The organism is Actinomadura monticuli (genome assembly GCF_041463655.1).
In the GTDB taxonomy this organism is placed as follows: Bacteria; Actinomycetota; Actinomycetes; order Streptosporangiales; family Streptosporangiaceae; genus Spirillospora; species Spirillospora monticuli.
In genome coordinates, this window is the sequence record NZ_JAXCEI010000014.1 from 87,546 (window position 1) to 199,735 (window position 112,190).

At 73.0% G+C, this 112,190-nt stretch carries 107 protein-coding genes; 68 read left to right on the forward strand and 39 right to left on the reverse strand.

The genetic code is table 11. The features are described 5' to 3' along the window. Positions 1 to 247 precede the first annotated feature (247 nt). Positions 248 to 2,782, reverse strand: coding sequence for an aminopeptidase N (gene pepN / locus SM611_RS28030; protein ID WP_371953206.1), 2,535 nt, complete (start codon positions 2,780 to 2,782; stop codon positions 248 to 250). A 180-nt stretch (positions 2,783 to 2,962) separates the two neighbouring features. On the opposite strand from pepN, the gene SM611_RS28035 reads away from it, so the two are divergent. The 8 genes from SM611_RS28035 to SM611_RS28070 all read left to right on the forward strand — a co-directional run bounded on the left by SM611_RS28035 (position 2,963) and on the right by SM611_RS28070 (position 8,964). Continuing rightward, complete coding sequence (locus tag SM611_RS28035) at positions 2,963 to 3,577, forward strand: mycothiol-dependent nitroreductase Rv2466c family protein (RefSeq protein WP_371953207.1); 615 nt, start codon at positions 2,963 to 2,965, stop codon at positions 3,575 to 3,577. A 121-nt stretch (positions 3,578 to 3,698) separates the two neighbouring features. Beyond that, complete coding sequence (locus SM611_RS28040; RefSeq protein ID WP_371953208.1) at positions 3,699 to 4,415, forward strand: energy-coupling factor ABC transporter permease; 717 nt, start codon at positions 3,699 to 3,701, stop codon at positions 4,413 to 4,415. Positions 4,416 to 4,426: 11 nt separating this feature from the next. After that, positions 4,427 to 4,798 (forward strand): PDGLE domain-containing protein, encoded by a 372-nt coding sequence (locus SM611_RS28045; protein ID WP_371953209.1) that lies wholly within the window; start codon positions 4,427 to 4,429, stop codon positions 4,796 to 4,798. Beyond that, positions 4,798 to 5,562 carry a cobalt ECF transporter T component CbiQ gene (cbiQ, locus tag SM611_RS28050; RefSeq protein WP_371953210.1) on the forward strand — a complete coding sequence of 255 codons (765 nt, stop codon included), beginning with the start codon at positions 4,798 to 4,800 and terminating at the stop codon, positions 5,560 to 5,562. The genes SM611_RS28045 and cbiQ overlap by 1 nt, the downstream gene beginning before the upstream one ends. Beyond that, positions 5,559 to 6,353 carry an energy-coupling factor ABC transporter ATP-binding protein gene (locus SM611_RS28055; protein WP_371953211.1) on the forward strand — a complete coding sequence of 265 codons (795 nt, stop codon included), beginning with the start codon at positions 5,559 to 5,561 and terminating at the stop codon, positions 6,351 to 6,353. Before cbiQ ends, SM611_RS28055 begins: the two co-directional genes overlap by 4 nt. A gap of 147 nt (positions 6,354 to 6,500) precedes the next feature. Next, the gene (locus SM611_RS28060; RefSeq protein ID WP_371953212.1) at positions 6,501 to 7,460 is read left to right on the forward strand and encodes an ATP-binding protein; all 960 of its coding nucleotides are present in this window, start codon (positions 6,501 to 6,503) and stop codon (positions 7,458 to 7,460) included. 45 nt (positions 7,461 to 7,505) lie between these two features. Further along, the gene (locus tag SM611_RS28065; protein ID WP_371953213.1) at positions 7,506 to 8,432 is read left to right on the forward strand and encodes a hypothetical protein; all 927 of its coding nucleotides are present in this window, start codon (positions 7,506 to 7,508) and stop codon (positions 8,430 to 8,432) included. A 55-nt stretch (positions 8,433 to 8,487) separates the two neighbouring features. After that, positions 8,488 to 8,964, forward strand: a complete 477-nt coding sequence (locus SM611_RS28070; protein WP_371953214.1) for a ribose-5-phosphate isomerase — start codon at positions 8,488 to 8,490, stop codon at positions 8,962 to 8,964. Between the two features lie 12 nt (positions 8,965 to 8,976). Here the strand turns inward: SM611_RS28070 and SM611_RS28075 are convergent, their stop codons facing one another. Beyond that, a complete protein-coding gene (locus tag SM611_RS28075; RefSeq protein ID WP_371953215.1) occupies positions 8,977 to 9,189 on the reverse strand; it encodes a hypothetical protein in 213 nt (70 codons plus the stop codon). A gap of 165 nt (positions 9,190 to 9,354) precedes the next feature. Between SM611_RS28075 and SM611_RS28080 the strand changes: the two genes are divergently transcribed. Further along, on the forward strand, positions 9,355 to 10,473 hold the full coding sequence (locus SM611_RS28080) for a PP2C family protein-serine/threonine phosphatase (protein ID WP_371953216.1): 1,119 nt from the start codon (positions 9,355 to 9,357) through the stop codon (positions 10,471 to 10,473). Positions 10,474 to 10,499: 26 nt separating this feature from the next. On the opposite strand, the gene SM611_RS28085 is transcribed toward SM611_RS28080, so the two are convergent. Then, positions 10,500 to 11,723, reverse strand: coding sequence for a serine/threonine-protein kinase (locus tag SM611_RS28085; RefSeq protein ID WP_371953217.1), 1,224 nt, complete (start codon positions 11,721 to 11,723; stop codon positions 10,500 to 10,502). 397 nt (positions 11,724 to 12,120) lie between these two features. Here SM611_RS28085 and SM611_RS28090 point away from each other — a divergent pair, with 397 nt between their 5' ends. Then, positions 12,121 to 13,485: a sensor histidine kinase gene (locus SM611_RS28090; protein WP_371953218.1), complete on the forward strand. Its 1,365-nt coding sequence runs from the start codon at positions 12,121 to 12,123 to the stop codon at positions 13,483 to 13,485. Between the two features lie 29 nt (positions 13,486 to 13,514). On the opposite strand, the gene SM611_RS28095 is transcribed toward SM611_RS28090, so the two are convergent. Continuing rightward, positions 13,515 to 15,002: an amidase gene (locus SM611_RS28095; RefSeq protein WP_371953219.1), complete on the reverse strand. Its 1,488-nt coding sequence runs from the start codon at positions 15,000 to 15,002 to the stop codon at positions 13,515 to 13,517. 62 nt (positions 15,003 to 15,064) lie between these two features. Between SM611_RS28095 and SM611_RS28100 the strand changes: the two genes are divergently transcribed. Together SM611_RS28100 and SM611_RS28105 are read left to right on the forward strand one after the other, a co-directional pair. Continuing rightward, positions 15,065 to 16,591, forward strand: a complete 1,527-nt coding sequence (locus SM611_RS28100) for a carboxyl transferase domain-containing protein (RefSeq protein WP_371953220.1) — start codon at positions 15,065 to 15,067, stop codon at positions 16,589 to 16,591. 11 nt (positions 16,592 to 16,602) lie between these two features. Continuing rightward, positions 16,603 to 17,223 carry a class I SAM-dependent methyltransferase gene (locus SM611_RS28105; RefSeq protein WP_371953221.1) on the forward strand — a complete coding sequence of 207 codons (621 nt, stop codon included), beginning with the start codon at positions 16,603 to 16,605 and terminating at the stop codon, positions 17,221 to 17,223. Here SM611_RS28105 and SM611_RS28110 read toward each other — a convergent pair. Continuing rightward, on the reverse strand, positions 17,220 to 17,489 hold the full coding sequence (locus SM611_RS28110) for a helix-turn-helix transcriptional regulator (RefSeq protein ID WP_371953223.1): 270 nt from the start codon (positions 17,487 to 17,489) through the stop codon (positions 17,220 to 17,222). The two genes, SM611_RS28105 and SM611_RS28110, sit on opposite strands and share 4 nt — an antisense overlap. 90 nt (positions 17,490 to 17,579) lie before the next feature. On the opposite strand from SM611_RS28110, the gene map reads away from it, so the two are divergent. Continuing rightward, entirely contained in the window at positions 17,580 to 18,362 is a 783-nt protein-coding gene (map, locus tag SM611_RS28115; protein WP_371953225.1) for a type I methionyl aminopeptidase, read from the forward strand. A 59-nt stretch (positions 18,363 to 18,421) separates the two neighbouring features. Continuing rightward, a complete protein-coding gene (locus tag SM611_RS28120; RefSeq protein WP_371953226.1) occupies positions 18,422 to 19,471 on the forward strand; it encodes an alpha/beta hydrolase in 1,050 nt (349 codons plus the stop codon). Here the strand turns inward: SM611_RS28120 and SM611_RS28125 are convergent. After that, positions 19,468 to 20,895, reverse strand: coding sequence for an aldehyde dehydrogenase family protein (locus tag SM611_RS28125; RefSeq protein WP_371953228.1), 1,428 nt, complete (start codon positions 20,893 to 20,895; stop codon positions 19,468 to 19,470). The two genes, SM611_RS28120 and SM611_RS28125, sit on opposite strands and share 4 nt — an antisense overlap. 5 nt (positions 20,896 to 20,900) lie before the next feature. Further along, complete coding sequence (locus tag SM611_RS28130) at positions 20,901 to 22,364, reverse strand: PucR family transcriptional regulator (protein WP_371953230.1); 1,464 nt, start codon at positions 22,362 to 22,364, stop codon at positions 20,901 to 20,903. A gap of 91 nt (positions 22,365 to 22,455) precedes the next feature. Here SM611_RS28130 and gabT point away from each other — a divergent pair, with 91 nt between their 5' ends. Beyond that, a complete protein-coding gene (gene gabT, locus SM611_RS28135; protein ID WP_371953231.1) occupies positions 22,456 to 23,817 on the forward strand; it encodes a 4-aminobutyrate--2-oxoglutarate transaminase in 1,362 nt (453 codons plus the stop codon). A gap of 12 nt (positions 23,818 to 23,829) precedes the next feature. Here gabT and SM611_RS28140 read toward each other — a convergent pair whose 3' ends face one another. The 3 genes from SM611_RS28140 to SM611_RS28150 all read right to left on the reverse strand — a co-directional run bounded on the left by SM611_RS28140 (position 23,830) and on the right by SM611_RS28150 (position 27,006). Continuing rightward, a complete protein-coding gene (locus SM611_RS28140) occupies positions 23,830 to 24,825 on the reverse strand; it encodes an LLM class flavin-dependent oxidoreductase (protein ID WP_371953232.1) in 996 nt (331 codons plus the stop codon). Positions 24,826 to 24,906: 81 nt separating this feature from the next. Next, positions 24,907 to 25,215, reverse strand: a complete 309-nt coding sequence (locus SM611_RS28145) for a hypothetical protein (RefSeq protein ID WP_371953234.1) — start codon at positions 25,213 to 25,215, stop codon at positions 24,907 to 24,909. Positions 25,216 to 25,317: 102 nt separating this feature from the next. Then, a complete protein-coding gene (locus SM611_RS28150; protein WP_371953236.1) occupies positions 25,318 to 27,006 on the reverse strand; it encodes an ExeM/NucH family extracellular endonuclease in 1,689 nt (562 codons plus the stop codon). A gap of 175 nt (positions 27,007 to 27,181) precedes the next feature. On the opposite strand from SM611_RS28150, the gene SM611_RS28155 reads away from it, so the two are divergent. Beyond that, on the forward strand, positions 27,182 to 28,003 hold the full coding sequence (locus SM611_RS28155) for an IPT/TIG domain-containing protein (protein ID WP_371953238.1): 822 nt from the start codon (positions 27,182 to 27,184) through the stop codon (positions 28,001 to 28,003). A 7-nt stretch (positions 28,004 to 28,010) separates the two neighbouring features. Here SM611_RS28155 and SM611_RS28160 read toward each other — a convergent pair whose 3' ends face one another. Next, positions 28,011 to 29,450, reverse strand: a complete 1,440-nt coding sequence (locus SM611_RS28160) for a hypothetical protein (RefSeq protein WP_371953239.1) — start codon at positions 29,448 to 29,450, stop codon at positions 28,011 to 28,013. A 202-nt stretch (positions 29,451 to 29,652) separates the two neighbouring features. Between SM611_RS28160 and SM611_RS28165 the strand changes: the two genes are divergently transcribed. Further along, the gene (locus SM611_RS28165; protein WP_371953240.1) at positions 29,653 to 30,339 is read left to right on the forward strand and encodes a hypothetical protein; all 687 of its coding nucleotides are present in this window, start codon (positions 29,653 to 29,655) and stop codon (positions 30,337 to 30,339) included. Between the two features lie 15 nt (positions 30,340 to 30,354). Here SM611_RS28165 and SM611_RS28170 read toward each other — a convergent pair whose 3' ends face one another. After that, complete coding sequence (locus SM611_RS28170; RefSeq protein ID WP_371953242.1) at positions 30,355 to 31,518, reverse strand: MFS transporter; 1,164 nt, start codon at positions 31,516 to 31,518, stop codon at positions 30,355 to 30,357. Positions 31,519 to 31,737: 219 nt separating this feature from the next. On the opposite strand from SM611_RS28170, the gene SM611_RS28175 reads away from it, so the two are divergent. The 3 genes from SM611_RS28175 to SM611_RS28185 are packed head-to-tail and all read left to right on the forward strand — an operon-like array spanning position 31,738 to position 35,789. Then, positions 31,738 to 33,009: a lipase family protein gene (locus SM611_RS28175; protein WP_371953244.1), complete on the forward strand. Its 1,272-nt coding sequence runs from the start codon at positions 31,738 to 31,740 to the stop codon at positions 33,007 to 33,009. An 18-nt stretch (positions 33,010 to 33,027) separates the two neighbouring features. Next, complete coding sequence (locus SM611_RS28180; RefSeq protein WP_371953245.1) at positions 33,028 to 34,005, forward strand: acyl-CoA desaturase; 978 nt, start codon at positions 33,028 to 33,030, stop codon at positions 34,003 to 34,005. Then, the gene (locus tag SM611_RS28185) at positions 34,002 to 35,789 is read left to right on the forward strand and encodes a fatty acyl-AMP ligase (RefSeq protein WP_371953247.1); all 1,788 of its coding nucleotides are present in this window, start codon (positions 34,002 to 34,004) and stop codon (positions 35,787 to 35,789) included. Before SM611_RS28180 ends, SM611_RS28185 begins: the two co-directional genes overlap by 4 nt. A 3-nt stretch (positions 35,790 to 35,792) precedes the next feature. Here the strand turns inward: SM611_RS28185 and SM611_RS28190 are convergent, their stop codons facing one another. After that, positions 35,793 to 37,034, reverse strand: coding sequence for a PucR family transcriptional regulator (locus tag SM611_RS28190; protein ID WP_371953249.1), 1,242 nt, complete (start codon positions 37,032 to 37,034; stop codon positions 35,793 to 35,795). Between the two features lie 263 nt (positions 37,035 to 37,297). Between SM611_RS28190 and selA the strand changes: the two genes are divergently transcribed. The 3 genes from selA to selD are packed head-to-tail and all read left to right on the forward strand — an operon-like array spanning position 37,298 to position 41,414. Continuing rightward, positions 37,298 to 38,617, forward strand: coding sequence for an L-seryl-tRNA(Sec) selenium transferase (gene selA, locus SM611_RS28195; protein WP_371953252.1), 1,320 nt, complete (start codon positions 37,298 to 37,300; stop codon positions 38,615 to 38,617). Next, on the forward strand, positions 38,614 to 40,380 hold the full coding sequence (locus SM611_RS28200; RefSeq protein ID WP_371953253.1) for a SelB domain-containing protein: 1,767 nt from the start codon (positions 38,614 to 38,616) through the stop codon (positions 40,378 to 40,380). The genes selA and SM611_RS28200 overlap by 4 nt, the downstream gene beginning before the upstream one ends. Continuing rightward, positions 40,377 to 41,414: a selenide, water dikinase SelD gene (gene selD, locus SM611_RS28205; protein ID WP_371953254.1), complete on the forward strand. Its 1,038-nt coding sequence runs from the start codon at positions 40,377 to 40,379 to the stop codon at positions 41,412 to 41,414. Before SM611_RS28200 ends, selD begins: the two co-directional genes overlap by 4 nt. A gap of 9 nt (positions 41,415 to 41,423) precedes the next feature. On the opposite strand, the gene fdh is transcribed toward selD, so the two are convergent. The 5 genes from fdh to SM611_RS28230 all read right to left on the reverse strand — a co-directional run bounded on the left by fdh (position 41,424) and on the right by SM611_RS28230 (position 49,550). Next, complete coding sequence (gene fdh / locus SM611_RS28210) at positions 41,424 to 44,675, reverse strand: formate dehydrogenase (protein ID WP_371953256.1); 3,252 nt, start codon at positions 44,673 to 44,675, stop codon at positions 41,424 to 41,426. Between the two features lie 143 nt (positions 44,676 to 44,818). Beyond that, the gene (locus SM611_RS28215; protein ID WP_371953257.1) at positions 44,819 to 46,534 is read right to left on the reverse strand and encodes a hypothetical protein; all 1,716 of its coding nucleotides are present in this window, start codon (positions 46,532 to 46,534) and stop codon (positions 44,819 to 44,821) included. Between the two features lie 118 nt (positions 46,535 to 46,652). Next, positions 46,653 to 47,390: an SCO6745 family protein gene (locus SM611_RS28220; protein WP_371953258.1), complete on the reverse strand. Its 738-nt coding sequence runs from the start codon at positions 47,388 to 47,390 to the stop codon at positions 46,653 to 46,655. Between the two features lie 49 nt (positions 47,391 to 47,439). Further along, entirely contained in the window at positions 47,440 to 48,732 is a 1,293-nt protein-coding gene (locus SM611_RS28225; RefSeq protein ID WP_371953259.1) for a PP2C family protein-serine/threonine phosphatase, read from the reverse strand. Positions 48,733 to 49,025: 293 nt separating this feature from the next. Then, positions 49,026 to 49,550, reverse strand: a complete 525-nt coding sequence (locus tag SM611_RS28230; protein ID WP_371953260.1) for a MarR family winged helix-turn-helix transcriptional regulator — start codon at positions 49,548 to 49,550, stop codon at positions 49,026 to 49,028. Positions 49,551 to 50,056: 506 nt separating this feature from the next. Between SM611_RS28230 and SM611_RS28235 the strand changes: the two genes are divergently transcribed. The 4 genes from SM611_RS28235 to araB all read left to right on the forward strand — a co-directional run bounded on the left by SM611_RS28235 (position 50,057) and on the right by araB (position 55,040). Next, complete coding sequence (locus SM611_RS28235; protein ID WP_443112146.1) at positions 50,057 to 51,109, forward strand: LacI family DNA-binding transcriptional regulator; 1,053 nt, start codon at positions 50,057 to 50,059, stop codon at positions 51,107 to 51,109. Between the two features lie 84 nt (positions 51,110 to 51,193). Further along, positions 51,194 to 51,859, forward strand: a complete 666-nt coding sequence (locus SM611_RS28240) for an L-ribulose-5-phosphate 4-epimerase (RefSeq protein ID WP_371953261.1) — start codon at positions 51,194 to 51,196, stop codon at positions 51,857 to 51,859. A gap of 2 nt (positions 51,860 to 51,861) precedes the next feature. Continuing rightward, positions 51,862 to 53,358, forward strand: coding sequence for an L-arabinose isomerase (gene araA, locus SM611_RS28245; RefSeq protein ID WP_371953262.1), 1,497 nt, complete (start codon positions 51,862 to 51,864; stop codon positions 53,356 to 53,358). Between the two features lie 38 nt (positions 53,359 to 53,396). Further along, positions 53,397 to 55,040, forward strand: coding sequence for a ribulokinase (araB, locus tag SM611_RS28250; RefSeq protein WP_371953263.1), 1,644 nt, complete (start codon positions 53,397 to 53,399; stop codon positions 55,038 to 55,040). 180 nt (positions 55,041 to 55,220) lie between these two features. Here araB and SM611_RS28255 read toward each other — a convergent pair whose 3' ends face one another. From SM611_RS28255 to SM611_RS28275, 5 genes are all read right to left on the reverse strand, one after another. Continuing rightward, entirely contained in the window at positions 55,221 to 56,228 is a 1,008-nt protein-coding gene (locus SM611_RS28255; protein ID WP_371953265.1) for a LacI family DNA-binding transcriptional regulator, read from the reverse strand. 43 nt (positions 56,229 to 56,271) lie between these two features. Next, positions 56,272 to 57,513 (reverse strand): multiple monosaccharide ABC transporter permease, encoded by a 1,242-nt coding sequence (mmsB, locus tag SM611_RS28260; RefSeq protein ID WP_371953266.1) that lies wholly within the window; start codon positions 57,511 to 57,513, stop codon positions 56,272 to 56,274. Next, a complete protein-coding gene (gene mmsA, locus SM611_RS28265) occupies positions 57,510 to 59,048 on the reverse strand; it encodes a multiple monosaccharide ABC transporter ATP-binding protein (protein WP_371953267.1) in 1,539 nt (512 codons plus the stop codon). Before mmsA ends, mmsB begins: the two co-directional genes overlap by 4 nt. 61 nt (positions 59,049 to 59,109) lie before the next feature. Beyond that, on the reverse strand, positions 59,110 to 60,240 hold the full coding sequence (gene chvE / locus SM611_RS28270; RefSeq protein ID WP_443112147.1) for a multiple monosaccharide ABC transporter substrate-binding protein: 1,131 nt from the start codon (positions 60,238 to 60,240) through the stop codon (positions 59,110 to 59,112). Positions 60,241 to 60,627: 387 nt separating this feature from the next. Then, positions 60,628 to 60,810: a hypothetical protein gene (locus tag SM611_RS28275; RefSeq protein WP_371953269.1), complete on the reverse strand. Its 183-nt coding sequence runs from the start codon at positions 60,808 to 60,810 to the stop codon at positions 60,628 to 60,630. Positions 60,811 to 61,030: 220 nt separating this feature from the next. Here SM611_RS28275 and SM611_RS28280 point away from each other — a divergent pair, with 220 nt between their 5' ends. Beyond that, positions 61,031 to 61,453: a hypothetical protein gene (locus SM611_RS28280; RefSeq protein WP_371953271.1), complete on the forward strand. Its 423-nt coding sequence runs from the start codon at positions 61,031 to 61,033 to the stop codon at positions 61,451 to 61,453. Positions 61,454 to 61,475: 22 nt separating this feature from the next. Here SM611_RS28280 and SM611_RS28285 read toward each other — a convergent pair whose 3' ends face one another. The 6 genes from SM611_RS28285 to SM611_RS28310 form a co-directional block, all read right to left on the reverse strand. Then, positions 61,476 to 61,646 (reverse strand): hypothetical protein, encoded by a 171-nt coding sequence (locus SM611_RS28285; protein WP_371953273.1) that lies wholly within the window; start codon positions 61,644 to 61,646, stop codon positions 61,476 to 61,478. A 31-nt stretch (positions 61,647 to 61,677) separates the two neighbouring features. Then, positions 61,678 to 62,031, reverse strand: coding sequence for a PRC-barrel domain-containing protein (locus tag SM611_RS28290; RefSeq protein ID WP_371953275.1), 354 nt, complete (start codon positions 62,029 to 62,031; stop codon positions 61,678 to 61,680). Between the two features lie 49 nt (positions 62,032 to 62,080). Continuing rightward, positions 62,081 to 63,265, reverse strand: a complete 1,185-nt coding sequence (locus tag SM611_RS28295) for a TIGR04053 family radical SAM/SPASM domain-containing protein (protein WP_371953277.1) — start codon at positions 63,263 to 63,265, stop codon at positions 62,081 to 62,083. A gap of 14 nt (positions 63,266 to 63,279) precedes the next feature. Next, positions 63,280 to 64,698: a nitronate monooxygenase gene (locus tag SM611_RS28300; protein WP_371953279.1), complete on the reverse strand. Its 1,419-nt coding sequence runs from the start codon at positions 64,696 to 64,698 to the stop codon at positions 63,280 to 63,282. Further along, positions 64,691 to 65,188 carry a hemerythrin domain-containing protein gene (locus SM611_RS28305; RefSeq protein WP_371953280.1) on the reverse strand — a complete coding sequence of 166 codons (498 nt, stop codon included), beginning with the start codon at positions 65,186 to 65,188 and terminating at the stop codon, positions 64,691 to 64,693. Before SM611_RS28305 ends, SM611_RS28300 begins: the two co-directional genes overlap by 8 nt. Positions 65,189 to 65,258: 70 nt before the next feature. Continuing rightward, a complete protein-coding gene (locus SM611_RS28310; RefSeq protein ID WP_371953282.1) occupies positions 65,259 to 66,227 on the reverse strand; it encodes an Acg family FMN-binding oxidoreductase in 969 nt (322 codons plus the stop codon). A 148-nt stretch (positions 66,228 to 66,375) separates the two neighbouring features. Here SM611_RS28310 and SM611_RS28315 point away from each other — a divergent pair, with 148 nt between their 5' ends. The 3 genes from SM611_RS28315 to SM611_RS28325 are packed head-to-tail and all read left to right on the forward strand — an operon-like array spanning position 66,376 to position 69,696. Next, a complete protein-coding gene (locus tag SM611_RS28315; protein WP_371953284.1) occupies positions 66,376 to 68,850 on the forward strand; it encodes a multicopper oxidase domain-containing protein in 2,475 nt (824 codons plus the stop codon). Further along, complete coding sequence (locus SM611_RS28320) at positions 68,847 to 69,281, forward strand: hypothetical protein (protein WP_371953286.1); 435 nt, start codon at positions 68,847 to 68,849, stop codon at positions 69,279 to 69,281. Before SM611_RS28315 ends, SM611_RS28320 begins: the two co-directional genes overlap by 4 nt. Positions 69,282 to 69,291: 10 nt before the next feature. Continuing rightward, positions 69,292 to 69,696: a putative zinc-binding protein gene (locus tag SM611_RS28325; protein WP_371953288.1), complete on the forward strand. Its 405-nt coding sequence runs from the start codon at positions 69,292 to 69,294 to the stop codon at positions 69,694 to 69,696. 13 nt (positions 69,697 to 69,709) lie between these two features. Here SM611_RS28325 and SM611_RS28330 read toward each other — a convergent pair whose 3' ends face one another. Together SM611_RS28330 and SM611_RS28335 are read right to left on the reverse strand one after the other, a co-directional pair. Then, entirely contained in the window at positions 69,710 to 72,322 is a 2,613-nt protein-coding gene (locus tag SM611_RS28330; protein ID WP_371953289.1) for a cation-translocating P-type ATPase, read from the reverse strand. A 152-nt stretch (positions 72,323 to 72,474) separates the two neighbouring features. Next, the gene (locus SM611_RS28335) at positions 72,475 to 73,146 is read right to left on the reverse strand and encodes a response regulator transcription factor (RefSeq protein WP_371953291.1); all 672 of its coding nucleotides are present in this window, start codon (positions 73,144 to 73,146) and stop codon (positions 72,475 to 72,477) included. A 201-nt stretch (positions 73,147 to 73,347) separates the two neighbouring features. Here SM611_RS28335 and SM611_RS28340 point away from each other — a divergent pair, with 201 nt between their 5' ends. The 6 genes from SM611_RS28340 (at position 73,348) to SM611_RS28365 (ending at position 76,940) form a co-directional block, all read left to right on the forward strand. After that, positions 73,348 to 73,854, forward strand: a complete 507-nt coding sequence (locus SM611_RS28340) for a cyclic nucleotide-binding domain-containing protein (protein WP_371953293.1) — start codon at positions 73,348 to 73,350, stop codon at positions 73,852 to 73,854. A 126-nt stretch (positions 73,855 to 73,980) separates the two neighbouring features. Continuing rightward, a complete protein-coding gene (locus tag SM611_RS28345; RefSeq protein WP_371953295.1) occupies positions 73,981 to 74,070 on the forward strand; it encodes a putative leader peptide in 90 nt (29 codons plus the stop codon). Positions 74,071 to 74,109: 39 nt separating this feature from the next. Continuing rightward, a complete protein-coding gene (locus SM611_RS28350) occupies positions 74,110 to 74,562 on the forward strand; it encodes a cysteine dioxygenase (RefSeq protein WP_371953297.1) in 453 nt (150 codons plus the stop codon). A gap of 202 nt (positions 74,563 to 74,764) precedes the next feature. After that, positions 74,765 to 75,685: a cation diffusion facilitator family transporter gene (locus SM611_RS28355; RefSeq protein WP_371953299.1), complete on the forward strand. Its 921-nt coding sequence runs from the start codon at positions 74,765 to 74,767 to the stop codon at positions 75,683 to 75,685. 5 nt (positions 75,686 to 75,690) lie between these two features. Next, a complete protein-coding gene (locus SM611_RS28360; protein WP_371953301.1) occupies positions 75,691 to 76,056 on the forward strand; it encodes a BlaI/MecI/CopY family transcriptional regulator in 366 nt (121 codons plus the stop codon). Then, positions 76,053 to 76,940 carry a M56 family metallopeptidase gene (locus SM611_RS28365; protein ID WP_371953303.1) on the forward strand — a complete coding sequence of 296 codons (888 nt, stop codon included), beginning with the start codon at positions 76,053 to 76,055 and terminating at the stop codon, positions 76,938 to 76,940. The genes SM611_RS28360 and SM611_RS28365 overlap by 4 nt, the downstream gene beginning before the upstream one ends. Before the next feature lies 1 nt (position 76,941). On the opposite strand, the gene SM611_RS28370 is transcribed toward SM611_RS28365, so the two are convergent. Continuing rightward, positions 76,942 to 77,397, reverse strand: a complete 456-nt coding sequence (locus SM611_RS28370; protein WP_371953305.1) for a tellurite resistance TerB family protein — start codon at positions 77,395 to 77,397, stop codon at positions 76,942 to 76,944. Positions 77,398 to 77,533: 136 nt separating this feature from the next. On the opposite strand from SM611_RS28370, the gene SM611_RS28375 reads away from it, so the two are divergent. The 3 genes from SM611_RS28375 to SM611_RS28385 all read left to right on the forward strand — a co-directional run bounded on the left by SM611_RS28375 (position 77,534) and on the right by SM611_RS28385 (position 79,411). Further along, positions 77,534 to 77,842 (forward strand): ArsR/SmtB family transcription factor, encoded by a 309-nt coding sequence (locus SM611_RS28375; RefSeq protein ID WP_371953307.1) that lies wholly within the window; start codon positions 77,534 to 77,536, stop codon positions 77,840 to 77,842. Between the two features lie 104 nt (positions 77,843 to 77,946). Then, entirely contained in the window at positions 77,947 to 78,930 is a 984-nt protein-coding gene (gene arsB, locus SM611_RS28380) for an ACR3 family arsenite efflux transporter (protein ID WP_371953381.1), read from the forward strand. A gap of 58 nt (positions 78,931 to 78,988) precedes the next feature. After that, positions 78,989 to 79,411, forward strand: coding sequence for an arsenate reductase ArsC (locus tag SM611_RS28385; protein WP_371953309.1), 423 nt, complete (start codon positions 78,989 to 78,991; stop codon positions 79,409 to 79,411). Between the two features lie 146 nt (positions 79,412 to 79,557). Here the strand turns inward: SM611_RS28385 and SM611_RS28390 are convergent, their stop codons facing one another. Beyond that, positions 79,558 to 79,971 carry an ArsR/SmtB family transcription factor gene (locus tag SM611_RS28390; RefSeq protein WP_371953311.1) on the reverse strand — a complete coding sequence of 138 codons (414 nt, stop codon included), beginning with the start codon at positions 79,969 to 79,971 and terminating at the stop codon, positions 79,558 to 79,560. Between the two features lie 70 nt (positions 79,972 to 80,041). On the opposite strand from SM611_RS28390, the gene SM611_RS28395 reads away from it, so the two are divergent. Further along, on the forward strand, positions 80,042 to 81,139 hold the full coding sequence (locus SM611_RS28395; protein WP_371953313.1) for a flavin-containing monooxygenase: 1,098 nt from the start codon (positions 80,042 to 80,044) through the stop codon (positions 81,137 to 81,139). A gap of 72 nt (positions 81,140 to 81,211) precedes the next feature. Here SM611_RS28395 and SM611_RS28400 read toward each other — a convergent pair whose 3' ends face one another. Together SM611_RS28400 and SM611_RS28405 are read right to left on the reverse strand one after the other, a co-directional pair. Next, a complete protein-coding gene (locus tag SM611_RS28400; RefSeq protein ID WP_371953315.1) occupies positions 81,212 to 81,664 on the reverse strand; it encodes an OsmC family protein in 453 nt (150 codons plus the stop codon). Between the two features lie 207 nt (positions 81,665 to 81,871). Next, positions 81,872 to 82,237, reverse strand: a complete 366-nt coding sequence (locus tag SM611_RS28405) for an ArsR/SmtB family transcription factor (RefSeq protein ID WP_371953317.1) — start codon at positions 82,235 to 82,237, stop codon at positions 81,872 to 81,874. A 77-nt stretch (positions 82,238 to 82,314) separates the two neighbouring features. Here SM611_RS28405 and SM611_RS28410 point away from each other — a divergent pair, with 77 nt between their 5' ends. Both SM611_RS28410 and SM611_RS28415 read left to right on the forward strand, forming a co-directional pair. After that, on the forward strand, positions 82,315 to 82,461 hold the full coding sequence (locus SM611_RS28410; RefSeq protein ID WP_371953318.1) for a hypothetical protein: 147 nt from the start codon (positions 82,315 to 82,317) through the stop codon (positions 82,459 to 82,461). A gap of 50 nt (positions 82,462 to 82,511) precedes the next feature. Continuing rightward, on the forward strand, positions 82,512 to 84,065 hold the full coding sequence (locus SM611_RS28415) for an FAD-dependent oxidoreductase (protein WP_371953320.1): 1,554 nt from the start codon (positions 82,512 to 82,514) through the stop codon (positions 84,063 to 84,065). A gap of 183 nt (positions 84,066 to 84,248) precedes the next feature. Here SM611_RS28415 and SM611_RS28420 read toward each other — a convergent pair whose 3' ends face one another. Beyond that, on the reverse strand, positions 84,249 to 84,455 hold the full coding sequence (locus SM611_RS28420) for a hypothetical protein (RefSeq protein ID WP_371953322.1): 207 nt from the start codon (positions 84,453 to 84,455) through the stop codon (positions 84,249 to 84,251). A gap of 143 nt (positions 84,456 to 84,598) precedes the next feature. Then, entirely contained in the window at positions 84,599 to 84,988 is a 390-nt protein-coding gene (locus tag SM611_RS28425) for an ATP-binding protein (RefSeq protein WP_371953323.1), read from the reverse strand. A 106-nt stretch (positions 84,989 to 85,094) separates the two neighbouring features. Here SM611_RS28425 and SM611_RS28430 point away from each other — a divergent pair, with 106 nt between their 5' ends. Next, complete coding sequence (locus SM611_RS28430) at positions 85,095 to 85,907, forward strand: helix-turn-helix domain-containing protein (protein ID WP_371953325.1); 813 nt, start codon at positions 85,095 to 85,097, stop codon at positions 85,905 to 85,907. Further along, positions 85,904 to 86,095, forward strand: coding sequence for a DUF397 domain-containing protein (locus SM611_RS28435; protein ID WP_371953327.1), 192 nt, complete (start codon positions 85,904 to 85,906; stop codon positions 86,093 to 86,095). The genes SM611_RS28430 and SM611_RS28435 overlap by 4 nt, the downstream gene beginning before the upstream one ends. A gap of 416 nt (positions 86,096 to 86,511) precedes the next feature. Here the strand turns inward: SM611_RS28435 and gap are convergent, their stop codons facing one another. Continuing rightward, positions 86,512 to 87,510, reverse strand: a complete 999-nt coding sequence (gene gap, locus SM611_RS28440; RefSeq protein WP_371953328.1) for a type I glyceraldehyde-3-phosphate dehydrogenase — start codon at positions 87,508 to 87,510, stop codon at positions 86,512 to 86,514. A gap of 385 nt (positions 87,511 to 87,895) precedes the next feature. On the opposite strand from gap, the gene SM611_RS28445 reads away from it, so the two are divergent. The 17 genes from SM611_RS28445 (at position 87,896) to SM611_RS28525 (ending at position 102,823) form a co-directional block, all read left to right on the forward strand. Then, on the forward strand, positions 87,896 to 88,570 hold the full coding sequence (locus tag SM611_RS28445) for a DUF4389 domain-containing protein (protein ID WP_371953382.1): 675 nt from the start codon (positions 87,896 to 87,898) through the stop codon (positions 88,568 to 88,570). Between the two features lie 88 nt (positions 88,571 to 88,658). Beyond that, a complete protein-coding gene (locus SM611_RS28450) occupies positions 88,659 to 89,699 on the forward strand; it encodes a zinc-dependent alcohol dehydrogenase family protein (protein ID WP_371953330.1) in 1,041 nt (346 codons plus the stop codon). Positions 89,700 to 89,913: 214 nt separating this feature from the next. Beyond that, positions 89,914 to 91,632 (forward strand): sensor histidine kinase, encoded by a 1,719-nt coding sequence (locus SM611_RS28455; protein ID WP_371953331.1) that lies wholly within the window; start codon positions 89,914 to 89,916, stop codon positions 91,630 to 91,632. A 210-nt stretch (positions 91,633 to 91,842) separates the two neighbouring features. Further along, positions 91,843 to 92,406, forward strand: coding sequence for a DoxX family membrane protein (locus SM611_RS28460; protein WP_371953332.1), 564 nt, complete (start codon positions 91,843 to 91,845; stop codon positions 92,404 to 92,406). 323 nt (positions 92,407 to 92,729) lie between these two features. Beyond that, positions 92,730 to 93,575 carry a universal stress protein gene (locus SM611_RS28465; protein WP_371953334.1) on the forward strand — a complete coding sequence of 282 codons (846 nt, stop codon included), beginning with the start codon at positions 92,730 to 92,732 and terminating at the stop codon, positions 93,573 to 93,575. Between the two features lie 87 nt (positions 93,576 to 93,662). After that, the gene (locus SM611_RS28470; protein ID WP_371953336.1) at positions 93,663 to 94,223 is read left to right on the forward strand and encodes a Crp/Fnr family transcriptional regulator; all 561 of its coding nucleotides are present in this window, start codon (positions 93,663 to 93,665) and stop codon (positions 94,221 to 94,223) included. A 283-nt stretch (positions 94,224 to 94,506) separates the two neighbouring features. Further along, positions 94,507 to 94,983, forward strand: coding sequence for a hypothetical protein (locus SM611_RS28475; RefSeq protein ID WP_371953338.1), 477 nt, complete (start codon positions 94,507 to 94,509; stop codon positions 94,981 to 94,983). Next, positions 94,980 to 95,903, forward strand: a complete 924-nt coding sequence (locus tag SM611_RS28480; protein WP_371953339.1) for a hypothetical protein — start codon at positions 94,980 to 94,982, stop codon at positions 95,901 to 95,903. The genes SM611_RS28475 and SM611_RS28480 overlap by 4 nt, the downstream gene beginning before the upstream one ends. After that, positions 95,890 to 97,314, forward strand: coding sequence for a V-type ATPase 116kDa subunit family protein (locus tag SM611_RS28485; RefSeq protein WP_371953341.1), 1,425 nt, complete (start codon positions 95,890 to 95,892; stop codon positions 97,312 to 97,314). Before SM611_RS28480 ends, SM611_RS28485 begins: the two co-directional genes overlap by 14 nt. After that, positions 97,299 to 97,550 carry an ATP synthase subunit C-like protein gene (locus tag SM611_RS28490; protein WP_371953342.1) on the forward strand — a complete coding sequence of 84 codons (252 nt, stop codon included), beginning with the start codon at positions 97,299 to 97,301 and terminating at the stop codon, positions 97,548 to 97,550. The genes SM611_RS28485 and SM611_RS28490 overlap by 16 nt, the downstream gene beginning before the upstream one ends. Before the next feature lie 5 nt (positions 97,551 to 97,555). Then, positions 97,556 to 97,780, forward strand: coding sequence for a V-type ATP synthase subunit F (locus SM611_RS28495; protein ID WP_371953344.1), 225 nt, complete (start codon positions 97,556 to 97,558; stop codon positions 97,778 to 97,780). Further along, positions 97,777 to 98,301: a hypothetical protein gene (locus SM611_RS28500; RefSeq protein ID WP_371953346.1), complete on the forward strand. Its 525-nt coding sequence runs from the start codon at positions 97,777 to 97,779 to the stop codon at positions 98,299 to 98,301. The genes SM611_RS28495 and SM611_RS28500 overlap by 4 nt, the downstream gene beginning before the upstream one ends. Then, the gene (locus SM611_RS28505) at positions 98,286 to 99,812 is read left to right on the forward strand and encodes a V-type ATP synthase subunit A (protein ID WP_371953347.1); all 1,527 of its coding nucleotides are present in this window, start codon (positions 98,286 to 98,288) and stop codon (positions 99,810 to 99,812) included. The genes SM611_RS28500 and SM611_RS28505 overlap by 16 nt, the downstream gene beginning before the upstream one ends. Continuing rightward, the gene (locus SM611_RS28510) at positions 99,809 to 101,245 is read left to right on the forward strand and encodes a V-type ATP synthase subunit B (RefSeq protein ID WP_371953348.1); all 1,437 of its coding nucleotides are present in this window, start codon (positions 99,809 to 99,811) and stop codon (positions 101,243 to 101,245) included. The genes SM611_RS28505 and SM611_RS28510 overlap by 4 nt, the downstream gene beginning before the upstream one ends. Then, positions 101,242 to 101,844, forward strand: a complete 603-nt coding sequence (locus tag SM611_RS28515; protein ID WP_371953350.1) for a V-type ATP synthase subunit D — start codon at positions 101,242 to 101,244, stop codon at positions 101,842 to 101,844. The genes SM611_RS28510 and SM611_RS28515 overlap by 4 nt, the downstream gene beginning before the upstream one ends. Continuing rightward, entirely contained in the window at positions 101,841 to 102,302 is a 462-nt protein-coding gene (locus SM611_RS28520; RefSeq protein WP_371953352.1) for a universal stress protein, read from the forward strand. The genes SM611_RS28515 and SM611_RS28520 overlap by 4 nt, the downstream gene beginning before the upstream one ends. A gap of 191 nt (positions 102,303 to 102,493) precedes the next feature. Further along, positions 102,494 to 102,823, forward strand: a complete 330-nt coding sequence (locus SM611_RS28525; RefSeq protein ID WP_371953353.1) for a histidine kinase — start codon at positions 102,494 to 102,496, stop codon at positions 102,821 to 102,823. A gap of 100 nt (positions 102,824 to 102,923) precedes the next feature. Here the strand turns inward: SM611_RS28525 and sulP are convergent, their stop codons facing one another. After that, positions 102,924 to 104,636, reverse strand: a complete 1,713-nt coding sequence (sulP, locus tag SM611_RS28530) for a sulfate permease (RefSeq protein WP_371953355.1) — start codon at positions 104,634 to 104,636, stop codon at positions 102,924 to 102,926. A 155-nt stretch (positions 104,637 to 104,791) separates the two neighbouring features. On the opposite strand from sulP, the gene SM611_RS28535 reads away from it, so the two are divergent. The 6 genes from SM611_RS28535 to ppdK all read left to right on the forward strand — a co-directional run bounded on the left by SM611_RS28535 (position 104,792) and on the right by ppdK (position 112,096). Further along, the gene (locus SM611_RS28535) at positions 104,792 to 105,742 is read left to right on the forward strand and encodes a hypothetical protein (RefSeq protein WP_371953356.1); all 951 of its coding nucleotides are present in this window, start codon (positions 104,792 to 104,794) and stop codon (positions 105,740 to 105,742) included. A gap of 73 nt (positions 105,743 to 105,815) precedes the next feature. Beyond that, complete coding sequence (locus SM611_RS28540; protein WP_371953358.1) at positions 105,816 to 106,748, forward strand: ABC transporter ATP-binding protein; 933 nt, start codon at positions 105,816 to 105,818, stop codon at positions 106,746 to 106,748. Further along, the gene (locus SM611_RS28545) at positions 106,745 to 108,376 is read left to right on the forward strand and encodes an ABC transporter permease (protein WP_371953359.1); all 1,632 of its coding nucleotides are present in this window, start codon (positions 106,745 to 106,747) and stop codon (positions 108,374 to 108,376) included. The genes SM611_RS28540 and SM611_RS28545 overlap by 4 nt, the downstream gene beginning before the upstream one ends. A gap of 66 nt (positions 108,377 to 108,442) precedes the next feature. Further along, entirely contained in the window at positions 108,443 to 108,769 is a 327-nt protein-coding gene (locus SM611_RS28550; RefSeq protein WP_371953360.1) for a hypothetical protein, read from the forward strand. Further along, positions 108,766 to 109,023: a dsRBD fold-containing protein gene (locus SM611_RS28555; RefSeq protein ID WP_371953361.1), complete on the forward strand. Its 258-nt coding sequence runs from the start codon at positions 108,766 to 108,768 to the stop codon at positions 109,021 to 109,023. The genes SM611_RS28550 and SM611_RS28555 overlap by 4 nt, the downstream gene beginning before the upstream one ends. 361 nt (positions 109,024 to 109,384) lie before the next feature. After that, positions 109,385 to 112,096 carry a pyruvate, phosphate dikinase gene (ppdK, locus tag SM611_RS28560; RefSeq protein WP_371953363.1) on the forward strand — a complete coding sequence of 904 codons (2,712 nt, stop codon included), beginning with the start codon at positions 109,385 to 109,387 and terminating at the stop codon, positions 112,094 to 112,096. The last annotated feature ends 94 nt before the right edge of the window (positions 112,097 to 112,190 follow it).

Below are 112,190 nucleotides of genomic sequence, written 5' to 3' on the forward strand. Positions count from 1 at the left end.
GGGACGAGCTTCGCTCGGCAACCGTCCTCCAGCCCCCGCCCGCCGCCATTCAAGGGACGAGCTTCGCTCGGCAACCGTCCTCCAGCCCCCGCCCGCCGCCATTCAAGGGACGAGCTTCGCTCGGCAACCGTCCTCCAGCCCCCGCCCGCCGCCATTCAAGGGACGAGCTTCGCTCGCCCGTCCCCCGGGGCGGTCCCTCCCGTGACCGTGCGATCGTCGCACGGTCACGGGGTTCCTGGACAGGGCGTCAGGAGGACGCGGCGTCCTTCGCGCGGGCGCGCAGCGCGCGGGCGACGCCGTCGCGGCCCTCCGACAGCAGCCGGGCGAGCGCGGCCGGCGGCGCATGCTCGGCGATGTAGGCCTCGGTCCGGTCGACCGTGGACTGCTCGATCACCAGGAACGGGTAGGCGACCTCGGCGAACGTCTGCGACATGTCGCTCGTCCACTCCTTCCAGATGCGCCCCACCTCGGCGAAGTACCGGTCGACGTAGGGGACCAGCAGGTCGGCCTGGTCGGGTTCGACGAAGCCGCCCAGCGTCGACCGGTAGACGGCGTTCGGCAGGTCGCCGGACACGATCCGCTCCCACGCGGCCGCCTTGGCGCCGGCGGTCGGGATCGCGGCCTTGCAGGCGGCGGCGTGCCGCTCGCCGGCGGCGGTGCGGTCCCGCTCGTGCTCGGCGTCGATCTCGGCCTCGCCCGCCCGGCCGGTGACGACGAGGCGGCGCAGCAGCGACCAGCGCAGGTCGGTGTCGACGGTGAGCCCGGCGAGCGCCTGCGAGCCGTCCAGCAGGCCCTGGACGAACGACAGGTGCTCGTCGGACACGGCCGACGCGGTGAACGCCTGCGTGTAGGCGAGCTGGAGGTCCGAGCCGGGCTCGGCCTCGCGCGCCAGCTCCGACAGCGTGTCCGCGAGCAGGGCGAGGCCCTCCTTGCGCCAGGCCGGGTCCGCGTACTGCTGGACGGCGGTGCGCGCCTGCCGCAGCAGCGTCTGCGTGACCGAGATGTCGGTGACGCCGCGGATGCCCTTGGCGACCAGCCGGACGTAGTCGCGGGTGGCCATCTCGGCGTCGCGCGTCATGTCCCACGCCGCCGACCAGCACAGCGCGCGCGGCAGGCTGTCCTTGATGTCGCCGATGTGCTCGATGAGCGTCTTCTGGGAGTGCTCGTCGAGCCGGATCTTGGCGTAGGTGAGGTCGTCGTCGTTGACGAGGACGAGGTCGGGCCGCTTCTGGCCGACGAGCTGCGGGACCTCCGTGCGGGCGCCCACGACGTCCAGCTCGACGCGCTCGCGTCGGACGAGCCCGCCCGCCGTCAGGTCGTACAGGCCGATGGCGAGTCGGTGCGACCGCAGCGTCGGGTAGTCGGCCTTGGCCTCCTGCAGGACGGCGAACGAGGTGAAGTTCCCGTCGCCGTCGACCTCGTACGCGGGCCGCATCGTGTTGACGCCGGCCGTCTCCAGCCACTCCTTCGACCAGGACGCCAGGTCGCGGCCGGACCTCTCTTCGAGCGCGCCCAGCAGGTCCGCCAGAACGGTGTTGCCCCACGCGTGCCGGTCGAAGTAGCCCCGGACGCCCTCCAGGAAGTTGTCGAGGCCGACGTAGGCGACGAGCTGCTTCAGGACGGACGCGCCCTTGGCGTAGGTGATCCCGTCGAAGTTGACCTCGACCGCCCGGATGTCGGGGATGTCGGCCGCGATCGGGTGCGTGGACGGCAGCTGGTCCTGCCGGTACGCCCACGCCTTCTCCAGGTTCGCGAACGTCGTCCACGAGCCCTTCCACTTGGTGGCCTCGGCCTGGCACAGGACGCTCATGTACGTGGCGAACGACTCGTTCAGCCACAGGTCGTCCCACCAGCGCATGGTGACGAGGTCGCCGAACCACATGTGCGCCATCTCGTGCAGGATCGTCTCGGCGCGCCGCTCGTAGGCCGCGTCGGTGACCCGCGACCGGAAGACATAGTCCTCCAGGAACGTCACGGCGCCCGCGTTCTCCATCGCGCCCGCGTTGAACTCGGGGACGAACAGCTGGTCGTACTTGGTGAACGGGTAGGGGCGGCCGAAGACCCTCTCGAAGTAGGCGAAGCCCTGGCGGGTCACGTCCACGATGGCGTCGGCGTCGAGGTGCTCGGCCAGCGACGTCCGGCAGTACACGCCGAGCGGGATGACCGTGCCGTCCTCGCGGCGGTACTCGTCCCGGACGACGTGGTACGGCCCGGCGATGAGCGCGGTGATGTAGGTGGAGATCTGCGGCGTCGGCAGGAAGTGCCAGGTCCCGCCCTCGGCGGACTCGGCCGGCTCGTTGGTGACGACCTCCCAGCCCTCCGGCGCCTTCACGGTCAGCTCGAAGGCGGCCTTCAGGTCGGGCTGGTCGAAGCAGGTGAACATGCGGTGCGCGTCCGCGGTCTCGAACTGCGTGTAGAGGTACACGCCGTCGTCCACCGGGTCGACGAACCGGTGCAGGCCCTCGCCCGAGCGCGAGTACTCGCAGTCGGCCACGACCCGGAGCTCGTTCTCGGCCGCCACGCCGGGCAGGGGGACACGGCCCTTCTCCGCGTCATAGGACGAGGGGTCGAGGGCCTTCCCGTTCAGCGTCACCTCCCGCACGACGGCGCCGTGCAGGTCGATGAACGTGTCCGCGCCCGCCTCCGCGCTGCCGAACCTGACCACCGTGGTCGACGCGAACCGCTCCGCGCCGGTCGTGAGGTCCAGCTCCACCGTGTAGGACTCGACGGTGAGCAGCCGGGCCCGTTCCCGCGCCTCGTCGCGCGTGAGGTTGCCTGCCACATGTACTCCTCGGTCGGCTTATTCGCTTGCTGAAGTCATGTCTACCAACCGGACGGGGTCCCGGTCCGTCCGCCACGGCCTAAGGCATGGGCTTCGATCCGCCCGCGCCCTGGGGAATCGGGACGTGCACGTCCCGGTTGTCGCTCTAAGGCAACCCCTTTCACGCTCTTGGAGGCGACGTTGACTGAGAACGCACCCACGCCGGTGGACTTCTGGTTCGACCCCCTGTGCCCGTGGGCGTGGATCACGTCCCGCTGGATCCTGGAAGTGGAGAAGCAGCGTCCGATCCAGGTTCGGTGGCATGTCATGAGCCTGGCCGTCCTCAACGAGGACAAGGACGTCCCGGAGGAGTACCGCAAGGGGCTCGCCGAGGCGTGGGGTCCGGTGCGCGTCTGCATCGCCGCCGAGCAGAAGTACGGCTCGGAGGTGCTCGGGCGGCTCTACACCGAGCTCGGCACGCGCCGCCATCACGACAAGGCGAAGTTCGACCGCGCGTACTTCGAGGAGGCGCTGACCGCCGCCGGCCTCGACCCGGCGCTCGCGGACGCCGCCGACTCCACCTCCTACGACGAGGCGGTGCGGGCGTCCCACAAAAACGGCATCGACCGCGTCGGCCAGGAGGTCGGGACCCCGGTCATCGAGGTCGAGGGCAGCGCCTTCTTCGGCCCGGTCGTCTCCCCGATCCCGCGCGGCGAGGCCGCGGTCAAGCTCTGGGACGGCGTCGTCGCCGTCGCGAGCACGGACGGTTTCTTCGAGCTGAAGCGCACCCGGACCCGGGACCCGATCTTCGACTGAGCCCGGCGCTCCGCAAGTCGCCCGCGAGTCACATGTGGGTTGCTATTGCGAGCATGTTGCAACTACTAGGTATGTGCCGTCAAACTTGCCTTATCGCTCGCGACAGCTAGGACGGTGTGACGTGCACGTACCGGACGGATTCATCGACGCCCCGGTGTCCATCGCGGCCGGCGCGGTCGCGGTGGCCGGGGTCGGGGTCGCGCTGCGCGGGGCCCGGCGGGAGCTGGACGACCGCACCGCCCCGCTCGCCGGGCTGACCGCCGCGTTCGTCTTCGCCGCGCAGATGCTCAACTTCCCGGTCGCGTCCGGGACGAGCGGGCACCTGCTCGGCGGGACGCTCGCGGCCATCCTCGTCGGGCCCTACACGGGCGTCCTGTGCGTGTCGGTCGTCCTGCTCATGCAGGGGCTCCTGTTCGCGGACGGCGGCCTCACCGCGTTGGGCGTGAACATCACCACGATGGCGCTCACCACGGTGGTCGTCGGGTACGGGCTGTTCCGGCTGCTGCTGCGGGTGCTGCCCAAGACGCGGGCGTCGGTGTCCGGGGCGTCGTTCGCGGCCGCCGTCGTCTCCGTGCCCGCCGCGGCCGGCGTGTTCACGCTGGTCTACGCCCTCGGCGGGACGGCGGACGTGTCGATCGGCAAGGTCGCCACCGCGATGGTCGGCGTGCACGTGCTGATCGGGATCGGCGAGGCGCTCATCACCGCCGTGACCGTGTCGAGCGTCCTCGCCGTCCGGCCCGACCTCGTGTACGGGGCGCGCGGGCTGATGGAGCCGCTGACGCTGCGCACCGCCGCCGAGCGGAAGACGGACGGCCCGGTCGAGCCGTCCCGCGCCTGAGAGGAACTCACATGAACACCAAGCGCTTCTTCGCCGGGTTCCTGCTCGTCTCGCTCGTCCTGGCCGGGATCGTCAGCTACTACGCCTCGGGCGACCCGGACGGGCTGGAGAAGGTCGCCGAGGACAAGGGCATCAGCGCCAAGGAGAAGGACCACTCGCTCAAGGACTCCCCCTTCGGCGACTACGGGGTGAAGGGCGTCGAGAACGCCCGGCTGTCCGGCGGGCTGTCCGGAGTGATCGGAGTCGGCGCCGTCCTGCTCGCCGGCGGGGGGCTGTTCTGGGCCGTCCGGCGGCGCGGCCCGGAGCAGGAGCCGGAGCGGGAGCAGGGGCAGGACGCCGGGCGGGGCGAGGAGGCGCCGTCCGGGCCGGCGCGCAAGGGCTGATGGGCGCGGGGCACGCGCACCGGCTCTACCTGCCGGGCTCGTCGCCGGTGCACCGGCTGCCGCCGCAGTGCAAGCTCGTCGCCGTCCTGGCGTTCGTGCTGCTGGTCGTCGCGACGCCGCGCGAGCGGATCTGGGCGTTCGGCGTGTACGCGCTGCTGCTCGCGGCGGTCACCGCCGCCGCCCGGGTCCCCTTCCGGACGGTCGCGCGGCGGATCGTCATCGAGGTGCCGTTCGTCGCGTTCGCGTTCCTCATGCCGTTCGTCGCCGAGGGCGAGAAGGTCGCCGTGCTGGGGCTGCGGCTGAGCGAGAGCGGGCTGTGGGGCGCCTGGAACATCCTCGCCAAGGGCACGCTCGGCGTGGTCGCGTCCATCCTGCTGGCCGCGACCACGGAGCCGCGGCTGCTGCTGCTCGGCATCGAGCGGCTGCGGATGCCGTCGCTCCTCACGCAGATCGCCACGTTCATGCTCCGGTACGGCGACGTCGTCACGGCGGAGCTGGGGCGGATGAGGGTGGCGCGCGCGTCCCGCGGCTTCGAGGCCCGCGACATCCGCGCGACGGGCGTGCTCGCCAAGTCGGTCGGCGCGCTGTTCCTGCGCTCCTACGAGCGGGGGGAGCGCGTTCACCTGGCCATGGTGAGCCGCGGCTACGACGGCCGGATGCCGGTGACGCACGACGTCGGCGCGACCGCCGTCCAGTGGACGGTCGCCGCCGCGCTGCCCTCGGCCGCCGCCCTGGTCGCGCTGGCTGCTTGGATGGCCCCATGACCTCGTCGCCCGGCGTTCCCTCGCTCGACGTGCGGGGCCTCGCGTACGCCTACCCCGACGGCACGCAGGCCCTGTTCGGCGTCGACCTGACGATCGGGCGCGGCGAGCGGGTCGCGCTGCTGGGGCCGAACGGCGCCGGGAAGACCACGCTCGTCCTGCATCTGAACGGCATCCTGCACGGCGGTCTGGGCGATGTCACGGTCGGCGGACTCGCGGTCGACCCGAAGGACAAGAGGGCGCTGAGGGAGATCCGGCGCCGCGTCGGGATCGTCTTCCAGGACCCCGACGACCAGCTGTTCATGCCGACCGTCCGCGAGGACGTGGCGTTCGGCCCCGCCAACCTCGGCCTGCGCGGCGCCGAACTGGACCGCCGGGTCGCGGACGCGCTGGACAGGGTCGGCATGGCCCATGTCGCCGACCGCCCGCCGCAGCACCTCAGCTTCGGGCAGCGCCGCCGCGTCGCCGTCGCCACCGTCCTGGCGATGGAGCCGGAGATCCTCGTGCTGGACGAGCCGTCCTCGAACCTGGACCCGGCGAGCCGCCGCGAGCTGGCGGAGATCCTGCTGAGCCTGGACGTGACGGTCCTGATGGTCACGCACGACCTTCCGTACGCGGCGGAGCTGTGCCCGCGCTCGGTGATCCTCTCCGGCGGCGTCATCGCGGCGGACCGTCCCACCCGCGAGCTGCTCATGGACGCCCGCCTGCTGGCCGAGCACCGCCTGGAGCTCCCGTTCGGCTTCGACCCGGCACTCGCCGGCGGCGCGGGGAGCGTCTCCCCGCGGGAACGCTGACGCCCGGCGCCGATTCGCCGTCCGCGCCGATTCACCGCCTCCGATTCACCGCCTCTTCGGCCGTTCCGCTTGCCTCGCCGTCCGCCCTTCGCAAGACTCGGATGTCCCGACACTGGTAACGGTTTTCATATCCGAAATGAGGCATTCGTGAAGGTTGCGTTCGTCGGCAAGGGCGGCAGCGGCAAGACCACCCTGTCGTCGCTGTTCGTCCGGCACCTGGCCGGGCGGGGGCTGCCGGTGGTGGCCATCGACGCCGACATCAACCAGCACCTCGGCGTGGCGCTCGGCCTGGACGAGGCCCGCGCCGCCAAGCTCCCCGCGCTGGGCGACCGGCTCACCGAGATCAAGGAGCACCTGCGCGGCGACAACCCGCGCATCTCCTCCGCGTCCGCGATGGTCAAGACCACCCCGCCCGGCGCCGGCTCCCGGCTGCTGCGCTTCCGCGGCGACGACCCCTTCCACGAGGCCGGGCAGGAAGTGGACGGCGTCACGCTGCTCGCCACCGGCCCGTTCAACGACGACGACCTCGGCGTCGCGTGCTACCACTCCAAGACCGGTGCCGTGGAGCTCTACCTCAACCACCTCGTGGACGGGCCGGGCGAGTACGTCGTCGTCGACATGACCGCCGGCGCCGACACGTTCGCGTCCGGGCTGTTCACGAGGTTCGACGTGATGTTCCTGGTCGCCGAGCCCACCCGCAAGGGAGTCGGCGTCTACCGGCAGTACACCGACTACGCGCGCGACTACGACGTCGCCATCCGCGTCGTCGGGAACAAGGTCCAGGGTGAGGACGACGTCGCCTACCTGCGCGAGCACGTGGGCGACGACCTGCTGACCTGGCTCGGCCAGTCCGCCGCCGTCCGGGCCCTGGAGCAGGGCAGGCACGGCGTCGCGCTGGAGGAGGGCAACGTCGCGGCCCTCGACCGCATGCGCGCCGAGGTCGACGGCTGCGTCAAGGACTGGGACAAGTTCCAGCGCCAGGCCGTCGAGTTCCACGTGAAGAACGCGCGGAGCTGGGCCAGCCGCGCGGCCGGTGAGGACGTCGAAGCGCAGGTCGACCCCGGCTTCCGCTTCCCGGCCGGCGCCGACGCCGCCTACACCGGGTAGCGCCGGGCCTACCGGCGGGCAGCGATCCCCACTACCCTGCCCGCCATGACGATGCGGCGGATGCTGGTCATGGCGGGCGGCGCGGTGGTTCCCCTCGCCCTCATCTCGATCCTCCTGGGCAACCAGTGGGTCGTCGACGCGATCAACGACACGGGGCTGCACTGGGACGAGGGGATCGCACCGCCGCTGTACTGGCTGCTCTTCCCCGCGTGGCGGCTGAGCCCCGGCCACCTCGCCTGGAAGTACGTCGTGGTGCTGGACATCGGCGTCGTGCTGTTCTTCGTCCTGCTGATCCTGCTCGCGGTGGCGGGCGCCCGCGCCGTCGACCCCCAGCGCGGCGCGATCGGCGCGGTCGTGACCGGCTGGTGGGCCACGGTCGTCGCGGGCGGCATCGCCGGATTCGTGCTGGGCGTCATGATGCGCTGGGCGCTGGACATCACCAGCGACAGCGGCCCGCTCATCTTCAACGCGGCCGCCCGCGGAGCGAGCTTCGGCTTCGCCTACGGCTGGCTCGCGGGGCTCGGCATGCTGCTGGGCTACATCCTGGGGCGTCCGCGCGGCGCGGCGGCGCAGCCCGGCCCGTACGCGCAGCGGCCCGGCATGCCCGTGCAGCAGCCCGCCTACGGGCAGCCGATGCCCCAGCAGCCGATGCCCCAGCAGCCCATGCAGCCCATGCAGCAGCCCGCGCCGTACGTCCCGCAGCCGCAGCAGCCCTGGGGAGGGATGCCGCAGCAGCCCGTGCCGCAGCAGTACCCGCAGCAGCAGGCCGCGCCGCAGCAGTTCGGCGCCGCGCAGCCGGCCCCGCAGCCGCCCGTCCCGCAGCAGCCGCCGGCCCCGCAGGCGCCTGCGGAGACCCCCGAGGCGCCGGCCGAGGCGGGGCAGGACGCGGCCGAGGACGACGCGCGTGAGCCCGACGACCTCGACCTTGGCGACCGGACGGTCGTCGACCGCAAGCGGGACGGCGACACCTGACCCGGCGGCCCCACCCCCGCGCGCGGGGCGCCCGCCGGCCTGCGAGAATCGGGCCATGCGCGTGTTTCTTGGATGCGACCATGCCGGCTTCGAACTGAAGGAGCACCTGGTCTCCTGGCTGAAGGAGAACGGGTACGAGGCCGTCGACTGCGGGGCGTTCGTCTACGACGCCGTGGACGACTACCCGCCGTTCGTCCTGCGGGCCGCCCAGCGGACGGCCGCCGAGCCGGGGTCGCTCGGCGTCGTGATCGGCGGGTCCGGCAACGGCGAGGCGATCGCGGCCAACAAGGTGAAGGGCGTGCGGGCCGCGCTGGTCTGGAACGAGGACACCGCGACGCTCGCCCGCGAGCACAACGACGCCAACGTCATCGCGCTCGGCGCCCGCCAGCACGACCTGGCGACCGCGACCAGGTTCCTCGAACTCTTCGTGGGGACGGCCTACTCCAGGGAACCCCGGCACACGCGCCGGATCAGGATGCTGAGTGCCTACGAGCACACCGGCGAACTCCCGCCGCTCCCGCGCGAAGGCTGACCCGCAGCGGCGTCAGAGGCCGTTCTCCGGGGGTCTGCGGGCCGCGGCGCCGCGCTTGCCCTGGCGGCGCCGCTCGTTCTTGGCGGCCTTCGTCCGCTTGGGCGGCTCCGCCCTGCCCGCGGCGGGGGCGGCGGCCGGCGGGTCCTCGCCGCCGGGCCGGGGGCGGGAGACGTCCCGCGCGCGCATCGCCGCGTCCACCGTGATCCGCATGCCGGGCTGGACCATGCGCCGTCTCCTCTCGCCGCGGACACGCACCGCGCGCTCACCGGGACATCATGTGACCCGTCGGTGACACATACCCATATAAAACGAAGCTGGACCGTTGCAAGGAGTCACGGCTGCCCCGGATACCGACCGGACGGGGTGTTTGCTCGATACAGTGCCGGAGTCATGCTTCAACGACTGGTGCAGCTTCTTCCGCCGCGGGTGCGCGCCGTTCTACGCCGCGTGCCCCTGCTCGTCGCGCTGTACCGGTGGGCCAGGCAGGGGAAGCTGACCCGGGAGCGGTACGTCTTCGCCGCCCTCGCGATCCTGGCGATCGCGATCGGGCTCGCCACCACCAGTGAGTCGCGCGGCCTGGCGCCGTCCGGCGCGCTGGTCCTCATCGTGGTCGGCGGCGGGCTGCTGCTGAAGGTGCGCAGCCTGGTCGCGCTGCTCGGCGTCGTCGTCGCGATGGCGGCCTACAACGCCTCGCAGGACGTGGCGGCCATCGGCCCCGGCATGATCGCCACGCTGACCATCACGGCGGTGCTCGCGCTCACCCTGGCCAAGACGCGCCAGCAGCTCGGCGTGCAGGGGCTGCGCGGCGACTCGATGCTGCTGGAACTGCGCGACCGGCTGCGCCGGCAGGGCGAGATGCCCGAACTGCCGGACGGCTGGGCCTCGCAGGTCGTGATGCTGCAGGCCGGCGGCTCGTCGTTCGGCGGCGACTTCGTGGTGTCGTCCTGCGACGGCGACCGGCTGGAGGTCGCGCTCGTCGACGTCTCCGGCAAGGGCACCGACGCGGGGACCCGGGCGCTGATGCTGTCGGGGGCGTTCGGCGGCCTTCTTGGATCGATCCAGTCCGACCGCTTCCTGCCCGCCTGCAACGGCTACCTGCAGCGCCAGCGGTGGGACGAGGGGTTCGTCACGGCGGTGCACGTCGTCGTCGACCTGAAGACGGGCGAGTTCACCGTCGAGTCGGCCGGGCACCCGCCCGCGGTCCAGTTCGACGCGAGCAGCGGCGAGTGGCGGGTCAGCTCCGCCAAGGGCGTGGTGCTGGGCGTGGTCCCCGACCTGAACTGCGTCCCGGAGCGGGGCACGCTGCGGCCCGGCGACGCGCTGCTCCTGTACACCGACGGGCTGGTGGAGTCTCCCGGCAGCGACCTCGACGCGGGCATCGACCGGCTGCTCGGGGAGGCGGAGCGGCTCGTCCCGCAGGGCTTCGGGCGCGGCGCGCGGGAGCTGGTCGAGACGATGGCGGCGGCCCGCGACGACGACTGCGCGCTCGTGCTGATCTGGCGTATCTGACCGGCGGGCCTAAGCCCGCGGCGTGCTCAGCCGCGCTTGTGCTTCCCCTTCTGCTTGCCGTGCCGGTGCTTCGCCTTGTGCGACTTCACCGGCGACCGCTTGGACGTCCCCGGACGGACGGCGCCCGCCCGTTTCGTCGGCGTCGCCGACACCGTCGGCGACGGGACGGGGACGGACGACGACGGCGGCGTGTCGCTCCTGCCCTGCGTGAGTCCCGCGATGATGGCGCCGACCAGGACGGTCCCGGCGGCGGCGCCGATGCCCGCCAGGAGCCGGGTCCGCCGCGACGACCTGGCGCCGGCCATGCCGAGCGGCGTGAACGCCTTGGTGTCGGCCCCCTCCCCGTCGGTCGGGGCCGGCCTGGCGGGCGGCGCCGGTGCGGGGGTGCGGCGCGGCCGCGGGGCCGGGTCCGCCTCGGGCCAGCCGCCGACGTGCGGCTGCGGCTGCGGCTGCTCGACGAGGGCGAGCAGCAGTTCGGGCGCGGTGGGACGGTCGGCGGGGTCGGCCGCCAGCGCGGACCGGACGGCGGGGACGAGCGAATCCGGCAGCCCGTCCAGGTCGGGGTTACCGGTGCGGAGCGTGGCGGGGTCGCCGCCGATCGGCATCTGGCCCGTCCCGGCGTGCGCGATGAGGCAGCCCCAGGCGAAGATGTCGGCGGCCGGGGTCGCGGGGCCGCCGAAGAGCAGCTCCGGCGCCATCCAGCCGGGCGTGCCGAGGACCTTGCCGGACGCCTCCGGAACGTCCGCGGAGCCCTGGCCGCTGGCGATGCCGAAGTCGATGACGCGGCAGCCGGACAGCGTGAGCATCACGTTGGCGGGTTTGACGTCGCGGTGCACGAGCCCGGCGGCGTGGATCGCCGCGAGCGCCGACGCGACGCCGACCGCGACGCCGTGCAGGTCGGCCGGCGGCAGCGGGCCCTCCACGGCGAGCCGGTTGTGCAGCGAGATGCCGCCGACGTAGTCGGTGACGAGGTAGGGCCGGCCGTCCTCCTCGCCGTGCGCGATCACGCGCGCCGTGCAGAAGGACGCGACCCGGCTCGCGAGGTACGCCTCGTCCTTGAACCGGCGGCGGTAGACGGGGTCGCCGGCCAGGTGCGGATGGATCGTCTTCACCGCGACGCGCCCGCCGGACGCCGGGTCGGCGCCGAGGTAGACCGTCCCCATGCCGCCCGAGCCGAGCCGGCCCAGCAGCGTGTGCCCGGCGACCTGGCGCGGGTCGGCGGGTTCGAGCGGCCTGATGTCTCCGTCCATGCGGCGTTTCCTGGCTCCCTCTGGTATCTCCCGTCCGTCCATCCCCGTTCGGCGGCAGATTATGGCCGGTTCCCGAAGGAAGTGCGGAAACGTGATCGTCACGTCGATGTAGCACCGTGTGCACCGGGGGCGTGCATGCTGGGAACCAGTTCGGCGGTACCGCCCCGATCTCCCGGCGATCCTCCTCGGCGCGTGGAGTGCGGGCGGCCGGCGGCACCGAAGGCGGTGTCCGCGCCGGGCGGCTCCCCATGGGGTGGGAGGTGCCGTCCGGCGCGGGCGCCGGTCCGGTCCGATCCGCCACCGGGTTCCCGCGAGGTTTCGCAGGTCAACGACCCGGTAAGAACTTTCCTGCGTCGACCCCCCCGGTGCACGAGCCGGACGGGGGAGGGGCGCCGGGGTGCGGATCTTCGGGGACCTGCTGTCGCCGTCGTGCTGGACGGTGCGGACCCGGGTGACGGCCGCCGCGACCCTCTTCGTCGGCCTGCTCCTTGTGATCGTGACCATGCTCTTCTACCAGGCCGTCCACCGGACGGTGTTCGAGGGACTGCACGACCAGGGCACCCTCGTCGTCTCGGACCTGGCCACGCTCGTCGACGAGACCGACCCGCGCGGGACGCTGGGCGTCCTGGACCCCGACTACACCCTGCTGCAGGTCGTCGGCGCGGAGGGCGGCGTGCTGGCGTCGAGCGAGTCGCTGCACGGGCGCGGTCCGCTGAAGGTGCCGGAGCCGCGGGTGGTGGGCAGGCCCGAGTACCGGACCGTCTACGTGCCCGGGAAGGGCGAGGTCTACCTCGTCTCGGAGAAGGTGCGGACCGGCGGGGGCATGCGGATCGTGCACGCCGGCGCGCCCATCAACGAGTTCACGCAGTACCGGGCCTCGTTCATCGGGCTGCTGGTGGCGATGGCGCTCATCGCGACCGCCGCGGTCGGGTGGATCGTGTCGCTGTCGGTGCGGCGGGCGCTGCGGCCGGTGCGGGTGATGCGGGGCGAGCTGGCGGAGATCACCGGCGGCGAGACCGACCGCCGGGTCACCGTCCCGAGCCCGAACGACGAGATGTCGGACCTGGCCGAGTCGGTGAACGTGACGCTGGACCGGCTGGCGGACGTCATGTCCCGGCAGCGCGCGTTCGTCGCGGACGTCTCGCACGAGCTGCGCAGCCCGCTGACCGGGTTGCGGGCCCAGCTGGAGGTGGCGCTGGAGCACCCGGAGGACGAGGACTGGCCGGCGGTCGCGCGGGCGGCGCTCGGGGACGCCGACCGGTTGCAGGGCATCGTCAGCGACCTGCTCATCCTGGCGAAGCTGGGCGCGGGGGTGGAGGTCGAGCGGGAGCGCGTCGACCTCGGCGAGCTGGTGCGCGCGGAGGCGCGCCGGCGGGTGCGGCGCGTCCCGGTCGAGGTCGAGGCCGCCGTGGGCGTCACGGCCCGCGTCACCCCGCACCACCTGGTGCGGGTGCTGACGAACCTGCTGGACAACGCCGAGCGGCACGCGAGGTCGCGGGTGTGGGTGACGGTCGAGGCGGAGGGCCGGGAGGCCGTGCTGGAGGTCCGCGACGACGGCTCCGGCATCGCGCCCGAGGACCGCGAGCGCATCTTCTGGCGGTTCCACCGGCTTCCGGAGGGCCGGGCGCGGGACGCCGCCGGCACTGGTCTCGGTCTCACGATCTCCCGCGACATCGCCCGCGCGCACGGCGGGACGCTCGTCGCGGCCGACAGCGACCAGGGCGCCCGGTTCGTCCTGCGCATCCCGCGCGACAAGCCGTAGCCGCGCGTCCGTCAGGCGGCGGGCGGCCGCTAGGGGGCGGGCAGCGGCGGGCGGCGCTCCGCGTGCCGGGTGGCGCGCTCGAACGCGTGCCCGATCTGCAGGACGGCGAGGTCGGCGTGGTGGGGGCCGACGATCTGCAGCCCGACCGGCAGCCCGCCGCGGTCCGCGGAGGTGAACCCGGCGGGCACCGACAGCGCGGGGCACCCGGTCGCCGAGACGAGGAAGCAGGAGCGCATCCACTCCAGGTAGTCGGGCATGGGCTGCCCGGCGACCTCGTCCGGGTACTCGACGCCGGCGTCGAACGGCGGCACCTGGCTGACCGGCAGGAGCAGCGCGTCGTACCGCTCGAAGAACAGCCGGACGCGGTGGAACAGGGCGGTGTGCAGGATCTCGGCCCGTCCGAGGTCGGCGCCGGTGAGGGTGCGCCCGGCGTCGATGTTCTGGGCGAGGGACGGCTTGACATCGTAGCCGGAGGCGCTCCGGGGGGTGTGGGGGGTCGTCCCCCCTCGAAGGGCACGGGCGGCGCGGCGCTCGTCCAGGAGGGGGCGCAGGGCGATGTCCCAGTGCCAGGCGCGCAGCGTGCGGAACACCTCGTCGGCGCCGGACAGGTCGGGGCACGCCTCCTCGACCGCGCAGCCCAGCTCCTCGAAGACCTTGACGGCGGGTTCGAGGACGCCGGTGACGGCCGGGTCGACGGGGACCGTGCCGCCGAGGTCGGGGGACCAGGCGACGCGGAGCCCGGCGAGGTCGCGGTCGAGCGGGACGGCGAACGCCGAGCCGGGCGTGTCCAGCGCGATGGGGCTGCGCGGGTCGGGGCCGGCGAGCACCGACAGCAGCAGCGCCGCGTCCGCGACCTCCCGGGCCATCGGGCCCTGCACGCCCATCGTGGCCCAGCCCGCCGGCACCGGCCAGGACGGCACCCGTCCCGGCGAGGGGCGGAACCCGGCCACGTTGCAGAACGACGCGGGGTTGCGCAGCGAGCCGCCCATGTCGCTGCCGTCCGCGAGCGGATGCATCCCGCAGGCGAGCGCCGCCGCCGCGCCGCCGCTGCTGCCGCCCGCCGACCGGGAGAGGTCGTAGGGGTTGCGGGTCACGCCGAAGACGGGGTTGAACGTGTGCGACCCGGCGGCGAACTCCGGCACGTTCGTCTTGCCGATCGTGATGGCGCCGGCGGCGCGCATCCGCTCGACGACCAGTTCGTCCTCGTCCGGGACGTGGTCGGCGAAGATCGGCGACCCGGACGTGGTGCGGATCCCGGCGGTGGCGTGCGTGTCCTTGTGGGCGACGGGCAGGCCGTGCAGCGGACCCGGCAGCGCCCCGCGGGCGAGCCGCTCGTCGGCACGGCGCGCCTGCTCCAGAGCCTGCTCGGCCACCACCGTGACGACGGCGTTGACCTGCGAGTTCGTGCGCTCGATCTGGTCGAGGTGGGCCTGCACGACCTCGCGTGCCGACAGCTCGCGGGCGCGGATGCGGCGCGCCAGGTCGCGGGCGGACGCGAAGCAGATCTCCTCGGACACGTGCTCCTCCTTCGCCGGGCGTTCTGCCGGGGTCGCTCCCAGTCTCCACCCCCGGGTGCCCGATGGCCCGGCCCAACGGCCATCATGCTGGGAAGACCGGCGGAAGGGGCGGCGTGGCGGAACGGGTCGGGGCGCGCGAACTGCTGCGCCGCGTGCTGGACGACGGCTCCTGGACATCATGGGACGAACCACCCGCGGGGGAGCCTCCTTCCGGCTCGCCCTACGGCAGGGACCTGGCCGCCGCCCGGGAGCGCAGCGGCTGCGACGAGGCCGTCCTCACCGGGGAGGGCCTGCTGCGGGGACGGCGCGTCGCGTTCGTCGTGTCGGAGTTCCGCTTCCTCGCCGGTTCGATCGGCCTGGCGACCGCCGACCGGATCGTCGCGGCCGTCGAGCGCGCCACCGCGGAGAGGCTGCCGCTGCTCGCGGCGCCGTCCTCGGGCGGCACCCGGATGCAGGAGGGGACGGCCGCGTTCGTCCAGATGGCCCGCATCACGGCGGCCGTCACCGCGCACCGCGCCGCCGGGCTGCCGTACCTCGTCCACCTGCGGCATCCGACGACCGGCGGGGTGTTCGCCTCGTGGGGGTCGCTCGGGCACGTGACCGCCGCCGAGCCGGGCGCGCTGATCGGCTTCCTCGGCCCGCGCGTGTACGAGGGGCTGCACGGGGAGCCGTTCCCGCCCGGCGTGCAGGTCGCGGAGAACCTCGCGGCGAAGGGCCTGCTGGACGCCGTGGTCGGCATCGACGATCTCGCCGAGGTCGCGGCCCGCGCGCTGGACGTCCTGTGCGGGCGGCCTCCTTCGGCCCCGGCGGCGCTGCCCGCGGAGAGCGCGCCGGACGGGACGGCATGGGACTCGATCGTGCGGTCCCGGCGCCCCGATCGTCCGGGCGTCCGGGAACTGCTGCGGCACGGCGCGGCCGACGTGACCCCGCTGTCGGGCACCGGGCAGGGGGAGGCCGACCCGGGCCTCACGCTGGCCCTGGCCCGCTTCGGCGCGGCGCCGTGCGTCCTGGTCGGCCAGGACCGCGGCAGCCAGCGGGCCGGGCACCCCCTCGGCCCGGCCGGCCTGCGCGTCGCGCGGCGCGGCATGCGGCTGGCCGCCCAGCTCGGCCTCCCGCTGGTCACCGTGGTCGACACGCCCGGCGCCGTGCTGTCGGCGGAGGCGGAGGAGGGCGGGCTCGCCGGTGAGATCGCCCGCTGCCTCGCCGACCTGATCACGCTGCCCGCGCCGACGCTGTGCCTGCTGCTCGGCGAGGGCGCGGGCGGCGCGGCGCTGGCGCTGCTGCCCGCCGACCGGGTGCTGGTGGCCCGGCACGCCTGGCTGTCCCCGCTCCCGCCGGAGGGCGCGTCGGTGATCGTCCACCGGACGCCGGAGCGGGTGGACGAGATGGCGGCGTCCCAGGGCGTCCGGTCCGCGGACCTGCTCCGCGACGGCATCGCCGACGCCCTGGTCGCCGAGCGCCCGGACGCCGCCGACGAGCCGGAGGCGTTCTGCCGGCGGGCCGCCGCGGCGATCGAGGCCGGGCTGTCCGGCCTCGCGCCGGGCAGGCCGGCGGCGCGCGGAATGCGCGTCCCCCGGCACGCTCGCTAACGTCGGGCCCCATGACCGAGACCGCCACGCGGGACGCCTATGACGCCGTCGCCGCCCTCTACGCCGACACCTTCCGCCACGCCCTGGACGACATGCCGCTCGACCGGGCGCTGCTCACCGCGTTCGCGGACCTCGTCCGGGGCCGGGGCCCGGTCGCCGACCTCGGCTGCGGCCCCGGCCGCCTGACGGCCTTCCTGCACTCCGCCGGACTGGACGCGTCCGGCATCGACCTGTCGCCCGCGATGATCGCCCAAGCGCGCGCGGAGCACCCGCACCTGCGCTTCGCCGAGGGCACGATGACGGCGCTGGACCTCCCGGACGGCGGCCTGGCCGGCGCCCTCGCCTACTACTCGATCATCCACATGGACCCGGCGGACCTCCCGCGCGCCTTCGCCGAGTTCCACCGCGTGCTGGCGCCCGGGGGGCACCTGCTCGTGGCCTTCCTGGCCTCCGACGGGCCCGAGCCGGAGCCGTACGACCACAAGGTGATCGGCGCCCACTCCTGGCCGATCGACCACATCGCCGGCCTCTCCGGCCGGACCGGGCTGACCGAGGTGGCGCGCCTCCTGCGCCGCCCGGACGAGAACGAGCGCCTCCCCGGCGGCTACCTGCTGCTCCGCAAGGGCGGCTAGGAGACGGCTTCCAGGGGCAGGCCGGTGCCGCGCCACGCGGCCGCCAGCTCCTCCAGCGGCAGGCCGAGCGCCTGACCGAGGTGGACGATCGTGCCGAATCCGGGGGAGGGGAGGCGGCCGGTCTCGATCTTGCGGAGGGTCTCCGGCGAGATGCCCGCCGCCTCCGCGACGTCCGCGAGGTCGCGTCCCGCCCGCGCGCGGCGCAGCAGGGCGCCGAGACGCCTGCCGGCTTCGATCTGTTCGGGCGTGAGCGGTTGGCGGACCATGCGCCCAGGGTAGGGCTGGTATTTCTATACCGTCAAGGCGCTAGAGTGTCGGTATAGAAATACCGGCACTCCACGTACGCGAGGTACCCCGTGATCGAACTGAAGACGCCTGCGGAGATCGAGCGCATGCACGTGGCCGGGCGTTTCGTCGCCGAGGTGCTCTCCGAGGTCGGCCGGCTGGCCGACGTGGGCGTCAACCTCCTCGACCTGGAGCACCACGCCCGCGCCATGATCAAGGAGCGCGGCGCGGAGTCGTGCTACTGGGACTACGCGCCCTCCTTCGGCAACGGCCCGTTCCGCAACGTCATCTGCCTGTCGGTCAACGACGCCGTCCTGCACGGCCTGCCGCACGACTACGCGCTGCGCGACGGGGACGTCCTCAGCGCGGACCTGGCGGTCGGCATCGACGGCTGGGTGGCGGACTCGGCGCGCACGGTCGTCGTCGGGACCGCCGCCGAGGAGGACCTGCGGATCATCCGCGCCACCGAGGAGGCGCTGGAGGCGGCCATCGAGATGGCGCGCCCGGGCAACCGCGTGGGCGACATCTCGGCGGCGATCTCGGCGGTGGCAAGTGACTACGGCTACCCGGTGAACGACGAGTTCGGCGGCCACGGCCTCGGCCGGACCATGCACGAGGGGCCCCACGTGTCGAACAAGGGCCGGGCCGGGCGCGGTCTCACGCTCCGGCCCGGCCTGACCATCGCGATCGAGCCCTGGTTCGCCCGGACGACCGACCGCATCGTCTACGACCCCGACGGCTGGACCATCCGGTCGGCCGACGGCTCGCGCACGGCCCACTCCGAGCACACCGTGGCCGTCACCGAGGACGGCCCCCTCGTGCTCACCCGCCGTGAATCGGAGCGCGCCGCGTAGAGGCGCCCGGGGCTACCGCGGAGTACGGTGTCCGCAATCCCCCAGGGTTGGAGGTTCGTGTGGCGTCGTTGATCGAGATGGTGCCGCCCTCGGTGGCGGGACGGATGCTGCGGAGCGTGTTCGCGCTGCCGGAGCCCGTCAAGCGGCTGATCGCCGGTGCGCCGGTGTACCGGGACGGGCAGCGGCTGGCGCTGGACACGCAGCTGCTGCTGCTGATGATGCGCCTGGAAGGCGAGCGGAGGCTCGCCGGCGGCACGGTCGAGGACGCGCGGGAGGGCCTCTCCAGGACGAAGGTGCTCCTCCCGGGGGTCCCGGCGCGTCCGGTGGCGACGCGGAAGGTCGACGCGGGCGGTGTGCCGGCGCGGCTCTACACCCCCAAGGGCCTGGCGGAGGGGTCGCCGCTCCTCGTCTTCTACCACGGCGGTGGATGGGTCGTCGGCGACATCGAGACGCACGACACGGTCTGCCGGTACCTCGCGGTGCACGCCGAGGTGCGGGTGCTGTCGATCGAGTACCGGCTCGCCCCCGAGCACCCGTATCCGGCGGCGCCGGACGACGCGCTCGCCGCCTACGCGTACGCGGTCGAGCACGCCGGGGAGCTGGGCGCCGACCCGTCCGCCATCGCGGTGGGCGGCGACAGCGCGGGCGGCAACCTCGCGGCGGTCGTCGGACTGCTGGCCGAGCGGACGCCCGATTTCGCGCTGCTGTTCTACCCGGCGACCGACTTCACCGTCCGGCGCAGGTCGCGGGAACTGTTCGAGGAGGGCTTCTACCTGACCGACGCCGACATGGTCTGGTTCGCCGACCACTACGTCCCGGAGGAGCGGCGCGCCGAGGTGAAGGCCTCGCCGATGCTGGCGGACGACCTGAGCGGGTTCCCGCCGACGTACCTCGCCACGGCGGGCTTCGACCCGCTGCGGGACGAGGGCGAGGAGTTCGCGAAGCGGCTGGACAAGGCCGGGGTGCGCGTCGCGGTGCGGCGGCAGGAGGACCTCATCCACGGGTTCGCCAACACCTGGTCCCTGGGCGGGCGGTTCCGGGAGGCGCTGTCGGAGGCCGCCGGGGCCCTGCGCACCGGCCTGTACGCAGGGCCTCGCGACCGGGACTAGAGCGGCAGGCCCGTGAAGATCATGACCCTTTCCTCGGTGTAGTCCGCCATGGCCGACCGGAGGCCCTCGCGGCCGACGCCGGAGTCCTTCACGCCGCCGTACGGCATCTGGTCGGCGCGGTAGGACGGGACGTCGCCGATGACGACGCCGCCGACGTCGAGTTCCCGGTGCGCGCGGAACGCGATGTCGAGGTTCCGGGTGAAGATCCCCGCCTGGAGGCCGAACTTGGAGTCGTTGACGAGGTCGAACGCCTCGTCGACGCCGTCCACGGGCTGGACGAACATGACCGGCCCGAAGACCTCCTCGCGGGAGATCTTGGCGTCGGCGGGGACGCCGGCCAGCACGGTGGGCGCGTACGCCGCGCCCTCCCGGGTGCCGCCGGTGAGGACCTTCGCGCCCGCGGCGACGGCCTCGTCCACCCACGCCTCGACGCGCTCGGCCGCCTCCTGGCTGACGAGCGGGCCGACCTGGGTCTTGTCGTCCCACGGGTCGCCGGTGACGAGGGACGCGACCGTGTCGACGAGCTTCGGCACGAACTCCTCGTACACGGACCGGTCGACGTAGACGCGCTGGACGGCGATGCAGCTCTGCCCGGCCTGGTAGTTGGAGAACAGCCCGATGCGCTGGGCGGCCCAGTCGAGGTCGGCGTCCGGCAGGACGACCGCCGCGCCGTTGCCGCCGAGTTCGAGGGTGACGTGCTTGCGCGGCGCCTGGTCGTTGATCGCCCAGCCGACGGGGACCGAGCCGGTGAACGACACGATCGGCAGGCGCGGGTCGTCGACCAGGGCGGACGCCCGGTCGTTCGGCACCGGCAGGATCGAGAACATCCCGGCGGGCAGGCCGGTCTCGGCGAGCAGCTCGCCGAGCAGCAGCGCCGACAGCGGGGTCGCGGGCGCCGGCTTGAGGACGATCGGCGCGCCCGCCGCGATCGCCGGCGCGATCTTGTGCGCGGCGAGGTTCAGCGGGAAGTTGAACGGCGAGATGCCGAGCACCGGGCCCTTCGGCACGCGGGTGATGTAGGCCATCCGGCCCTCGGCGGCCGGGTCGGTGTCGAGCCGCTGGGTGGTGGCGCTGAAGCGGCGGGCCTCCTCGGCGGCGAACCGGAACGTGGAGATCGCGCGGGTCACCTCGCCGCGCGCCCACAGCAGCGGCTTGCCGTTCTCCGCGGTGATCAGCCGGGCGACCTCCTCGGCCCGCTCGGCGAGCCGCGCGGACACGTGCGCGAGCGCCTCGGCCCGCACGTGCAGCGGCAGCGCCGCGGCCTGCTTGCGGAGCGCGTCCGCGGCGGCGATCGCCTCCTCCACCTGCGCGGGCGTCGGGACGGCCGCCGTCCCGACCACGCGGCCGTCGTAGGGATGCGTAACGGTCAGCTCACCGTCACCGGTCTCGGGCCGGCCGGCCAGCCAGAAGGGAGTCACGTTCATACCGTTCACGCTAATGCGGGCGGGCCGGATTGGGAGTCTCCATCGTGTCCAATCCGGCGCCCGTGGTTGGACGTGATGGCGAGTGCGATCCACAGTTCGGCCCGGACGGCGGGGTCGTCCGGGTCGCGTCCCAGAAGCTCGGCCGCCTTCCGCATCCGGGACCGGAGGGTGTGCCGGTGGACGCCCAGCGCGCGCGCCGCCGCCTCCCCCTGCCCGTTGGCCGCGACATAGGCCCGCACCGTATCGACCAGGTCGTCCTCGCGCAGGGGTGCGAGAAGCGCGTCGGCGAAGGGGCGCGCGAGGCCGGGGTCCAGCAGGCCGAGGACACCCTGGCCCGGGAGGTCGGCGTGGTGGAGCACGTCCTGGCCCGCGTGCCTGGCCGCGGCCAGCGCCTCCTCCGCCTGCCGCAGGGCGTCCGCCGGATCGCCGGCCGAGGTCGCGCTGACCCCGATCGGGCCCGTGCCCGACAGCAGCGCCTCGACCGTCCCGGCGGCCTCGTCCGGGACGATCACGGCGCAGTGGCCGTCCAGCGGCAGCGCGAGGCAGTGCTCGCCCGCCGGGTCGGACTCCAGCGCGTCCAGCACGGCGGTCCCGCCCGCGCAGGCCAGCACCCGGACGGGCCCGCGCGGCACGGACGGCCCGTCGCCCGGCCGCCCGAGCAGCAGCGCGGCGAGCGAGGCGCGCAGGTCGCGGCCGGTGCGCGGGGTCTCCGACTGGAGCGTCAGCAGCGCGGCGGCAGCGCCGACGATCGTGTGCGCGGTGGGCGGCAGCGGCGCTGCGGCGCCCACGGCGAGGAAGCCGCGCGAGCGCCCGCCGAGCCCGATCCGCTGCACCGCGACGTGGTCGTCCGGGACGGCCAGCGAGGCGCTCGCGGCGGAGCGGCGGCGCAGCCGGGCCAGCTCGGGCGCCAGCGACTCGGCGCGGCCCCGGGCGCTCGGCGGCTCGGCGTGCTGGACGGCCCCGGACGCGTCCAGCAGCAGCGCCCACCCGCCGAGCAGCCGCGCGAGCCGGGTGACGAGCGCGCCCGGCCCGGTGAGCGCGGCTCGGGTGAGCTCCCGCTGCGCCTGGAACGCGCGCGTGACGTCCTCGTACCACTCGGCGGCGAGCATCCGCGACACCGCCTTGCCGATCGCGATGAACGGGGTGGGGCGCGGCACCTCCAGCAGCGCGAGCCCCTGCTCGCGCGCCGCCGCGAGCAGCTCCGCCGGGACGGTCTCGTGGATGACCCCGACGGCGAAGCCGAGCCCGGCGACGCCCCGCCCGACCAGCCGGGACACGTACGCGGCGGCGTTCGCCGGGGTCAGCCGCATGCCGGTGGTGAGGACGAGTTCGCCGCCTTCGAGGAAGGGGGTCGGGTCCTCCAGTTCGCTGACGGCCACCCACACGACGGTCGCGTCCGGGAGCGGCCCGGTGCGGGACCGGAGGCCGAGCTGGGGGAGGGCGGCCACGGCGGGCAGAGTCGGCGGCATGTCCATCCCTGTGCAAAGTGTCTACCTCGCGGGGCGGATTTCGCCGTCCCGTACGGTTCATCGTAGGCGGTGCCCGGCTTATGTTCAGGCCATGACCAGCCATGACCCCGCCCCTGAGGCGAACGGCGGCCTGCCGCCGCAGGAACGCCGCGTCGTGACCGAGATCCCCGGGCCGCGCTCCCGTGCGCTGCAGGAACGGCGGGTCGCGGCGGTGCCGCCGGGCGTCGGCAGCGTCCTGCCGGTGTACGTGGCCGACGCCGGCGGCGGCGTCGTGGTCGACGTCGACGGCAACTCGCTGATCGACTTCGGCTCCGGCATCGCGGTGACGAGCGTCGGCAACGCGAACCCGCGGGTCGCCGAGCGGGTGAAGGCGCAGGCCGACCGGTTCACCCACACGTGCTTCATGGTCGCGCCGTACGAGTCGTACGTGGCCGTGTGCGAGAACCTGAACCGGATCACGCCGGGCGGCCACGAGAAGCGGTCCCTCCTCGTCAACAGCGGTGCCGAGGCCGTGGAGAACGCCGTGAAGATCGCCCGGTACGCGACCGGGCGGGACGCGGTCGTGGTGTTCGACCACGGCTACCACGGCCGGACGCTGCTGACGATGACGCTGACCGCGAAGAACATGCCGTACAAGAACGGGTTCGGCCCGTTCGCGCCCGAGGTGTACCGGATGCCGCTGGCGTACCCGTTCCGCTGGCCGACCGGCCCCGAGAACTGCGGGCCGGAGGCGGCGGAGCAGGCCATCGACCAGATCACCAAGCAGATCGGCGCGACGAACGTCGCCGCGGTGCTGATCGAGCCGATCCAGGGCGAGGGCGGGTTCATCGTCCCCGCGCCGGGGTTCCTGCCCGCGCTGGCCGAGTTCTGCCGCGCGAACGGCATCCTGTTCATCGCGGACGAGGTGCAGACGGGCTTCGCGCGCACCGGCGACATGTTCGCCTGCGAGCACGAGGAGATCGTCCCCGACCTCGTCGCGACCGCGAAGGGCATCGCCGGCGGGCTGCCGCTCGCCGCCGTCACCGGCCGCGCCGACATCATGGACAAGGTGCACGGCGGCGGCCTCGGCGGCACCTACGGCGGCAACCCGCTCGCCTGCGAGGCGGCCCTCGCCGTGCTGGCGGAGATCGAGGACGGCAAGCTCACCGCGCGCGCCCGCCGGATCGGCGAGGTCATGCTGCCCCGGCTGCGCGGCCTCGCCGCCGAGCACCCGGCGATCGGGGACGTCCGCGGCCGCGGCGCGATGGTCGCGATCGAGCTGGTGCGGCCGGGCACCAAGGAGCCCGACCCCGAGCTCACCGCGCTGATCGCGCGCCGCTGCCACGAGCGGGGCCTCCTCGTGCTGACGACCGGGACGTACGGGAACGTGCTGCGCTTCCTGCCGCCGCTCGTCATCCCCGAGGAGCTGCTGGTCGAGGGCCTGGACGTCCTGGCGGAGGCCTTCGCCGGCTGACCCGGCCGGGGGTCAGCCCGCGGTGGCCGCGAAGTCCTCCTTGTACAGGTCGGCCAGGATGTCGTACGAGCGCAGCCGGTCGGCGTGGTCGAACACCTGCGTCATCACCATGACCTCGTCGACCCCGGTCCGCTCGATGAGCGCGTCCATCTGCGCGCGGACGGTCTCCGGCGCGCCCAGCACCTGGTCGCCGAGCCGCGCGTCGATCATCTGCCGCTCCAGCGGCGTGTACGGGTGGGCGGCGGTCTCCTCCGGCGTCGGCAGCGGGCCGGGGCGCCCCTGCCGCAGCCGCAGGAAGCTCAGCGCCTGCGGGGCGGCCAGCTCGCGCGCCCGCTCGTCGGTGGCGGCGGCGGTGACCGACACGCCGATCATCGTGTACGGCTCGTCCAGCGCGCCGGGACGGAACGAGTCGCGGTACAGCGCCAGCGCGGGCTCGGTGTTCTCGGCGCTGAAGTGGTGCGCGAACGCGAACGGCAGCCCGAGCAGCCCGGCGAGGCGGGCGCTGTAGCCGCTGGAGCCGAGCAGCCAGATCGGCGGCTCGTTCCCGGCGGCGGGCGTCACCTTGCTGCCGGCGCCGAAGTAGTCGCGCAGCTCGATGACCTGCTGGGGGAAGTCGTCCACCGACAGCGCGTCGGGGGAGCGGCGCAGCGCCAGCGCGGTGGCCTGGTCGGTGCCGGGGGCGCGGCCGAGTCCGAGGTCGATGCGGCCGGGGTAGAGCGCCTCCAGCGTCCCGAACTGCTCGGCGACGACCATCGGCGCGTGGTTCGGCAGCATGATCCCGCCGGACCCGACCCGCATCGTGCTCGTGGCCGCCGCGACCTGCCCGATCAGCACGGCCGTCGCCGAGCTGGCGATGCCGGGCATCGCGTGGTGCTCGGCGAGCCAGTACCGGTGGTAGCCGAGCCGTTCGGCGTGCCGGGCGAGGTCCAGGGTGTTGCGCAGCGCCTGGCCGGAGGTGGAGCCGCTGACGACGGGGGCGAGATCGAGGACGGAGAAGCGCACGGTCATATCGTGTGCCAACCCGCCGGACGGCGGTCCTCTTCCCCGACGTTCCCCGCGAACCCCGCGTTGTAGACGGTTCCGCCGGGGCTAGACGAGCAGCTGGAGGACGGCGACCACGACCGAGGCGGCGGCCCCCAGCGCGGCCGGGACCCCGACGCAGGCCCACGACCAGTTCACGAGGGTGCGGGCGCGGGCCGGGTCCTCGGCGAACCGGGTCTCGGCGCGGGTGTAGAGCAGCGCGGCGACCACGACCAGCGGCACGAAGACCACCATCGTGAACAGGCCGAGGATGAACGCGGCGATCTGCCCCGGCCGGGTGTAGGTCCCGTCGGGACCGATGCCGAACGCGAGAGCGGGGGCGGAGGCGGCAGCGGGGGCAGGGGCGGTTTCCGTCATCTCAGCGCACCGATCACTAGAAATGTGACCTGGATCATACGCGTCGTGATCCCCGTGCGCGAGGGGCCGGCCGGCACTTTCGGACGGCCGGCCCGATGGGTGTCAGCGCAGGTCCAGCCCCAGCAGGACGGGGTCATGGTCGGACGATCGGAACGCGTCCGGCCGGTAGAAGGCCGGCGGGTTGAACTCGGTGTTGTAGTCGAGGAACACCGGTTCGTCGCTGTTGACGTGCCAGATCGTCGCGCCCGTCACGCGGCCGGAGAGGGACCGTCCGGCCAGCGCGTGGTCCAGCTCGCCGGACTGCCCGTCGAACACGTAGCTGTACCGGTCGGCGGGGCGGACGAACCGCTGCGTCTGCGACACGAGCCCGGCGCCGGTGAGCACCTTCACCGGGTCCTCGGACGTGTAGGCGTTGAGGTCGCCGACGACGAGCGGGTTCTCCGCGCCGTCCGCGATCGCGCGGATCGCGTTCGCCTGCGCGACGCGGCGGGCGTTGTAACAGCCCTGCCCGTCGCCCTGGTCCTCGTCGGCGCCGGTGGCGTCGCCGCAGCCCTTCGATTTGAAGTGGTTCACGATCATCGTGAACGCGGTCCCGCCGGACGCGGGCCGGAACGTCTGGACGAGCGGCGGGCGGTCGAAGACCGGGTCCTCGGACGAGCGCGCCGCGCCGACCGGGGTGACCTTGGCCGGCTTGTAGATGAGCGCGACGTGGATCTCGTCGGTCCCCGGATGGGGATGCCGCACCCAGGCGTACCTGTCGGCCCCGGCGTGCCCGTTCAGCCGGTCGACGAGCGCGCCCACGGCGGTGTCACCGTTGTTCTCGACCTCCATGAGCCCGACGACGTCGGCGTCCAGGCCGGTGAGCGCGGCGGTCAGCTTGGCGAGCTGCCGCTCCTGCTCCTCCGCGGTGTCGGCGCCGCGCCTGTCCAGCGTCGTGAACCAGTTGAGCGTGTTGAAGCTCGCGACGCGCACGTCGCCGCCGACCCGCCGCGGCTTCGCCGGCCGCGGGTTCGTGTTCGCGAAGTGCGCCGTCTTCGTCGGCTCCAGCCGGTACTCGCCGAAACCGTAGTTCAGCACGCCGGTGAGCCCGTGCACCGAGTCGCCGATCCGCAGGACGCGCGGGTCGGTGTACGGGATCGTGTCCGGGTTCTGGACGTTCGACGCGTCGTCGATGAGCAGGTTCCGCGCGTCGTTGCCGGCCTGCGTCGACCCGTGCCCGTCGGTGGGCTGGAAGAGGCGGCCGCCGGCGGAGACGGTGACCTCCCCGTACCGTCCGAGCTGGTAGACCTCGGTGGCGGTGAGCCGCTGCCCGAACCGCAGCAGCATGCCCTCGTACCGCTCCAGCGCGGCGCCGCCGGCCAGGGGCAGCCGGACGGCGGCCGGGGCTATCCGCCCCGTGCCGCACACGTCGACGGCGGAGACGGGTGACAGCTCGGTGAGCCCGTTGTACTCGACGGCCTTGCCGGTCACGAGGACCCGGTCGCCGACCGCGGCCTCGGCGGTGGAGTACACGAAGATCCCGTCGGACGTGCGCGGATCGCGGTCGGGCGTCGGGTCCTGCACGAAGAAGCCCTTGAGCTGGTCGGACCGCTGGTAGTCCGCCGTCACGACCCCCTCGACCCGGACGGTCCGCCCGGCGAGCGGGCTCGCGTCGCCGCCGCCCTGGACGTCGGCGATCTGGTGGTCGGCGGGAGTGGCGCAGGTGGGCGGCTCCGCCGCGGCGGCCGGCTGCACGCCGACGGCGAGGCCGGCGCTCAGGACGGTCGCGAGTGCTGCTGCTGTTCGGCGCATGGCGGGAGAGTAGGGCGCGGCCTCGGCGAGGCGGCGAACCGTTAATGAAGACTCCACCAATTTGCAACGGATTGTCGCAATCTTGGGCGCGGCTCGACCCGCGCATTGCGAAACGCCGCGCGGACCCGAGCGGATTACCGGCTGAGTAGCCCGCGCCGAGCCGTTGAGGAGAGCCGTGACCGGACCGTCCCCGGAGTCGGTGCCGCCAGGAGGGCAATACGCTCGTGGCCGCGACATCGTCGTCGTGTTCGCCGTGCTGCTGATCGTCACGGCGGTGCTGGTGATCGTGCTCGTCCAGGCGTGGCCGGCGGGCCCGCAGACCGGCCCGGACGGGCGCACGGAGGTCACCCCCGCCGCCAAGACCGTCCATTTCCCGGGATGGTCGCCGACGATGTCACGAGAGACGAGCCTGTTCGTGATCGTGATGGCCGCCGGCGCGCTCGGCGGCGTCGCGCACGTCCTGCGGTCGTTCTACTGGTACGCCGGGAACCGGGCGCTGCGCCGAAGCTGGCTGCTCATGTACCTGCTGCTCCCGATCGTCGGCGCCCTCTTCGGCCTCATCGTCTACCTCGTGGTGCGCGGCGGCCTGACCTCGCCGGCAGGCGGCGCGGGTGACATCAACCCGTATGGGATCGCGGCCATCGCGGCGCTCGTCGGCCAGTTCTCGCGCGAAACCGCGGAGAAGTTCCGCGACGTCTTCTCGACTCTGCTGGCACCCGCGCCACAGGGCCGGGACCACGCCCTCACCCCGAGCGTCACCGCGTTCGAGCCTCACAGCGGCCCGCCCGAAACACGGATCACGATCATAGGGACGGGGCTGGGGTCCGCGACGTTCGTCTGGTTCGGTACCGTGCGGGCTCCGGCGACGGACGTGACGGACACGCGCATCCGGGCGATCGTCCCGAACGGAGCCGCATCGGGCCCGCTCATCGTGACCACTCCGGCCGGCGCGGCGGCCAGCTCGGACACGTTCACGGTCGAGCCCGGCGCCGGGTGACCGGCGGCTACTTCCCGTCCCGCCAGTGGGCGTGCCAGGCGTCGTAGGCGGCGCCGGGGAACACGCGCGGCAGCTCGGACGTCGGCAGCCGGCCGAGTTCGGCGCCGGTCCGCGCGACGCCGAACTGCCGGTCGCTCGCGTAGGCGGTGCGGCGCAGGCTCTTCGGCCCGACGACCAGGCAGGTGTAGCGGGGGCCGGGCAGCTCGCCGTCCGGGATGGCGGCGCCGACCGCGAGGCTGTTGGACACCGTCACCCAGGCGCCGAGCTCCGCGACCTGCCGCTCGGCGCCCTGCTCCTCCCACCGGTACTCCAGGATCGGCTTGGCGAAGATCGGGACGAGCAGGTGCGACACCCCGCACGCCTGCAGCTCGCGCTCCCAGCGGATCGACCGGCCGAGGTCCTCGCAGATCAGCACGGCGAGCCGGCCGAGCGAGGAGTCGAGTACGCGGATCTTGCGACCCGGCCGGACGTCCTCGGCGGCGGTGCCGGCGGCGGGCGCGTCCGGCAGCCGCCACAGCCGCATCTGGGTCGCGTCCAGCGTGAAGCCGGACAGCTTGTCCTGGACGAGGAGCTCCTGCCCCGTCCACCGGTCGAGCAGGACGGCGCGGTTCGGCGGCGGGTCCCCGCCGCCGACGGGCCCGGTGCCGAGCAGCAGGAACCGCAGCGGGCGGCGGTCCCGGTCGCGCCCGGCCGTGTCGAACGCGACCTCCTTCCAGTGCTCCAGCAGCGCGTCCGACAGCGACGCCTCCGGCATGACGGCGAGCTGCGCGCCGGACTCGTCCAGCCGCCGGACGATCGCCTTGATGCGGCTGCGCAGCCCGGAGGAGTCCATGGGGCGGAGCCGGTAGACGGAGGTGCCGTCCCGCTCGGCGAACTCGATCTCCACGTCGTCGTAGGTCTCCAGCACCGGCGCGCAGCCGACGGCGACCGGCTCGTCGCGGCTGAAGTGCGGGTCGTTCACGGCGGGCAGGATCGCGTGGTCGACGAGGTCCCACTCGGCCTGCGGGACGCGGTGGACGCCGAAGAACTCCGCCTTCGACCGGAGCCCGCGCGGCCGGCCGGGGTAGGCGCAGCGGGGGAGCAGCGCGCCGGTCGTGCCCGGCCCGTTGAACCTCCCCTCGGTCAGGTAGGTGACCAGCACGCCCGCCAGTGCGGGCGCGCCGTGGTAGGGGGCGTAGGGGCTGGCGTGCGCGAGCGCGAGGTCGAGGCCGAGCAGGATCGTGAAGCGCCCGAGGTCGCCGCGCTCGGCGACGATGCCCGCGGTGGTCTCCGGGTCGAGGACGCCCTTCTCCAGCACGGTCTCGGCGATCTCGTTCGCGTGCCGCCGCACCCGCTCGTCCTCGTACCAGTGCGTGGCCGTCCAGTCCTGGAACACGGCGTCGGGCATCGCGTCGTAGAGCCGGACGAAGAGATCAGCTGGTCCGGCCGGATACACGGCTGCAGCCAACTGATCCTGCATAAGCGCCCCCGGGGGATTGACAAAGGCACGGTTACGGGTGGTGGGTCGATGCTAACTCTCCCGGGCATCGCGCATCGTGTCCTCGGCAACAGAGTGTGTCCGAAAGCAGCGGTCGGTATCACTTGACATTCACTTGGCATCCACGCACTCTGGATGTGTCCGGCGCTGCTCGTCGACCCAGGAGTGAGCCGTGAACGCGATCACCGACACCGCAGACACCGCATCCCCCGACCCCGACCGCCGAACCGAGATCCGGCGCCTCATCGACGCCATGGAGCACGCCAAGGTCATCAGCGACGGCCACTTCTCGGCCCTCGGCATGCTGATCACCGACGCCTCGCTGAGCGCCGACGAGCCGGCCCTCACCGAATGCCAGGACGGCCTGCAATGGCTGCACCGCCACTACCTCGACGTCGACGGCCTCGACGGGCCGCAGCGCGAGCAGCGCGGCCGCATCCTCGGGCTGATCGACGTCGTGCACTGGGCGCTGAAGCGGCTCCCGTCCGGCCTCCAGCTCGCGCTGCAGCCCGACGGGTACGCGGCGCGCTTCCTCGTCGCCGTGTCCCGCCGGCAGGGCATGTCGAACCAGCAGCTCGCCGCCGAACTCGGCACCGACGAGACCGAGATCAGCCGCGTCGGCCGCAGGCTGCTGTCCGCCGGCGTCGTGTGGCGGCGCAAGGAATGGCGGCACAACGCCTGGGACCTCACCCCGCGCGGCCGCCGGTATCTGGAGACGTCCGGCCTCCTGGCGGAGACCCCCGACGAGGAGCGTCCCGCCGCGCGGCCCCGGCGCTCCCCGGACGCCGTCCCGCGCCGCCGGGAGCCGGACCGCCCCGCCCCGTCCCGGGACGACAGGCCCCGTCCGGCCCGCGGCTAGCCGGTCCGCGGCCGCTCAGGAGCGGCGCGCGAGAGGCAGCGCCAGCAGGATCACGGCGGCCGTCATGGCGAAGGCGGCGGGATAGCCCGTGTGGGTGGCGGCGATGCCGAACGCCGCGCCGCCCACGCCCATGCCGCCGTCGTAGCCGACGTTCCAGAGCGCGCTGACCGTCCCGTAGGCGGACGCGGGCGCCCGCTCGTACATCATCGCCAAGCTCGCGTTCTGGGTGACGCCGAAGCCCGCGCCGAACAGGACCATCGAGGCGAACACGGCGGCCGGGTGCGGCACGAGGACCAGCAGCGCGACGCCGGCCGAGGCCGCGGCGACGGCGGGCATCAGCAGCCGCGCCGCCCCGTGCCGGTCGCCGGCGCGCCCCGCCCACCAGCGGGCCGCCGTGGTGGCGGCCGGCTGGACGAACAGCGCCGCCGCCGCGACGCCCCCGGCCGGCACCGCCTCCGGCAGGAACGTGATCAGGATGCCCGCCGCCATCGCCGTCGCGGCGAACGCGACCGCCGGGCGGAGCAGCGCCGGCGACCGCAGGCCCGCGACGATCCCGAGCCGGCGCCGCTCCGGCGACGCCGCGACCCGGCCGGGGATGCCCGCCAGCACCGCGAGCGTGGCGAGCGAGATCACCGCGCTGGCGACGAACACGGGCGGGTAGCCGATCCGGTCGGCGAGCCACACGCCGAGCGGCAGCGCGAGCACCGCGGGCGCCCCGGCGACGACGCCGAACAGGCCGAGCGCCTCGCCGCGCCGGCCCGCCGGGGCGAGCGCCGCCACCAGCGCGTTCGGCACGACCACGGCGACGCCGAAGCCGAGGCCGCGCACCAGGCTCGCCAGGACGATCATCGCCGTGCCGGACGAGAGCGGCAGCGCCAGCGGCGGCAGCGCGAGCAGCAGCGTGCCCGCCGCGAGCACCGTCCGGTACCCGAACCGGGCGAGCAGGCGGGGGAGCGCGAGCTCGGCGAGGACCGTCGTCAGCATCAGCGCGCCGGTGGCGAGCCCGGCGCCGGCGCGGCCCGCCCCGCCGTCGACCGCGTACATCGGGACGACCGACAGCAGCAGGAAGACGCCCGTCAGGCTCGCGACGGTGGCCGCGAACACCAGCGCCAGGGGCCGGGTGACCAGCCGCGGGCGCGGGGAGCCGGCGCGCTCGGCGTCCCGGAGTGACTCGCTCATGAACGCGACATTAGGTGACCCCCCGGACATTCATGTCGGGAGCGGAGGGCGCCTTGCGGAGCTCGTCCGGTGAACGGTGGTGGGCGGGGGCCGGAGGACGGGTTGTTGGGTTCGTTGCTAAGAACGGTGGCCGAGCATGTGAGAAGACTTCATTCCGCGCGCGGAGCGTGATCGGCACAGTCGTCAGGGTTCGGTTCCCACTCCCTCCAAGGAGCGAGAATGCGCCTCCGTTCCCTGTTCACCGCCGCCGCCCTGGGTGCGGCGCTGGCCGTGCCGGTCACCGCGCCGCACGCGCTGGCCGCGCCGCCGGGCTGCGGCGCCGGCGACGCCGAGATCTACGCGGCGCCCCCGGCCGCGGTGACGGGCGACCCGGGCGACCTGCTGGCCTGCCGCCCGGTGAAGCTGACGAACATCCCGGGCGACGTCCCGATGAAGGCGTGGAAGGTCCGGTACGTCTCGACGGACGCCAAGGGCGCGAAGAACGTCGTGACGGGGACGATCGCGATCCCCGACGCGGACTGGACGAAGGGCGGCTCCCGCCCGACCGTCGCGTTCAACCCCGGCACGCTCGGCTCCGGCCCCCAGTGCGCCTTCTCCAAGCAGCTCGCCGGCCAGTACGTCGACATGTACGAGGGCGCGAACCTGACGCTGTTCCTCAAGGCGGGGTTCGCGGTCGCGGCCACCGACGGGGTCGGGTACCTCGACGGGCAGGTCCACACCTACATGATCGGCGCGAACGCGGGGCACGCGCTGCTGGACGTCGTCCGGGCGTCCCGCCAGATCCCCGGAGGCACCCTCGCGGCCGACGGCGAGGTCGGCATCTCCGGCTACTCCGAGGGCGGCGCCGCCGCGCTGTGGGGCGCGCAGCTCGCCGCGTCCTACGCGCCGGAGCTGGACGTGGTCGGCGCGGCGGCGGGCGGCGTGCCCGGCGACCTGAAGCTGACCGCCGAGCAGCTGAACGGCGGCTTCTTCGCGGGCTTCCTCGCCGACGCGCTCGTCGGGCTGAACGCCGCCTACCCGGAGATGCCGTTCACCGAGCTGATGAACGACCAGGGCGCGCAGGCGATCAAGGATGTGCGCGCCAACTGCCTGTTCGGGACGCTCGCGGTGTTCCTCGGCGCCCGCGTCGAGAACTTCTCCAAGGACAAGCTGAGCTTGGAGCAGCTCTACGCGCTCACGGGGCCGGGCGGCGTGACCTGGGGCGAGATCGTCGACCGGCAGAAGCTGGGCGTCGACATCGGCCCGGCGTCCTCCGGCGCCAAGTACGAGATCGGCTTCCCGGTGTTCCAGTACCGCGGCTGGCTCGAAGAGATCATCCCGCACGAGACCGAGGACGGCACCCGGCAGGCGTACTGCGCGGCCGGCGTCAACACGACGTGGAAGAACACCTACCCGACCGAGCATCTGTCGACCGACTGGGGCGCCGCCGGGGACGTGACGAACTTCCTCGGCGACCGCTTCGACGGCAAGCCCGTCCAGGGCGACTGCTGAGTTAAGGAGACTTAGGACATGACAGCGGGCGTCGCCGACGTTGGCAGCCGAACGCCGCAGCCTGACCTCTCGGGCACCGTCCCGTTGCCCGAGCGCATCGCGGTCGTGGTGTTCGTGGTCGCGCCGATCATCGGCGTGGTGGCGGCCGTCCCCTTCCTGTGGGGCTGGGGCCTCGGCTGGACGGACGTGGCCGTCTTCGCCTTCCTGTACCCGCTCAACGCGATCGGGATCACGGTCGGCTACCACCGGCACTTCACGCACGGCGGCTTCAAGGCCAAGCGGTGGCTGCGGATCGCGCTCGCGATCCTCGGCGGGCAGGCCATGCAGGGATCGGTCGTCCGGTGGGTCGCCGACCACCGCCGCCACCACAAGTACTCCGACCAGGAAGGCGACCCCCACTCGCCATGGGCGTACGGGCCGGGCGTGTGGGGCCTCACCAAGGGGCTGTACCACGCGCACATGGGCTGGCTGTTCAGCAAGGACCGCACGTCCCGCAGCAAGTACGCGCCCGACCTGCTTAGGGACAAGGACATCCGGTTCCTGTCGCTCGACCCCGTGTACGCCGTGATCGTGCTCTCCACGTTCCTCGTCCCGATGGGGCTGGGCGCGCTGCTCACGCTCTCCTGGCACGGCGCCCTCACCGCGCTGTTCTGGGCCGGGCTGATGCGGGTGTTCGCCGGCGAGCACATCACGTTCTCGATCAACTCGATCTGCCACGTGTTCGGCAAGGAGGACTTCAAGACCCGCGACAAGGCCCGCAACGTGTGGTGGCTGGCCATCCCGTCGTTCGGGGAGTCCTGGCACAACCTGCACCACGCCGACCCGACCTGCGCGCGGCACGGCGTCCTCAAGGGCCAGATCGACATCAGCGCCCGCGTCATCTGGCTCTTCGAGAAGCTCGGCTGGGTCTGGGACGTCCGCTGGCCCGACCACGAGCGCCTCGCCGCCCGCCGCGTCACCGGCGACACCGCCACCCAGACCGGAGAAGCAGCATGACCGACCTGCCCGCCAACGACCTGCCCGCCCTCGACCGGACGCCGCTGATCGAGCGGCTCGCCCGCTTCGCCAAGGACTTCCCGGGCGACCGCGCCTACACGTTCATGGACTACATGTCCGACCCGGACGGCGTGGCCACGGACGTCACCTGGGGCGAGCTGGACCGGCGCGCCCGCTCCATCGCCGCCGCGATCCGCCGCGCCACCGAGCCCGGCGGCCGCGCCGCGCTGCTCGCCCCGCAGGACCTGCACTACGTCACCGGGTTCCTCGGCGCGATGTACGCCCGCGTCATCGGCGTCCCGCTGTTCTCCCCGGACCTGCCGGGCCACGGCGACCGGCTCCTCGCCGTCTACCAGGACGCCGAGCCCGACGTCGTCATCACCACGAGCGCGTCGCTGCCGGCCGTCGAGGCGTTCCTCAGCGGCGAGTTCGTGCGCCCGCCTTCGGAGGTCATCGTCGCGGACCAGGTCGACCCGGCGCTCGACTGGGCGCCCGAGCCGATCGACCCCGACGACATCGCCTACCTGCAGTACACGTCCGGCTCGACCCGGACCCCGGCCGGCGTCATCATCACGCACGGCAACTTCGCCACGAACGCCGAGCAGCTGTGGCGGACGTTCGAGGGCATCCCGCGCGAGTCGTCCGGCGTGAACTGGCTGCCGGTGTTCCACGACATGGGCCTCGTCACCACGGTCGCGCTGCCGCTCGTGTACGGCAACCCCGGAGTGATCATGGACCCGGTGGCGTTCATCATGCGCCCCGTCCGCTGGCTGGAGCTGCTCAGCGCGCAGGAGCACGCGTTCACCGGCGGCCCCAACTTCGCCTACGAGTACCTCACCGCGCAGGTCACCGAGGAGGAGAAGGCGAAGCTCGACCTGAGCGGCGTGCAGGTCTTCATGAACGGCGCGGAGCCGATCCGGGAGAGCACGCTCACCGGCTTCTACGAGGCGTTCAAGGACTGCGGGCTGCGGCCCGAGGCGCAGGTGTGCGCCTACGGGCTGGCCGAGGCGACGGTGTACGTGTCGGCGTCGTCCCGGTTCCGGACGCCGACGCGGGTCGCGTTCGACCACGAGGCGCTGCGCCGCGGCGCCGCCGAGCCGTGCGCCGCGGACGCGCCCGGAGCGATCCAGCTGATCGCGTGCGGGACGTCCTACGGCCAGCACACCGCCATCGTCGACCCGGAGACCGGGGTCCGGCTCGCGGACGGGAGGGTCGGCGAGATCTGGGTGCACGGCCCCAACGTCGCCGCCGGCTACTGGGGACGCCCGGAGGCGACCAGGGAGACGTTCGAGGCGACGCTGGCCGGCACCATCGGCGGCCTGCCGCGCGGGCCGTGGCTGCGCACCGGCGACCTCGGCGTCCTGCACGGCGGCGAGCTGTTCGTCACCGGCCGGATCAAGGACCTGGTCATCGTGGACGGCCGCAACCACTACCCGCAGGACATCGAGTTCACCGTGTCCGGCGCGCACAAGGGCATCCGCAGCGAGTACACGTGCGCGGTGTCGGTCGAGGCGTCCTCCGGCATGGGCGACACCGAGGGCCTCGTCGTGATCGCCGAGCGGAACCGGCGGGTGCCGATCGCACTGCTCGACCTGGCGGAGGTCGCGCAGGCCGTGCGGACCGCGGTGAAGCAGCAGCACGACCTCCGCGTCCACGACTTCGTGCTGATCGAGCCGGGCGGCCTGCTCCGCACCAGCAGCGGGAAGATCGCCCGCTCCGCCTGCCGGCGGGCCTACCTGGACGGGAGCCTGCCGGTCACGGAGGTCGCCGCCCGGGACGAGTGACGCTCACGGCTGCTCCCCGCCGGCGTTGTCCCGCAGCCAGACGGGGAGCAGCAGCATGAGCTCCAGCCGGATCGCCGGATCCTCGATGTCGTAGTCGAAGATCTGGTGGAGCTGCGCGAGCCGGTACCGGACGGTCTGCGGGTGCACGCACAGCGCCTCGGCCGCGTCGGTCGCGTTGAAGCCGTGCTTGAGGCACTCCAGCAGCGTCGCCGCGAGCCGGGAGCCGCGGTGCGGGCCGAGCCGGGTGAGCGGGGCGAGCCGGCGCCGCGCCGCCGCCTCCGCGAGCGTCCACCCCTCCTGCAGGAGCAGGTCGGGCAGATGCCGGTCGGCGTGGACCAGGCCGGGCCCGCCCGGTGCGAGCCGCCCGGCCGCCATGAGGTCGAGCGTGCGGTGCGCCCAGTGCAGCGAGACCCCGGCCTGGTCCGCCGGCACCGACGGCCCGACCGCGCCCGTCCAGCCGCCGAGCGGTGCGGTGAGCCGGTCCGTCCCGCCGGGGCGGTCCGGGTCCGGCATCACCAGGCACGGCCGGCCCCGGTCGAGGCCGCTCAGCAGGAAGGGCGGCAGCCCGGCCGGGCCCTCGCCGCCGCTGCCGGGGCGCGGGCGCAGCACGATCACGGCCAGCCGGTCGGGCAGCGTCCAGCCGGCCAGGTTCGCCTGCTCGACGACGACGTCCTTCGGCGCGGCCGGCTCCGACAGCAGCAGGCTGAGCAGCCGGCTGCGCCGCTGCTCCCGCTCGCCCGCCGTCTTCTCGCGCGCCCGCGCGTAGCCCTGCGCGGCGGCCGAGGCCAGCAGGTCCAGGTAGGCGAAGTTCACCTCGGTCAGCGAGATCGCCAGCTCGCGGGGCTTCTGCAGCCGCTCGGCCTCGCGCGACAGGTACCGCCACGCCGTCCGCGACGCGACCCGCAGCGCGTTCTGCAGGTGCTCCAGCGAGCGTCCCTCCATCGCCTCGCCGTACCCGATGTCGAAGAAGACCTGGTGCACCTCCCGCCAGGGCGCGTCCGGGTCGGCGATCATCTGCACGAAATGCCCCATGCCCTGGGTGATCGCGACCCGGATCACCTCGGTGTAGACGGGGTCGTCGGGCCTGGCGTACTCGGGGACGTGCCGCAGCACGCCCTCGACCATGGTGTCCGTCAGGGCCGGAAGGTGCGGGCGGATCCACTGCGCCTCCTCGCGCGGGACGTCCCGCCAGGGCTCCCCCGCCAGGCCGTCGCTCTCCGCGGACCTTTCGTATAGTTCCGTCAAAGCGTTACCTCCAGCGCCGGACACCCGGGGCAGCCAGGCTAAGTAACACGCTTCACGCACGACACTCACATCGATGACAAGGCGCGCCCGGTTTCCTTGTGAGGCACGGCGAATAAGTCCACCGGAGTCAGACGAAAGCGCACTTCCGTTTGGCGCTCTCCCCACGAGTCGCCGCCCGCCGCCGGACGGGCGCCGCGCGTCCGTGCCGCCCCGCCGTTTCGGTGCGATGCTGACGGGTAATGCCGGTCGTCGGAGGTCGCCTCATGGATCGTGGAGCCGTGCCCGTCGCGGGGGAGGACGGGCGGCGGCGGATCGCCCGCACCGACGTGCTGCTCGCCGATCCGAGGCTCGCCGAGGCGGCGGGGCGGCTCGGGCGCGGGGTGGTGAAGGCGGCCGTCGTCGCGGCGCAGCGGAGGGCCAGGGCGGGGGAGATCCCGCCGGAGTCGGTCGCCGACGCCGCGGCCGGCTCGCTGCCGGAGACGGCGGCCGGGCTGCGGCCCGTGATCAACGCGACCGGGGTGCTGCTGCACACGAACCTCGGGCGGGCGCCGCTGTCGGACGCCGCGCGGGAGGCCGTCGCGGTGGCGTCGGGCGCGACGGACGTCGAGCTGGACCTCGCGACCGGGCGGCGCGCCGGGCGCGGCCGGTCGGTGCTGGAGGCGCTGCTGGAGCGGGTGCCGCAGGCGGAGGCGGCGCACGTCGTCAACAACGGCGCGGCGGCGCTCGTGCTGGCCGCGACCGCGCTCGCCCCCGGCCGGGAGATCGTCATCAGCCGGGGCGAGATGGTGGAGATCGGGGACGGCTTCCGGATCCCCGAGCTGCTCGCGGCGACCGGGGCGCGGCTGCGCGAGGTCGGCACCACCAACCGCACCACGCCGGACGACTACGCGGCGGCGGTCGGCGACGAGACCGGGTTCATCCTGAAGGTGCACCCGTCGAACTTCCGGATCACCGGGTTCACGCGGGGCGCCGGCGCGGCGGAGCTGGCCGGGCTCGGGGTCCCGGTCGTCGCCGACATCGGCTCCGGGCTCCTCGCGCCCGAGCCGCTGCTGCCGGACGAGCCCGACGCCGCGTCCATGCTCAAGGCGGGCGCGCATCTCGTCACCGCCAGCGGCGACAAGCTGCTCGGCGGGCCGCAGTGCGGGCTCGTCCTCGGCCGGGAGGACCTGGTGCGGCGCCTGGCCCGGCACCCGCTCGCACGGGCGCTGCGGGTCGGCAAGATGACGCTCGCCGCGCTGGAGGCGACCCTGCGGGGGCCGCGCACCCCGACCGAGCGGGCGCTGCACGCCGACGCCGGGTCGCTGCGGGAGCGCGCCGAGCGGCTCGCCGCCCGGCTGGCGGACGGCGGGCTGGACGCGACGGCCGTGCCGAGCGAGGCGGCGGTCGGGGGCGGCGGCGCGCCCGGCGTCGTCCTGCCGAGCTGGGCCGTGTCGGTGCCCGAGTCCTGCGCGGCCCGGCTGCGGCAGGGCGTCCCGGCCGTGATGGGACGGGTCGAGGACGGCCGGTGCCTGCTCGACCTGCGGTCGGTGCCGCCCGAACGGGACGGCGACCTGGCCGAGGCGGTCCGGGCGGCGGCGCGATGACGCACGTCGTCGCCACGGCGGGGCATGTCGACCACGGCAAGTCGACGCTCGTGCGCGCCCTGACCGGGATGGAACCCGACCGGCTGGAGGAGGAGCGGCGGCGCGGCCTGACGATCGAGCTGGGCTTCGCGTGGACGACGCTGCCCGGCGGCGACCGCCTCGCGTTCGTGGACGTCCCCGGGCACGAGCGGCTCGTCGCCACGATGCTCGCCGGAGTCGGGCCCGTCCCCGCCGTCATGTTCGCGGTGGCCGCCGACCAGGGCTGGCAGCGGCAGTCGGAGGAGCACCTGGCGGTCCTGGACGCGCTCGGCGTCCGGCACGGCCTCCTCGTCGTGACGCGCCGCGACCTGGCCGACGCACGCACGGCCGGCCTGGCGCGGGAGGAGGCGCTGGCCCGCATCGCCGCCACCTCCCTCGGCGAAGTCGATTCGGTCATGGTCAGCGGCACGACCGGGGAGGGCCTGGACGGGCTGCGCGCCGCGCTGGAACGGCTCACCGCGTCCCTCCCCGCCCCCGACGCCGGCGCCGACGTGCGGCTGTGGATCGACCGCGTCTTCACGGTCCGCGGCAGGGGCACGGTCGTCACCGGGACGCTCGGCGCCGGGACCGTCGCCGTCGGCGACCGGCTCGCCGCCGGCGGCGACCTCGTGCGCGTGCGCGGCCTGCAGAGCCTCAAGGAGGACCACGACCGGGTGAGCGCCGTCGCGCGCGTCGCCGTCAACCTGCACGGGAGCGCGAGCGAGGCGAGGCGGGGCGGCGCCCTGCTCACCCCCGGGCGCTGGCTCGCCACCGAGCTCGTCGACGTGCGGCTGCGCGGTGAGCCGGCGGGCGGCCTGCCCCGCGAGCTGACCCTGCACGCCGGATCGGCGGCGGTCCCGGTGCACGTCCGGCCGCTCGGCGACGACACGGCGCGGCTCGCGCTGCGGCGGGCGCTGCCGCTGCGGGTCGGCGACGTCGCGCTGCTCCGCGACCCCGGCGCCCATCGCGTCCCGGCCGGGGTGACGGTCCTCGACGTCCGCCCGGAGCCGTTCGGGCGGCGCGGCGCGGCGGCGGCGCGGGCCCGCGAGCTCGCCCGCGTCGACGGACGCCCCGACGGCGCCGGCGAGCTCCGCCGCCGCGGGCTGATCACGCGGACCGAGCTGGTCGCGATGGGCGTCCCCGTCCCGTCCGAGCCGGTGGCGGGCGACTGGCTCGCCGACCCCGGCCACTGGGAGGACCTGCGCGGGCGGCTCGCCGCCGCCGTCGAGGAGCACGCCGCCGCCCACCCGACCGACCCCGGCCTGCCCTCCGACGCCGCCCGCCGCGCCCTCGGCCTGCCCGACCGGGCGCTCGTCGAGGCCCTCGCCGAGGGCCTGCACCGCCGCGACGGCCGGATCTACGGCCGGACGACCGCGCCCGAACTGCCGCCGCCCGTGCGGGCGGCCGTCGACGCCGTCCGGCGCGACCTGGCCGGCGCGCCGTTCCAGGCGCCGGACGCGGGCCGGCTCGCCGACCTCGGCCTCACCCCGAGGATGCTCGCCGCCGCCGCGGCGGCCGGCGCGCTCCTCAAGGTCGGCGACGGCATCGTCCTGCTGCCCGGCGACGACGCCCGCGCCGCCGCGCTGCTCGCGACCCTCGGCGGCCCGTTCACGCTGAGCGAGGCGCGCCGCGCGCTCGGCACCACCCGCCGGGTCGCCGTCCCGCTCCTGGAGCACCTGGACGAGAAGGGCTACACGACCAGGGTGGACGACCTCCGCCGCCGCTGCACCGAGGAGAGGCCATGACCGAGTCGGCGAAGAGCGAGACCGCGAAGAGCGAGACCGTGAAGAGGCTGACGCAGTACGCACACGGCGGAGGCTGCGCCTGCAAGATCCCGCCCGGCGAGCTGGAGGACGTCGTCGCCGGACTGACCACCACCATGCCCGCGCCCAACACCGAGCTGATCGTCGGCCTGGAGACCGGGGACGACGCGGCCGTCTTCCGGCTGCCGGGCTCGCGGGGCGGGCTCGCCGCCGTCGTCACCGCCGACTTCTTCACCCCGGTCGTCGACGACCCCTACGACTGGGGCCGGATCGCCGCCGCGAACGCCCTCTCCGACGTGTACGCCGTCGGCGGCCGCCCGCTCGTCGCGGTGAACCTGCTCGCGTGGCCCCGCGAGGTCCTGCCGTTCGACCTCGCCCGCGAGGTGCTGCGCGGCGGCCTGGACGTCGCCGCCGAGGCGGGCTGCCATGTCGGCGGCGGCCACAGCGTGGACGACCCCGAACCCAAGTACGGGATGGCCGTCACCGGGGTCGCCGACCCCGCCGCCCTGCTCCGCAACGACACCGGCAAGCCGGGCGTGCCGCTCACCCTGACCAAGCCGCTCGGCCTCGGAGTCCTGAACAACCGGCACAAGGCGACCGGCGAGGTGTTCGAGCACGCCGTCGCGACCATGGTGAAGCTGAACCGCGACGCGTCCGCCGCCGCGCTCGACGCGGGCGCCGTCTGCGCCACCGACGTCACCGGCTTCGGTCTCCTCGGGCACCTCTACAAGCTGGCCCGCGCGTCCGGCGTCACCGCCGTGATCGACGCCGCCGCCGTCCCCTACCTGGACGGCGCCCGCGCGTCCCTCCGCGAGGGGTACGTCAGCGGCGGCACCCGCCGCAACCTCGACTGGGTGGCCCCGCACACCGACTTCGGCGGCGCCTCCGAGGAGGACCGCCTCCTCCTCGCCGACGCGCAGACGTCCGGCGGGCTGCTCGTCGCGGGCGAGATCTCCGGCGACCCGGTCATCGGCGAGCTCGTCCCCGCCGGGGAGTACCCGCTGGTCGTCCGCTAGCCCCGGCGGTCAGACCTCGGTGCCGGTGTCCTCGGACACGCCCGCCCGCTCCCGGTAGCGGCGGACCAGCGCGTCCGCGGCGGCGCCGCGCGGGCGGCGCCCCGGACGGATGTCGCACGTGATCGCCTTCGCCTCCTGGATGTGGGTGTTCGGGTCCAGCGACATGTGCAGCAGCTCGTTCGCGGCGTCGCCGGTGCTGTAGCCGTTCGGCCCCCAGTGGTACGGCAGGCCGATCTGGTGCATCGTCCGTCCGTCCACGACGAGGGGCTGCATCCGCTCGGTGACGAGGACGCGGGCCTCGACGACCGCGCGCGGGCTGACGATCGTCGCCCAGCCGCCGTGCTCCAGCCCCCGCTCGGCCGCCAGCTCCGGCGACACTTCGCAGAAGAACTCCGGCTGCAGCTCGGCCAGGTACGGCTGCCAGCGCGACATGCCGCCCGCCGTATGGTGCTCGGTGAGCCGGTACGTCGTCGCCACGAACGGGTACACGTCCGCGCCCGGCGCCGCGCCGCTCGGCGCGTACCGGTTGTCGGGATGCGGCGGCAGCAGGTGCCGGACGGGGTTGCGCTGCTGCCCGTACAGCGGGTTCGTGAACGGGGACTCCTGCGGCTCGTAGTGCGTCGGCAGCGGGCCGTCCGTCAGCCCGGCCGGGACGAACAGCCACGCCTTCCCGTCCGCCTGCATGATGAACGGGTCGTCCCCGGCCAGCGCGTCCGGGCCCGTCGCGTCGCGTGGCGGCTTGTAGCCGGGCGGGCGGTCGGCGATGAAGTCGGGCACGTCGTGGCCCGTCCACTTGCCCTCGCCGGCGTCCCACCAGACGTACGCCTTGCGCTCGCTCCACGGCTTGCCGTCCTTGTCGGCGGACGCCCGGTTGTAGATGATGCGCCGGTTCATCGGCCATGCCCAGCCCCACTCGGGCGCCACCCAGTTCTGGTCCTTGCCGGGCTTGCGGCGGGCGGTCTGGTTGACGCCGTCGGCGTAGCAGCCGCAGTAGATCCAGCAGCCGCACCTCGTGGAACCGTCGTCCTTCAGGTGCGTGTAGGACGACAGCGGGTTCCCGTCGGCGTCGAAGCCGTTGACCTCGGCGAGCACCGCCTCCGCGTCCGGCTCGTCCAGCGGGCCGTGCGTCGGGTAGTCCCAGGTCAGGTCGAGGACCGGCCGGTTCATCTCGTCGTCCGACCCGGCGAGCTTCTCCCGGATGATCCGGCCCAGGTGGTACATGAACCACAGGTCGCTGCGCGCGTCCCCGGGAGGCTCCACCGCCTGGTGGTGCCACTGGAGCATCCGCTGCGTGTTGGTGAAGCTGCCGCTCTTCTCGGTGTGCGCGGCGGCGGGCAGGAAGAACACCTCGGTGCCGATGTCCTCGGTGCGCATCTCGCCGGACTCGATCTCCGGGCCGTCCTTCCACCACGTCGCCGACTCGATCAGCGAGAAGTCGCGGACGACGAGCCAGTCGAGGTTCGCCATCCCGAGCCGCTGGACCTTGGCGTTGGCGGACCCGACGGCCGGGTTCTCGCCCATCAGGAAGTAGCCCTCGCACACGCCGTCGATCTGCGCCATCGCCGTCTCGTACGTGCTGTGCGAGCCGGTCAGCCGCGGCAGGTAGTCGAAGCAGTAGTCGTTGTCCTCGGTCGCCGCGTCGCCCCAGTACGACTTCAGCAGGCTCACGGTGTAGGCCCGCATGTTGCCCCAGAAGCCCTTCTTCGCCGACTCGCCCCGCACGAACGCGTCCAGGTCCTCGTTGGTGTGGGCGTGCGGCATCGGGATGTAGCCGGGCAGCAGGTTGAACAGCGTCGGGATGTCCGTCGAGCCCTGGATGGACGCGTGGCCGCGCAGCGCCAGGATGCCGCCACCGGGCCGCCCGATGTTGCCGAGCAGGCTCTGCAGGATCGCCGCCGTCCGGATGTACTGGACGCCGACCGTGTGCTGCGTCCAGCCCACCGCGTACACGAACGCGGACGTCCGGTCCCGGCCCGAGTTCTCGGTGAGCATCTCGCACACCTGGAGGAACTGGTCCTGCGGGACGCCGCAGATCCGCTCGACCATCTCCGGCGTGTACCGCGCGTAGTGCCGCTTCAGCACCTGGAACACGCAGCGCGGGTGCTCCAGCGTCGGGTCCCGCTCGGGGTCGCCCACGCCGATCGCCGCGCCGCCCGAGCCGTGCGCCTCCCCGCGTCCCGCCTCGGCGACGGACGCGTTCTGCTCGTCGTACTCCATGTCGCGCTGGCCGGCCGCCGACTGGACGTCCATGCCCTCGTACTGCCACGTCGTGTGGTCGTAGGTGCGGTTCTCCGGGTCCAGGCCGGAGAACACGCCGTCGAGGTCCTCGGTGTCGCGGAAGTCCTCGGTGAGGATCACCGGCGCGTTGGTGTAGGCCACCACGTAGTCGCGGAAGTACCTGTCGTTCTGCAGGACGTAGTTGACGATCCCGCCGAGGAACGCGATGTCACTGCCCGCGCGGAGCGGGACGTGCGCGTCCGCGAGCGCGCTGGTCCGGGTGAACCGCGGGTCCACGTGGATCAGCTTCGCGCCGCGCGCCTTCGCCTCCATCACCCACTGGAACCCGACCGGATGGCACTCGGCCATGTTCGAGCCCTGGATGACGATGCAGTCCGAGTTCTGCAGGTCCTGCTGGAAGGTGGTCGCGCCGCCGCGTCCGAACGAGGTTCCCAGACTGGGAACGGTGGAGGAGTGTCAAACGCGGGCCTGATTCTCGATCTGCACCGCGCCGAGCGCGGTGAACAGCTTCTTGATCAGGTAGTTCTCCTCGTTGTCGAGCGTGGCGCCGCCGAGGCTCGCGAAGCCGAGCGTGCGCCGCACCCGCAGGCCGTCCTGCTCCCACTGCCAGCCGCGCCGGCGCGCCTCGACGACCCGGTCGGCGATCATGTCCATCGCCGTGCCGAGGTCGAGGTGCTCCCAGTCGGTGCCGCCCGGCCGCCGGTAGAGGACCCGGTGCTCGCGGGCGGACCCGGTGGTCAGCTGGAGGCTGGCCGAGCCCTTCGGGCAGAGCCGCCCCCGGCTGACCGGCGAGTCGGGGTCGCCCTCGATCTGGATGACCTGGCCGTCCTTGACGTACACGTCCTGCCCGCAGCCGACCGCGCAGTACGGGCAGACGGACTTCACGACCTGGTCGGCGGTGCTCACCCGCGCCTCGATGCGCTCGGTCCCCGCGCTCTTCGCCGCCGCTCCGCGGCCGAGGGGGTCGTCGCCGGTGAACTGGCGGTAGACGGGCCACGACTCGATCCATGTACGGACGCCCATGTCACACCACCTCTCGCCCTCGGCGCGCCGTCCACCTACCCGCCGCCCGACCCGTGAAACAAGGCCGTCCGCGGCTTGCCGGGGCGGCGGGCAGGTGGACGGCGGGCAGGTGGACCGCGGGCAGGTGGACGGCGGGCACGGCGTCACCGGGTGGCGAAGGCCGCCAGGTTCGCCGAGACCGGCTCCGGCCCGCCGCCGTTCTGGACGGCGGACGCGGTCAGCACGTCGATGTGCTGGTAGCCGGGCGCGATGACGTCGCCGGGCTGCGGGTCGCTGGAACCGAGGCCGTCGCCGGCCTCCAGGTTGAGGATCGGGTTCGCCTCGATCCCGCCCTCGTGGACGGCGTCGTCCGCGATGCCGGGCGAGCTCGCCAGCGCGATGTCGGTGACCATCCTGGTGGGGAAGTAGTGCTCGGTGAAGTCGAGCGGGTGCTCCGACAGGCTGCGGGCCAGCTCGGCGATGTCGGTGACCTCCTTGCCCGCGGACGTGAACGGCGTGCCGTCCTTGGACGTGTGGACCGGGTCGTCGGGCGCGCCGACGCGGTCGTAGTTCCGCCACGTGTAGAGGGGGCCGCCCGGCTCGTCCGGGATCGCCTTCTTGTCCTTGCCGAGCAGCCTCGACAGGCCGCCGAGCCCGAGCTCGTCGAGGTCGTTCGGGGCCGGGAACTCCTTGTCGACGATCTTGCCGCCGTCCCAGAAGCCGACGCTGGCCTGCATGAACGCGAGCGGCTGGGAGTTGTCGTCCAGCAGGCCGCCCAGCGCGGCGGCGTTGGTGAAGCGGAAGTCCTTCACCGTCGGGGAGCCCTTGAGGAAGGTCGGGTAGTCCTTCGAGAACAGCAGCCGGTACGTCATGTCCTGGTTGAACCCGGACGGGACGTAGGCCGCGAGGTCGGACAGGCCGCCCGGGTCGAGGTTGGCAGCGAGGCCCGCGATGCCGAGGAGGTTCATCGTCTCGGTGTTGACCACGGCCGGGGCCGACAGCGCCCGCGGGACGATCCCCGTCTCCAGCCCCGCCTGGACGGCGCCCGCGCCGAACTGGACGAGCGGCACCCATTCCTCCGGGATCTGGCCGTCCATACCCGGCAGCCCCGTCGCGATGCGGGTGTCGAGCGCGAAGTAGCCGGAGCACTGGTTGTAGCCGGCGTCGCCCGTCGTGGCGGGGTCCCCGTCGAAGTCCCATTTCGCGAAGAACCCGGTCAGGACGCCGCCGAGCGAATGGCCGCCGCACAGCGTCTTCCGCTTGCGCGCCGCCTGGTCGGGGAGCTCGCGGACCATCAGGTCGTACTGGTCGCGGACGGTCTGCTCCAGCCCGACGGTCTGCAGCCATCTGACTTGGTCGTTGCTCTGGTAGCCGGCGAACTTCCGGCCGTCCACCTCCTTCTGCCGGTAGTAGTAGTCGACGGCGAGACGGGTGTCCTTCGCCTTCAGGCCGGCCTGGAGCCCGGTGGGGTCCTCAAGGCAGTTGGACCGCCGGTCGAGCGCCCAGAACTCGATGTGCTTCCCGCTCTTCGCCGCCGCCGACACCGTGTTCCGCGCGACGCTGTCGAAGGCGCCGGCGCCCTCCAGGATGCCGGGCTGCGCGATGAGGATCCGGTCGGCCCGCGCCGGGTCGGCGGGCCCGTCCTTGTGCCGGAACCGCAGGTAGGAGAGCCAGTCGCAGGCTTGCGGGTGCGGGCCGGCGGAGGCGGGCAGCGGCACCCTGACCCGCACCGCCGACTCGCTGACATCGGTGACCGGCGAACCGGACGGGACGGGCGTCTCGGACCGGTCGGCCTCGCGCGCGCTCACCGGCCCGGCCACGGTGCCGAGGACCAGCGCGGATGCCGCGAGAACCGTCAAGGGGAGTGGGGGGCGCCCCATCACGTGCTCCTCTCGGAGGTGATCGGTGATGGGGCAACAATGAACCCGTCGTTCTCCCGACGACAGTCGTCCCTTCGCATAATTTCCGCGCGGCTTCTGTCCCCGGCCGACAAACGGGTCAGGAGAGGACGGCCGATCCCGCCTTCCCCACCAGGTCGGCGAACTCGGCGCGCTCGGACGGGGTCAGGGCGCGCTCGTACACCGCGGCGGCGAGGCGGTCGGTGATCTCCTCGGCCTCCAGCCGGCGCGGCGTCAGCGCCGCGGGGTCCGGGAAGTCGCCCCGCCAGGCGAGGAACTTCGCCCTGCCCTCGCCGCCGTGCGCGAGGGCGGCCTCCAGCGGGCTGAGGCCGACCGCGGTCGTCGCGATGAGATGCAGCCCGCCGCGCAGTTCCCGCAGCACGTGCAGCACCTGCAGCAGGCGGGCGGGGCCGCCGTCCGGCAGGGGCTCGGCGCGCCAGCCGCCGAACAGCGGCAGCCCCGATCCCTCGGCCGCCCCCAGGACCCGCTCGGCCAGTTCGAGGAGGCGCGGGTCGTCCGGGAGGTGCTTCTCGCCCCAGGACGCGAACGCCACCGCGTACCGCCGCGCCCCCTCCCGGGCTCCGGCGACCGCGACGCCCTCGTCCCACATGGCCCGCACGAAACCGGGCTCGAACCAGCCGAACGCCGCCGACACGACCTCGGCGTCCACGTCCCCCAGCACGCCGCCGCGCCCGGCGAAGTAGAACGCGAACGGGTTGGCGTACCCCAGTTCCTTGCCGTGGAGGGAGAGCGCCGGGTCGAGCATCCACTTTCCCCCGATGTCGTGGATGACCTTGTCCGCGGCCCGCACGGTCTCGGCGGCGCTCAGTTCCGGCATGGGGGTCTCCTCAGCTCGCAGGGCCCGGCAGGGCCCGGTAAGCGGGAGGTTACCTCCCGGTAGAGGGGCCGTGCCAGTCGAGGCACACCACGACGGCGTCGTCGGCGAGCCCGCCGCCGTCGTGGTACTCGATCAGCTCGTCGATGATGGCCGGGGGCACCTCCGCCGCGTCCTGCAGCCGGGTGCGGCGGGTCGCCTGCTCCAGCGCGAGCGTCCCGAACTCGCCGCGCGGGGTCCGCGCGGCGAAGACCCCGTCGCTGACGACGACCAGCCGGTCGCCGGGGTCGAGGCGGAACCGCTGCGGACGGTACTCGGTGTCGGGGAACATGCCGAGCGGAAGCTGCTGCTCCAGCGGCACCCCGGTCACCTCGGTGCCGCGCAGCCGCAGGATGCGGGGGGAGCCCGCGTCGATGACGTGCACCATCCCGTCCGCCTTGTCGATCCGCATGACGAGGGTCTCGGTGAACTCCCGGCCGCCGTACCGGACGTGCACCATGTCGTTCGCCAGGCTGGCCTGCTCGCCGAGGTCGGCGCCGGAGCGGCGCGCGTTGCGCAGCGCGCCGACGGTCAGCGAGGTGAGCAGGGCCGCGCCGATCCCGGTGCCCGCCCCGTTCGTCACGGTCAGCGCCAGATGGTCGCGCTCGGCCGACCAGTCGAAGTTGTCGCCGCCGATCGAGTACGCGGGCTCCAGGTGCCCGGCGAGGCTGAAACCGTCGTCCGAGCACGCGTGCCCGGGGAGCAGTTGCCACTGCAGTTCGGCGGCGAGCGTGAGGCGCTGGCGGCGCCTGGCCCGCTCGTACCGGTCGGTGTGGTTCCACCCCACTTTGAGGGCGGTGCCGAGCAGTTCGCCGATCTCCGCCTGCGCGTCCGGGTCGCCCCAGGACCCTGCCGAGACCACCTCCAGGACGCCGAACCGCTCGCCCCGCGCCGTCACCGGTATATAGGTCGCCGTCTCGTGGGGGCCGTCGTCGTCCTCGGGCATGGCGAGCAGCACCTTGCGGGAGACGTACGCCCGGCCGGCGGTGCTCTGCCGGATGGCGAGCACGTCGCCGTCGCCCGCACCGTCCGCACCCGGGACCTGCTCGACCGGCAGCAGGACCCGCGCGTGGTAGTCGCTCACCAGCAGGCGGACCCCCGAGACCGGCGGGTACGCGCGCTGGAGCGCGGCGGCCAGCGCCTCGGGCAGCGCGTGCGCGGGCGCGGCCCGCAGCGCCCGCTCGATCCCGGCCGGGCCGTGCCCGTCCCCCACGGGGCCGCCCCGCCCGGCTCCGGCCGGGCGGGGCCGCTCGTCCACGGCCGGGCGGCCCTGCTCGTCCATGGCCGGGCGGCCCTGCGTGCTCATCGCGACCCCATCTCGTTGCTGCCTGCCGACACCGGACGCGGCCGCGCCCCCGTCTCCGGCCGCGCCCCGTCTCCGGCCGTTCCCCGGGCCGGCCCCCTCGTCCGGCCCCGTCGTCCGGCCGGTCGTGCGGCAGGCGCGCGACTCCCGTGCTCCGGTCCGCCCACCCCTTGTCGCGGAGGCGGACGGAGGACTGCAGGGGAAGACTGCCAAAGAGTTTGCCTCATGGCAAATACTTGATGTCGAGTCGTGGGCGGGGACCCGCGGACCGCGCGGGACCCGGAGGCGCCGGCCGTTCAGGCCGACTGGGAATCGACCGCCCGCGCCCCGTTCGGCGCCCGCCGCCCGGCCGCCCGTCCGAAGTCCGTCAGCGCGTCGATCAGCCGGGCCCGGGACCCGGGCGACATCAGCGCCAGCACGTCCCGCACGGCCGCCCGCCGCCGCCGGACGAGCTGCGCGTGCAACTGCTCGCCCTGGTCGCTCAGCCGGACGATGATCTCCCGCCGGTCCGTGCGGGCGTGCTCGCGCACGATCAGCCCCGCCGCCTCCAGCCGGTCGCACAGCCGGCTGGTGGACGAGGGGATGGCGCCGAGCTCCTCGGCCAACCCGCCGAGGTTCAGCCGCCCGGAGCGCGAGATGGCCTCCACCGCGCGCAGCTGGATCGGCGATATGGCGGGTTCGAGGCCCTGCTCGGCGCGGCTCCACAGCTGCGCCGTCGTGCTCAGCACCCGCTCCACGGCGGCCGCGACGTCGTCCGGGACGCCGCCCGCCCCATCGCCCGCCGGCTCGTCACCCGGCGGCCGCGGTCGTCGCTGACTCACACCATGGCCTTTCGCACGCGGTCCCCTCTGCCGGCCGGCGCCCGGAGCGCCCGCCTCGCCCGCGGAGGCATCGCCGCGGCTGGTCCCGGCGGTGACGGGGGGCGGTGCGGTCGCACGGGCGAGACCCCACGATAGAGGCTCCGGACGTCACGGCGCGACGGTGCGCGGCGGCCCGCTGCGCAGCCGGGGTCTCGACCGCCGTGGACGAACGGCGAGACCGTCGGCGGCGCGGTCGCGGGCGGGACGTTCGAGACGCTGCTCGCCGCGCCGGCTGGGCTCCGACGACCCGGCCGGGGGAGGCCGCCTGGCCGTCCGGCTGGTCAGCGCCGCCTTCGCGCTGCCGGCGGCCGTCCCCGCGCTCGCCGCGCGGCGCCGCGAGACGGCCCGACGCCGGGGCCGGGCGCCCGGCCGGAGGGCGGGGCGCGGGCGGGCGTCCGGCTGTTGACATTCTCGGGAGTTAGCGCAAACATTCGGGGCGTAGTGACGACTCGGCTCGGGGAGGCGATGTGGCCGCCGAATCACCGGAGGCGCCCGACGGCCGGCGGCTGGCGGTGATGGAGGACGTGGCCGCGATGGCCGGCGTCTCGGCGATGACCGTGTCGCGCGTGCTGAACACGCCGGAGAAGGTGCGGCCGCAGACGCGCGCCCGGGTGATGGCGGCGGTGCAGGCCCTCGACTACCGGCCCAACTCGGCGGCCCGGGTGCTCGCCACCGGACGCTCCGGGGTGCTCGGCGTGGTCAGCTTCGACACCACCCTGTACGGGCCCGCGTCCACGGTGTTCAGCATCGAGCAGGCCGCCCGCGAGCACGGCTACAACGTCAGCATCGTCAGCCTCAGCTCGCTGAACCGGCGCTCGATCGGCGAGGGCGTGGAGCGGCTGCGCGCCCAGTCCGCGGACGGGATCATGGTCGTCGCGCCGCACCAGTCGGCGGCCGACGGGCTGAAGGAGCTGCCGTCCGACACCCCGCTGGTCGCGGTCGGCGCGGGCGGCGACGTGCCGTTCCCCGCCGTCGCGGTCGACCACCGGGCCGGCGCCGAGCGCGCCGTCCGGCACCTGCTCAGCCTCGGGCACGAGACCGTCGTGCACCTCGCCGGCCCCGCCGACTGGGTGGACGCGAGCGGCCGCGTCGACGGCTGGCGCGCCGCGCTGGAGGCCGCGGGGCGCGACGTGCCCCGCATGCCGGCGGGCGACTGGAGCGCCCGGTCCGGCTACGAGCACGGTCGGCAGATCGCCGCGGACCCCGAGGTCACCGCCGTGTTCGCGGCCAACGACGCGATGGCGCTCGGGCTGCTGCGCGCGCTGCGCGAGGCCGGCCGCGACGTGCCCGGCGAGGTGAGCGTCGTCGGCTTCGACGACGTCCCCGAGGCGGCCTACTTCCCGCCGCCGCTGACCACCGTCCGGCAGAACTTCGGCGAGGTGGGGCGGCGCGCGTTCGCCCTGCTGCTGGACCGGATCGAGGGAGCCTCCCGGCCGGCTCCCGAGCCGGCCGGCGCCCGCCGCGTCGTCGAACCCGAGCTCGTCGTCCGGGAGAGCACCGGGGTGCGCCGCCGCACCTGACCCAGTCCGGCATCGGAGAGCCCCTGGAGGCCCTTTGGAGCCCTTCGTCGCCCCGTTGATGTTAGCGCTAACAAAGGAGCGGACATGACAGCGCAGGAGACCACCGCGCTCCGCACGGAACTCGCCGTCCTGCATCGGATGCTCGTCGAGGCCGGGCTGGTCGTGTGGACGGCCGGGAACGTGTCCGCCCGGGTGGGCGGCGACGCCTTCCTCATCAAGCCGAGCGGCGTCCCCTACGCCGACCTCGACCCCGGGTCGATGGTGCTGTGCGACTTGGAGGGCAGGGCGATCGGCGAGTCGCCGCTCAAACCGTCCAGCGACGTGTTCGCGCACGCCTACGTGTACCGGCACCGCCCGGACGTCGGCGGCGTGGTGCACACCCATTCCACGTACGCGACCGCGTGGGCGGCGCGCGACGAGCCGATCCCGTGCGTGCTCACGGCGATGGCGGACGAGTTCGGCGGCGAGATCCCCGTCGGCCCGTTCGCGCTCATCGGCGGCGACGACATCGGCCGCGGCATCGTCGAGACGCTCGACGGGCACCGCAGCCCGGCCGTCCTCATGCGCAACCACGGCGTGTTCACGATCGGCGCCGACGCCCGCGCCGCGGTGAAGGCGGCCGTGATGTGCGAGGACGTGGCCCGCACCGTCCACCTGTCCCGCCAGCTCGGCGACCCGCTGCCGATGGACGCGGGCGACATCGACCGGCTGTACGACCGCTACCAGAACGTCTACGGCCAGAGGGGCTGACCATGAGCTTTCCGAACCGCGAGATCTGGTTCCTCACCGGCAGCCAGGGCCTGTACGGCGAGGACACCCTCCGCCAGGTCGCCGAGCAGTCCGGGGCGATCGCCGCGCGCCTCGGCGAGGCGCTGCCGGTCGCGCTCAGGTGGATGCCCGTCCTGACCGGCGCGGACGCGATCCGCCGGATCTGCCTGGACGCGAGCGCCGACGACACCTGCGTCGGCGTCATCGCGTGGATGCACACCTTCTCCCCGGCGAAGATGTGGATCGCCGGCCTGGACGCGCTGGCCAAGCCGCTCCTGCACCTGCACACGCAGGCGAACGTCGAGCTGCCCTGGCACTCGATCGACATGGACTTCATGAACCTCAACCAGGCCGCGCACGGCGACCGGGAGTTCGGCTACATCCAGTCGCGGCTCGGCGTCGCCCGCAAGACCGTCGCCGGGCACGTCACCGACCCGTCCGTCGGCGCGCGCGTCTCCGGATGGGCGCGCGCGGCGGCCGGGAACCACGAGCTGCGCACGCTGAAGCTGGCCCGGTTCGGCGACAACATGCGGGACGTCGCGGTCACCGAGGGCGACAAGGTCGAGGCGCAGCTCCGGTTCGGCGTCTCCGTCAACACCTACGGCGTGAACGACCTGGTGGACGTGGTGGACGCGATCCCGGACGTCGACGTCACCGAGCTGGTCAAGGAGTACGAGGACGCCTACGACGTCGTCCCGGCCCTGCGCGCGAGCGGCGAGCGGCACGAGTCGCTCCGCTACGGCGCCCGCATCGAGCTGGGGCTGCGGACGTTCCTCGACGACGGCGGCTTCAAGGCGTTCACGACGAACTTCGAGGACCTCGGCGGGCTGCGGCAGCTCCCCGGCCTCGCCGTGCAGCGGCTGATGGCGGACGGCTACGGCTTCGGCGGCGAGGGCGACTGGAAGACGGCCACGCTGCTGCGCACCCTCAAGGCGGCGTCCGCCGGGCTGCCCGGCGGCACCTCGTTCATGGAGGACTACACCTACCACCTGGAGCCGGGCAACGAGCTGATCCTCGGCGCGCACATGCTGGAGGTCTGCCCGTCCATCGCGGCGGGGCGGCCCTCGCTGGAGATCCATCCGCTCGGCATCGGCGGGCGGGAGGACCCGGTGCGGCTCGTGTTCGACGCCGCGCCGGGCCCCGCCGTCGTGGCCGGGCTGGCCGACATGGGCGACCGGTTCCGCCTCGTCGCCAACGAGATCGAGGTCGTCGCGCCGCCGGAGCCGCTGCCGATGCTGCCGGTCGCCCGCGCGGTGTGGCGCCCGCTGCCCGACCTGCGCACGTCCACCGAGGCGTGGCTGACCGCCGGGGCGCCGCACCACACCGTCCTGTCCGCCGCGCTGGGCGCGGACGAACTGGACGACCTCGCCGAGATGGCCGGGGTCGAGCTGCTCACCATCGACGCCGGCACCACGCTGCGGCAGTTCACCAAGGAGATCCGCTGGAACCAGGCGTACCATCGCCTGGCCCAGGGGCTGTGAGAGCAGGGGCCGTGGGAGCGGGGCCCGGAGGAGGGCGCATGAGCGGGGACGAGCGGTACGTCGTCGGGGTCGACTTCGGCACGCTGTCGGGGCGGGCGGTGGTCGTCCGCGTCCGGGACGGCGCCGAACTCGGCGACGGCGTGCACGAGTACGGCCACGGGGTGATCGACGAGGCGCTGCCGTCCGGCGCCGGCCTCGCCCCCGACTGGGCCCTCCAGGCGCCGGAGGACTGGGTGGACGTGCTGCGCAACGCCGTCCCGAAGGCCCTCTCCGTCGCGGGCGTCCCGGCGTCTCAGGTCATCGGCGTCGGCACCGACTTCACCGCCTGCACGATCCTGCCCGCGACGGCCGACGGCACGCCGCTCTGCGAGCGCTACCCCGACCGTCCGCACGCGTGGCCGAAACTGTGGAAGCACCACGCCGCGCAGCCGCAGGCCGACCGGATCAACGCCCTCGCCGCCGAGCGCGGCGAGCCGTGGCTGCGCCGCTACGGCGGCAAGATCTCCTCGGAGTGGGAGTTCGCGAAGGGCCTGCAGCTCCTCGAAGAGGACCCCGGGCTGTACGCGGAGGCCGACCGGTGGATCGAGGCCGCAGACTGGATCGTCTGGCGGCTCACCGGCACCGAGTCCCGCAACATCTGCACGGCCGGCTACAAGGGCGTCTACCAGGACGGCCGGTACCCGTCCCGCGCGTTCCTCGCCGGGCTCCACCCCGGCTTCGCCGACTTCCCGGACAAGCTGGGCCACGACCTGGCGCCCCTCGGCGGCCTCGCCGGGACCCTGACCGCGGAGGCGGCCGCCTGGACGGGCCTCCCCGAGGGCATCGCCGTCGCGGTCGGCAACGTCGACGCGCACGTCACCGCGGCCGCGGCCGACGCCGTCCGGCCCGGCCAGATGGTCGCGATCATGGGGACGTCCACCTGCCACGTCATGTCGTCGGACCTGCTCGCCGAGGTCCCGGGCATGTGCGGCGTCGTCGCCGACGGCATCGTGCCCGGCCTGTGGGGCTACGAGGCCGGGCAGTCCGGCGTCGGCGACATCTTCGCCTGGTTCGTCGACAACTGCGTGCCCGCCTACTACAACCAGGTCGCCGCCGCCGAGGGGCGGACCGTGCACGAGCACCTCACCGAACTCGCCGCCGCCCAGCCGGTCGGACGGCACGGGCTCGTCGCACTCGACTGGCACAACGGGAACCGCTCGGTCCTCGTCGACCACGACCTGTCCGGCCTGATCGTCGGCCAGACGCTCGCCACGAGGCCCGAGGACGTCTACCGGGCGCTCATCGAGGCCACCGCGTTCGGCGCCCGGATGATCGTGGAGACGTTCGAGGCGTCCGGCGTCCCCGTCGAGGAGTTCGTCGTCGCGGGCGGCCTGCTGAAGAACGCCTTCCTGATGCAGGTGTACGCCGACGTCCTGCGCCGCCCGCTGTCGGTGATCGGGTCGTCCCAGGGCCCGGCCCTCGGCTCCGCGATCCACGCCGCCGTCGCCGCCGGCGCCCACCCCGACATCACCTCGGCCGCCGCTTCGATGGGGCGCCGGGTGCCGTCCGCCTACGTCCCCGACCGGGCTCGCGCCGACGCCTACGACTCCCTCTACGCGATCTACCGCTCCCTGCACGACCACTTCGCCGACGGCGAGATCATGCACCGCCTCCGCGCCCTCCGCCTCACTGCGGGGACGTAGGGCCGGGCAGGGTGTAGCTGGTGGTGGTGGTGCTGCGGCCGGACGTCCGGCCGACGGCACCGACCTCGACCGTTCCGGGCGGCGAGGCGCGCAGCGGCTGGTGCTCGAAGCTCCCGTCGCCCGCGGCGGTGACCTGGTACCGCCCTGGTGCAGGTGCTGACGGAGCCGCCGCGCTGATCGTCAGCGGGCGGGGGCGGTGCTGCGGCGGACGATCAGGCGGCTGGGGACCAGTTTCGGCGCGTCCGCCTCGCCCCCGGTCAGCTGCGCGATGAGCAGTTCCACGCAGTGCCGGCCGAGGGCGGTGAAGTCCTGCCGGACGGTGGTGAGCGGCGGCGTCAGGAACGCCGCCTCCGGGATGTCGTCGAACCCGATCACGCTGACGTCGTCGGGCACCCGGCGGCCGCTCTCGTGGATCGCCCACAGCAGCCCGAGCGCGATCTGGTCGTTGGCCGCGAACACGGCCGTGACGTCGCCGTCGGCGGCGAGCTCCCGGCCGCGCTCGTAGCCGGACCGGGCGCTCCAGTCGCCGGGCGCGCGGTCGGGGACGTCCGCGCCGGCCTCGACGAGCGCGTCCCGCCAGCCGCGGGTGCGCTCGTTGGCCTCCGACCAGTCGGCCGGGCCCGGCAGGTGGTGGACGGTCCGGTGCCCGAGCTCCAGCAGGTACCGGGTCGCCTCCCGCGGCGCCAGGTAGTGGTCGGCGCTGACGGTCGGGACGGCGGCCTCCGGCCCGAGCAGGACGGTCGGCAGGTCGCCGGGCAGGTGCCGGAGCGCCTCGTCCGGCGGGACGTGCCCGGGGATCATGATGATGCCGTCCACGCCCTGGTCGCGGAACCGGTCGACCGCCCCGGCGACGGCGCCGTGCCCCGGCGACTCCAGGCTCGCGACGCTGGTGAAGAAGTCGGCCGCGCGGGCGGTCCGCTCGATCGCCGCGATGATCGACGCCGGGCCGAACAGGGCCGTGTCGAAGCTGACGACGCCGAGCGTCCGGGACCGTCCGGTGGCGAGGGCGCGGGCCGCCGCGTTGGGCCGGAAGTCCAGCTGCGCGGCGGCGGCCAGCACCCGGTCCCGGGTCTTCGGGCTGACCATCGGATGGTTCTTGAACACCCGCGACACGGTCTGGTGGGACACCCCGGCGAGCCGGGCGACGTCGCGGAGCCCGGGCCGGGCCGGTGGTGGCGTGGCGGTCATGTCACCTCGGAACCTACCGCGTCCCCCGTCCCCGGCGGCCCGCTCAGCGCGACGTCCCGGCGCGCCGCTTCGCCCAGATGTCGAACGCGACCGCCGCCAGCAGCACCAGCCCCTTGATCAGCATGACCCGCTCGCTCGGTGCGCCGAGCAGCGACATGCCGTTGTTGATCACGCCCATGATCAGGCCGCCGGTGATCGCGCCGATCACCTTGCCGACGCCGCCCTGCACGGCCGCGCCGCCGATGAACGCCGCCGCGATCGCGTCCAGCTCGAACATGTTCCCGGCCGTCGGGCCCGCCTGGTTGAGCCGCCCGGCGAACACGATCCCGGCGATGGCCGACAGGACGCCCATGTTCACGAACAGCCAGAACGACACCGACTTGACCTTGATGCCGGACAGCCGCGCCGCGAGCGGGTTGCCGCCGAGCGCGTAGACGTGCCGTCCGAACACGGCCCGGTTCATCACCAGCGTGGAGCCGAGGACGAGCACGCCCAGCAGCACGAGGACCCACGGCATGTTCTTGAACCGGGCGAGCTGCACGGCCATGAACATGACGACCACCACGGCGAGGGCGTTCTTCAGCGCGAAGACGGTGAGCGGCTCGACCTTCTGCCCGTAGCCGATGCGGCCCTGCCGGTTCCGCCAGCCGAAGGCGACGTAACCGCCGACCAGGGCCAGCGCGACCAGCAGCGTGAACAGGTCGGCGCCGCCGAGCGGCCCGAGCCCGATGTTGCCGAGGTAGCCGGACAGGAAGCCGTTCGCGATCGTCCGCACCTCGTCGGGGAACGGGCCGATGCCCTGGTTGCCGAGGACGGTCAGCGTCAGCGCCCGGAACACCAGCATCCCGGCCAGCGTCACGATGAACGCCGGGATCTCGAAGTAGGCGATCCAGTACCCCTGCCAGGCGCCGATCGCGGCGCCGGCGAGGATCGTCAGCAGCACCGCGAGCGGCCACGGCACGTTGTGCTCGACCATCAGCACGGCCGCGATCGCGCCCGTCACCGCCACCACCGACCCCACCGACAGGTCGATGTGCCCGCCGATGATGATCAGGATCATCCCGATGGACAGGATCAGGATGTAGGAGTTCTGGACGATGATGTTGGAGATGTTCTGCGGGGACAGCAGCTGCCCGCCGGTGAGCACCGCGAACAGCGCCACGATCAGCCCGAACGCGATGTAGATCCCGCTCTGCCGCAGGTTGACCGGCAGTGCCCGGCCCTGCGCCGGCTTCTCCGCCGGCGGCGGTGACACGGCCTTGTCGGCCGACGCGACGCTGCTCATGCTCTGGTCTCCTCGGTCTGGGTCATGTGCTGCATGAGGCGCTCCGGGGTCGCGTCCGCGCGGCTCACCTCGCCGGTGATCCGGCCGCCGGCCATCGCGTACAGGCGGTCGCAGATCCCGATCAGCTCCGGCAGCTCGGACGAGATCACCAGCACCGCCCGGCCCTGGTCGGCCATCCGGTTGATGATCGAATAGATCTCGTACTTGGCGCCCACGTCGATGCCGCGGGTCGGCTCGTCCAGGATCAGCACGTCCGCGTCCGTGAAGATCCACTTCGACAGGACGACCTTCTGCTGGTTGCCGCCGCTCAGCTGCCCCGTCACCGACAGGACGCTCGGCGCCTTGATGTTCATCTCCCTGCGGAACCGCTCCGCGACCTCGTACTCGCGGTTGTCGTCCACCCAGCCCGCCCTCGCCAGGCCGCGCAGCCCGGCGGCGGAGACGTTCCGCTTGACGTCCTCGATGAGGTTCAGCCCGTAGGTCTTGCGGTCCTCGGTCGCGTAGGCGATCCCGTGCCGGATCGCGTCGGTGACGGTGCGGACCGAGATCTCCTTGCCGTCCTTGTAGATCCGGCCGCTGATCCCGGTGCCGTAGCTGCGGCCGAACACGCTCATCGCCAGCTCCGTCCGGCCCGCGCCCATCAGGCCCGCGAGCCCGACGATCTCGCCGCGGCGCAGGGTGAGCGCGGCGCGGTCCACCACGACCCGGCCGTGCTGGGTGGGGGAGTGGACGGTCCAGTCCTCGATCCGCAGCACCTCCTCGCCGATGTCGGGGACGCGGTCGGGGAACCGGTGCTCGAGGTCGCGGCCGACCATCCCGGAGATGATGCGGTCCTCGGACACGCCGCCGGCCATGTCGAGCGTCTCGATCGTCCGGCCGTCCCGCAGGATGGTGGTGGAGTCGGCGATCGCGCGGATCTCGTTCAGCTTGTGCGAGATGATCACGCAGGTGATGCCCTCGTCGCGCAGGCCGCGCAGCAGGTCGAGCAGGTGCGCGGAGTCGGCGTCGTTGAGCGCCGCGGTCGGCTCGTCCAGGATGAGCAGCTTCACCCGCTTCGACAGCGCCTTCGCGATCTCCACGAGCTGCTGCTTGCCGACGCCGAGGTCCATCGCCGGCGTCACCGGGTTCTCGTCCAGCCCGACCCGCTTCAGCAGCCGGGCCGCGTCGGCGTTGGTCCTGTTCCAGTCGATGAGCCCGAACCGTCCCCGGCGCTCGTTGCCGAGGTAGATGTTCTCCGCGATCGACAGGTACGGGCTGAGCGCCAGCTCCTGGTGGATGATGACGATCCCGCGCTGCTCGCTGTCGCGGATGCCGGAGAACCGGCACGGCTCGCCCTCGAACTCGATGTCGCCGCTGTAGTCGCCGTGCGGGTACACCCCGGACAGCACCTTCATCAGCGTCGACTTGCCGGCCCCGTTCTCGCCGCAGATCGCGTGGATCTCGCCCCGCCGCACCTCCAGGTTCACGTCCTGGAGGGCCTTGACCGCGGGGAAGGTCTTGGTGATGCCGCGCATCCGCAGGATCGCGTCGGTCATGGTCCTCCTCCGGGCCGGGCGGGCGCCCGCCGCGTGGGGCGGGCGCCCGCCCGTCCGTGCGCTACTTCAGCTGGGCGTCGGTGTAGTAGCCGGTGTCGACGAGTTCCTTCTTGTAGTTGTCCTTGTTCACGATCACGGGGTTGAGCAGGTAGGACGGCACGACCTTCTCGCCGTTGTCGTAGTCCTTGGTGTTGTTGACCTCGGGCTTTCCGCCCTTCAGCACCGCGTCCGCCATCTTCACCGTGACCGAGGCGAGCTGCCGCGTGTCCTTGTAGATGGTCGAGTACTGCTCGCCCGCGATGATCGACTTGACCGACGCGACCTCCGCGTCCTGGCCGGTCACGATCGGGTACGGCTGGCCGGGCGTCCCGTAGCCGCTGGACTTCAGCGCCGACAGGATCCCGATGGACAGGCCGTCGTAGGGGGACAGGACGCCCTGCACCTTCGTCCCGCCGCCGTAGGAGCGGGTGAGGAGGTCCTCCATGCGCTTCTGCGCGCGCTCCGGGTCCCAGCGCAGCGTCGCGATGGTCTTGAAGTCCCTCTGGCCGCTCTTGACGACCAGGGTCTTGTTGTCGAGGTAGGGCTTCAGGGTGTCCATCGCGCCGTTGTAGAAGAACGTCGCGTTGTTGTCGTCGGGCGAGCCGGCGAACACCTCGATGTTGAACGGGCCCTTCGCCGTGCCCTCCGACCCGTCCTCCTTCTTCAGCCCGAGGCCGACGAGGAGGGACGTCGCCTGCTGCACGCCGACCTTGTAGTTGTCGAAGGTGGCGTAGTAGTCGACGTTCGGGGAGTTGCGGATCAGCCGGTCGTAGGAGATGACCGGGACGTCCTTGTCGGCCGCCTTCTGCAGCTGCGTGGTGAGCGCGGTCCCGTCGATGGACGCGATGATCAGCAGCCGGGCGCCCTTGGTGATCTGGTTGTCGATCTGGTTGGCCTGGGTGGGGATGTCGTTCTCGGCGTACTGGAGGTCGACCTTGTAGCCGAGCTGCTCCAGCTGCTTCTTCAGGTTGTCGCCGTCGTGGATCCAGCGCTCGGACGAGCGGGTCGGCATCGTGACGCCGATGAGGGCGCCGGCCGCCGGCTTCTTCTCGGCCTTCTCCTTGTCGACGGTCTTCTGCGTCGAGCCGCACGCGGTCATGCCGAACGCGAGGCCGAGGCCCAGCGCCAGGCTGACGATCTTCTTGCGCTTCACGTCTCACCTCGGGGGTGGTGCCGGTGTTCCGGGACACACTGTTACCGGTCACACTGCCATGTCAAGAGTCCGCCGCCCGCCGCGCCACAACCGTGACCCCGCGCCCGGGAGGACCCGTTCACCGATTGTTAGCGTTACCAACCTGCTCGTCAACCGTCTCCGGCCCCGCAATGCGGTTGGCCCGGAAAGTCGTACAAACGCACAGCAAACCCGGGTGCTCGCCCGCGCACCACTTGACAGTGGCCGTGGTTAACGCAAACATTCGGAGGGCAAGGCCCGCCGTGCCGCGCGGACCTGTTCAGGCGCGGCACGACGCCAGCCCGCGGCCTGCGCGGCCGGGGCTTCGCGTCGCGCGGGCGGGAGCCGCTGGAACGGTCCCGCGCGGGTTCAGGACTCGCTGAAGTCGTCCCGCGACAGCCCCTTCTCGGCCATCTTGTCCGCGAGTTCGGCGCCGAGCTCCGTGCGGTCGCCCTCGCGCCGCTGGGCCTCCCGGTCCGGGCCGCCGTCCGGTTCCACCGCGTCCCGGTCGGTGTCGTCGGTCTTCGGCGCGTTCTCCTCGGGCCTGCTCATCTCCGCCCCCGATGTCGATTGGCTCGCCGGCACGTCCGGCCGTCGCGCTACGGGCTACCCGGCGGCGCCCGCCTCTAACTGCGCCCGCCCGGCCGCGCCGGAACCGAACCCGGCGAGGTCAGCGTGCGTATGTGGAGGCGGGACCCGAGACTTCGGGACGTGCCGAGACTTGGGGACGTGCATGGACGGCGACGCGTGAGACCGGCGCAGGGTGGCGAGGGTGGGTGATGCGGCCGGTGGCGGCGACCGGTGGGCGCGGCTGCCGGCGGCACTGGAGGACGACTGCGGGACGTGCGGGGGGACGGGCCGGACGCCGAACCCGCGCTGGCAGGCGTGGCACCGCCGGGCGGGCGAGCTGGTCGCGGTCGCCCAGGCGGCGCGCCGGGCCCACGAGCTGCGCGCGGTCGCACCAGGCGCGGCCGGCGGCGCCCCCGGCGGCGCGCCGGGCGCGCCCGGTGAGCCCGGTGAGCCCGCGATCGTGGCCGCGGTGGACCGGGCCATCGACGACCACATGCGCGCGCGCCCCGCCGAGCCCGAAGAGGAGACCTGCGCGGCATGCAAGGGCATGGGCAGGGAGCTGACCAGCGCCGGCCGGCTGCTCGCCGACCTGCTGGTCAGGCACGGCTTCGTCCGGAACGCCTGAGGCGAGCCGCCGGACGCCCGGCCTACCGGACGGGGCGGGAGCGGCCGCGGCGGCCCAGCCGTATCCCGGTCAGCACGAGGTTGATCACCAGCAGCACGATGCCGATGACGAGCAGGTAGAACAGGCCCTTCACGACGACGCCGACGATGCCGAGCGCCACCGCGACGAGCAGGATGAACAGGAACAGTGCCACGGCGGGATCCCTTCCGGCCCGAGGCCGGCGCTCAGCGGCGCGCGAGCCGGCGCTCGTCGGGCGCGGCCTCGTAGGCCAGGTCGTAGTGGGCGAACACGGCGCCCTCGTCGCCGGCGAAGAGCTCCCCGTCCAGGTCGATCGCGGGCGCGTTCTTGATCTGCTTCTTCGGACGCGCGATGCGCAGGTACTCGGGCCCGACCGTCGCGCCGTCGAGCGGCGCGAACACCAGCCGCTGCCGCATCGGCATACCGGTCTTGACGGTGGCGAAGGCGGGCAGATCGGTGAGGGTGTCGACGTAGACCGCCTCCAGCTCGCCGACCTTGCTACCCGAGGCGTCGATCACCGTCCGGCCGCGCCAGTCGCGGATGTCCTCGATCTCGAACATGTTCTTACATCTACCCAGCTCACGGCGGTTATGTCGGCCGTGCGGGCTCTTATGCGGGCGCTTTGGCGCCGTGCGCGGCGAGTTCGTCCTGATACGGGAAGGAGCCGGGCGCGTAGGAGCACCAGGGCTCCTCCGCGTACGGGTCGCCGGACGTCGCGAGGGCCCGCGAGCGGGAGCCGCCGCAGATCGTCCGGAACTCGCAGGCGCCGCATTTCCCGGTGAGGTTGGCGGGGTCGCGCAGGCCGGTGAACAGCGGCGAGGTCCGGTAGATGTCGGTCAGCCGCTCGCGGCGGACGTCGCCCGCGGGGACGGGCAGGAACCCGCTGGGGTGGACGGTTCCGCGGTGCGAGACGAACACGAACCCGCGCGCCGAGCCGACGTCCATGGGCGGGCGCCGGGCGCGCCGCACCGGCAGGTCCAGCTCGGCGAGCCGGTCCCGCAGCCGCGCGTAGAGCGGGCCCAGGCCGAGCGCGGCCACGTGGTCGTCGCCGTGCCGGCGCAGGATCTCCCGCTGGACGGCGATCCGGCGGAAGTGGTGGGCCTCCGTCGTCCGGGCGGGGATGTGCGCGCCCGCGTCGTACACGAAGTTGAGGACGTCCTCGACCTGGTGCGGGTCGAGGCCGGGCAGCAGCCTGCCGCGCCCGGTCGGGACGAGCAGGAACGCGCTCCACGTCAGCGCCCCCATCGCGTGGACGACCCGCACGATCTCCGGCAGGTCGGTCAGGTTGTGCCCGGTGACGGTGGTGTTGATCTGCACCTTCAGGCCGAGGTCGCGGGCGGTGCGCCAGGCGTCCAGCGTCCAGCCGTACACCCCGGGCGTGGCGCGGAAGTCGTCGTGGACGCGCGCGCCGGACCCGTCCAGGCTCAGCGAGATCGCCCGCGCGCCCGCGTCCCGCAGCCCGGTGAGGCCGGCCTCGGTGAGCGTCGGCGTGCCCGACGGGGACACCGCGACGGGCAGGCCGATCCGGGTGCCGTGCCGGACGAGGTCGAACAGGTCCGGCCGCTGGAACGGGTCGCCGCCGGTGATGACGAACATCGGCGGCGGGCTCCCGAACGCGGCCACCTGCTCCATGAGGCCGAACGCCTCGGCCGTGCCCAGCTCGCCCGGGTCCCGGTCGGGCCGGGCCTCGGCGCGGCAGTGCCGGCACGCCAGCGGGCACGCCTGCGTGGCCTCCCAGATCACGATGAACGGCCGGTCGGCGGTGTCGTGGCGCGGGACGCGTATCTGCTTCATGGCTCCGGGGGCTCTCATGTCCGCAGCAGGTAGTCGACGGCGTCGGCGGCGGAGTAGTCGCCGCCGGTCGTCCGGACGAGGTCGGGCAGGAACCCGAGGTCCTGGCCGAGGGTGAGCAGCGGCGGCTCGACGTAGCCGTCCGGACGGTGCTGGCCGTGGCCGATGTTCGCGACGAGCGCGTTGCACAGGCAGCGGCGCCCCTCCGTCTCCTCGGCCGTCCCGCCCTTGCGGACGTAGGCGTCGACGGGTTCGGCGGGGCAGCGGTAGCCGACCGTCCCGTTCTCCTTCAGGTAGGGGGTCCGCAGGTAGCTCAGGTCGCACAGCCTGGGCCGCCGCGCGTACACGTCCGGTTCGGAGAGCGTGCCGGGCAGCGCGGCCACCTTGAACGGGAACCCGGTCGGGGAGGCGCGGGGGTCGTTGCGGACGCGGAGCGTGCCGTCCAGCGCCCGCTCGACGAGCTCCTTCCGCAGCGCCGGGTCGAGGCCGGACTCCCGGCACAGCGCGAAGACGCTGCCGGCCTGGATGCCGGCCGCGCCCGCCGCGCGCGCCTCGGCCAGCGTCCCGGGCCGCGCGTAGCCGCCCGCCACCCAGAACGGCAGGCCGAGCGCGGCGACCTTCGCCGGGTCGATCCGGTCGCGCTGCCCGTAGACCGGCTCGCCGGCCTCGTCCAGGCGCAGCCGCCCGCGCGGCGGCGCGCTGTGCCCGCCCGCGACCGCCGACTCCAGCACGAACCCGTCCGGGCGGGTGATCGGCGACCGGTGCAGGTACATGGCGAGGACGGACGACGACACGATCGCCAGGAACCGCGGCCGGGCCGCCTCGGCCCCGGACCCGCCCAGCGACGCCGGGTCGAACGAGAACCGGCGGCCCTCCTCGGCGCCCGCGACCGTCACCGTGACCCGGCCGGGCCATCCGGCGGCCAGCGCGTCCAGCAGCGCGGGGATCTCGCTGGGGATGCCCGCGCCCATCAGGACGTAGTCCGCTTCGGCGAGCATCGCCCCGTAGGCGGCGGCCGGGGTGGCGAGCTGGATCTTCTCCAGGTAGTTGATCCCGACCGGGCCGCCGTGCCCCCGCTTGGCGAGCCACACCTCGGCGAAGTTCCCGGCGACGGTCAGCTCGTCCCGCGTCCGGTTGGGCCGCAGGCCGAGCTTCGGCACCGGCCGGAACCGCTGTCCGGGTTCGATCCCGCCGGGCACGAAGTAGCGGTCCAGGATGCGCTCGGCCACCCCCGGCAGCGGCAGGTGCGCGAGCGCGCGGCGCAGGTGGCCGCCCTCGTCCCCGGCCTGCAGGCCGCGGGCGAGCAGGGCGTCCAGCGCGACCCCGGAGACGACGCCGAGCTGCCCCGTCCGCGCGACGGCGCTCGCCAGCCGCCACCCCGAGACGCCCGCGCCCATGCCGCCCTGGACGATGCGCGGCGTCTCCGGCTCAGACATCCCGCTCCCGCGCGGTCGCCGCCCACGTCAGCAGGCCCAGGCCGGCGGCGCGCGCGTGGCGCCGGGTCGTCAGGATGGTGTCGACCGTGTCCTCCGGGAGGGTCTCCACCATGATGGAGAGCCCGTCGCAGTCGCTCACGTGCGGGAGGATCGCCCGGGTCAGCTCGATCCCGGTCTCGGCCTGCCGGGGCGTCAGCCGGTCGTGCTCGGCGAGCTCGTAGAGCCGCCGGACGTTGCGGATCGCGCCGTCGTGGTCGGCGAGCAGCTTGGCCACGTACTCGGCGCCGAAGATGGCGACGAGCCGCGGGTACATCGACTCCTCCTCGTAGCGGAAGTGCGGGCCGGTGGCGGCGTCGACGGCCGCGACCAGCTCCCGCACCCGCTCGGTGTCGCGGAGCCGGAACGCCTCCACCAGGTCGAGCAGGAGGTCGCGGACACCTCGGTGCTCCGTGCGGAACACGTCGGTGAACTCTTGGACGAGTGTGGGCATCGTTCGCCTTTCCATGTGCGGGTTCGTTCTCGCGGGTTCGTAGTCGCGGGTTCGTAGTCGAGTCGCGGGGTCAGACGCGTTCCAGGACTTCGGGGAACGGGCGGCGGGGCGTGCCGGGCACGAGCGGCCCGTAGCCGAACCGGATGACCGACTGGATGTGGCCGTGCGGCCGGGGATCGGTCGTCGCGTCGCCGCGCGCGTCCAGGAGCTGGGTCATCGGCGAGGCCGACACGCCGCGCCGCGCGGCGGTGAGCAGCACCCGCTGCAGGGCCTGCCCGGCGCGCAGCCAGTCCTGCGGGCCGTCGCCGCGGGTGAGCAGGACGCCGAGCTGCGGGTGGGCGGCGAAGTCGTCGGCCTCGCGGCCCGCGAGCGGCCCGGCCAGGCCGAAGTCGCGCACCGGGAGTCCCCGCCCGGTCGGCCGCGGGCCGAACGCGTACCAGGGGATGCCGTCGCCGCGGGCGCGGTCCGGCGTCCAGCGGGCCAGCTCGTCGAGGTAGGCGGGGTCGGCGGCGAGGTTCGCGTCCGCCGCCGCGATGATGCCGAGCAGGTACGCGGTGGTCTGCGGGCCGGGGAGGCTCAGCGCGACCCCCTCCTCGCGGGCGGCGGCCATCAGCTCGTCCCGGACGACCTGCGGCACCCGCCTCTTCCCGAACGGCTGCCGGTTGGTGCGCCGGTGCGGGATCGTCGCGTACAGCTCGGACTGGACCGGCGACGGCATCGTCGCGTCGACGGCCCGGACGGACGCCAGCAGCGCCGGCTCGCGCGCGGCGTCCGGGAACGGCTCGACCACCGGCCGGTGCCCGGTCACCCGGATCGCGACCCGCAGGTTGAACAGGGCGGCGCCGCAGCTCAGGTGCAGGGCCCGGCCGCGCGGGTCGATGACCGGCAGCCTGCGGTCCAGGTCCGCGTGCAGCTCCAGGACGGACGCGTCCTCGTCGAGCCTGAAGAGCCACGGCTGGGTGTTGTGGACGGACGGCGCGGCGATGGCCGCCGTCACCAGGCGCCGGACCCCGACGCGCGTCGCGAACGGATGGAGCATGGCGCACCTCCTTGTGCTGCCGCTGTGCCACCACAGGCTCCCGTCCGCCGGTGCCGGCGACCCAGGGTCGAAGGTCCCGCGCGGCGGGGACCAAGGACGGGACCTTGGGCCCTCCTGGCGCCGCGCGACCGGCCGGAACTCTGGGTGCGTGATCGTCAATCGTCCGCGCGGGTCCTGGCATGCCGCCGCGAACGCGGTCGTGCTCGGCTGGCTCGTGCTGACCGCGCTGGCCGTGGTCGCCCGCGACCATCTGCCCGCTCCGCAGTGGCTGCTGATCCACGTGTTCCTGCTCGGCGCGGCGACCAACGCCATCGTCACCTGGACGGACCACTACGCCACCGCGCTGCTGCGGCTGCCCGCCCCGCCCGCGTGGTGGCGGGCGGCGCGGCTCGCCGCCCTGAACGCCGGGGTCGCCGCCGTCCTGCGCGGCGCGACGAACGGCCACCCGGGGCTGGCGACGGCCGGCGCCGTGCTCGTCGTCGGGACCGTGGGCGCGCACGTCGCCGTGCTGATCGTCCGGTCGCGGGGGGCGCTGCCCGGCCGGTTCCGCCACCTGGTGCCCTGGTACGCCTGCTCGGGACTCGCGCTCGTCGCGGGCGGGACGCTGGGCGGCTGGATGGCGTCGGGCCGCGCCCCCGCCATGTGGCATCTGCGCCTGGAGGCCGCGCACATCCACGCGAACCTCTTCGGCTGGGTCGGCCTGGCCGCGCTCGGCACGCTGTTCACCCTCTGGCCCGCCGTGCTGCGCACCCGGATCACCGACGGCACCGCCGCGATCGCCCGGGTCTCCCTGCGCCTGGCCGTGCCGGGACTCGCCGTGGCGGTGGGCGGCCTCGTCGCGAACGCCCGCTGGGCCGCGCTCGCCGGCCTGCTGCTCTACGCGGCGGGGGCGGCGCTGTCACTCGTCCCGTTCGCCCGCGCCTGCCGGCGGCGGCGCCCGCGCACCCCCGCCGCCTGGACGCTCGCCGCCGGGACCGGCTGGTTCCTCGTCGCTCTGGCCGCCGACCTGGCCGTCGTCGCCACCCGCCCGCCGGCCGAGGTCGCGCAGGGCGTCGAGCCGCTGATGCCGTTCATCCTCGCCGGGTTCGTCGGCCAGACCCTCCTCGGCGCGCTCACCTTCCTGCTCCCCGCGATGCCGGACCGGGGCTGGACGCTCCGCCTCGGCATGACCAACGTCGCGGTGCCGCTGCTCGCCCTGCCCGTCCCCGGATGGCTGACGCGCACCGGCTGGGTCCTGCTGCTCCTCGCGCTGGCGGCCTTCGTGGCGCCCGCCGCCTTCGCCGTCGTCCGGCCGCTGGGCCTGCGCTTCTCCCCGCCGGTCGCCGGCGCGGCCGCCGGCTGCCTGCTGACCGCCCTCGCGGTGGTGTTCGCGGCAAGCGGCCAGGCCGAGGCACCCGTACGGACGGTTTCGGCGTCGGGGACGCGTGTGGTGGAGGTGAGTTTGGTGGACATGCGTATCCGTCCGGGGACGATCGAGGCCGAGCCCGGCACGCGGCTGGTGCTGCGGGTGACCAACAAGGACGCGATGCGGCACGATCTGCGGCTGGAGTCCGGGCAGGCCACCCCGATGCTGGGTCGGGGGGAGTCGGCGACGCTGACCCTCCCGGAGGTGAAGGACACGATCGACGGCTGGTGCACGGTCCCCGGCCACCGTGCGGCCGGGATGACGATGCAGATCAAGGCTTCCGGCGCGCATGCGGCGCATTCAGCGTCCGCCGCGCCGCCGATGGACCACCAGGCGATGGGCACCGGGCAACTCGACCTGTCGGCGCACCCGTCGGCGGGCTGGAAGCCCTACGACGCCGCCCTCAAGCCCGCCCCGGGCGCGAAGGAGCACCGGCTCGAACTGCGCGCCACCGACCGGCAGCTCGAAGTCGCTCCCGGTGTCCGGCAGACGATGTGGACGTTCGGCGGAAGCGTCCCGGGCCCTGTCCTGCGCGGCAAGGTCGGCGACGTGTTCGTCATCACCCTGGTCAACGACACCGCCATGGGGCACGGCATCGACTTCCACGCCGGCAGCCTGGCCCCGGACGTGCCCATGCGCACCATCCAGCCGGGGGAGCGGCTGACCTACCGGTTCACCGCAGAGCACGCCGGGGCGTGGCTGTATCACTGCTCGACGATGCCGATGTTGCAGCACATCGCCAACGGCATGTACGGGGCGGTGGTCATCGACCCGCCGAACCTGCCCCGCGTCGACCGCGAGTACGTCCTGGTGCAGGGCGAGTTGTACCTGGGGCAGCCCGGGTCGGAGGCTCAGGTGGCCAAGATGCGGGAGGGCCGCCCGGACGGGTGGATGTTCAACGGGACGGCGGCCGGTTACGACCATGCTCCGCTGACCGCCCGCACGGGTGAGCGGGTGCGGGTGTGGGTGGTGGACGCCGGCCCTTCCTCCGGTAGCGCGTTCCATATCGTGGGGGCGCAGTTCGACACCGTCTACAAGGAGGGCGCCTACCTGCTGGGCAAGGGCGACCCGGGCGGCGCGCAGATCCTGGATCTGGCACCCGGTCAGGGCGGTTTCGTGGAGACCGTCGTCCCCGAAGCGGGCCACTATCCCTTCGTCGACCACGACATGCGCCACGGCGAATCCGGCGCCCACGGAATCCTGAAGGTGACGCGATGACCTGGTGGTCCGTCGTCCGCTTCCTCCACGTCTCGGGGGCCGCGCTGTGGGTGGGCGGGCAGCTCACCATCTCCCTGGTCCTGCTGCCGCTCGCCCGCAAGAAGCTCGCCGCGGAGCAGTACACCGGGATGGCGCGCGAGGTCGGCCGCCGGTTCGGCATCTTCACCGGGGCGGTCTTCCTGCCGGTGCAGATCACCACGGGCGTCGCCATGGCCTGGCACAAGGGCGTCACCTGGGAGTCGCTCGTCCAGCCCGGCTACGGCCGCATCCTCGCCGCCAAGCTGCTGCTGTTCGGCGCCGTCCTCGCCGTCGCCGGCGTGCACGGCTGGGCCAGCTCCCGGCACCCGTCGTTCGCGCGGGCCATGGCCATCGCCTCGCTCGCCGGATCCGTCGGCATCGTCCTCATCGCCACCGCCCTGCCCAGTACCTGAGGGGGAACCCATGACAGACCGCCGCGAACTCCCGCTCGTCTACTCGTGTTCCGGCTGCTCCAGCGCCGCCCAGATGACCAACTGGCTGGCGATCCAGCTGGACCGCCGCGGTGTCGCCGAGATGTCCTGCATCGCGGGCGTGGGCGGCGACGTGCGGAGCCTGGTCCGCAAGGCCACCGGCGGACGCCCGATCATCGCGATCGACGGCTGCGCCCTGGAATGCGCCCGCAGCTGCCTCGCCCGGCACGACGTGACGCCCGACGTCCACCACCGGCTCAGCGACGACGGCGTCCGCAAGCGCCTGGGCGAGGACTTCGACCCCGCCCAGGCCGAAGAGGTCCTCGGCGTGCTCCTCCGGCGCGTCGCGGCGGAGCTCCGCCCGGCGGACGCGTCCGCCGCCGAGACCGGTACGTGAGGAACGACCCGGTTCAGCGGAGGCGCTGGACGAACTTCAGCGCCTCCACCACGACGTAGGACGCGACGGCGATGACCGCGATGCGGGCCCAGGCGGCGGCGTCCAGCGGCGCCGAGTTGAACAGGTCGTTCATGAAGGGCGTGTAGGTGTAGAGCGCCTGCAGCGCGAGCAGGGCGAGGGCGCTGGCGGCGACCCACGGGTTGCGGCGGACGCCGCCCCACAGCAGCGGACGGTCCAGGGACAGGCAGTTGAACATGTAGGTCAGCAGCGTCAGCGCGAACACGTTGACGACGATCGTCTGCGCGAGTTCCGGGGACGCGCCGTGCCCCCGCTCCCAGTGCTGGAGGCCGAAGGAGCCGGCGAGCAGGATCCCCGAGACCACCAGGATCCGGGCGGTCATCGCGCGGGTGAGCAGCGGCAGCGCCGGGTCGCGCGGCGGGCGCCGCATGATGTGCTCGTCCTTCGGCTCCACCGCGAACGGCAGGCCGAGGACGAGCACCGCCGTCATGTTCAGCCACAGCACCTGGAGCGGCAGGATCGGCAGCGCGGTCCCGGCGACGATCGCCGCGACGAGGACGAGGCCGAGCCCGATGTTGGACGGCAGCGCCCACACGATGAACTTCACCAGGTTGTCGAAGACGCCGCGCCCCTCCTCCACCGCCCGCTCGATGGAGGTGAAGTCGTCGGCGGTGAGCACCATGTCGGCCGACTCCTTGGCGGCGTCGGTGCCGGTGCGGCCCATCGCGACGCCGATGTCGGCCTGCTTGAGCGCGGGCGCGTCGTTGACGCCGTCCCCGGTCATGGCGATGACGTGCCCGGAGCTCTGCAGCGCCTGGACCAGGCGGAGCTTCTGCTCGGGGGACACGCGGGCGAAGACGGTGGTCGCGTGGAGGCGTTCGGGGGACAGCTCGCCGGTGAGCTCGGCGCCCGTCATGACCTCGCCCTCCAGCCCGACGCGGGCGCCGATCGCGGCGGCGGTCGCGGCATGGTCACCGGTGATCATCTTGACCTGGATGCCGGCGTCGTGGCAGGTCCGGACGGCGTCCGCGGCGTCCGGGCGGGGCGGGTCCAGCATGGCCTGCAGGCCGAGGAACGTGAGCCGGGGAAGCTCGTCCAGCGAGCCGGCCCGCCCGCGCGCGAAGCCCAGCACGCGCAGGGCGTCCGCGCCGTAGGCCTCGGCGCGGGCGGTGACGGCGGCCCGGTCGAGGGCGACCGGTGCGCCGTCCGGGCCGGCGGCGTCGTCGCACAGTTCGAGGATCCGCTCGACCGGGCCCTTGACGTAGACGGCGCCGTCCTCGTGCAGGGTCGCCATGTAGCGGCGCTCGGCGCTGAACGGCTGCGTGGCGGTGCGCGGCGCGACCCGGTCGACCCCCGCCTTGGCCGCGCTGGTGACCAGGGCGCCCTCGGTCGGGTCGCCGGTGATCAGCCAGCGGCCGTCCTTCTCGGCGATCCGCGCGTCGTTGCAGCCGAGCCCCGTCAGCAGCGTCTCCCGCAGGACGGGGTGCTCGGCGAGGTCGACGGCGCGGCCGTCCCGCTCGATCGCGCCGTCCGGGGCGTAGCCGGTGCCGGTGACGGTGTAGTCGCGTCCGCCCGCGGTGATCGCGGTGACCGTCATCTGGTTCTGGGTGAGCGTGCCGGTCTTGTCGCTGCAGATGACGGTGGTGCCGCCGAGCGTCTCCACGGCGGGCAGGTGCCGGACGATGGCGCCGCGCCGCACCATCCGGGCGACGCCGAGCGCGAGCGTGATCGTCACGACGGCGGGCAGCCCCTCGGGGATCGCGCCGACCGCGAGCGCGACGGCGGCGGTCAGCATCTCCGTCGCGTCCCGGCCGCGCAGGATCCCGATCACGAAGGTGAGCGCGGCCAGCGCCAGGATCGCGACCGTCACGACCTTGCTGAACTGGGCGATCTTGCGGGTGAGCGGCGTCCGCACCGTCGTCGTGGTCTGCACCAGCCGGTCGATGCCGCCGAGTTCGGTGTCCGCGCCGGTCGCGACGACCAGGCCCGCGCCCGCGCCGGCGGTCACGAGCGTCCCGGAGAACGCCATGCCGGTGCGGTCGGCGAGCGCCACCTCGGGCAGCGCCGCCGGGTCCTTCGCGACGGGCACCGACTCGCCGGTCAGCGCCGACTCGTCCACGGCCAGCTCGTCGGTGCGCAGCAGCCGCAGGTCGGCGGGGACCTTGTCGCCGGCCTCCAGCACGACCAGGTCGCCGCGCACCAGGTCCGCCGCCGGGACGCGGACCGGCGCCCCGTCCCGGACCGCCACCGCCGTCGTTCGCGCCATCGCCGCCAGCGCGGTCAGCGCCTTCTCCGCGCGCGACTCCTGGACGAACCCGACGACCGCGTTCACGATCACCACGCCGAGGATCACCAGCGCGTCCACGTGCTCGCCGAGCAGCCCCGTGACCAGCGCCGCCGCCAGCAGCACGTAGATGAGCGGGCTGTTGAACTGCAGCACGAACCGCAGCACCGGGCCGCGCCCCCGCGCGGCGGGCAGCGTGTTGGGCCCGTCCCGCTCCAGCCGGGCGGCCGCCTCCGCCGAGGCCAGCCCCCGGGACGCGTCGCCGCCGAGGTCGCGGACGACGTCCTCGGCGGGCCTGCGGTAGGGCGCGAGAGCCGTCGTCATCGCCTGCCTCCTGTCGACTTCACCCGCGCCGCGACCGGCGGGCCTCTCACGGCCGAGGGTCTCGTGATCTTCATCCATGCCCCGCGGAGACGCCACGACTCCTGGAGCGGCCGGGGAGCGGAGCGCGCGCCGCCCGGCCCGGCCGGACGGTCCTAGCCCCGGGAGTCCTTGCGGTCGGCCTTGAGCTGGGCGGCGAGGGCGGCGGCCTGGGTGCGGCGGCTCATGCCGAGCTTGGCGAAGATGTTGGAGATGTAGTTCTTCACGGTCTTCTCGGCCAGGAAGAGGCGCTCGCCGATCTGCCGGTTCGTCAGGCCCTCGCCGATGAGGTCGAAGATGTGGCGCTCCTGCTCGGTGAGGCCCTTGAGCGGGTCCTGCTTCTCCTGCCGGTCGCGCAGGCGCTGCAGCATCCGGGCCGTGGAGCGGGGGTCGAGCAGGGACTGGCCGGTGGCCACGGTGCGGACGGCGCCGACCAGGTCCGAGCCGTGGATCTGCTTGAGGACGTATCCGGACGCGCCCGCCATGACCGCTTCGAACAGGGCGTCCTCGTCGTCGAAGGAGGTCAGCATCAGGCAGGCCAGGTCGGGCATCTGGGAGCGGATCTCGCGGCAGACGCTGACGCCGTCGCCGTCGGGGAGCCGGACGTCCAGCACGGCCACGTCGGGACGGGCGGCGGGGATGCGCGCCAGCGCGTGCTCGGCGGTGCCGGCCTCGCCGACGATCTCGATGTCGTCCTCGGCGGACAGCAGCGCGGCCACCCCGCGGCGGACGACCTCGTGGTCGTCCAGCAGGAACACCCGGATCGTCTGCACTGCGTCGCCGCCCATGACCTCGTCCCTCACACCCTCGTCGCTGACGGATTGCACGTTACCCGCAACCCGGCCGCGTCCACACGCATCGGACGTCCCGTCGTCCAAGGGACCAAGGTCCCGAATTCGCGCCGGGCGGAGCCGGGCGGCGGGCGGAGGTCCCGCCGCGAAAGGCCCTTCGGCCCTGTGTCGCCGGTCACGCGGAGGGTGGGATGGAGGGTGCGTGAAACTTCGACCACGATCGGGGGCGGACCGGTGCACACCATCACCGCGGAGGACCTGGCGCGCGAGGCGTTCCTGCACGGGATGCGCGGCGCCGACCTGGCGAGGCTGGCGACCGGCGCCCGCGCCGCCGAGTTCCCGGCCGGCCGGCGGATCATCGCCGAGTCCGAGCCGGCGGAGCGGTTCTGGCTCGTCCGGGACGGATCGGTGGCCCTCGATCTGCGCGTGCCCGAGCGCGGGCCGGTCGTCGTCGACACGCTCGGGCCCGGCGCCGCCCTCGGCTGGTCCTGGCTGTTCCGCCCGTACCGGTGGCGTTTCGGCGCGACGGCGCTGACGGACGTCCGGGCGATCGAGTTCGACGGCCGGCTGATCCGCACCCTCTGCGCGGTCGACCCCTCGCTCGGCTACGAGCTGACCCGCCGGTTCACCGAGCTCATCGCCGACCGGCTCCAGGCCGCCCAGCTGCGGCTCCTGGACAATCCCGAGCCCGCACCCCAGCCGTGACCGGTCAGCCGGGCACGATCACGGCGCGGCCGGTGAGCCGCCCGGCCCGCATGTCCCGACGGCGGCGACCCCTCTTTTAGTACAATTCCGATTGACTAAGTAGGTAATACTCGGCATGCTGGAGGCATGAACCCGGGGCCCTCTCTGTGGACGCGACCGCACGTCGACCTGGGACGGCTGGCGAGCGGCCTGTGTCGCCCCGCCCCGTCCGAGTGACGCACACGGCAGCATCCGGCGAACCAGGAGAGGGAACAGATGACGACGAGCACGATCGCCCCGACCGGCAGCACGCTGGCCGCCGCCGCGGCGGATCTGGCCGAGCGCTCCGGCGAGTGGCTGCCGCGCGTCCGGCTCAGCCCGGAGGGGCGCTGGTACGAGCGCCTGCACCGCGACGGCGACCGGGAGATCTGGCTGATCAGCTGGCTGCCCGGCCAGAGCACCGGCCTGCACGACCACGGCGGCTCGCGCGGCGCGTTCGCGGTGGCGCTCGGCGCCCTGGAGGAGGCCGACCTGAGCGCGGTCCGGACGGTGACGGCCGGCGGCACGCGCGCCTTCGGGGCCGACTACGTCCACGAGGTGCGCAACGTCTCCTCCGCCCCGGCGGTCAGCGTCCACGTGTACTCGCCGCCGCTCGCCTTCATGAACCGCTACGACCTCGTGGACGGACGTCCCGTGCGGCGCATCACCGAGGAGGCCGGCCAATGGTGATCCGGCAGGCGGCCGCCGGACCGGCCGCCCGCCGACCTCGGCCGTGGTCCTGCCGCTGCTGGTCCTGAAGCGATCCGCGGCACGCGCTCGCCGTCGAGGTGCACCTGCGTCCGTCGCGTAGCGCGCACGCACCGCCCGCCTCGTGGCCCGCACCGCGCTGCTACAACTGTAGTCTTGCGCGGTACAGACGACGGGGGAGTCCGTGAGCGCAGAAGGAAGCACCAGGGCCGTCCTCACCGCGCTCGGCGCGAACCTGGGGATCGCGGTCACCAAGTTCGTCGCGTTCGCGCTGACGGGGTCGTCCTCGATGCTGGCCGAGGCGATCCACTCGGTGGCCGACTCCAGCAACCAGGCGCTGCTGCTCATCGGCGGCAAGCGCGCCGAGCGGCGCGCGACCGAGGAGCACCCCTTCGGGTACGGGCGCGAACGCTACATCTACGCCTTCCTCGTCGCGATCGTGCTGTTCAGCCTGGGCGGGCTGTTCGCGCTGTACGAGGCCTGGCACAAGATCCGCGACCCGCATCCGATCGACGAGTGGCAGTGGGTGCCGATCGCCGTGCTGCTGGTCGCGCTCGCCCTGGAGGCGACCGCGCTGCGCACCGCCGTCAAGGAGTCCAACCGGGTCCGGGGGCGGTCGAACTGGGTGCAGTTCGTCCGGCGGTCCAAGTCGCCGGAGCTGCCGGTGATCCTCCTGGAGGACACCGGGGCGCTGGCGGGCCTGGTCTTCGCGCTGGCCGGCGTCGGCCTCACCCTCATCACCGGCGACGGCGTCTGGGACGGCGTCGGCACCGCGGCCATCGGCGTGCTGCTCACCGCCATCGCGATCGTGCTGGCCACCGAGGTCAAGAGCCTGCTCGTCGGCGAGTCGGCGGGCCCCGAGCAGGTGCGCCTGATCAGGCAGGCCATCGTGGAGAGCCGCGACGTCCCCTCGGTGATCCACATGCGCACCATGCACCTCGGCCCGGACGAGCTGCTCGTCGCCGCCAAGATCGCCGTCGACCTCCAGGACGACGCCCGCGAGGTCGCCGACGCCATCAACGACGCCGAGGCCCGCATCCGCGCGGCGGTCCCCATCGCCCGCCTCATCTACCTCGAACCCGACGTCCTCCGCAAGCGGGGCTGAGGGGCGTGGCGCGCAGACCGCTGGGCCAGCTGGAGGCCGAGGTGCTCGCCGCACTGGCCGGGCTCGGCGGGACCGCCAGCACCGCCGAGCTGGTGGCCCGGCTGGACGGCGACCCGGCGTACACCACGGTGAACACGATCCTCCACCGGCTCCACGAGAAGAAGCTGGTCACCCGCGTCCGGACGGGCCGGTACTACCGCTACCGGCTCGCCGTCGACGAGTCGGAGCTGGTGGCGGGCCGCATGCACGACCATCTGCGGCACGCCAGCGACCCGGCCGGCGTGCTGAGCCGGTTCGCGCGGTCGCTCGGCGCGGAGGAGGCCCGCAAGCTGCGCGAGTTCCTCGACCCGCCGAAGGACGGCGGCGGGTGAACTGGCTCACCTTCCTGCCCCTGGCGATCGTGCTGGCGCTGAGCACGGCGCTCGGCCGCCGCCCGCTGCCGCTGCACCCGTCCTGGTCGGCGCGGCTGCTCGCCACCACCGGCGCGATGACCGCCGTGGCCGCCCTCGGCACCGGCGTCTTCGTCGTGATCAACTACGCGGCGACGCTCGCGCCGTCCGCCGCGGCGCACGTCCCCGAATGGGCGCTGTTCGGCGACGACAGCCCGGTCCCGCACGCGGTCGGGATCGCGGCGGCCGTCCTCACCGCCGCCGGCCTCCTGATCACCGGCCGGACCGTCGCCCGCTGGATCGGTGAACTCCGCGCCGCGCGGGCCGAGGCGGGGGAGCCGCTCGACACCGACGCCCCGATCGCCGTGGCGGTCCCGGGCCGGCACGGCGGCGTCCTGCTCTCCCGGGGGCTCCTGCGCGACCTGTCGTCCGCGGAACTCCACGCCGTGTTCCAGCACGAGGCGTCGCACCTCAGGCACCGCCACCACCGCTACCTGGCCGCGGGCACCCTGGCGGCGGCGCTCCTGTCGCCGCTGCGCCCCCTGGACGACCGGCTGCGGCTCGCGGTCGAGCGCTGGGCGGACGAGGACGCCGCGGAGGCGACCGGCGACCGCGCCCTCCTCGCCCGCACCCTCGCCAAGGTGGCCCTGGCCCAGCCGCGGACCCCGCCGTCCACCGCGTTCGCCGAGTCCGGAGTGGTCGAACGCGTCGAGGCGCTGCTGGGCACGCCACCGGCCAAGAACCCGGTCACCGGCCCCCTGCTGTTCATGGGCAACGGCGTGGTCACCGGCTCGCTCACCGCCGCGACCCTCCAGCTCGACCACGTCATCGCGTCGGCCCTGCTGTCGCTGCTCGCGTTCGGCTGACTCAGAGCTCGAACTCGGCGGGATCGAGGCCCAGCGCGAAGCACGCCTCCCGGACGACGGCCTTTTCCCGGTCGTCGAAGTCGCCGTCCGCCCCGCCGATCACGATGCCGATCTGGACGACGGCACGCGCCTCGGCGGGCTTCTTCTTCGCCTTGCCGATGTCCTGCAGGACCGACACCTTCCCGAAGTCGAAGTCGGCCGTCAGCTTCGAGACGTAGTCGTTGAAGCGCCGCTGGAGATCGTCCGCCGCGAAGTTCCGCAGCACCTCGTTCGACGCGATCAGCGACGCGGTGCGCTGCCGCTCGGCCGGGTCCACGCTCCCGTCCGCGGCGGCGACCAGCGCGCACATCGCCATGCTCGCGTCCCGGAACGCCCCGCTCTTGAGTTCGTTCTTCTTACTGAGGAGCTGCGTCTGCATGGTCTGCGTCGACTCGCGCAGCCTGTCCCAGAAAGGCACTGAATCCTCCGCTCGCCGTTCTCGTTGCTACAACTGTAGTAGCAATTCGGACCGGCGGCACCGCCTCCGGTCGCCGGAACGTCCTCGGCGCGGGCGGTATCCGTGCCGGGGGAGGGCGTCGTATCATTCTGTGGTGATGTCAGTTGAGAGTGATGTGTTGAGGCTGCTGGCCGACCCGCTGCGTGCGCGGATCGTGTCGTTGCTGGCCGGCGAAGCGCTGTGCACCTGCCACCTCGTGGAGGAGACCGGCGCCAGGCAGACCAACATCTCCAACCATCTGCGGGTCCTGCGTGAGGCCGGGCTGGTGGACACCGAGCCGTGCGGGCGGTTCACCTACTACCGGCTGCGCCCCGAGGCGCTGGAGCAGTTGGCCGCGGAACTCGGCGAGCTGGCCGCCGCGGCCCGCGAGGCGCAGGCCCATCAGCGGAAGAGGCCCTGCACGTGACCGGCACGCGAGACTCCGGCGCCGCCACTCGCCCGCCTGAGGCGCGGGTGGTCGCCGGGCTGTCGACCCTCGACCGGTTCCTGCCGCTGTGGATCGTCGCCGCGATGGTGCTCGGCCTCGGGCTGGGACGCGCCGTCCCCGGCCTGGACGACGCGCTGGCCGAGGTCGAGGCCGGCGGGATCTCGCTGCCGATCGCGCTCGGCCTGCTGGTGATGATGTACCCGGTGCTGGCCAAGGTCCGCTACGACCGGCTCGACACCGTCACCGGCGACCGCCGCCTCATGGTGACCTCGCTGCTGTTGAACTGGGTGATCGGTCCGGCGGTGATGTTCGCGCTGGCCTGGATCTTCCTGCCCGACCTGCCCGAGTACCGCACCGGCCTGATCATCGTCGGGCTGGCCCGCTGCATCGCCATGGTCATCATCTGGAACGACCTGGCCTGCGGCGACCGCGAGGCCGCCGCCGTCCTGGTCGCGTTGAACTCGCTCTTCCAGGTCGTCGCGTTCGGCGCGCTCGGCTGGTTCTACCTCCAGGTGCTGCCCGGGTGGCTGGGGCTGGCGACCGACGAGGCGGACTTCTCGGTCGGCAAGATCGTGGTGAACGTACTGGTGTTCCTGGGCGTCCCGCTGGCGGCCGGGTACCTCACCCGCCGCTTGGGCGAACGCGCCCGCGGCCGTGCCTGGTACGAGGAGCGGTTCCTGCCCCGGATCGGCCCCGTCGCCCTGTACGGGCTGCTGTTCACCATCGTCATCCTGTTCGCCCTGCAAGGCGACACCATCACCGGCCGGCCCGCCGACGTCGCCCGCATCGCCCTGCCCCTGCTGGCCTACTTCGCGGTCATGTGGGGCGGCTCCTTCGCGCTCGGCCACGCCGCCGGGCTGCCCTACCCGCGCACGGCGACGCTGGCGTTCACCGCCGCCGGGAACAACTTCGAACTGGCCATCGCCGTCGCCATCGGCACCTTCGGCGTCACCTCCGGGCAGGCCCTGTCGGGCGTGGTCGGCCCGCTGATCGAGGTCCCGGTCCTGGTCGGCCTGGTGTACGTGTCGCTGTGGCTGCGCCGCCGGTTCCAGGCCGCCGGGCGGTGACACATCGCCGGCGCGCCTCGTCCTCTCGACCATCTCGGCCTTGAACAAAGGGACACCGATGACTGATCAGTCTCCATCCGCCAAGCCCAGCGTCCTGTTCGTCTGCGTGCACAACGCCGGACGCTCCCAGATGGCCGCCGCCTACCTCACCCACCTGGCCGGTGACCGGATCGAAGTGCGTTCCGCCGGATCCGCCCCCGCCGACCAGGTCAACCCCGCGGTGGTTGAGGCGATGGCCGAGGAGGGCATCGACATCTCCGCCGAGACCCCCAAAGTGCTCACGGTCGACGCCGTCCAGGCGTCCGACGTGGTCATCACCATGGGCTGCGGCGACACCTGCCCGGTCTTCCCCGGCAAGCGCTACCTGGACTGGACCCTCGACGACCCCGCCGGACAGGGCGTCGACGCCGTCCGTCCGATCCGCGACGAGATCCGCAAGCGCGTCGAGAACCTTGTGAGCGAGTTGCGGCCGCAGGAGTGAGAACGCGGGGGCCGCAGCCGACGGTGCGGTGTCCTCGAACTTGCGCGCCGGTGTGCGGCACCGTCCTCGCCCTCCGGCTCCTGTCTTGCCTCGGTCGCTCCGCGGCCGTTTGCCGGGCACGGCGAAGGCGGGCCAGGGCGGCGGGTTCAGTCCGCGGGCGGGCAGCAGGTGTGCAGGTAGTCGCGCAGCTCGGTGAGCGACCGGTCGATCGCGGCGGAATCGATGCGGTAGAGGACCTGCTTGCCGTCCCTGCGTGAGGTGAGGAGACCGCCCCGGCGCAGCAGCGCGAGTTGCTGCGAGGCGTTGGACTGGCCGACGCCCAGGCGCCCGGCGACGGCGCCGACGCTGAGTTCGATGCCGCCGGCGAACAGTTCGAGCATCTGCTGCCGCTGCTCGCTGGCCAGCGCCTTGAGGAACTCATGTGCTCCGGCGCCGAGCGGAGCAGCCGGCGTTGCCCCGCAGCCTCCCCCGACCGACCTTGTGGCCGTCCCCTCAACCGGGCCTTCCATCGAGATCGACTGGCTGGTCACCGGCTCGGCCATCGCTGCCTGCTCCTCCATGGGACGGGCTTCCATCCTACGTCACATATCAACACTTGGACATTTTATGAAATGTTGATACGTTCGCTTCATGCTCACCACCGCACCGCTGGTCATCATCGGCGGTGGGCAGGCCGGTCTGGCCACCGCCCACACCGCTCGTTCCCTCGGCTTGGCGCCCATCGTCCTGGAGGCGGCCAAGCAGCCGGCCGGGTCCTGGCCGCACTACTACGACAGCCTCACCCTGTTCTCCCCGGCCCGGCGCAGCGCCCTGCCCGGAGCGGAATTCCCCGGCGATCCGGACGGCTACCCCACACGGGACGAGGTCGTGGCCTACCTGACCGACTACGCCGCCCATCTGGACGCCGACATCCGCACCGGTCACCGGGTCAAAGAGGTCGTAGCCGTGGAGGACGGCGCGCGAGCCGGTTTCGAGCTGGTCACCGCAGGCGGGGAGGTCTTCGCGACGCCGCTGGTGGTCTCGGCGACGGGCGGCTTCAGTCGTCCCCACCGTCCGGACCTGCCGGGCCTGGACGGCTTCACCGGCACGGTGCTGCACTCGTCCGACTACCGGCGTCCCGAACCGTTCGCGGGCCGGCGCGTCGTGGTCGTGGGAGGCGGGAACTCGGCCGTGCAGATCGCGATCGAACTGGCCGCCGTCGCCGACGTCACGCTGGCGACCCGGCATCCGCTCCGCTTCGTGGCCCAGCGCGTCCTGGGCGTCGACATGCACATCTGGCTCCAGCGCACCGGACTGGACGCCGCAGGCTGGGCGCGCCCGCTGCTGACCGGCGGCAAGGGCACTCCGGTGTTCGACACCGGCACCTACCGGGGCGCCATCGCCGCCGGCGACCCCGACCGCCGCCCGATGTTCACCCGCCTGGACGGCGACGAGGTCGTCTGGAGCGACGGCACCCGCGAACACGTCGACGTGCTGCTGCTGGCCACCGGCTACCGGCCGGGCGCGGACTACCTCGCCGGACTCGGCGCCCTGGACGAGGACGGGCAGCCCCGCCACCGCGCCGGAGTCTCGACCACTCATCCCGGCCTGGGATACGTGGGCCTGGAATGGCAGCGCTCGTTCGCCTCGGCCACTTTGCGCGGGGTCGCCGCCGATGCACGGCACGTCCTCACCCGGCTGCGCAAGCAGATACGCATCGCCGGCAGTGCATTGACGCCGTCCAGATGATGACGGCGTAGGGCCCGCTGGAGACACCGCCGCCCGCCCGGAGGACCTGGCGGGCGCGCTACCTCCGAGCGATCAGGACGGCGTCGCGGGCGGTGGGGTCGCGACAACGCTGCCCTGCACCTCGCAGGTGGCGGCGAGGGTGTTGTAGACGGTGCCGTAGCGGCGCAGGTTGCGGTGCAGCAGATCGACCCGGTGTTCGGGTTCGTCGGTGTCCAGCCGCAGTTCATAGGTGAAGCGGGTGAAGGTCGGTGGGGAGTCTTGACGGTGGGCGGTCACCACGGCCTCAGCATGCCGGTACCGGAAGGGCAGGATCTGCCCGCATCGCTCGACGTTCTTGAGCAGGCAGGCGGCGAGTGCCGCGGCGAGCAGCTCGGCGGGGCCGGGCAGCCCGGACGGTGCGCTCGCCCAGGCGGTGTCGAGGGTGATCGCCTCGCTGCCGACGCCGACCTGGGCTCGGCCGGCCGAGGTGGTGGAAGCGGTGACCTGGTAGCTGGTGGGTGCCGGCTGGGTGATGGTGTCGTTCATCGCGGGCTCCGGGTGGATTGCGGCGCTGCGAGAGCACAGCGACCGCGGGTAGGCCGTGCGTGCATCGAAAGGACCGTCATTTCGATGCTTCACCGGGGACTCGCCCGTAACGCAGGGGCCAAGGTCCCAAGGCGTCCGCCGGTCGGCCCGAGGCGGCGATTCCGGACGGCAGGCCGTCCGGCCGGGACGCGGGGGATACGGCGCGGGTCAGGCCGAGGTCAGGGCGGGCAGGGCGAACAGGCCGGACAGGCGGGTCAGCTTGTCCGGGATCACCTGGTAGTACACCCATGTGCCGCGCCGCTCGCCCTCGATGAGCCCGGCCTGGCGCAGCACCTTCAGGTGATGGGAGATGGTCGGCGCGGTGAGGTCGAACGCACCGGTCAGATCGCACACGCACGCCTCGCCCCCCTCCACCGAGGCGATCATGTTCAGCAGGCGCAACCGCACCGGGTCCGACAGCGCCTTGAACACCTTGGCCAGCTCGGCCGCCTCGGCCTCGCCCAGCGCCGGGCCGCTCAGCGGTGCGCAGCAGGCGGCGCCGGTCACGTCTTCGAGTTCCAGCGGCTTCGACATGCCTCTAATTTGACATCTATCTATCCAGTGATGCAAACTGGCGCCTGCTTAGACGGATATCTAAACAAGGAGCCGGGATGGGAACGCTGCTCGCGCGGATCACCGCCCGCCGCGTCAAGGGCGTCGCCTTCTGCGACACCTGCGGCCAGGTCCGCACCCCCGCATGTCGCTCGGCCGCGCACCTCGGCCGGGTCACCACCGCCGCCTACCGCGCCCGCCTCTGACCGGCCGGTCCCGCGCGCGCCATCCAGCACCGAACAGACAGGGAGTGATCGTGAACGACGAGACCGGACGGCCGGAGCCCGCCGCGTCCCCGGACGCCTCCGCGACCGCGGGCGGCTGCTGCGGTGTCAGCGCCTGCTGCACCGACGCCGAACAGGCCGTGGACCCCGGCGTCACCGTCCACCAGGCCAAGACCGACGCCGGCTGCGGCTGCGTGGAGAACGCGGCGCTCGACGGGCTGCCGGTCGTGGTGATCGGCGCCGGACCGGTCGGGCTGGCCGCCGCCGCGCATCTGGCCGAACGCGACCAGGACTTCCTCGTCCTGGAAGCCGGAGACCAGGTGGGCGCCGCGATCACCGAGTGGGGGCACGTCCGGCTCTTCTCGCCCTGGCGGTACGACACCGACGCCGCCGCACGGCGGCTGCTGGAGCCGACCGGATGGCGCCTGCCCGACCCCGAGGCGCTGCCGACCGGCCACGAACTCGTCCGCGACTACCTGGCACCGCTCGCGAAGGTCCCCGCGCTGGCCGGACGGATCCGCACCGGCACCCGCGTGGTCGCCGTGACCCGCCAGGGCGCGGACGTGACCCGCACGGTCGGACGCGAGGAGCATCCGCTGCTGGTCCGCGCCATCGGGCGGGACGGCGCCGTGGCCGACATCGCCGCCCGCGCGGTCATCGACGCGTCCGGCACCTGGGGCCGCGGCAACCCGCTCGGCCACTCCGGCCTGCCCGCCCCCGGCGAGGACGAGGCCGCCGCCCACATCACCGGCCCGCTGCCGGACGTGCTCGGCCGCGACCGCGCCCGCTTCGCCGGCCGCCACACCCTGGTCGTCGGAATGGGGCACTCGGCCGCCAACACCCTCCTCGCCCTGGCCGAACTCGCCAAGAACGAACCCGGCACCCGCATCACGTGGACCGTGCGCGGCGCATCGGTCGCGCGGCTCTACGGCGGCGGCGACGCCGACGGCCTCCCCGCACGCGGCGCGCTCGGCACCCGCCTGAAGGCGGCCGTGGACAACGGCGAGATCGACCTGATCCGCAACTTCACCGTCACCGGCCTCGCCGCCCCGGACGACGAAGCCGGAACCGTCCAGGTCACCGGCCAGACCCCGGACGGCCCGCGCGTCCTGCCGGCCGACGCCGTGGTCGCCGCCACCGGATTCCGGCCCGACCTGGACATGCTGCGCGAGGTGAGGGTCGACCTCGACCCCGCCACCGAGGCCCCGGTCAAGCTCGCCCCGATGATCGACCCCAACTTCCACAGCTGCGGAACCGTCCCGCCGCACGGCGAACGCGACCTCGCCCACCCCGAGCCCGGCTTCTACCTCGCCGGGATGAAGAGCTACGGACGCGCCCCCACCTTCCTGATGGCCACCGGATACGAGCAGGTCCGCTCTATCGCCGCCGCACTCGCGGGCGACCGCGAAGCCGCCGACTCCGTCCAGCTCGACCTGCCCGAAACCGGCGTCTGCTCCACCGGCCTGGTCACCGACGACCTGCTGCCGGGCGCCGCCGACCAGGACGCCGGCTGCGGGACGTCGTGCTCCACAGAGGCGACCAGCGCCCCTGCCGTCCAGTCGGAACCCGTCGGCGGTTCGTGCTGATCCACCTGTACGCGACTAAGCCGATCTGAAAGCGTGGCCCCGCCTCCCTGCTCTGGGGGTTGAGCGGAGAGGCGGGGCGGGCGGGGACGAGCGACGGCCCGAACTCCCCAGCAAGGGCCGTGCATCACCGCCGGGAACGAGGGACGACCCTGAGCCCGTCCCATGGGTCGTCCCTCTTGCGGCCTACCAGGTGCTGGGGAACATGCGATGCTTGAGCAGGTCTTCGACTTGTCCGGCGGCGGCTTTGGCATCACCGCAGGGAGCCAGGTAGCCGCGTCGCCCGCGCTGGGCGTCGTGGTATCCCCATGCACCACCCGGAACGGCCAGCACGACGACCCCGAGCCCGACGTGATCGTCGGGGCCGCCGGCATAGACCCACAGCAGGGGCACCGGGAAACCCTGCGGGCGATAGAGCCGGACCGGACGCCACCCCCGAGGTTCCAGAGCCACCGCCAGCAGGCTCAGGAATCTTTCCGCCGTAGCGCCGCCCCGGTACGTCCGCCACCGCAGGACGCACTGCTCAACCTGGGCGTTCACAGGGCGCACTTGGCCCATACGATCTTTCCGCCTTCCGCGATCGGTCGTGTTCCCCAGTCGTCCACGACTTGTGACAGCAACAGCAGGCCGCGCCCCGAGGTCGCCTCGAAGTCCTCCGGGCCGACCACCGGCAGTCCGTCCCCCTGGTCCCACACCTCGATCACCGCGAGGTCCGCGCGGACGTCCCGGAAGACGCGAAGGATGATCTGACCCTCTCCGTGCCGCCACGCGTTGGTCACCAGCTCGCACACCACCAGACGCGCCATGAAGTCGTCCGCAGAACCCCACTCCCGGAACCGCGCCGCGACGAAATCTCTCGCCAACGCCGGCGCGTTTTCGTTTGGGTTGAGAAGAAGAGTCGGGATTTCTGGGGCAGGTACGGACATATCGCTTCGACCTTCGGAACGTTGCCGGTTACTTCGGGTGTAAGCGTGCTCGCTCTGAGCTACGCTCGCTACGTTCCGGAAGCATTTGCAACAAACTGGAGAGGCCATGCCTGCGCGGGAGTCACTCGATCCATCAAGATCGATGCGGCACTTCATAGCGTTCCACCTGCGCCGCTACCGCAAAGCACAAGGGATGTCGGGCCAGGCTCTCGGTGACCTGCTTGGGTGTGACCGTTCGACTGTTTCCCGGTACGAGTCCAACACGCTCAAGCTCAAGAGGGAGCACGCGGAGATCATCGACCGTGTGTGGAACACGGACGACATGTTCACGGCCCTGGTCGGGTTCGCCGAGCGCGCCGACGAGGGCAACTGGCTGCTGGAACTCGCCGAGTTGGAAGCTCGCTCATCAAGGCTCAGGATGTGGGAGTCATCGGTCATCCCCGGGCTGTTCCAGACACCGGACTACGCGCGTGCCGCACTGAGCGCAGGAACAGCGGAGGATCTTCCAGCGACCCTTGAGCGGCGGCTGTCACGGCAGGCCACCGTATTCGGCAAGACGAAGCCACCACGATTGACGGCCCTCCTCGGCTGGGCGGCAGTGTCGCAGCTCGTGGGCGGTCCGGAGGTCATGCGCGGCCAACTCACCCGGCTGATCGAACTGACCGAACTTCCCTTCGTCAGTATTCGGATAGTGGAGAACAACGCGGGCGCACATCCGGGCCTCGACGGCCCTTTCGTACTCCTCACGGTCGGGGACCGGGACCTCGCATACACCGAAGCCGCAACGCGCGGCTGCTTCCTCATGGACCCGTTCGATGTGCAAGAAGTGGCAGTAAGGTACGACTTGATGAGCGACATAGCCGCCCCGGTCGGCCCAAGTCGGGCCTACCTGGAGGCTGAACTGGAGAAATACACATGACCCAGTGGCGCAAGTCGAGCCGCAGCGGCACGGGCGGCCAGTCCAACTGCGTGGAGGTTGCGAATCTCTCTGGTGACGTCAGCGTGCGAGACAGCAAGGACCCGGGCGGCCCCCGCATCACCCTCCCGGTCGAGCGCTTCCGCCGACTCGCCGCCGACATCAAGCGCGGAACACACGACCTGCCCTGACGACAGGACCGCGGACGTCACGCGCATCACCACGAAGCCCCGAACGCTCGCGATCCGCGTCTGGTCTCCCATTCACCGCCCGGAACCGCCGGCAGACCATCCCGAGTTCGACGTGATCGCCGGGGACGTTGCCGAACCTCTTGATGCCGCCCCGCCCCGCCCCGCCCCGGACCGGGTCGCCGGGTCGCGTCGTGGTCGTAGCAGTTGTGCGGCCCGACCCGCCAGGCGCCCTGCCGTACTTGCGGAACGGCTCCACGATGAGGGCTTCCACGTGGATGCCGCCAAGGATCGTTGCGGGCACCCGCTCGGTCCTGAGCCGGAGCGGACACTCCTGAACCGCTGACCCGGGGCCGGCGCGTGCGGCCCCGGGTCAGCGGACTGCCGCCGATCGCTACGGAGGAGATGATCGGGCGTTGTCACAGGCGGGCGGCGACGTGGTCGATCAGGTCGGCGAGGCGGCAGGTGTAGCCCCATTCGTTGTCGTACCAGCCGAACACCTTCACCAGGTCGCCGCTGGACTGGGTGAGCGGGGCGTCGAACACGCAGGACGACGGGTCGCCGATCACGTCGCGGGACACGATCGGGTGCGTGTTGTACCGGATGATCCCGGCGAGCGGGCCGTCGGCGGCCCGCGCGAACGCCTCGTTGATCTCCTCGGCGGTCGCCGGCCGGTCGAGCAGGCAGGCCAGGTCGACCAGGGAGCCGTCCTCGACGGGCACGCGCAGGGCCATGCCGTCGAACCGTCCCGCCAGATCGGGGATCACCGCGCCGACGGAGCGCGCGGCGCCCGTGCTGGTCGGGATCATGTTCACGGCGGCGGAACGCGCGCGGTGCAGATCCTTGTGCGGTGAGTCGAGGAGGTTCTGGTCGTTGGTATAGCCGTGGACGGTGGTCATGTAGCCCTTGGCCACCCCGAACGTGTCGTGCAGCACTTTGGCCATGGGGGCGACGCAGTTGGTCGTGCAGGAGGCGTTGGAGACGACGGTGTGCCGGTCGGGGTCGTAGACATGCTCGTTGACGCCCATCACGATCGTGGCGTCCACGTCCTTGCCGGGGGCAGAGAGGATCACCTTGCGGGCACCGGACTTCAGATGCGCGGCGGCATCCTCGCGGCGCCGGAACTTCCCGGTGGACTCGATCACGATCTCGGCGCCGACGGCGCTCCAGTCGAGGTCGGCGGGGTCGCGGTGGGCCGTGACCGGGATGCGGCGGCCATCGACGATCAGGGCCCCGTCGTCGTGCTCGACCGTGCGGCCGAGCCGGCCGTAGGTGGAGTCGTACATGAGCAGGTGCGCGAGTGTGGCGGTGTCGGTGACGTCGTTGATGGCGGCGACCTGCTGGTCGCGCTCCAGCGCCAGGCGCAGGTAGTTGCGTCCGATGCGTCCGAATCCGTTGATTCCTACCGGGGTGGTCATCTCGTCTCCTGCGTGGTTGCACGGGGCGGTTGGGGGACTCCCTGGCCGACTTGGCCGACCCCTCCAGGCTCTGCGCCGCCACGTGGGCGACGCCAGGGACCTTCGTCGCAGTGTGGGTCCGCGGTGCCGCATCGGAAGAAGGACCTACGGCTCTAGGCGTGCAGAGCGCCGCGGATGCCCCCTTTCGGTGGGTGGGGAGAAAGCCAGATCGACCGCACGACCTATGGCACCCAGAGAAAGGGGTGACCTAAGTCCTGAAGGGATATGGACATAGCTCCCTACAGTCCGCTGGCCGTGGCGATGACGGTGGGAGTAGGTGGTGCCCCGGCCGCCATCGGGTGGCCGGGATGCCCGACCCAGGGAGGCCGACGTGCACGGTCAACAGATGCCGGTCCGGGTGGACGGCCGGTTGGACGAACCGCTGTCGCGGTGGCTGTGGCTGGTGAAATGGCTGCTGCTGATCCCGCACTACATCGTGCTGTTCTTCCTCGGGATCGCGTTCACGGTGCTCACGGTGGTCGCGTTCTTCGCGATCCTGTTCACGGGCCGCTACCCGCGGTCGATCTTCGAGTTCAACGTCGGGGTGCTGCGCTGGGCGTGGCGGGTGGCCTTCTACGGCTACGGCGCCCTCGCGACGGACCGGTACCCGCCCTTCACGTTGAAGGACGCGCCCGAGTATCCCGCCCGGCTGCGCATCGAGTACCCGGAGCAGTTGTCGCGGGGCCTGGTCCTGGTGAAGTGGTGGCTGCTGGCGATTCCGCACTACCTGGTGGTCGCCCTGTTCGTCGGCGTCGGCGCCGGAGGAGACGATGCGGGCCGGAGCGCCGCCGGCCTGGTCGGGGTGCTGGTCCTCATCGCCGCCGTCGCGCTGCTGTTCACCACCCGTTACCTGCCCGGTGTCTTCAACTTCCTCATGGGCATGCACCGGTGGACGCTGCGGGTCGCCGCCTACGCCTTCCTGATGACCGACCGGTATCCACCATTCCGGCTGGACATGGGCGGCGCGGAGCCGGTGCCCGAGCCGGCGAGCACCGGGGTGGTGACCGGGCCGGGACGTTAGCGCCCGCGCACCGAGGACAGGAAGTCCCAACGGCGCATTGCCGAACTTGACTCTGCAACTACAGCCGAAGCGATGAAGGAGGCGTGTCATGCGAGCGCTGGTGTACCACGGCCCCGGAAGCAAGGCGTGGGAGGAGGTGCCCGACCCGCAGATCGTCGAGGACGGCGACGCGGTCGTGCGGGTCGACGCGGTGACGATCTGCGGGACGGACCTGCACATCCTCAAGGGCGACGTCCCGGCCGTGACCGACGGCCGGATCCTCGGGCACGAGGCGGTCGGAACGGTCGAGGCGGTCGGCCCGGCCGTGCGGACGGTCAAGCCCGGCGACAAGGTGCTGGTCTCGTGCATCACCGCGTGCGGGACGTGCCGGTTCTGCCGCGAGGGCCGCTACGGGCAGTGCCTGGGCGGCGGCGGGTGGATCCTCGGCCACAAGATCGACGGGACGCAGGCCGAGTACGTGCGGGTGCCGTTCGCCGACACCTCGGTGTACAAGGTGCCGGGCGGTGTGCCGGCGGAGAACGTGCTGATGCTGGCCGACATCTTGCCGACGGGCTACGAGGTCGGCATCCTGAACGGCGCCGTCCGTCCGGGTGACGTGGTCGCGGTGGTGGGCGCCGGCCCGATCGGGTTGTCGGCGATCATGGGGGCGCGGCTGTTCAGCCCCAGCCGGATCATCGCGATCGACCTCGCGGAGACCCGGCTGGAGGCGGCTAAGCGGTTCGGCGCCGACATCCTGGTCAACAACTCGCGTGAGGATCCGCTCGCGGTCGTCCGCGAGCTGACCGGCGGGCTCGGCGCGGACGTGGCCATCGAGGCGGTCGGTGTCCCGGAGGCCTTCGAGGCGGCGGTCGCGCTGGCCCGGCCAGGCGGCCGCATCGCCAACATCGGCGTGCACGGCGCACCGGCCACCCTGCACCTGGAAGAGCAGTGGATCCGCGACATCACCATCACCACGGGCCTGGTCGACACCTTCTCCACGCCGACCCTGCTGCGCCTGGTCGCCGGCGGCCAGCTCGACGCCGGGCGGTTCATCACCCACCACTTCCCGATGGAGGAGTTCCTCAACGCCTACGACGTCTTCGCCGATGCCGCCGGAACCGGCGCGCTGAAGGTCGTCCTGACCCGCTGACACCGCGACGGAACCGCGGCCGTCCCGTGATGGCCGCAGTTCCCCGCCCCGCCCCCGCCCCAGCGGACGAGGACGGTCGATGGACCGGGAGGGAATGCTGTCGTCAGGCGCCGAGGGCCGGTGCGAGTCGATGACCGCCGTCCCCTGGGGCGTGACCTTCGCTTCGTCCCGCTGCGGGCAGACATGATGATGATCGCCGGGAATACTGGGGCATATGGGCGACGAACCTCGGGCCGGCGACGATCGGGCCAGGCTCATCCTTCCGCAGTTGCAGTTGGATGATCTTCTGTCGGAGTTGCAGGCGCGGTTGGAGGCGGCGCGGGCGACGCGTGATCGTGTGCACGCGCTGCTGGAGGCCGTGGTCTCGATCGGGGGTGAGTTGGATCTGGAGTCGGTGCTGCGGCGTATCACCGAGGCGGCGACCACCCTGGTCGACGCCCGCTACGGCGCGCTGGGCGTGATCGGGGAGGAGGGGGAGCGGCTTGTCCAGTTCATCACCGTCGGGGTGGGGGACGGGGAGATCGAGGCGATCGGGCATTGGCCGCATGGGCACGGCATCCTGGGGTTGCTGATCCGTGAGCCGCGCGGGATCCGGCTTCCCGACCTCGGAGAGCATCCCGACTCGGTGGGTTTTCCGGCGAATCATCCGCCGATGCGTACGTTCCTCGGGGTGCCGATCCGGGTGCGCGATGAGGTGTTCGGGAACCTGTATTTGACCGAGAAGGCCGGTGGGGGGGAGTTCGAGGACGACGATGAGGTGGTGGTGACCGCGCTGGCCACGGCGGCGGGCGTGGCGATCGAGAACGCGCGGCTGTATGAGGAGACGCGGCGTCGTGAGCGTTGGTTGCAGGCGTCAACGGAGATTTCCACGGCGTTGTTGTCGGGTACTGATCCGCAGGTGGTGACGGCGCTGGTGGCGCAGCGGGCCGGTGAGATCACCGATGCGGGGTTGGCGACGGTGGCGCTGCTCGACGAGGGCGGCGCGGAGTTCGTGGTGGAGGCCGCGCACGGCGAGGGCGCCGAGCGGGTGGCGGGGCTGCGCGTGCCGCGAGACCATCCGGTGGCCGGGAAGGTGTTCCACGAGGGCGTCGCGCAGCGGCTGGCCGACGGGAGCGAGGCGGCCGGGGCGGCTGTGGTTTCGACGCAGGTGCCGGTCGGGCCGTTGCTGATGGTGCCGTTGGGGCTCGGTTCTTCGGCGCAGGGCGTGCTGGCGGTGATCAACCCGCCGGGCGGGTCTGTTTTCTCGGAGGCTTCGCAGCGGTTGCTGGAGGCGTTTTCGGGGCAGGCGGCGGTGGCGTTGGAGTTGGCTCGTCGGCGTCGTGATACTGAGCGGTTGGCGCTGTTGGAGGATCGTGACCGTATCGCCAAGGATCTGCATGACACCGTCATCCAGCGGTTGTTTGCGACGGCGATGACGTTGATGGCCGCGATCAAGATCACGCAGAAGCGGGAGGTGGCGGTCCGGATCCAGCGGGCGGTGGATGATCTGGACGACACCATGCGGCAGATCCGTTCGACGATTTTCGCGTTGCAGGCGCCGGTGGACGCCGAATCGCTGCGTAGCCGGGTGCATGCGCTGGTGGACGCCGCCGCCGAGCAGTTGGGGTTTGCTCCGTCGGTGCGGTTGGACGGGTTGCTGGACACCGCCGTCGACGACGACATCGGCGAGCATCTGCAGGCGGTTGTCCGCGAGGCTTTGTCGAATGTGGCCCGCCATGCCCGCGCATCTCAGGTCATGGTGGCCATCGATGTCGACGACGAACTGCTGCTGCGCGTCGAGGACGACGGTGTCGGCATCACCGAAGGGGGCCGCCGCAGCGGCCTGCGCAACATGGGTGAGCGGGCCGAGAAACTCGGTGGTTCTTTCGCTGCCCGACCGCGTCCAGAGCGCGGGACGGTCCTCACCTGGCAGGTCCCCCTCAACGAGGCCTGAGCAGCGTCACAGACCCGTGAACCGCCTGTCCGCTGGGTGCCGGCCGGCTCAATCCATGCCACGGCGAAGGGACGTTGCGGCCCCGCATAGGCCCGCCGCCAGGGACCTTGGTCCCTTCGATCTTGCGCCGAACGGATCTACGGCGCCGGTGGCGGGTGGCGTTGAGTTGGGGGTGGAAGAACCGGCGATGTGATGGAGGGTGAGACGGCGATGGCAGTCTCCGAGCACAAGACGAGTGTGGGGCGGGGCTCTTTGGTCCGGGTGGTGAAGCCTGAGCCGCTGACCGAGTCGCCCGCCGCGCGTTATGTGTGGGCCGTGGCGCGGCTGGCGCTGGGCTGGGTGTTCGCGTGGGCGTTCGTGGACAAGCTGTTCGGGCTGGGCCACGCGACCCCGTCGGGTAAGGGCTGGCTGGACGGCGGGAGCCCGACCGAGGGCTTCCTGGCGCACGCCCCCAAGGGCCCGCTGGCGGGGTTCTACAACGACATGGCCGGTGCGGCGTGGGCCGACTGGCTGTTCATGATCGGGCTGGCGGGGGTCGGTGCGGCGCTGATCCTGGGCATCGGGATGCGGATCGCGGCGGTCGGCGGCGCGGCGCTGCTGGTCATGATGTGGTCGGCGGTGCTGCCTCCGGAGAACAACGTCTTCATGGACGACCACCTGATCTACGCGCTGCTGATCGTCGGGCTGGCTCTGGTCAGCGCCGGCGACACCCTGGGCCTTGGCCGCTGGTGGGGCAAGACCCCGCTGGTCGAACGGCTCCCCTTCCTGAAGTAGCCGATGACGATCACCAAGGACGCCCGCCCCCGCGGCGGGCGTCCTGCCAGCGCTTGTGGCTCAGGACGTCGGAGACGGCCGGGGCGGCGGTGGTGTGGCCGGCGCAGATCACGATCCGACAGCGTGCGCGCTCGCGCACGACCGGCACGGTGTCCCCGCCGAGCGGGTTGCCGGGGGTGCCGCCGCAGGTCGGCGTACACGCCGAAACCGAAATCAGCCCCCTGAACCGGCGGCGGAAGTCCCGGCGAAAGGGGCCGTTCGGCTCTGTGGCCGTGGTCCGTTCGGCGGTGGGATGGAGTTCGGATGCTACGAGGAGGGACGTTATGAGCAACGTGGTCGTGGGCTACGACGGAACAGGCGACAGTGAGCGGGCGCTGCGGTGGGCGGTCGAGGAGGCCCGGGTGCGGCGGCTGCCGCTGACGGTGTGCCACGCCTGGCGCTGGCCCTACCCGATCAGCCACATCGACTACGAGGGCGTGGCCATCGTCCGCAGGATGGGCGAGCACATCCTCGACCACGGTGTGGCGCTCGCACGGGAGCTGGCGCCGAGCGTGACGGTGCGCAAGCGGCTGAAGGACGGCAGCGTGACCCCGGCATTGCTGCACGAGGCCGGCGACGCGGACCTGATCGTGATCGGGTCGCATGAACCGGACGAGATACCGGTGGGTTCGACTGCCCTGCAGGTGCCGGCCCGCGCGGATCGGCCGGTCGTGGTCGTACGGTCGGACGGTTCGCGTGACGGCCTGATCGTGGTCGGCGTGGACGGTTCCGCCGGTGCGGACGGGGCGCTGGCGTTCGGGTTCGAGGAGGCGGCGCTGCGCGGCTGGCGGCTGCGCGCGGTGTACGGATGCTGGGAGCCGGGCGCGGCGCCCGGCGGCGACCTCTCGCTGTTCGGTGACGAGGACGCGCTGCGCCGCGTGACCGGCGCCGTGCTGGAACGCGCCGTGGCGCCCTGGCGCGTGAAGTACCCGCAGGTACGGGCAACGACGTCGCTGGTGCTGAAGCCGCCGCGGGAGGCGCTGCTGGAGGCGGCGGAGGACGCCACCCTCGCGGTGATGGGCGCCCGTGGCACGGGCGTGGTCGGGGCGTTGACTCTGGGTGCCACGAGTGACGCGCTGCTCAAGCACGCCCCCTGCACGGTCGCCGTCGTGCCGAATTACACCCGGTGACGGCATGGCCCTCCGCGACGTTCGGACACGAGCTGTGTCGGTAGCCCCGGCCGTGCACCGTGTCAGTGATCCAAGGTCCGACGGCGAATGGCGAAGCGGGTGGTTCAGGTGAGTGCCGTGACCGGTGCGGATCTCGCGCGTGAACCGTTCCTGAAGGACATGAGGACCGCCGATCTGCGCAGGCTGGCGACGGCGGCCCGGTTCACCGACATCCCCGCGGGACGGCGTATCTTCAGCCAGTCCGATCCGGCGGAACGCTTCTGGCTCGTCCGGGACGGGACTGTGATCGTCGACCTGCACATGCCCGGCCGTGGCTCCGTCATCATCGACACCTTCGGCCCGGGTTCCGTGCTGGGGTGGTCGTGGCTGTTCCGTCCGTACCGATGGCATTTCGGGGGCGTCGCGACCACCCCGGTACGGGCCGTCGAGTTCGACGGACGCCTCGTCAGAACGCTCTGCGCCGTGGACCCTGCCATGGGCTACGAACTCACACGCCGCTTCGCCGAACTCATCGTCGAGCGGCTGGAGACAAGCCAGTCGCGGCTGACGGAACTCTCCGAGGCACTTGCAGAGTGCGATGTCCCATCGCCCTTCGCACCTGGAATCGATGGCGAGGCGGCTTTCCCGTCCCGCAGACGCCTGCGCTGATCGGTCTGTCTCCAGCAGCATCACAGGCCGTCCGAGGAGGCGGTCCTCCGCAACCCATCGCCGCAGTGGCAGCTCACCCCCATCGTCACTTCCTACAGGTCTGTCAGCAGTCCACCGGCCAAGAGACTCGATCCTCACGCTTCGAGTGGGCTTCCCTCCGCCCCGTCCTCGGGGGCTCCACAGTGCCCACGGAGGGACCTTTGTCTCCAAGTCACAGTCCTCCGGCCCTGGGATCACCCGGTGTGGGAATCAAGCATGGAGCTGAACGACTTCGGGAGGAGCAGTGCCCACCACCATTCGCGACTTTCTAGAGCGGTTCCGTCCCGCCGGGGCGCCCGGGGCCGCGGCCGTAGCCGTGCCCTCCGATCGGCGAAGCGCGCTGGCCGCCGAACTCGAACCGGTCTTCGCCCTGCTCGCCGACGCGGAGGTGGAACAGCGGCGGATGGTGGAGGAGGCGCGACGACGGGCGTGTGCGGTCCGGGACGCGGCACGGGAACAGGCCACAGGCCTGGTGAACGAGGCCAGGGGCAGGGCTGCCGCGGAGCGAGCGGCGGTCTCGGCCGCCGTCCAGCGGACCGGGACCCAAGAGCGGCAGGCCCTCATGGCCGCCGCGAGCGAGGAGGCCGCGCGTATCGAGGCCGGGGTGTCCGAGCGGACGCCGCTGCTGGTCGAGAAGGCATTGCGATCCATCGAGGTCATGCTGGGCGACGACATGCTGGGCGATGAGGCGACGCCCACTGGCGGAGGAGGGACGTCGTGAGCGCCGCATGGGTCGCCGGCCGGGTCCGGGCGCAGGCGCTCGCCCAGCGGCGGCTCGGCCCCGGACGCACCAGGATGCTCGCGGGATCGGCTTCGCTCGCGGACGCCGTCTCGATCCTGGCAGCGACGCCGTACGGGCACGCGGTGACCAAGGACCAGGACCTGGCATCGGCTCAGCACGCGGTCGCCGAAACGCTCCTCTGGCACCTGCGGGTGCTGGCGGGCTGGCTGCCCAGGGGCGGTGCGACGGCCCTGCGTGCGGTCGCCGCATGGTTCGAGCTCGCCAACATCGACGCGTTGCTGCAGCGGCTGGAGGGCCGGCCCGCGGAGAAGCCGTACGTCCTCGGCGCGCTGGGGACCGCCTGGCCTCGCCTGGAGGACGCACCGGACATCGGGGGGCTGCGGGAGCGCCTGACCGCCAGTTCCTGGGGTGATCCGGGAGACGCCGATCCCTGGACGATCCGTGTGGTCCTGCGGTTGTCGTGGGCGTCCCGCGTCCATGCCCTCGGCGGGCGTGCCGCCGCGTGGGCGGCCGGCGCCGCCGGCGTCCTGGTGGCCGGTGAGCGTTTCGGCGCCGGGCGGGACCTTCCGCAGGCCGCTCAGGAGCGAGCGGACCGGATGCTCGGGGCTCTGCCAGTCGGGGCGCCCGCCCTCGGGGCCATGGTCGCGCACCTCGGCCGGGACGCGCGCTGGGCGCTCGCGGGCATCGACGACCCGGCCGACCTGTGGCGGGCCGAGGCCCGCTGCTGGAAACGCCTGGAGCAGGACGGCTCCCTGCTGCTGCGCGGCTCGGAGTTCGGTGTGGGGCCGGTCCTCGGCGCCGCGACCGTGCTGGCGGTCGACGCCTGGCGGATCCGGGCCGCCCTGGAGATCGCCGCGCGCGGCGGCGGACCGATGGGAGCCTACGATGCGCTGGCCTGAGAACCTGCAGCCGATGCGGATGGCGCGGATCGCCGTGGTCGCCCCGCTGGACTCGCTGCGCGACGCGCTGGCCCGGACCGCCGATGCCGGAGTGGTCGAGTTCGACCTTCCGCCCGAGCCCGCCGCGCAGGGCGAGGCGGCGCGGATGCTGCGGGGAGCCGGAGGCGGTGGTCCCGAGCCGGCCGTGCTCTCCGCCGCCCCCGATCTGGAACGGCTCGCCGACAGGCACCGCTTCGACCTGCTGGCCGGGGAGGCGGAGCTGGAGGAGCATGCGGCGGCGGCCTTCCGCCAGGGCGGCGTCGCCGCGCTGGCGGGCTGGACTCCGGCGGCGGCCCGGGCCGGACTGGCCGCCCGGCTCGCCGAGACCGGGGCCGCCGCGGTGCCGCTCCCGCATCCGCGCGGCGCCGAGGCGCCGTCCCTGCTGCCGGGAGCGCGCCGCGCGGAGAACGGGCGCGGTTCGCTCGCGCCGCTGGTCGAGACCTACGGGACCGTCCCGTACGCCGACCTCGATCCGACACCGCTCGCGTGGGCGGCCTACGTGCTGATGTTCGGGATGATGTTCGGCGACGCCGGCCACGGGCTGCTGCTCCTCGCGGGCGCCGCCGCGCTGCTGGCCGGGTATCCGCGCAGGTGGCCGCGGCTGCGGCGGGTCTGGCCGTTCGTGCTGGGCGCCGGTGTGACCAGCACGTTTTTCGGGGTGCTGTACGGGGAGTTCTTCGGGCCGACGCACCTCATCCCGCAGGTGTGGCTCGCACCTCTCGACGAACCGGTCGAGTTGCTGGTCGCGGCGATCGGTGTCGGCGCCGTCCTGCTGGCCGGCGCGTACGCGATCGGCATCGCGAACCGGTGGCGGGAGGGCGGCTGGCCGGTCGCCCTGTACGAGCCGTCCGGAATCGCCGGCGCCTCGGCGTTCCTCGGGCTCGGCGCCCTCGCCGCCGGCTTCTACCTCGGCCTGTCCTGGCTGACCGTGGCGGGCGGCGCGTTCGCGGCGCTCGGCCTTGGGCTGGCCTTCGCCGGCTTCCTGGCGGCCGGCGGTGGCGGCGGCACGGGGCTCGTGGAGGCCCTCGTCGAGGTGTTCGATCTCATCGTCAGGCTGGGCGCGAACGTGGTGTCGTTCGCACGGCTCGCCGCCTTCGGGCTGACCCATGCCGCGCTAGCCGGGATCGTCTGGTCCGGGACGGCCGCGCTCTGGCAGCGGGGAGGCGCGCTCGCCGTCCTGGCGTTGGTCGTGTTCGCCGCCGGGACCGCCGTGACGTTCGCGCTGGAGGCGCTCGTCGCCGGCGTCCAGGCGCTCCGGCTGGAGTACTACGAGCTGTTCTCGCGGCTCTTCCGCAGCCAGGGCCGTCCGTTCCGGCCCTGGCACATACCCATGATCGCAGAGGAGGCGGACGGCACATGTCCGCAGAAATGATCGCGACGGCCCAGGCCGCCGCGTCGAACTGGGCGCCCTATCTCGGTACCGGGATCGCCGTCGCCGGCGCCGCCATCGGCGCGGGCATCGCGGTGGCCTACGTCGGCGCCGCGGCGCTGGCGGCGATGAGCGAGCGGCCCGAGCTGTTCGGGCGCGCGATGGTGATCGTCGGTCTCGCCGAGGGCATCGCCATCTACGGGCTGATCATCGGCATCATCCTGATCGGGAAGGCGTGAGGGCCATGGCGCACATCGCCGTGATCGGAGAGCGCGCCCGCGTGGAGGGATGGGCGCTCGGCGGCGCGCGGGCCGTCCCGGCGGACGATCCGGACGAGGTCCGGGCGGCCTGGGAAGAGCTCGACGACCGGGTGGCGGTCGTCGTGCTGACCCCCGAGGCCGCCCGGTGCATCGAGGGCGAGCGGGTACGGCACCCGGGCGCCGTCCTGATCGTGGTGATGCCGCCATGACCGCCGCACCGGACGCCGGGACCGCGATCGAGCCGGTGCGCGACGCGCTCCTCGGCCGTGCCCGCGAGCAGGCCGCGGCCGTCGTGGCGGACGCCGAGCGGGAGGCGGCCGCGATCGTGGCGGCCGCCCGCGGCGAGGCCGCCCGGATCCTGGACGAGGCACGCGCGGCCGGACGCGCCGACGGGCGGGCCGCCGCCGCGGCCGAGCGCTCCCGGGCGCGGAGCCGGGCCAGCGGGATCGTCCTCGCGGCCCGCAGGCGGGCCTATGACGAGCTGTGCCGCCGGGTCCGCGCCGGCGTGGGCGAGATGTGCACGGGCGCGCGCGGCCCCGAAACCGTCAAGCGGCTGGAAGTGATGGCAAGGCGGCGGCTCGGGGCCGCGGCACGGATCGAGGAGGCGCCCGGCGGCGGCGTGATCGCCCGCACGTCCCGCGCCGAATTGGACCTGTCCGCGGACGTCCTCGCCGAGCGGGCGGTGGCGGCGCTGGGAGCGGAGGTGGCAGGGCTGTGGCAAGAGAAGTGACACGGGTCAGCGGGCCGCTGGTGGAAGTGTCGGGCCTCCAGAGCGCGGCCATGGGCGACGTCGTCGAGGTGGGTGCGCGACGCCTGCCCGGCGAGATCGTCGCTCTGGACGGTGACATCACCACCGTCCAGGCATACGAGTACACCGGGGGACTGGCACCGGGAGCACCCGCCCGCACCACGGGGCGCGCCCTGTCCGCGCCGCTCGGCCCGCACCTGCTCGGCGGCGTGTACGACGGGTTGCTGCGGCCGCTGACGGTTGCGGGCATCTGGCTCGATCCAGCCCGGCACGTCGCCGCCGGCCCGGGCCGGGCCGGAGGTGACGGCGGGGCCGTCGAGTTCTGGCCCGTCCGCAGGCCCCGGCCCTACGCCGAGCGGCTGGACATCGGCGTGCCACTGCACACCGGTCAGCGCGTCGTCGACCTGCTCTTCCCCGTGCCTCGCGGCGGGACGGTCGCGGTCCCCGGCGGCTTCGGAACGGGCAAGACCATGCTGCTGCAGCAGATCGCCAAATGGTGCGACGCCGACGTCATCGTCTACGTCGGCTGCGGCGAGCGCGGCAACGAGATGGCCGACGTGCTCGCCGAGCTGGCCGCGCTCGAGGACCCGCGGACCGGCGGGCGGCTGGCCGACCGCACCGTCGTGATCGCCAACACCTCCAACATGCCGATGATGGCGCGCGAGGCGGGCGTCTACAGCGGCGTCACCGTCGCCGAGTACTTCCGCGACCAGGGCAAGGACGCCGTCGTCATCGCCGACTCGACGTCCCGCTGGGCCGAGGCGCTGCGCGAGTTCGCCTCCCGCGGCGGCGAGCTGCCGGGGGAGGAGGGGTATCCGGCCGCGCTCCCGTCGGCGCTCGCCGCCTTCTATGAGCGGGCCGGCCGGGTCCGCACGCTCGGCGGCGCGCAGGGATCGGTCACGATCATCGGTGCGGTGTCCCCGCCCGGAGGGGACATGACCGAACCCGTCACCGCCTACACCGAGCGCTTCGTGCGCGCCCGGTGGAGCCTGGACAAGGACCTCGCCTACTCGCGCCACTACCCGGCGGTGTCGTGGTCCGGGTCGTTCGCCCGCGACGCCGCCGCCCTCGCCCGCCACCACACCGACGCCGGAGACCCCGGCTGGGCGGGTCGGCGCGCGCGGACGGTGAGCCTCCTGGCCGAAGCCGACCGCCTGGCCGCGCTGGCCGAGCTCGTCGGGTCGAGCACGCTGCCGGGCCACGAGCGCATGGTGCTTCTGGCGGGACGCCTCCTCCGCGAAGGAGTACTCCAGCAGAGCGCGCTGAGCCCGCACGACGCCTCCTGCACCCCCGAACGCGGTGCCGCGCTGACCGAGGCCGTGCTCGCGGTCGTGGACCGCTGCCGGGACCTGGTCGCGGCGGGCGTCCCCGCCGGCGCCGTCGAGGAGCAGGACTTCTCCCCGATCGTCCGCGCCCGCGAGGACGCCACCACCGTGGCCGCCGTCCACACCGCGCGCGATGCGATGCTGAACCGGCTGGGAGAGCTGTCATGACCAGGCGGAGCGGTGCGGTGGAGCATGCACCCGGAGGACCGCGGAACCACCGTGACCGGTGGGCCAGACCGGCGTACACGCGCGTTTCGCGGCTTCAGGGGCCGCTCCTGGTCGTTCCCGACGCCGAGGAGGTCGGCTGGGACGAGTTCGCCGACATCCGGCTCGCCTCGGGGGAGGAGCGGCACGGGCTCGTACTCGACACCGCCCGCGATCGAGTGCTCGTCCAGGTTCTGGAGGGGACCGCAGGGATCCCCTTCGAAGGAACCCGTGTCGCCTTCAGCGGCACGCCGCTGCGCGTCCCGGTCGGGACGGCCTGGCTCGGGCGGGTGTGCGACGGACTGGGCAACCCGCTGGACGGCGGCCCGCCCGTCCTCGGCGGCACCGACGCGCCGGCCGCGGGCGTCCCCCTCAACCCCGTTCATCGTGAACCGCCGTCGGATCCGATCCTGACCGGGGTCTCGGCCATCGACGCTCTCACGACGCTCGCGCGCGGGCAGAAGCTTCCGATCTTCTCCCGGGCCGGACTCCCGCACCTGGAGCTGGCCGCGCAGATCGCCGCCCAGGCGTCGGCCGGGGACGAGCCGTTCTGCGTGGTCTTCGCCGCCATGGGGCTGACCCACGCCGATGCGGCGGCCGTCCGCGACACCCTGGAAGACCGCTCGGCCGCCGGCGACCTCGTGCTGCTGCTCAACCTCGCCGACGCGCCCGTCATCGAGCGGATCCTGACGCCCCGCATCGCACTGACCGTCGCCGAGCACCTCGCGTTCGAGGAGGGGCGGCACGTCCTGGTCGTCATGGGCGACATGACCGCCTATTGCGAGGCGCTGCGCGAGGTGTCGGCCGCGCGCGGGGAGATCCCGGCACGGCGGGCCTACCCCGGTTATCTCTACAGTGACCTCGCCTCGCTGTACGAGCGCTGCGGGCGGGTCCGCGGCAGGCCCGGTTCGGTCACCCTCGTGCCGGTGCTGACGATGCCCGGCGGCGACATCACACACCCTGTGCCAGACCTGACCGGGTACATCACCGAAGGGCAGATCGTCCTCTCCGAGGATTTGCACTCGGCCGGCGTGTATCCGCCCGTCGACGCCCTGGAATCGCTGTCGCGCCTGATGCGCAAGGCCGCCGGCCCCACCCGCACCCGCGAGGACCACTTGGACGTGTCCGCCCAGGTCCTCGCGGCGCTGTCCAGGGCGCGCCGGGCCCACGAACTCGGTGAGCTGGTAGGCCCCGGTGCGCTCAGTGAGACCGACCGCAGCTACCTCGAATTCGAACGGGTCTACCGGGAGGTTCTCGTCTCCCAGGGCGCCGCGGAACGGCGCCGGCTGGAGGAGACGCTGGATCGGGCCTGGCGAGCGCTCGCGGTCCTGCCCCGGCGCGAGCTCACCATGCTGTCGCGCGCGCTGATCGACGCCCACCTGATGGAGGACCGATGAGCGGTGTGCCCCATGGACGTGCCGGACGGCTGTGGCTGCGGCAGCGAATCGAGATCGCAGAAGGCGCCGTCGAACTCCTGCAGCGGAAGCTCAACATCCTGCGGGACGAGCGGGACAGGATGAAGCTGCTCGCCACCCGCACGGAGGAGGCATGGCACCGCCGCTGCGCGGAGGCGGACGAGGCCCTGCTCCGGGCCACGCTGCTCGGCGGACGCCGGGTGCTGCCGCCGGCGTCCGGCGGGCTCCTCGCGGACGTCACCGTGGAACATGCCGAGTCCATGGGGGTGAGCCACCCCGCGCGCATCGTCTTCACGCCGCCCGGCGCCGCCGCGCCCGCACCGGGCGGCACGGCCCTGACGCCCGCCCGCCGGGCCTGCCGGGCGGCGTTGGAGGCCGCCTGCGCCCATGCCGCCGCCTGCGCCGCGGTCGCCACCCTCGATGCCGAGGTCGAGGCGACCGGGCAGCGGGTCCGTGCGATCGAGCGCCGCCGGCTGCCGCGGCTGCGCAAGGCGCTCGCGAGCATCGAGTTCGCCTTGGAGGAGCGCGAACGCGAAGACGGCGCCCGCCTCCGCCGCCTCACCACCCGGGAGTCGTCATGACCGCATGCCTGCTGCTCGTCGCCGAGGACTCGCCGTCGACGCTGGCCGCCGCCCGCTACGCCGTGGATCTGGCCCACCGCCTCGGCGCACGGATCACCGCGGTGAACGTCATCGCCGACGGCATCCTCACCGACACCGTGACAAGGGTGTCCGGGCAGCCGGACGTCGGCGCGCGCCGCGACCTGGCCGGACGGTCGGTACTGGCGCACGTCGAGCAGCTCGCCCGGTTGGCGGAGGTCGAGATGGAGACCGTCCGGCTCTTCGGGGACATCGCCGAACGCGTCCTGGACGAGGCCCGCCGCATCCGGCCCGACCTGATCGTCCTCGGCCGGGACGACGCCCCCCGGCCCGGCGGCCGGGCCCTCGCCCCATGGGCCGACCGCATCCTGGAGTTCGCCGAGCGGCCCGTCCTGGTGGTGCCCGGCAGCCGAAACCCTCGCCGTCCCGCGACGCCCTAGCATTCCGGCCGCCGGTCGCACGCCCACCATGAGGACCGGTCATGCCTCCGGGCCGCGCAGGCGGGATGCCAGTGGTACCCGTTGCCTCCCCAGGCCGCTAAATCGGGGCAAATAGGGGTGATCCTGGCGCGGTGTGGGTAGGGCGGGTCGAAGAAGACGATCTAGGACCGATCCCGGAGGGGCAGCGGACGATGCCTGGACGACCGCGACCGCGAGAGGTCGCCTTCGACCCGTTCGAGCCCGAACGTGACGCCGAAAGCGCCGACGTAGCCCAGCAGATGAGTGTCGACCCACGGCGCGTTGCCCACGACCTGACCGACCGGCTCAGCCACCGCCTTTTCGGCGCCGGACTGCAACTGCATGGCGCGCTGGCCCGGATCCAAGACCCGCACGCCGCCCAGCATGTCCAAGCAGCCCTCAGTGACCTGGACCTCGCCATTACCGAACTGCGCCGCGCCATCTTCGACTTGCACACCACGTCCGACACCCCGCCGTCCCTCGACCCGGCCTACACGGCATGAGCCGAGCACTTGAGCGAGCTGACGGCTCTCCATGCGGTAAGCGCGGTGGAAGCGTCGCCGGCGGAGGTCCCGACGTCTCGCGTTGATCGCCGGGCCTGCGTCAGCTGGGATCGTCCGACGGGGGCGTCGGGGGCTCGCGGCGCCAGTGCTCGAACGCGGCGACCGCCGTCGGCAGCGTGGGGAACAGCCGATCGGCGCCGATCGCGTCGGCGAGCCCGAAAGCTCGCAGATCGTCGAGCAGGTCCTGCTTGACCCGGGCCAGCGCGAAGACGATCCCTCTGCCGCTGAGTTCGGCCCGCAGCTCTTCCAGCGCCTTGAGCCCGGTGTAGTCGACCTCGACGTTCGCCTCGACGTTGAGGACGAACCAGCGCACGCCGTCCCCGCCGTCCTCGGCGGCGGCCAGGGCGCGGCGCTTGAAGTCGGCGGCGTTGGCGAAGAACAGCGGCGAGTCGTACCGGTACACGACCAGCCCCGGGATCGTCCGTGCGGTCGGGAAGTCGTCGACGTCGTGCATGCCCGCCATCCCCGGGACGCGCCCGAGGATCGCGTCGTGCGGCCTCGCGACCCTGGCCGTCATCACCATGACCGACAGGCCCACCGCGACCAGGATGCCGTACAGGATGCCGAACGCGAGCACGCCGACCAGTGCCGCGACGGCCAGCAGCAGTTCGCTGCGGCGGAACGCGGCGAGCCTGCGGAACCCGTCGACGTCCACCAGGCGGGTCGCCGCGTAGATCACGATCGCCCCCAGCGCCGCCGACGGGAACCGGGCCAGCAGGGGATGCAGGAACAGCAGCACGCATACCAGCAGGCCGAGCAGGAACAGGGAGTAGACCTGGGTGCGTGCCCCAGAGGCGGCCGCGAGGGCGGTGCGGCTGCCGCTGCTGCTGACCGGGAAGCCGTGGAAGAACCCCGCCCCGATGTTCGACGCGCCCAGCGCCAGGAGTTCCCGGTTCCCGTCGACCTCCCGCTCTCCCCGTGCGGTGAAGGCCCGTGCGGTGAGGACATTGTCGGTGTAGCCCACCAGAAGGACGCCCAGGGCGGGCAGGATCAGCCCGGTGACGTCGGCGGGATCGGGCACGGCGGGACGCGGCAGCCCCGCGGGCACGTCGCCGACCACGCCGATGCCCCGCCGGTCCAGATCGAAGATCATCACCGCGGCGGTGGCGATCAGCACGACCAGCAGCGGGCCGGGTGCACGGGGGAATCTGTGGTTGAGGGCGAAGAGGAAAACCAGGCTCGTGAACGTGAGCAGCAGTGTTCCGAGGTGAGCCTCGTCCAGGCTCGCGGTGAACGACGCCAGCTCGCGCAGGGCGCCGTCCCCGTGCGTGGCGACACCGGTCGTGCCCGGCAACTGCCCAATGATCATGACGGCCGCGACGCCCGCCATATAGCCCACCAGGAGGGGCTGGGACAGCAGGTCGTTGACGAAGCCCAGCCGCAGGCACCAGGCCACCAGCGCCAGGACCCCGACGACGATGGCGAGCGCGGCGGCCAGCGCGGCGTACTCGCCCGTGTCACCGGCGGCCAGCGGCCCCACGACCGTGGCCGTCATCAGCGCGGTCGTCGACTCCGGCCCCACCGACAGCCGCCGTGACGACCCCAGGAGGGCGTACAGCACGATGGCGGGCGCCATCGCCCACAGCCCGGCGACCGGCGGCAGGCCGGCGAGGCCCGCGTAAGCCATCACCTGGGGCACCAGGTAGGCGGCGACCGTGATGCCGGCCAGCGCGTCCCCTGCCAGCCAGGAACGGCGATATCCGCGCAGGATGCGGATCTGCGGAAACGACCTGCTGAACACCCGCGACCCCATGCCTTCGTCCGTGCCATCGGCTGAGAGCGGGGACGTTGGTCCCTGCCCCCCACTCGCGTTCCGGCTTACGTTCGGTTCGACCATCAAGGTGGCACGGCCCTTGGAGGCGCACCATGCGCAGCTTACGAAGGTACGGTCTGGCGAGTGCGACCGCGGTGAGCATCGGCGCCGCCCTGCTCAGCGCGCCGGCGGCGAAGGCCGCCACCGCCGTCCCGCAGGGCGGGGCGTACCGCGTCATCGACCTGGGGACCCTGAACGGGAGCGACTGGTCCGAGGCGTTCGCGGTGAACGAGCACGGTCATGCGGCCGGACAGAGCGACGGTCACGCCACACTCTGGCGCAACGGCCGGATCATCGACCTCGGCGTGCTCCCGGGCGGCCTGTGGAGCGTGGCGACCGACCTGAACGACCGCGACGAGGTCGTGGGGTACGGCTCGGCCTCCGGCGGCACTCATGCGTTCCTCTGGAAGAACGGGCGGATGCGCGATCTGGGCGCGCTGCCCGGCGGCACCGACAGCTACGCCGAGGGCATCAACAACGCCGGTGACGTGGTCGGTAACAGCACAGCCCCGGGCGAGTACACCCGGCACGCGGTCCGCTGGCGTGCCGGTCGCTTGACCGACCTGGATCCGGAGGGCCAGGCCTCGTTCGCCAAGGACATCACCGACCACGGCTGGATCGTGGGCCACCGCTTCCTTCCCGAAGACCCGATGAACGCGCGCGCGACGGCGTGGCGGCACGACGTTCCGACCACGCTCATCCCGGACGCCCCGTCCTACCCGGCGGCGGCCAACGAGCGGCATCAGGTCGCTCTGAACGACAGCGGCGGGCGCGCCTCGATCTGGTATCGCGGCGGCAGGACCCCGCTGGCGTCCGAGCCGGCCCTGTTCGCCCAGGTCCACGACATCAACGATGCCGGGCAGGTCGCGGGATTCGTCGACATCGACGCCGTGGTGTGGCGGGACGGGCGGGCGGTCCCGCTGCCCAGGCTGCCCGCCGGAGGTTCGGCCGCGGCCTACGGCATCAACGACCGCGGACAACTCGCCGGATCCTCCGCGACCACCCCCGACGGAACCCACCAACACGCGGTGCTTTGGACCCGGTGAACCCCCGACCCGCCGTCTGTACTGGAAGCACGTGAGACTTCCTGAAGATCACCCGCGGAAGGGGTGCTGAACCGTGAAGGCTGCGATCTCGGTGTCCGGCCTTGCCAAGGAATTCGGCGCGACCAGAGCCCTGGACGGGCTGGATCTGACCGTCCGGCACGGGGACGTCCACGGCTTCCTCGGGCCGAATGGCGCCGGAAAGACCACCGCCATCAGGATCCTGCTGGGTCTGCTGCGCGCCGACGCCGGCGCGGTCAGCGTGCTCGGCGCCGATCCGTGGCGGGACGTTGTCACGCTGCACCGCCGGCTCGCGTACGTACCGGGCGAGGTCAACCTGTGGCCCAACCTCACCGGCGGGGAGATCATCGACCTGCTGGGCACCCTGCGAGGCGGACTGGACCGGACGCGCCGGGCCGCCCTGCTGGAGCGTTTCCAGCTCGACCCGACCAAGAAGTGCCGCGCCTACTCCAAGGGCAACCGGCAGAAGGTGGCGCTCGTCGCGGCGCTGGCGTCCAAGGTGGAGCTCTACCTGCTGGACGAGCCGACGTCCGGGCTCGATCCGCTGATGGAGGCGGTCTTCCAGCAGGTCGTCCTGGAGCTGCGGGACGCTGGGAAGACCGTCCTGCTGTCGAGCCACATCCTGTCCGAGGTCGAGGCGCTGTGCGACCGCGTCACCATCATCCGTGCGGGCCGGGCGGCCGAGTCCGGGACGTTCGACGAGCTGCGTCACCTGACCCGCACCGGCGTCGTCGTCCAGGCCGCCGAACCGGCGGGCCTGCTGGGCGCCAGGCTCGGCGGGCTGCCCGGCGTCCATGATGTGAGCGCCGACGGTGCCCGCGTGCGGTTCGAGGTCGACCCCGGTGCGCTCAACCGGGTACTGCGGCGGCTGGAGGAGTTCGACGTGCAAACGTTGACGAGCTCCCGGCCGACGCTCGAAGAGCTGTTCCTGCGCCACTACGGGGACGACGTCTCAGTGCCCGCCGAGGCCGGGGCGGTGGAGTCATGATCAGCGCGCTGACCGGCATGGTGCCGCTGACCCGGCTCGCGTTCCGCCGCGACCGGATCGTGTTGCCCGCCTGGGTGCTCGCGATGGGCGCGCTGCTCGCCTCGTTCACGGCCATGTTCGCGACTGGCATGCCGACGCACCAGGACGTGGTCCAAGAGGCGGAGATGATGGCCGGCAACCCGGGCATGCGCATGATCGGCATGGCGTCCGGCGCCACCATCGGCGGCATCACGCTGATCCGAGGCTACGCCGCCCTCGCGGTCATGGCGGCGCTGATGAGCACGCTAGCCGTCGTCCGGCATACCCGGCAGAACGAGGAGACCGGCCGTGCCGAACTGGTCGGCGCGGCCGTGGTGGGCCGGTACGCGGGCCTGGCCTCGGCGGTCATGGTCACGGTCATCGCGAACGTCGCGCTGATGGTCGCGATGGCGCTCGCGATGGCCGGCAACGGGCAGCCGGTGGCGGGCTCGGTAACGGCAGGCGTCTCGTTCGGCGCGGTGGGGATCGTCTTCGCCGGCGTGGCAGCGGTCACCGCGCAGCTGTCCTCGACCACCCGTGGGGCCAACGGGCTCGCGGCGGCGGCCGTGGGCGCCGCGTTCCTGCTCGCCGGTGCGGGGAACATGCTCGGCCACGTCGATGCCACTGGTGTACGGGTGGTCAGCGCCTGGCCGGCATGGCTCTCCCCACTCGGTTGGGGGCAGCAGATGCGGCCGTTTGATCACGGTCCGTGGTGGCCGCTGCTGCTTTTCGGCGCGCTGTTCGCCCTCCTGCTCAGCGTGGCGGGCATGCTCGCCGGGCGGCGCGACATGAGCCGCGGCATCCTGCCGGAACGGCGCGGGAACGCCGTGGCCGCGCGTCGGCTCCTCAGCCCCTTTGGCCTGGCCTGGCGGCTCCAGCGCGGGCTGCTGCTCGGCTGGACGGCGGGCATGCTCGGCTTCGGCCTGATCTTCGGGTCCATCAGCGACCAGGCCCGGCACGCGGAGGGCGCGGCGCTGGACTGGTACCGGCAGTTGGGCGCCCACGCCCCGGACCAGCTCACCGCCGCGTTCCAGGCATCGATGATAGAGATGGCGGCCCTGGGCGCCGCCGTCTACATCGTCCAGGTCCTGCTGCGGATGCGCGCCGAAGAGGTCGGCGGCACGCTGGAATCCGTCCTCACGACTCCCGTCAGCAGGCCGCGGTGGGTGGTAAGCCATGTGGCGAACGCCTGCCTCGGCACGACCGTGCTCCTGCTCGTCTTCGGCACGAGCATGGCGCTGACCGCCGGCGCCGTGCTCGGCGGCACGTCCGCTCAGCTGCGTGATCTGGTCGCGGGGGGGCTCGTCCAACTACCGGCGGTGCTGCTCATCGGAGGCGTGGTGGTCGCCGCGGTGGGGCTGCTGCCGCGGGCGGCCGGGGCGGTCTCCTGGACGGTGCTGATACTGGCGACCCTGCTCGGGCCTGTCTTCGGCCCAAGTCTCAACCTGCCGGACCGGATGCTGGACCTGTCCCCGTTCACCCACATCCCCAAGGTGCCGCTGGCCGGGGTCACCCCCGTCTCCGCCGTCGTCCTCCTCGCCCTCTCCGCAGCTCTCGCCACGACGGGCATCATCTCGACCCGCCGCCGGGACATCGCCCTGCCCGCCTGACCCATCCGGGGTTCAAGCCGGCATCGGCCACACTTGGGCGAAAGCAGCTGATGGTGCTGCAAGACAGTGGTACTTCCAGCGGTATGGATGTCGGTCAGCGACGCCGAGCAGGAACGCCGCTTCCGCAGCCGCCTCGACGATCCGATGCGGAGATGGATGCCCGCGTCAACATGCTCTCCCACCTCCTGTCGACCATTCCCTACCGGGTGTGGAGCGCCCGCCGCTCCGGTTGCCGGACCGTCCTCCTCCCAAGGAGTACGAGCTCCCAAGGAATACGGGCGGCGTCCGCCTGCGCGCCTTCGTCGTGGACTCGGGACCAACGCCCCTCCGAATTCCGCTCTGTCTCTGTCCATCATCAAGTTGCGGACACGACAGGCGGGGAGGCAGCGGTGAACGGCAGGACGCAATGGACGGTGCAGGTGTATCTCAGCGAGGATGACGGCGGTGTCGTCAGGGCATGGGCGGTGCTGTCCCCTGGCGACGACACGGCGCTGGTAGGCACGGGGCAGAGCGGCGACAACACTTCCGCGGACTCCGCGGACTCCGCGGCGTGGGCGAGCGGGTCCGAAGAGGCCGCCGGGGTCGCGCTGTGCGATCTCGGCCGTCGCCTGGCCGGCGTGGCCGAACTCGCGGCTGGCGCCCCTTGACCGCCTTGTCCTGTGGTGCGGCCCCGGAGTCCTGAAAAAGTCCGGCATCGAGGAGTTCGGCGCCCGCGTGCCCTGGAAGGAGCCGGGCGGCTCATTGCTCTGTAGGCGGCAGGCCGGCACCGCTGTGGCCTGCGCGCCCGAGCCGCCGGCGATCGGGGCGCCGACGATCGGGGCGCCGACGAACTCGGCGGCCTGGTTGCCGCTCTTGAGGGGCGGGAGGGGCGTGGCCCGCCGCCGGAGGACCGGTCCTTCCCGGGGCGTTGTGGGACCTTCGCCCCGTGGATCCGCGGGGCGCCTCAGGCACAGTCGAACTCGGAGTGCCGATCTCGCCGTGATCGGCGACGACGAGAGGAGACGTCCGGTGCCGAAGCTTGTCTACGACTTCGCCGAAGGCGGTAAGGACCTGAACGACCTGCTGGGCGGGAAGGGCGCGAACCTCGCCGAGATGGTCAGCCTCGGCCTGCCGGTCCCTCCGGGCTTCACGATCACGACCGAGGCGTGCCGGGCGTTCCTCGCCGCACGTCGGGAACCCCCGGGGCTGCGGGACGCCGTGGGCACGCACCTGGCCGCTCTGGAAGAGAAGGCGGGAAGGATGCTGGGGGAGCCCGGCGATCCGCTGCTGGTGTCGGTGCGCTCCGGTGCGAAGTTCTCCATGCCGGGAATGATGGACACCGTCCTGAACATCGGGCTGAACGACGCGACGCTGGCAGGGCTGGCCGCGCGGACGGCAGACGCCCGGTTCGCCTGGGACTCCTACCGGCGGCTCATCCAGATGTTCGGCAAGACCGTGCTCGGTGTCGCGGGGGAGCGGTTCGAGGAAGCGCTGGACAAGGCCAAGCTGCACAACGGCGCCGCCGCTGACGTTGACCTCGGCGTCAAGGAGCTGAAGGTCCTGGTCGAGGAGTTCAAGGGCATCGTCCTCACCGCCACCGGACGTCCCTTCCCGCAGGATCCGCGCACCCAGCTCGACATGGCGATCCGCGCGGTCTTCGATTCCTGGAACGGGGAGCGGGCCAGGCTGTACCGCAGGCGCGAGCACATCCCGGAGGAACTCGGCACAGCGGTCAACGTCATGGCGATGGTGTTTGGAAATCTGGGCGCGGACTCGGGAACGGGTGTGGCCTTCACCCGCGACCCGGGCACGGGGCACGCCGGCGTCTACGGTGACTATCTGCGCAACGCGCAGGGCGAGGATGTCGTCTCCGGGACGCGCAACACGGTGCCGCTGCAGGAGTTGGAGCACATCGACAAGTGCTCCTACGACGAGCTACTCCAGAACATGCGGAAGCTGGAGAACCACTACCGCGACCTGTGCGACATCGAGTTCACCATCGAGCGCGGCAAGCTGTGGATGCTGCAGACCCGCGTCGGCAAGCGCACGGCCGAGGCCGCGTTCCGGATCGCCGTCCAGCTCGCCGACGAGGGACTCATCGACATCGACGAGGCCGTCGCCCGGGTCGGCGGCGACCAGCTCGGCCGGCTGGCCTTTCCGCGCTTCGCGGCGGGCTCGGACACCCCGCCGATCGCCATCGGGATCGCGGCCTCGCCCGGCGCCGCGGTCGGCCGGGCGGTGTTCGACTCGAAGACGGCCGTGGAACGGGCACGCGCCGGTGACCGGGTCGTGCTGGTGCGCCGCGAGACCAACCCCGACGACCTGGGCGGCATGATCGCCGCCGCGGGCATCGTGACCAGCCGCGGCGGCAAGACCTCGCACGCGGCCGTCGTTGCTCGGGGCATGGGCACCACCTGCGTGTGCGGGGTGGAGAGCCTCGACGTCGACACCGAGCGCCGCCGGTTCACCGCGCCCGGAGGAGTGGTCGTGACCGAGGGCGACGTGATCTCCGTGGATGGTTCCAACGGTGCCGTGTACCTGGGGGAGTTGCCGGTCGTGCAGTCCCCGGTCGTCCGGTACTTCGAAGGAGAACTCGACCCGCGAGGTCCGGAGGCGGACGAACTGGTGGCGGCGGTGCACCGGATCCTGTCCCGCGCCGACGCCGTCCGGCGGCTGCAGGTCCGGGCCAACGCCGACACGCCGCAGGACGCCGCGCGCGCACGGCGCTTCGGCGCACAGGGCATCGGGCTGTGCCGCACCGAGCACATGTTCCTGGGGGAGCGCCGCGAGCTCGTCGAGCGGCTGATCCTGGCCGGCGCCGATGCCGAACGGGACGAGGCCCTGGACGCGCTGCTGCCGCTGCAGCGCGCGGACTTCGCCGCGATTCTGGCCGAGATGGACGGACTGCCGGTCACGGTGCGGCTGCTCGACCCGCCCCTGCACGAGTTCCTGCCCGACCTGACCGATCTGTCGGTGCGCGTGGCGCTGGCCGGCGCTCGGGGCGAGCCCGTCGAGCATGATCGGCGGCTGCTGGCCGCCGTGCGGCGCCTGCACGAGCAGAATCCGATGTTGGGCCTGCGCGGCGTCCGGCTCGGCCTGGTCGTCCCCGGCTTGTTCACCATGCAGGTACGGGCCTTCGCCGAGGCCGCCGCCGAACGCGCCCGGGCGGGCGGCGACCCGCGCGGGCAGATCATGATCCCGCTGGTCGGTGCGGCGCGGGAGCTGGAGATCGTCCGCGCGGACGCCGAACGAGTGCTCGCCGATGTGGCCGCACGGACCGGCATCGCGCTCGACATGCCGGTCGGCACCATGATCGAACTGCCCCGGGCCGCGCTTACCGCCGGGCGGATCGCCGAGGTCGCGCAGTTCTTCTCCTTCGGTACCAACGACCTCACGCAGACCACTTGGGGCTTCTCACGGGACGACGTCGAAGGCGAGTTCTTCACCGTCTACCTGGACAAGGGCGTCTTCGGCGTCTCGCCCTTCGAGGCCCTGGACCGCGACGGCGTCGGCCGCCTGATCGAGATCGCCGCGGCCGAGGGCCGGGCCCGGCGGCCGGATCTGGAACTGGGCGTCTGCGGTGAGCACGCCGGGGACCCGGCCTCCGTCCGGTACTTCCACCGGGTGGGACTGGACTACGTTTCCTGCTCGCCGTTCCGGGTGCCGATCGCCCGACTGGAGGCTGGCCGGGCCGCCGTCCGGGACGCGGCCGAGCACGCCGTGGAAAGCGACACCCGCTGATCAGACAGGCCGAAGGTCCTGGCGGAGGGGACTTTGGACACGGTGCCGCCTCGGCGCCGGCCCGGCATTCTGTAAGTGCCGGACACTCGCGGTG

Bases quoted from the DNA above. Each gene is read 5' to 3' on its own strand.
- araB (WP_371953263.1), top strand. From the start codon at position 53,397: ATGAGCGGGGACGAGCGGTACGTCGTCGGGGTCGACTTCGGCACGCTG.
- SM611_RS28130 (WP_371953230.1), bottom strand. From the start codon at position 22,364: ATGCCGCCGACTCTGCCCGCCGTGGCCGCCCTCCCCCAGCTCGGCCTC.
- SM611_RS28345 (WP_371953295.1), top strand. From the start codon at position 73,981: ATGAACCCGGGGCCCTCTCTGTGGACGCGACCGCACGTCGACCTGGGA.
- araA (WP_371953262.1), top strand. From the start codon at position 51,862: ATGAGCTTTCCGAACCGCGAGATCTGGTTCCTCACCGGCAGCCAGGGC.
- SM611_RS28310 (WP_371953282.1), bottom strand. From the start codon at position 66,227: ATGCTCCATCCGTTCGCGACGCGCGTCGGGGTCCGGCGCCTGGTGACG.
- SM611_RS28490 (WP_371953342.1), top strand. From the start codon at position 97,299: ATGTCCGCAGAAATGATCGCGACGGCCCAGGCCGCCGCGTCGAACTGG.
- SM611_RS28110 (WP_371953223.1), bottom strand. From the start codon at position 17,489: ATGGTCCGCCAACCGCTCACGCCCGAACAGATCGAAGCCGGCAGGCGT.
- sulP (WP_371953355.1), bottom strand. From the start codon at position 104,636: ATGGGGTCGCGGGTGTTCAGCAGGTCGTTTCCGCAGATCCGCATCCTG.
- SM611_RS28105 (WP_371953221.1), top strand. From the start codon at position 16,603: ATGACCGAGACCGCCACGCGGGACGCCTATGACGCCGTCGCCGCCCTC.
- SM611_RS28325 (WP_371953288.1), top strand. From the start codon at position 69,292: ATGACAGACCGCCGCGAACTCCCGCTCGTCTACTCGTGTTCCGGCTGC.
- SM611_RS28515 (WP_371953350.1), top strand. From the start codon at position 101,242: ATGAGCGGTGTGCCCCATGGACGTGCCGGACGGCTGTGGCTGCGGCAG.
- SM611_RS28435 (WP_371953327.1), top strand. From the start codon at position 85,904: ATGACCCAGTGGCGCAAGTCGAGCCGCAGCGGCACGGGCGGCCAGTCC.
- SM611_RS28080 (WP_371953216.1), top strand. From the start codon at position 9,355: ATGCTTCAACGACTGGTGCAGCTTCTTCCGCCGCGGGTGCGCGCCGTT.
- SM611_RS28460 (WP_371953332.1), top strand. From the start codon at position 91,843: ATGGCAGTCTCCGAGCACAAGACGAGTGTGGGGCGGGGCTCTTTGGTC.
- SM611_RS28350 (WP_371953297.1), top strand. From the start codon at position 74,110: ATGACGACGAGCACGATCGCCCCGACCGGCAGCACGCTGGCCGCCGCC.
- SM611_RS28410 (WP_371953318.1), top strand. From the start codon at position 82,315: ATGGGAACGCTGCTCGCGCGGATCACCGCCCGCCGCGTCAAGGGCGTC.
- SM611_RS28180 (WP_371953245.1), top strand. From the start codon at position 33,028: ATGACAGCGGGCGTCGCCGACGTTGGCAGCCGAACGCCGCAGCCTGAC.
- SM611_RS28455 (WP_371953331.1), top strand. From the start codon at position 89,914: ATGGGCGACGAACCTCGGGCCGGCGACGATCGGGCCAGGCTCATCCTT.
- SM611_RS28055 (WP_371953211.1), top strand. From the start codon at position 5,559: ATGACCTCGTCGCCCGGCGTTCCCTCGCTCGACGTGCGGGGCCTCGCG.
- SM611_RS28145 (WP_371953234.1), bottom strand. From the start codon at position 25,215: ATGACGGAAACCGCCCCTGCCCCCGCTGCCGCCTCCGCCCCCGCTCTC.
- selD (WP_371953254.1), top strand. From the start codon at position 40,377: ATGACCGAGTCGGCGAAGAGCGAGACCGCGAAGAGCGAGACCGTGAAG.
- SM611_RS28185 (WP_371953247.1), top strand. From the start codon at position 34,002: ATGACCGACCTGCCCGCCAACGACCTGCCCGCCCTCGACCGGACGCCG.
- SM611_RS28100 (WP_371953220.1), top strand. From the start codon at position 15,065: ATGGCCCGGCCCAACGGCCATCATGCTGGGAAGACCGGCGGAAGGGGC.
- SM611_RS28425 (WP_371953323.1), bottom strand. From the start codon at position 84,988: ATGTCCGTACCTGCCCCAGAAATCCCGACTCTTCTTCTCAACCCAAAC.
- SM611_RS28395 (WP_371953313.1), top strand. From the start codon at position 80,042: ATGCTCACCACCGCACCGCTGGTCATCATCGGCGGTGGGCAGGCCGGT.
- SM611_RS28430 (WP_371953325.1), top strand. From the start codon at position 85,095: ATGCCTGCGCGGGAGTCACTCGATCCATCAAGATCGATGCGGCACTTC.
- SM611_RS28275 (WP_371953269.1), bottom strand. From the start codon at position 60,810: ATGAGCAGGCCCGAGGAGAACGCGCCGAAGACCGACGACACCGACCGG.
- mmsB (WP_371953266.1), bottom strand. From the start codon at position 57,513: ATGAGCAGCGTCGCGTCGGCCGACAAGGCCGTGTCACCGCCGCCGGCG.
- SM611_RS28405 (WP_371953317.1), bottom strand. From the start codon at position 82,237: ATGTCGAAGCCGCTGGAACTCGAAGACGTGACCGGCGCCGCCTGCTGC.
- SM611_RS28510 (WP_371953348.1), top strand. From the start codon at position 99,809: ATGACCAGGCGGAGCGGTGCGGTGGAGCATGCACCCGGAGGACCGCGG.
- SM611_RS28170 (WP_371953242.1), bottom strand. From the start codon at position 31,518: ATGAGCGAGTCACTCCGGGACGCCGAGCGCGCCGGCTCCCCGCGCCCG.
- SM611_RS28520 (WP_371953352.1), top strand. From the start codon at position 101,841: ATGACCGCATGCCTGCTGCTCGTCGCCGAGGACTCGCCGTCGACGCTG.
- SM611_RS28305 (WP_371953280.1), bottom strand. From the start codon at position 65,188: ATGCCCACACTCGTCCAAGAGTTCACCGACGTGTTCCGCACGGAGCAC.
- SM611_RS28385 (WP_371953309.1), top strand. From the start codon at position 78,989: ATGACTGATCAGTCTCCATCCGCCAAGCCCAGCGTCCTGTTCGTCTGC.
- SM611_RS28085 (WP_371953217.1), bottom strand. From the start codon at position 11,723: ATGGACGGAGACATCAGGCCGCTCGAACCCGCCGACCCGCGCCAGGTC.
- SM611_RS28295 (WP_371953277.1), bottom strand. From the start codon at position 63,265: ATGAAGCAGATACGCGTCCCGCGCCACGACACCGCCGACCGGCCGTTC.
- SM611_RS28225 (WP_371953259.1), bottom strand. From the start codon at position 48,732: ATGAGCACGCAGGGCCGCCCGGCCATGGACGAGCAGGGCCGCCCGGCC.
- SM611_RS28500 (WP_371953346.1), top strand. From the start codon at position 97,777: ATGACCGCCGCACCGGACGCCGGGACCGCGATCGAGCCGGTGCGCGAC.
- SM611_RS28220 (WP_371953258.1), bottom strand. From the start codon at position 47,390: ATGCCGGAACTGAGCGCCGCCGAGACCGTGCGGGCCGCGGACAAGGTC.
- SM611_RS28495 (WP_371953344.1), top strand. From the start codon at position 97,556: ATGGCGCACATCGCCGTGATCGGAGAGCGCGCCCGCGTGGAGGGATGG.
- SM611_RS28240 (WP_371953261.1), top strand. From the start codon at position 51,194: ATGACAGCGCAGGAGACCACCGCGCTCCGCACGGAACTCGCCGTCCTG.
- SM611_RS28375 (WP_371953307.1), top strand. From the start codon at position 77,534: ATGTCAGTTGAGAGTGATGTGTTGAGGCTGCTGGCCGACCCGCTGCGT.
- SM611_RS28075 (WP_371953215.1), bottom strand. From the start codon at position 9,189: ATGGTCCAGCCCGGCATGCGGATCACGGTGGACGCGGCGATGCGCGCG.
- SM611_RS28400 (WP_371953315.1), bottom strand. From the start codon at position 81,664: ATGAACGACACCATCACCCAGCCGGCACCCACCAGCTACCAGGTCACC.
- SM611_RS28390 (WP_371953311.1), bottom strand. From the start codon at position 79,971: ATGGAGGAGCAGGCAGCGATGGCCGAGCCGGTGACCAGCCAGTCGATC.
- SM611_RS28065 (WP_371953213.1), top strand. From the start codon at position 7,506: ATGACGATGCGGCGGATGCTGGTCATGGCGGGCGGCGCGGTGGTTCCC.
- SM611_RS28330 (WP_371953289.1), bottom strand. From the start codon at position 72,322: ATGACGACGGCTCTCGCGCCCTACCGCAGGCCCGCCGAGGACGTCGTC.
- SM611_RS28150 (WP_371953236.1), bottom strand. From the start codon at position 27,006: ATGCGCCGAACAGCAGCAGCACTCGCGACCGTCCTGAGCGCCGGCCTC.
- SM611_RS28300 (WP_371953279.1), bottom strand. From the start codon at position 64,698: ATGTCTGAGCCGGAGACGCCGCGCATCGTCCAGGGCGGCATGGGCGCG.
- SM611_RS28320 (WP_371953286.1), top strand. From the start codon at position 68,847: ATGACCTGGTGGTCCGTCGTCCGCTTCCTCCACGTCTCGGGGGCCGCG.
- SM611_RS28125 (WP_371953228.1), bottom strand. From the start codon at position 20,895: ATGAACGTGACTCCCTTCTGGCTGGCCGGCCGGCCCGAGACCGGTGAC.
- mmsA (WP_371953267.1), bottom strand. From the start codon at position 59,048: ATGACCGACGCGATCCTGCGGATGCGCGGCATCACCAAGACCTTCCCC.
- SM611_RS28335 (WP_371953291.1), bottom strand. From the start codon at position 73,146: ATGGGCGGCGACGCAGTGCAGACGATCCGGGTGTTCCTGCTGGACGAC.
- SM611_RS28450 (WP_371953330.1), top strand. From the start codon at position 88,659: ATGCGAGCGCTGGTGTACCACGGCCCCGGAAGCAAGGCGTGGGAGGAG.
- SM611_RS28465 (WP_371953334.1), top strand. From the start codon at position 92,730: ATGAGCAACGTGGTCGTGGGCTACGACGGAACAGGCGACAGTGAGCGG.
- SM611_RS28215 (WP_371953257.1), bottom strand. From the start codon at position 46,534: ATGGGGCGCCCCCCACTCCCCTTGACGGTTCTCGCGGCATCCGCGCTG.
- SM611_RS28445 (WP_371953382.1), top strand. From the start codon at position 87,896: ATGCCGGTCCGGGTGGACGGCCGGTTGGACGAACCGCTGTCGCGGTGG.
- SM611_RS28525 (WP_371953353.1), top strand. From the start codon at position 102,494: ATGCCTGGACGACCGCGACCGCGAGAGGTCGCCTTCGACCCGTTCGAG.
- gap (WP_371953328.1), bottom strand. From the start codon at position 87,510: ATGACCACCCCGGTAGGAATCAACGGATTCGGACGCATCGGACGCAAC.
- SM611_RS28290 (WP_371953275.1), bottom strand. From the start codon at position 62,031: ATGTTCGAGATCGAGGACATCCGCGACTGGCGCGGCCGGACGGTGATC.
- SM611_RS28485 (WP_371953341.1), top strand. From the start codon at position 95,890: ATGCGCTGGCCTGAGAACCTGCAGCCGATGCGGATGGCGCGGATCGCC.
- SM611_RS28255 (WP_371953265.1), bottom strand. From the start codon at position 56,228: ATGACCGCCACGCCACCACCGGCCCGGCCCGGGCTCCGCGACGTCGCC.
- gabT (WP_371953231.1), top strand. From the start codon at position 22,456: ATGACCAGCCATGACCCCGCCCCTGAGGCGAACGGCGGCCTGCCGCCG.
- SM611_RS28200 (WP_371953253.1), top strand. From the start codon at position 38,614: ATGACGCACGTCGTCGCCACGGCGGGGCATGTCGACCACGGCAAGTCG.
- cbiQ (WP_371953210.1), top strand. From the start codon at position 4,798: ATGGGCGCGGGGCACGCGCACCGGCTCTACCTGCCGGGCTCGTCGCCG.
- SM611_RS28545 (WP_371953359.1), top strand. From the start codon at position 106,745: ATGATCAGCGCGCTGACCGGCATGGTGCCGCTGACCCGGCTCGCGTTC.
- SM611_RS28175 (WP_371953244.1), top strand. From the start codon at position 31,738: ATGCGCCTCCGTTCCCTGTTCACCGCCGCCGCCCTGGGTGCGGCGCTG.
- arsB (WP_371953381.1), top strand. From the start codon at position 77,947: ATGGTGCTCGGCCTCGGGCTGGGACGCGCCGTCCCCGGCCTGGACGAC.
- selA (WP_371953252.1), top strand. From the start codon at position 37,298: ATGGATCGTGGAGCCGTGCCCGTCGCGGGGGAGGACGGGCGGCGGCGG.
- SM611_RS28140 (WP_371953232.1), bottom strand. From the start codon at position 24,825: ATGACCGTGCGCTTCTCCGTCCTCGATCTCGCCCCCGTCGTCAGCGGC.
- SM611_RS28470 (WP_371953336.1), top strand. From the start codon at position 93,663: ATGGCGAAGCGGGTGGTTCAGGTGAGTGCCGTGACCGGTGCGGATCTC.
- SM611_RS28045 (WP_371953209.1), top strand. From the start codon at position 4,427: ATGAACACCAAGCGCTTCTTCGCCGGGTTCCTGCTCGTCTCGCTCGTC.
- SM611_RS28070 (WP_371953214.1), top strand. From the start codon at position 8,488: ATGCGCGTGTTTCTTGGATGCGACCATGCCGGCTTCGAACTGAAGGAG.